We start from the raw sequence: 112,022 nt of genomic DNA, 5'->3' as shown, positions 1-112,022 counted from the left end.
CGCGTGTTCCTGGATCACCCCGATCGCCGAACAGATCTGGCCCGGCGTGCAGTAGCCGCACTGGAAGCCGTCCAGGTCGAGGAAGGCCTGCTGCACGGGGTGGAGCCGGTCGCCGTCGGCCAGGCCCTCGACGGTGGTGATCTCGCGGCCCTCGGCCGCCACGGCCAGCTGCAGACAGGCCACCGTGCGGCGCCCGTCCACCAGGACCGTGCAGGCGCCGCACTGGCCCTGGTCGCAGCCCTTCTTGGTGCCGGTGAGATCGAGGCGCTCGCGCAGGGCGTCGAGCAGGGTGGTGCGGTGGTCGACGGGCAGTGTGTACTTCTCGCCGTTGATCTTCAAGGTGATGACACTGGACGTCGATGAGGCCATGAGCAGCTTCTTTCGCATTTCCAGAAGATGGGGGGGCGCCCGGCGACCGGGATGCCGGCCGGTCGGAGCGTGGTGCGGAGCGTGCGTGGTGCGGGCCGTTGCCGCAGGGGGCGAAGCGTGGTGCGGGGCGCTTGGACCGAAAGGACGGACGCGGACTGCCGCTGGGTTCGCGGCCCCGGCTATCGTGGACGCAACAACCGGACAGCTGTCCGCTACCTGGAAAACCTAACGGACAGCTGTCCGGTTAGCAAGGGCGAGGTTCGGCCACGGACCTGCGAGGAGGACGAGTGCCATCCAGAGACGACTCACCCCGGCGCTCGGACGCGCAGCGCAACCGTGAGCGCATCATGGAGGTGGCCCTCGTGGAGCTGACGCGCTGCGCGGACGCCCCGCTGAGCGCGATCGCCAAGAAGGCCGGTGTCGGCCAGGGCACGTTCTACCGGAACTTCCCCAACCGCGAGGCGCTGGTCCTGGAGATCTACCGGCACGAGATACAGCAGGTCGCCGACAGCGCGGCCCAGCTGCTGCGGACCCGGCCGCCCGAGGAGGCCCTGCGTGCCTGGATGGACCGGCTCGCCGAGTTCGCCATGGCCAAGGCCGGCCTCGCCGGCGCGATCCGCCAGGTCACGAGCACACCGGGCAGCCCGGCGAAGCCGACGCACACCCCGGTGACCTCCGCCGCGGAGCTGCTGCTGCGCGCCAACGAGGAGGCCGGCACGATCCGCCCAGGCGTCACGGCGGACGACTTCGTGCTGGCCATCGCGGGCCTGTGGCAGCTCGACCCGCACGACGACTGGCGGTCACGCGCCGCCCGCCTCCTCGACCTCGTCATGGACGGCCTGCGCACGGGAGCGCCCGGGGCGCGGGGCCGGTAGACGCGGCGCGGCCACTGCCAGAGCACTGGGACGACCGACGCGGCGCGGCCACTGCCAGAGAACGGAGACGGCCGACGCGGCGCAACCACGGCCAGAGCGCGGAGACGGCCGGGGCGGCGCAACCACGGCCAGAGAACGGAGACAGCCGACGCGGCGCAACCACGGCCAGAACACAGAGACGGCCGACGCGGCGCAACCACGGCCAGAGCGCGGAGACGGCCGGGGCGGCGCGACCGGACCTCGAGGGCGCCGCGCATCCGGCCGCGGCGCGGAGATCACCCGCGGGTACCGTGACGCGGTAGCCCAGGTGGACGACCCGCTCGGCCGGCCGGCGGCTCCGGCGGACCCGGGGGCCAGGCGGGCGGGCCGTCCCGATCCGCGTCCGGGAGGTCAGCGCCCATGTCCGAGTCAGCCACTGCCACCACCACCGCCGTAGCCGGCCCCCGCACCGCTCCGGTCCTCGCCGAGGTCGTCCGTTCCGGATTCGTCGAGGGGCGGCACCGGGGCAGCCTGGTGCTGCTCGCCGCGGACGGCTCGGTGGAACTGGCGCTCGGCGACGTGACGTCCCCGGTCTTCCCTCGGTCCGCCAACAAGCCGATGCAGGCGGCGGCCATGCTGCGGGCGGGTCTGCGGCTCGACGGCGAACGGCTGGCCCTGGCGGCCGGCAGCCACTCGGGCGAGGCGTTCCACCGGGATTTGGTCCGCACGATGCTCGACGAGCACGGGCTGAGCCCCGAGGACCTGCGGTGCCCGCCCGCCCTCCCCCTGGACCAGGAGGAGCAGGAGAGGTACCTGGCCGCGGGCGCGCGTCGCGATCCGGTGGCCATGAACTGCTCCGGCAAGCACACGGCGATGCTCGCGGCGTCCGCGCTGCGCGGATGGCCGCTGGAGTCCTACCTCGACCCCGGACACCCGCTCCAGCGGCTGATCCGGACGGCGGTGGAGGAGGCGGCCGGGGAGCCGGTGGCTGCGGTGGGCACGGACGGCTGCGGGGCGCCGCTCATGGCGGTCAGCCTGACCGGACTGGCCCGCGCCTTCCGCTCCTGCGTCCTCGCCGAACCCGGTACGCCCGTACGCCGGGTCGCCGACGCCATGCGCGCCCACCCCGAGTACGTCGCCGGCACCCGCCGCCACGACACCTGGCTGATGCGGGAGTTGCCGGGCACCCTGGCGAAGGTGGGCGCGGAAGCCGTCCAGGGGCTCGCCCTGCCCGACGGACGCGCCCTGGCCCTGAAGATCGAGGACGGCGGCGGCCGGGCGCTGGGGCCGGTCCTCGCCCGCGCCCTGCGCCTGGCCGGTGTCACGGCGCCCGTGGTCGACCGAGTGGGCCGCTCGCCCCTACTGGGCGGCGGCCGGGAGGTGGGAGAGGTGCGGCCGGCGTTCTGAGGCCGGCGCACGTGGCCGCCGGCCCCCGGCGCCCGCGTCACCAGCGGGGGCCGCCGGCCAGGCGCCCGTCGTCACGGCCCTCGACTCCCCCAGCAACCCCCGGCGGTGCGGCCCCACCTCCGGTGCCGGGGCTACCGGCCGGTGGACGCCGGATCCGGGCCGGATCCCTTGGGGACCCCGGTCGGCTCCCTCGCGCGGCACGAAGGGCCCGGAGCTTCCCGCTCCGGGCCCTTCGCCGTTCAGTTCGCCGTGGAGGAGGCCCTGCGCGGCAGCTTCCAGTCGGGGCGCGGGAAGTGGCAGGTGTAGCCGTTCGGGTAGCGCTCCAGGTAGTCCTGGTGCTCCGGCTCGGCCTCCCAGAAGTCACCGACGGGCTCCACCTCGGTGACCACCTTGCCCGGCCACAGCCCGCTCGCCTCGACGTCGGCGATCGTGTCCACCGCGACGCGGTGCTGCTCCTCGTCCGCGTAGTAGATCGCGGACCGGTAGCTGCGCCCGATGTCGTTGCCCTGGCGGTCGCGCGTGGTCGGGTCGTGGATCTGGAAGAAGAACTCCAGGATGTCGCGGTAGCTCGTGGCCGCCGGATCGAAGACGATCTCGATGGCCTCGGCGTGGTCGCCGTGGTTCCGGTAGGTGGCGTTCGGGGTGTCGCCGCCGGAGTAGCCGACGCGCGTGGACACGACGCCGGGCTGCTTGCGGATCAGGTCCTGCATGCCCCAGAAACAACCGCCTGCCAGTACGGCTCGCTGGGTTCCCACAGTCATCGGTCGCTCCCTCGCCCTGCTGCTTGTACGTTCGTCCAGCCTAAGGTCACACCGGCCCGGGATATTCCCCGGCCCGGGACCCGCGGAGGGCGTACGGGGACGGGGCGGGCTCAGGCGGCCCGACCGGCGTACCGGCGCCGCCGTCCGGCGGTACGTCCGGCCTTCCCGCAGGTGTGTCGATTGACAGCCGGGACACCGTGGCGGACGCTCGGCGCATGCCGCTCGCCACCCTCCCCGCCGGAGCGCCGGCCCCTCCGCCCCGGGCCCACGGCGTCGCGCACGGGACCGGTGCGGCCGGCCTCTGGGAGGCCCGATGACGGCCGGTTCGCCCGCGCCCGGCGGCCCGGCCGGCGAGGGCCACTACGGAGAGGACCTCTTCGAGCCGAAGCATCCCGGGGAATCCGAGCGGATCGACGCGGCCGCTCTCGCGTACGACCCCTTCACAACCGGCAGGCTCCGGGCGCTCGGCGTGGAGCACGGCAGCCGCTGCCTGGACGTCGGGGCCGGCACCGGCACGGTGACCCGCTGGCTGCTGGAGGAACCCGGGGCGGCGGAGGTCGTCGCGCTGGACCGGGACACCAGCGGCCTGGACGCCCTGAAGGACCCGCGGGTCCGGGTACTGACCGCCGACCTCACGGACGACGCCCTGCGGCCCGGCACCTTCGACCTCATCCACGCCCGGTTCGTGCTCATGCACCTGCCCGGCCGGCGCGACATCATCTCGCGGCTCGCGGGCTGGCTGAATCCCGGCGGCCTGCTGGTGCTCGCCGACGCCGTCGAGGTGCCGGACCCGCTGGACACGTCGTCGGCCTACCGGCGGGTCATGGACGCCATGTGGCAGGCGCTCAGGACGACGATCGGCACCGACACCTCGTCCGTTCCCGCCTATCCGCGATTCCTGCGGGAGGAGGGGCTGTGCGACGTCGCCGCGGAACTCCTCTGCCCGCCGCTGGTGGCGGGCAGCCCCCTGGCCCGTTTCTGGTCGGACACGTGGAACCGGATGCGGCCCGAACTCGAGGCGACCGGACGGGTGGACGGCGCCGTCGTCGACGAGGCACTGGCCTACCTGGCCTCGCCCCGGTTCGCCGAACTGGGCCCGGGCATGCTGATGGCCTGGGGGCGGCGGCCCTGAGAACGCGGAGCGGCCGGTGACGGGACGTCACCGGCCGTTCCTGCACGCGGACTTCAGCGTCTGCGGGACCAGCCGGAGCCGATGCCCGCCACGTGCAGCGCCAGCAGGGTCAGACCCAGCAGCATGACGTTGACCGAGGAGAACGTGTCGTTGGTGCTGATGTCCGCCGCGTTGATCAGGAACGAGATGAAGAACAGTACTGCCGCGCCTATGCCGAGCATGGGGGATTCCTCTCCTGGGAAGTGCCTTCCCTGCCCCGTCTGCCCCCTGAACGCCTACACAGACTCACGGAATCGCCCGTTCGTCGCCGGACGGGTCCGGCCCGGGCCGTCCACCGTCGACACGGTGGACGGCCCGGGCCGGGGACGGTCACTCAAGGCGCCCCCGTACGGCGCCGCGGCGGCTCGCGAGGAGGCGACGGCCGCCGCGGCTCCGGGTCAGGCGCAGCCCGCCACGGCCGCCCGGGACGCGTCGTCGATCAACGCGTCCTGGGCCGCCTTGAGTCGCCGCACGTCGGGCTTGGTCACCTTGCGGTCGTACGTCATCAGGCCGTTGAGCTCGCCCTCGACGTCCGAGATCTGCGTGTAGACGGCGCCGTTGCCGCCCTTGCAGGCCAGCGCGTGCACCTCGTCGAGCTTCTTCAGGTAGTCGTCGGTGTACGTGCTGGGGTCGACGTCCACGTACGACTGCTGCACCGACCAGGCGTGGCCCGGCACCGCGAGGCCGAGGCCGCCGTACTCACCCGCGACCAGGGCGCGCTGCCCGTCCGGGTGCGGTGGCAGGGCCGGGCTCGGATAGCCGTGCTCGTCCATGATGTCGCCGGCCCCGCCGTCCGCGCCCAGGTTGAGGCCGGACATGTTGTTCACCAGGCGGGTGGGGTCCCAGGACTTGGCCTGGGAGGCGACGCGGCCGATGTCGTACTGGCCCCAGCCCTCGTTGAAGACCACCCACATGACCACCGACGGGCTGCTGATGTGCTCGTCGATCATCTGCTTCATCTCGCGCTCGTACTCGGCGCGGGCCGCGGTCGACGGGTTCACCCCGGCCGTCATGGCGGGCATGTCCTGCCACACCAGCAGGCCGAGCCGGTCGGCCCAGTAGAACCAGCGGTCGGGTTCGACCTTGATGTGCTTGCGGACGGAGTTGAAGCCCATCCGCTTGTGCATCTTCAGGTCGTAGGCCAGGGCCTCGTCGCTGGGCGCGGTGTGCAGGCCGTCGGGCCAGAAGCCCTGGTCGAGGGTGGCCATCATGAAGACCGGCTTGCCGTTGAGGACGGTGCGCGGCACGCCGTTCACCTTCTCCACCGCGATGGAGCGCATCCCGAAGTAGCTGCCCACCCGGTCGTCGCCGACCTTGACCTTGAGGTCGTAGAGGAACGGGTCGTCCGGCGACCACAGGTGGGCCTTCGGGATCTTCAGGGTGAGCGCCCGGCCGGTGCTGCCGGTGACCGTGGCCGCCCGGCGCTTGCCGTCGTAGGCGGTCGCGGTCACCTGTACGCCGTCGCGCACGCCCTGCGGCTCGACGGTGAGCGTGCCGGTGTCGACGTGCGGGGTCAGCTTGAGCTGGTCGACGTGGTCGGCGGCGACGGGTTCCAACCACACGGTCTGCCAGATGCCGGAGGACGGGGTGTACCAGATGCCGCTCGGGTCCAGGCGCTGCTTGCCCATCGGCGGGTTCTCGCCGCCGGCCGCGTCCGTCGGGTCGTAGACGCCGACGATCAGTTCCTGGGTGCGGCCGGGCTTGAGGGCGTCGGTGATGTCGGCGCTGAACTTGTCGTAACCGCCCTTGTGTTCGGCGACCTCGGTGCCGTTGACGTAGACCTCGGCCTGCCAGTCGACGGCGCCGAAGTTGAGCTGGAGCCGCTTGTGGCCGCCTACCTTCCAGCCCGCGGGGACGGTGAAGGTGCGCCGGTACCACATGCGGTCCTCGTGCCGTTCGATGCCCGAGAGCTGGGACTCGACGGGGTACGGGACCAGGATCCGCTCACCGAGGGTGCGGCCCACCGGCGGCTGCTCCCCCGCCTTGGCCGCGGCGAACTGCCAGCTGCCGTTGAGGTTCCGCCAGGCGTCGCGGGTCAACTGCGGCCTGGGGTACTCGCGGTGCGCGTTGGCCGGGGTGACGTCGTCGGCCCACTTGGTGCGCAGCTCGTAGGTGGAGTGGTTGGCGCCGCTGCTCCAGAAGGCGCTGACAACGTTGCCGTCCTGGCCTGCGAGTCCGCCCTCGCCGTCGTAGCGGACGTCCGCGAGTCCGGGCGCGGTGCCGGACTTGTCGCCGACGACGGGCTCCTTCAGGGAGACCAGCAGGGCCCTGGGGTCGGCGGGGTCCAGCCGGGCGCCGCCGAGCGGCCAGCTGGCGCCGCCGATGACGGCGTCGAGGTGGCTGGTCAGCGCGGCGGTGGGCTTGGCCAGCGCCTGGGCGAAGTCGAGCCGCAGGGAGCGGCCGTCCTTCAGGACGGTGGTGGCGATGGCGCCGTCGTAGGCGTAGCCCTCGGGCAGCAGGAACGCCGACTGCGGTACGGCGGTCTTGGTGCCGCCCGGCGGCGTCCAGCGCAGGTGGAGGTTGGAGCCTCCGTAGTGCTCGAAGTACTCGACCTTGATGTCGTACGCCTTGCCGGCGGTCAACTCGACCGGAGCACCCGTCTGTTCGCGGTCCCAGTCGTCGACCCAGTGGTCGATGACCATTCTGCCGTCGACCCAGAGGCGGAATCCGTTGTCGCCGATGATCGAGAAGGTGGTGGCGCCGGTCTTCTCGGGCACGATCCGGCCGGTCCAGCGGACGCTGACGTCGTCCGACCGGCCGGTGGCCGAGTTCAGGCGGGACTCCAGGGAGTCGAAGTCGAGCTTCGGGTCGAAGCCGGTGGCCTTGAGCTGGTCGAAGTCGAAGGCGCCGGGGGCGGACTGGGTGTAGTACTCGCCCTTGAGTCCGTGGACCTCGACGGGGTCGTCCGCCGCGGTGGCGCTGGGCGCCGCGGTCAGTCCGGCCACGCCGAGGGCGGCCGCGAGGAGGAGTGAGAGGCGATGTCGGAGTGATCTGATGCGCACGGAACTCCCTATGCCTGAGGAAGGGTGGCGGCTCACTGCTTCAGTCTGTACAACGTTGGAAGCACGGCAGTTGGCATGAGAGCACGGCTCCCGGCCGCTGTCCAGAGTCATGACATGGCTCCGCCCTTCGGAGCTCCCATCGATGCCGAGGAGATCCCTTTGCGGGTCAGCCTGAAGGACGTGGCCGAGCGGGCCGGCGTCTCGATCAAGACCGTGTCCAACGTCGTGAACAACTATCCGCACGTCACACCGGCGATGCGGTCCCGGGTGCAGCAGGCCATCGACGAGCTCGGCTACCGGCCGAACCTGACGGCCCGGCATCTCCGCAAGGGCCGCACGGGCATCATCGCTCTGGCCGTGCCGGAGCTGGGCAACCCGTACTTCGCCGAACTGGCGGGCGCCGTGGTCGACGCGGCGGCCGAGCACGACTTCACCGTGCTGCTGGACCACACCCGCGGCAAGCGCGAGCAGGAGGTGCTGGTCAGCCAGGGCTTCCGGGCGAGGGTGATCGACGGGCTCATCCTCAGCCCGCTGGAACTGGAGGCCGAGGACCTGCAGGGGCGGTCCGACGACGTCCCACTGGTGCTGCTCGGCGAGCGCGAGTACGACGCGCCGCACGACCACATCGCCATCGACAACGTGGCCGCCGCCCGGGCCGCGGTGCGCCATCTGCTGGGCCGGGGCCGCACCCGGATCGCCTACCTGGGCGCCCGCACGGACTCCGCGAACCGCCCGGCTCACCTGCGACTCGTCGGCTGGCGGCAGGAGTTGGCGGCGGCCGGGGTGCCGGCGCCGGACGACCTGGTGGTGCCGGTCGGCGGCTGGGACCGCGACGACGGCGCCCGGGCCATGGCCGAGCTGCTCGACTCGGGCGTGCGGCCCGACGCGGTGTTCGCGCTGAACGACCTCATCGCGATCGGTGCCATGCGGGTGCTGCACGAGCGGGGTCTGCGAGTGCCGTGGGACGTCGCCGTGGTCGGCTTCGACGACATCGCCGAGGGCCGTTTCGGCGCGGTGTCGCTCACCACGATCGCCCCGGACAAGCAGGCCATCGCACGGATGGCGGTGGCCTCGCTGCTGCGGAGTCTGTCGGGGCGCGAGGAGCCCGGAGGACGTGAACTCGTGGCCGAATTCCGGCTGGTGGAGCGCGAGAGCACGCTGGGGCGGCGGTGAGGCGGGGCCCCGCGCGCCCAGCCGGGATTTCGGACGGGAGGGTTTACAGCTCTCTTCCAACGATGTAAAAACCTCCCCTGAACGACGTGCACGCCGAGTTGACCGCAAGCCGTCCTACCCCCCGTGAGCGCCGACGGCGCGCCGGGGCCGCGCCGTTTGGGGACTCCCATGAAGCCCACAGCACCACTGCGTCGCACCTGCACGCGGACCCTCATCGCCGCCGGACTCGTCACGAGCCTGGCCCTCATGACCGGATGCGCCAAGTCCGAGGACGACTCCGGCGGTGACAAGGCCGCCTCGCAGGACAAGGACGCCGGCCAGGTCGTCGCCTCGCCGAGCGGCGGTTCCGGACCGACCTGCGCCATCGACGCCTACGGCGGCAGGAAGCTGGACCTGAAGTCCGCCACCGTCGGGTTCTCCCAGTCCGAGAAGGAGGCCAACCCCTTCCGGATCGCGGAGACCGCCTCCATCAAGGCCGAGGCCCGGAAGCGGGGCGTCGAACTGCTCACCGCCAACGCCCAGTCGCAGTTCTCCAAGCAGATCAGCGACGTCCAGGACCTCATCGCCAAGGGCGCCGACCTCCTGGTCATCGCGCCGCTCAACTCGGACGGCTGGGAGCCCGTGCTGCGCACGGCGGCCGCCAAGCACATCCCGATCGTCACGGTCGACCGCAAGATCAACGCCACCGCCTGCAAGGACTACGTCAGCTTCATCGGCTCCGACTTCGTCGAGCAGGGCAAGCGGGCGGCCGACCAGATGATCGCCGCGACCGGCGGCAAGGGCGAGATCGCGATCCTGCTCGGCGCGGCCGGCAACAACGTCACCACCGAGCGCACCAAGGGCTTCGAGGACCGCGTCAAGGAGAAGGCCCCGGGCCTGAGGATCGTGTTCCGGCAGACCGCCGAATTCGCCCGGGAGAAGGGCCAGTCGGTCACCGAGAACCTGATCCAGTCCAAGCCGGGGATCAAGGGCATCTACGCCGAGAACGACGAGATGGGTCTCGGCGCGGTCAACGCCCTCAAGAGCGCGGGCAAGAAGCCCGGTGACGTGAAGGTCGTGACCATCGACGGCACCCGCAACGCCGTGCAGGGCATCGTGGACGGCTGGATCTCCGGCGTGATCGAGTCCAACCCTCGCTTCGGGCCGCTGGCCTTCCAGACGCTGGACACTTTCACCCAGGGCCGGAAGGTCGCCCAGGACATCGTCATCCAGGACAGCTCGTACACCGAGGCCAACGCCAAGTCCGACCTGGGCAAGGCCTTCTGAGATGCTCCAGGTCACCGGACTGTGCAAGACCTTCCCCGGCGTACGGGCGTTGTCCGAGGTGGACTTCACCGCGCGCGCCGGGGAGGTGCACGCCCTGGTGGGCGAGAACGGCGCGGGCAAGTCGACCCTGATCAAGGTGCTCACCGGCGTGTACCAGCCCGACGCCGGCGAGATGTCCTACGACGGCTCCGCGGTCCGCTTCGCCACGCCGCTCCAGGCGCAGCAGGCGGGGATCTCCACCATCTACCAGGAGGTCAACCTCGTCCCGCTGCTGAGCGTGGCCCGCAACCTCTTCCTCGGCCGCGAGCCGCGCGGCCGGCTGGGCCTGATCGATTTCCGCCGGATGCACCGGGACGCGGAGGACACCCTGCGCGGCATGGGCATCCGGGTCGACGTCCGCCGTCCGCTGCGTGAACTGGGCGTCGGGGCGCAGCAGATGGTGGCGCTGGCCCGCGCGGTGGCGATCGACGCCCGGGTCGTGATCATGGACGAGCCCACCTCCTCGCTGGAACCCCGCGAGGTGCGCACGCTGTTCGGGGTGATCCGCACGCTGCGGGAGCGGGGCATCGCGGTGATCTACGTCAGTCACCGCATGGACGAGCTGTACGAGATCTGCGACGCGGTCACCGTGCTGCGGGACGGCCGGGTGGTGCACACCGGCCGGCTGGCCGAGCTGGACCGGCTGCGGCTGGTCGCCCTCATGCTCGGGCGGGAGATCGGCGAGGTGCGCGCTGAAGGGCTCACCAAGTTCACCGGCTCCCACGACACCGCGGCCCAGCCGGTGCTGGAAGCACACGACCTGACCATCCGTCATCAGCTGGACGGCGTCTCGATGTCCCTGCGGCCGGGCGAGGTGGTCGGGCTCGGCGGGCTGCTCGGCTCCGGACGCAGCGAGACCGCGAAGGCCATCGCGGGCGCCCTGCCCGTCGACGGCGGGAGGGTCGTGGTGGCCGGCGAGCCGGTGCGCGGCGGCTCCACCGCGGCGGCGATCCGGGCCGGCATCAGCCTGCTCCCCGAGGACCGCAAGACCGAGGGCATCGTGCCCGGTCTGTCGGTGCGCGAGAACATCGCGCTCGCCGCACTGCCGGGACTCTCCCGGTTCGGCCTGGTCGACGACGCGCGCGTCGACCGGATCGTCGACACCTTCATGAAGCGGCTGCGCATCAAGGCGGCGGGACCGCACCAGAAGGTGGGCGAACTGTCCGGCGGCAACCAGCAGAAGGTGCTGCTCGCCCGGTGGCTCGCCCTGCACCCCAAGGTGCTGCTGCTGGACGAGCCGACCCGGGGCATCGACGTGGCCGCCAAGGCGGAGGTGCAGGCACTCGTCGACGAACTGGCCGGCGACGGGCTGGCGGTGCTGCTGATCTCCTCCGACACCGAGGAACTGATCGAGGGCAGCGACCGCGTGATCGTCCTCAAGGACGGGGCGGTGGTGCGCGAGCTGACCGGCGACGCCGTCACCGAGGACGAGCTGATGCGCGCGATCGCCGCCGTACCGGCCGGAGGGCACGATGACTGAACTCAGCCTCGCCCGGGGCACGGTGGACCGGGACCGGACGCTGCGGCTGCTGCAGGACTACGGCGTCTACGGCGGCGTGGTGGTCCTGCTGCTGTTCAACTTCCTCTTCACCCCGCACTTCGCCTCCGCGGAGAACTTCCGCACCCAGGCCGTGCAGGTCGCGCCCGTGCTGATCGTGGCCCTCGGCATGGCGCTCGCCATCGGCACCGAGGGCGTCGACCTGTCGGTGGGCTCCGTGATGGCGCTGTCCACCTCGCTGCTGTCGCTGTACCTCGGGTACGGGCCCTGGATCGCCACGCTGATCGCGGTCGTCGGCGGTATGGCGGCCGGCCTCGCGAGCGGGGCGCTGGTCGCCTTCGTCGGGGTGCAGCCGATCGTCGCGACCCTCGCGCTGATGGTCGCCGCCCGGGGCCTCGCCCTGGTGCTGCTCCCCCAGCTCAAGGACGTCCACGACCCCGGCCTCGCGTCCCTCGGCTCCGGGGACGTGCTCGGCGTCCCCCATCTGGTGCTGATCGCGGCGGCGCTGGCACTGCTCGTGGCGTTCGTCGTCCGGCGCTCCACCTTCGGCCGGCAGTTGCTGGCCGTCGGCGACAGCCGGCCCGCCGCCCGTCTCGCGGGACTGCCAGTGCGCCGGGTGCTGGTCGTGGTGTACGTGTGCTCCGGCGCGCTGGCCGCGATCGCGGGCGTGCTGGCGACCGCCCGGCTCGCCGCGAGCGACCCGACCTCGCTGGGCACCCTGATGGAACTGTCCGCCATCACCGCGGTGGTCGTCGGCGGCACCCCGCTCAGCGGCGGCCGGGTCCGCATCGGCGGCACGGTCGCGGGCGCCGTACTGATCCAACTGCTCACCACCACGCTCGTCAAGCACGACCTGCCCCCGTCGTGGACGCAGATCGCGCAGGCCGTGGTGATCGTCGGTGCCGTCTACGCGGCACGCGAACGGGGGAAGCGATGACGACGGACGCCGGGGAAGCCACCATGCGGAAAGAGACCCCCACCGACCGGGCCGGCGACGACCCGCCGGGCGCGAGCCGTTCCGAACGGCTGAGCGCGCTCGCCCAGCAGCACGGCGCGCTGGTCACCCTGGTGCTCGCGATGGCCGTCGCATCGCTGAGCTTCGACACCTTCCTGACCGGTGACAACCTGGAGAACATGGCGCTGTCGTCGGCGTTCCTCGCCGTCGTCGCGCTCGGCATGACCTTCGTGATCGTCACCGGCGGCATCGACCTGTCGGTGGGCTCGCTGTTCGCCCTCGGCGGGGTGCTCGCGGCGTGGGGGTCGCAGTACGGCACCGCGGTGGCGCTGCTGCTGCCGCTCGCGGTGTGCGGGCTCGTCGGACTGCTCAACGGGCTGCTGATCGCACGCTCGGGGCTGGCCCCGTTCATCGTGACCCTGGCGTCCATGCTCGGGGCGCGCGGTGTCCTGCTGGCGCTGACCGACGAGGGTTCGCGGACGTACCTCGTGGACAAGGGCGCGTTCTTCACCCGGCTCGGGCAGGGTTCGCTGCTGGGCGTCGGCGTGCCGGTGTGGATCACGCTGGCGCTGTTCGTGCTGGGCGCGTTGGTGCTGCGGCGCACGCGCTTCGGCCAGTACGTATACGCGGTCGGCGGCAACGAGGACGCGGCGGCGCTGATGGGCGCGCCGGTGGCCCGCACCAAGGTCGCCGTCTACACGGTGTCCGGCCTGTGCGCGGGCCTCGCGGGCGCGCTGAACGCGGCGTGGCTGCTGTCGGGGGTGACGATCCTCGGTTCGGGCATGGAACTGGAGGCGATCTCGGCGGTGGTCATCGGCGGCACGCTGCTGACCGGCGGGTTCGGGTTCATCAGCGGCTCGCTCGTCGGCGTGGCGCTGCTGAAGGTCATCCAGAACGTCATCAACCAGATCGGCTCCCTGGACTCGGCCTACCAGCAGGTGGTGAGCGGCGCCTTCCTGGCGGTGGTCGTCATCGCCCAGACGTGGCTGGGACGCCGGCGCCGGGTGCTGTGAACGACGGACCCGACGCCGCCGGCGGCTCCCCCGGCCTCCCGGCACGTCGGGCCCGGACCGGTCCCCCGTAGGCCCGCGCGCCCGTGAACTCCGACCGGGCTCGTGGGCCTACGGGTCATGCCGGGGCCGCGGACCAGCCGGGCCCGGCACGGCACGCCAGGCCCGTCGAACACGCAGGCCCGCGCGACACGCCGATGGCACGTCATGCCAGGGACGCGGATCAGCCGGGCCTGCCGAGCCCGCGTGACAACCGGTCGCAGGGCCCGCAGCTCAGCCGGGCTCGCGGTTCGGGCCGGCCACCCCGCGGTTCGGGACGGGCCCGAGACCCGCAGGTAGAGCAAGGGCGTTCGGGGCACGGCGGGCCCGCCGGACACGACACGCCGGGCCCGGCGAACACCCGGCCTTGCGGGACACTCCAGTCCAAGGCCCCGCAGATGCCGGGGCCCCGGGACACGCCAGGACTGCGCGTCATGCCTGTCCGAGGATCCACTGGTCGCGCCGGGCCCGTCGGTCACGCCGAGCCCGCGGGACGCGCCGGTCCGAGGGCCCGCGGGTCCTGCCGGGGCCCACGCTCACGAGTTCACGTCCCCGTGAGCGACGCAGAGGCGCGCATGCCCTCCGGGCGTCCCCGCCCGTCCCAGCGGCGCGGCCTCAGCCCCCGGTGCTCTCGCGCACGATCACCCGGTGCCCGGCGACCCGGTCCTCCGGGGAGCCGGACTCCGGGTCGTCGATGCGGTCCAGCAGGAGGGAGACGGCGCTGCGGGCGATCTCCTCCTTGTCCGGGGCGACGGTCGTCAGGGAGGGGACGCTGAAGCGGGAGGCCTCGATGTCGTCGAAGCCCATGACGTCGAGGTCGCCGGGCACCGAACGGCCCGCCTCGTGCAGGGCGCGCAGCGCGCCCAGCGCCAGGTGGTCGTTGAGGCAGAGCAGGGCGTCCGGGGGCGCGGGCCGGTCCAGCAGCGCGGCGGCCGCGCGGGCGCCGTCCTGCCAGTGGAACGCCCGCACCGGCACCACGAGGTCCTCGGCGAAGGGCAGTCCGGCGGCGGCCAGCGCCTCGCGGTAGCCGTCGGTGCGCAGCCGGTCGGTGCCCTGCCGGCCCCGGACCGAGCCGCCGATCACCGCGATGCGCCGGCGTCCCCGGGAGAGCAGGTGCCCGGTGGCCTCGCGGGCGGCGGCGACGTTGTCGATGCCCACGTGGTCGCTGGTGCCGGCGGCGGAGCGCTCGCCGAGCAGGACGACGGGCAGTCTCCGGTCGCGGGTGGCGAGGTCGCGCGGCAGCAGGGACAGCGGGCTGAGCACGACGCCGTCGGAGAACTGCGCGTCGAAGCCGTGCAGCGCGGCCAGTTCCCGCTCCCGCACTCCCCCGGTCTGGTGGAGCAGCACGGTTCGCCCGCGGCGGTCCGCCTCGGCCGTCACGTGCTTGGCCAGCTCGGCGAAGTAGGCGACGTCCAGCTCCGGGACGGCCAGCGTGATCATTCCGGTACGGCCCTGGCGGAGCTGGCGTCCCGCGATGTTGACCCGGTAGCCCAGGGCGTCGATGGCCTCCTGGACGGCGGTCCTGGTCCGCTCCGAGACGTGCTCGAAGTTGTTGATCACGTTGGAGACGGTCTTGGGTGAGACCCCGGCGTACTCCGCCACGTCCTTGATCCTCGGTCTGGCTGCCACGCCGATCATCCTCCCGCCTGCCGTGGATCATACCGATCGGCACGGACCGGGCCCGATCCCGTCCGGTGGCCGGATCGGTTCAGAACCCACCTGCCCGGGACCTCTTGCGTCCCGGGTATTTACATCGATGTAAATCTCATGGTGCCATGTGCTCGCACCGAACAGCACCCCGGACGCAAGGAGCACCATGCCCGTCCCGCACCCCGCGGACCTGCCCCGCCCCGAGTACCCCAGGCCGCAGTTCGTCCGTGACGCATGGCTGAATCTCAACGGCGAGTGGGAGTTCGAGATCGACCGGTCGGACACCGGCCTGGAGCGCGGGCTGAGGGACCGTCCGCTCACCGGCCGGATCGTCGTTCCGTTCTGCCCCGAGTCGGAACTCTCCGGCGTCGGCGAGACCGACTTCCTCGAGGCGGTCTGGTACCGGCGCACGGTGACGGTCCCGGACGACTGGACCGACGCCCGGGTGCTGCTGCACTTCGGCGCCGTGGACCACGACACCACGGTGTGGGTGGACGGCACCGAGGTGGCCCGGCACCGCGGCGGCTTCACCCCGTTCACCGCGGATCTCGGCGACCTGGCGGCCCCGGGCCGGGAGCTGACCGTCGTGGTCCGCGCCCGGGACAGCCGCCACGGCGTCCAGGCACGCGGCAAGCAGGCCACCTGGTACGCCAACTCGCACTGCCACTACACCCGGACGACCGGCATCTGGCAGACGGTCTGGATGGAGCCGGTCCCCCGCTCGGCCGCCCTCAGGCGCCCGCGCGTCACCCCCGACCTGGCCTCGAACTCCTTCCACGTGGAGCTGCCGCTCACCGCCAACGCACCCGGGCACCGCGTCCGCGCCACCCTGAGCGACCGGGACGGCGCCGTCGTCACCGCCGAGTCCCGGGCCGACCTCGGCCTCGCGCCCCGCCTGGTGCTGACCGTCCCCGAGGACCGCCGCCGGGTCTGGTCGCCCGCCGACCCGCACCTGTACGACCTCCTGCTTGAAGTCCTGGACGCCGGCGGGAAGGCGGTCGACTCCGTCCGCTCCTACGCCGGCCTGCGCTCGGTCGCGATCCACGGCAAGCGCCTGCTGCTCAACGGCGAACCGCTCTTCCAGCGTCTGGTCCTCGACCAGGGCTACTACGCGGACGGCCTGATGACCGCGCCGAGCGACGCCGACCTGGTGCGCGACATCGAACTGGGGCTCGCGGCGGGCTTCAACGGCGCCCGGCTGCACCAGAAGGTGTTCGAGGAGCGCTACCTGTACCACGCCGACCGCCTCGGCTACCTGGTCTGGGGCGAGTTCGGCGACTGGGGCTGCGAGACCGGCGTACGCGACGACAACCAGCGCCCGGACGCCAGTTACGTCGCCCAGTGGCTGGAGGCGCTGGAGCGCGACCACTCGCACCCCTCGATCGTCGGCTGGTGCCCGCTCAACGAGACCTACCAGCACCTGCACGACCGCATCACCGGGCTCGACGACGTCACCCGCGCGATGTTCCTCGCCACCAAGCAGGCGGACCCCAGCCGGCCCGTGATCGACGCCTCCGGCTACGCCCACCGGGTGGCCGAGACGGACGTCTACGACTCCCACTGCTACGAGCAGGACCCGGCCGCCTTCGCCAAGACGATGGCCGGTCTGGCGGCGGACCGGCCGTACGTCAACACCGGCCCCGACGGCCGCCCCTGGTCGCTGCCCTACCGCGGCCAGCCGTACTTCTGCAGTGAGTTCGGCGGTGTCTGGTGGGATCCCGAGGCCGCGGCGAACGCCGCCGGCGACGACGCGGAGGCCTCCTGGGGCTACGGCGAACGCCCGCGCACCGCCGAGGAGTTCGTCGAGCGCTTCACCGGTCTGACCGCCGTGCTCCTCGACGACCCGGACATGTTCGGGTACTGCTACACCCAGCTCACCGACGTCTTCCAGGAGCGCAACGGCGTCTACCGCTTCGACCGCTCCGAGAAGGTCGACACCGCCCTGCTGCGCGCCGCCCAGACCCGTCCCGCGGCCTTCGAGAACACCCCGTGACCTCCCGTCCCTCCCCTGGGGCACCGGAGGGACGCACGACCCCGTGATTTACATCGATGTATGTCCATGGGCGGCACCCGTGGGGCGCGAAGGGCGTCCCGCGGACCGCCGCCCGTAGGAGAGGAGCTGTATGACCGGCATACCCGCACCCGTCGGTCCGCCCGCGCCCACGCGGCGCCGGGTGCTGACGGCCGCGCTCGCCTCCGGTGCCGCGGTCCTGGGCGCCGGCGCGCTCAGCGGCTGCGGTTCCGCCCAGGCGGCCGACGCCTCGACCGTCCGCCTGTGGGACCTGTTCAGCGGGGCCGACGGCGGACTGCTCAACGACATGGTGCGCGCCGCGCGTCCCGACATGCCGGGCACCCGTGTCGAGCGCACCGTCCTGGAGTGGGGGACCCCGTACTACACCAAGCTCGCCATGGCCTCGGCCGGCGGGCGCGGTCCCGACGTGGCGGTCTCCCACATGTCCCGGCTGGCCGGCTACGCGCCCACCGGACTGCTGGACCCGTGGGACCTGGACGTCCTGGCGGAGTACGGCGTCACCGAGGACGCCTTCACCAAGGCCGTGTGGTCCCGCACCCAGTTCGAGGGCCGCACCTACGCGATCCCGCTGGACACGCACCCGTTCATCGTCTTCTACCACCCGGAACCGGCCCGCGAGGCGGGTCTGCTCACCAAGGACGGGGCGCTGGACACCGAGGCGTTCTCCTCCCCCGACCGGTTCCTGGCGGCGGGGCGTGAACTGGCGAAGGCCTCGGGCAAGCAGGGCATCGCCTTCGGCTACGTCACCGACACCGCCCAGGGGTGGCGGCTGTTCTACGGCCTGTACCGGCAGACCGGCGGGGTGTTCCGGCTGCCCCAGGGCGGGCCCGCCGAGGTCGACGTCGACCGGATGGCCGAGGTCATCGCCTTCATGGCCCGGATCGTCGACGGCCGGGTGAACCCCAGGCGGCTGGACTACGCCTCGGCGATCGCCGCCTTCAGCAACCGGCAGACGGCGATGATCCTCTCCGGCGAGTGGGAACTGGGCACGTTCCGCACGGCCGACAAGAACGTGGGGGCGGCCCCGTTCCCGACGGTGTTCGGCACCCCGGCCGTCTACGCCGACTCGCACTCCTTCGTCCTCCCGCACCACCCGGACCCCGACCCCGGGCGCCGCCGTCGCACCCACCAGGCGGTGGCGGCGCTGCTGAAGGCCGGCCAGATCTGGGCGACGGCCGGGCACATCCCCGCCTACGGCCCGGTCACCCGGACGGCGGCCTACGCCGGACTCCAGCCGCAGTCGCACTACGCGAACGCCCAGGACCACGTGGTACTCGACCCCTCGGTGTGGTTCGCGGGCGCCGGCTCGGACTTCCAGAACGCCATGTCGCAGGTCCTGCAGCAGGCCCTGCTCGACGGTCTCGCCCCCGACCGCGCGGCGCGCGCGATGGTGCGGCGCCTGAACACCTTCCTGTCCAAGCCCAGCCCGGCCTGACCCGGCCGCGATCCACCGCGCAGGAGGCACAACGATGTCCTCTCCCCACGCCTCGCCCCGCACCGGGGCACCGTCGGCGCGCCGGCTGCTGCCCCCGGGCCTGCTGTTCGCGCTGCCCTTCCTCGTCCTGTTCGCCCTCTTCATGGTGTGGCCGCTGGCCCAGGGCCTCTGGATGAGCCTGACCGACACCTCGCTGTCGGCCCACGCCCCGTCCTTCGTGGGCCTCGACAACTTCACCGAGGCCCTCGGGGACGCCGAGATGTGGCGCTCCCTCGGCCACACCCTGTGGTTCACCGTCCTGTCGACGGTCCCGCTCGTCGCGGTGGCACTCGGGATGGCGCTGCTGGTGCACACCGGCCTGCCGGGCCAGTGGGTGTGGCGGCTGGCGTTCTTCGCGCCGTACCTTCTCCCGGTCGGCGTGGTGAGCCTGCTGTGGATCTGGCTGTACCAGCCGGACCTCGGGCTCCTGAACCATCTCCTGGAGGCGGTCGGATTCGGGCCGGTGTCCTGGCTGAGCGACGAGTCCGTGACGATGTGGGCGATCGTGCTGACCACCCTGTGGTGGACGGTCGGCTTCAACTTCCTGCTGTACCTGGCCGCGTTGCAGGCCATCCCCGACCACCTGTACGAGGCGGCGGCCATCGACGGGGCGGGCGCCTGGCGGCGGCTGCGGTCGATCACGCTGCCGCAGCTCGGCCGGATCACCGGCGTCATCACCGTGCTGCAGATCCTGGCCTCGCTGAAGGTCTTCGACCAGGTGTACCTGCTGACCAAGGGCGGCCCGAACAACTCGACCCGCCCGGTCATCGAGTACATGTACGACGTCGGCTTCACCGGCTACCGGCTGGGCTACGCCTCGGCGGTCGCCTACGTCTTCTTCGCCCTCGTCCTCATCGCCTCCGCGGCCCAGTACGCCGCCCTCCGCCGCCGGGAGAAGTGACATGACCTCCACCGAACTGCCCGTCCGCCCGGCCGCGCCGGCCCGCGCCGCCCGTCCGCCGAGACGCCCGGGCGGGTATCGCCGGGCCGCCCGGCCGGAGCGGAACCTCACCCTCGGCGACAGCCGGCTCGCCCGGGGCCTGGCCCTGGCGGTGCTCGCGGTGCTGGCCCTGGTGTGGCTGCTGCCGATGGCGTGGGCCCTGCTCACCGCGTTCAAGTCCGAGCAGGACGCGAGCGACCCCGGGCAGTGGTTCCTGCCCCGGCACGGCTTCACCCTGCACGGCTTCTCGACCGTGTGGGAGCGCGGCGACCTTCCGCTGTGGATGCTCAACAGCTTCCTGGTGTCCGCGGCGGTCACGGTGATCACGGTGCTGGTCTCCGCCATGGCCGGGTACGCCTTCTCCCGCACGGTGTTCGCCGGGCGCCGGTGGCTGTTCGCGCTCACCGTGGCGGCGGTACTGGTGCCGCCGCAGCTGCTGATCGTGCCGTGGTTCCGGCAGATGCTCACCCTGCACCTGGTCGACACCTACGCGGCGGTGATCCTGCCGCAGACGGTGGCGCCGGTCATGGTGTTCATCCTGAAGAAGCACTTCGACTCGCTGCCGCGGGAGCTGGAGGAGGCTGCCCGCATCGACGGCGCCGGCCACTGGCGCGTCTTCTGGTCCGTGCTGCTGCCGTTGTCGCGGCCGATGCTGGCCGCCGTCGCGATCTTCGTGTTCATCGGGGCCTGGAACAACTTCCTGTGGCCGTTCGTCTCGACGTCCGACCCGGGGCTGATGACGCTGCCGGTCGGCATCACCTCGGTGAAGGACGCCTACGGCATCCAGTACGCCCAGACCATGGCGTCCGCCGTGCTCGCGGCGCTGCCGCTGGTGGTGGTCTTCGTCTTCTTCCAGCGGCACATCGTCAAGTCCGTCGCCACGACGGGACTGGGCGGTCAGTGACCCGCCGCGCCGGGCCGCGGCGCCCCGCGCGGCACGTGCGTCCTCAGATGCCGAACGGCGCGGCGTAGCGCACGGCTCCGGCGGGCGGCGGGCCGCCGGCGTCCAGGGTGAGGGTCATCAGGGCCTCGTCGGGGACGTCGACGGTCAGGCCGACGCCGTGGGCGGAGGCCCGGGTGAAGCCGAAGCGCGGGTAGTACTCCGGATGTCCGAGGACGACGACATGGCGCTCGCCGAGGGCGCCGGCGGCCCGGAGCGCGGCGCGCACGGCCGCCGATCCGGCGCCGGTGCGCTGGTGTTCGGGGTGTACGCCGACGGGGCCGAGGCACAGGGCCGGAGCCTCGCCGATGTGGCACCGGGTGAGCAGCGCGTGGCCGGCGGGTGTGCCGTCCGTGCCGGTGCTGACCCAGGACAGCCCGTCGATCCAGGCCGGGTCGGCGCGCAGGGCGTCGACGAGGTCGGCCTCCAGCGGGGTGTCGAAGGCGGCGAGGTGGATCTCGCGTACGGCGGCGTGGTCGGCGGCGGTCTCGGGGCGGGTGGTCCAGGTGTCGTGCATGGGATGAGGTCCGTTCCGCGGTGGCGTCGCGCGGACGGTCTCGCCGCCCCGTGTTCCCGGGGTTCGCGGTGGGGGTCCCGCGCCGGACGCGGAACCCCCGGGCCGCCGCGTGCGGTCAGTAGGTGTGCAGGGTCAGACCGTACCGGCTGAGGATCTCGTTGACCGGCTGGAACCAGGTCTCGCCGCCGCTGGAGCAGTTGCCCCAGCCGCCGGAGGTGACGCCCTGGGCCTGGTCCCCGGTGATGAAGGAGCCGCCCGAGTCGCCGGGCTCGGCGCAGGCGCTGGTCTTGGTGAGCTGGTGCACCGCGCCCTGGCTGTAGTTGACGGTCTCGTTGAGCGCCAGCACCGTGCCGCAGTGCCAGTGCGAGGTGGAACCCGAGCGGCAGACCGAGGAGCCGACGGGCGCCACGTTCGAGCCGCGTACGAGCTGGTCGGGCACCGTGCCCCAGCCGAGCACCACGGGCACCGTCCACCAGCCGCTGCCCACGCTGACCCAGGCGTAGTCGTTGTCCGGGAAGGAGGAGCCCTGGAAGGTGCCGACGTAGGAGTGGTCCCAGCCGCTCACCCCGGCGCCGGGCTGCCCGCAGTGCCCGGCGGTGACGAAGCCTCCGTAGACCGAGAAGCCGATGGAGCAGCGGACGTTGCCGGTGTAGTACGGATCGCCGCCCACCGTGCCCGCGGCGAGGGTCCTGGGAGCCGCGGAGGTCTCGACGGTGACGGGGCCGGTCCGGCGGGCCAGGGAAAGGAAGCGCCGGACATCGTTGTCGGCACGCTCGCCGCGCACGACGTCGACGACGACGGTGTTGGCCTTCGGGTCGACGTGCCAGCCGCTGATCCCCGAGGGCGCGGACAGCCGGTCGATGCGCGCCTTGGCCGCGTCCAGCCGCCGGGCGCTGTGCTCGGCGGTGCGGACGGTGGCGCCGGCGCGCTCGATCGCCCGGCGGGTGGCGGCCGGGGCGTCGGGGGTGAGGGCGACGGTCAGGCGCCCGCTCGGGGCGTCGAACCAGGAGCCCGCGTAGGCGGCGCCGGCCGTGCGGCGCACCTCGGGGTCGAGCCCGGCGGCGGTCTTCTCGGCGGCGAGCCTGGCCACCGCCTGGGCGCGGGTCAGGCCGAGGTCCCGCCGCATGGCGGTGACGATGCCGTCGGAGGCGGGCTCGGCGGATCGTGCGGCAGCGGCGGGTCCGGCGGGCGAGCCGGTCGCGGAGGCGGGGAAGGCGCCGGCCGCGCTCAGTCCGCCGAGGACGAGGAGTGCGGCCAGGGCGGCATGCGCAAGTCTGGTGCGTCTCATGGGGGTTGCCCTTCGTCGTTCCAGGGGTGGGGGTGGAACAGCCGATGTCTGAGAGCGCTCTCATGCGTGGCGGGGCAGAGCCTAGCCCCGATGCGTAGGTCAGGTCCATGCCAATGCACGGTTTCGGTTCGACGATGTAAGCGGCGATCCGCGCGCCGCCGGGCGGGTGACGGCTCATCGGGTGAAATCAGCGGGGAGCGAAGCGCCTCGCCGGGCGCCCCGCGTCGGGCCCGTCGCCCTGCCGCCCCGGGGCCGCTCCTGCCGACGCCATGAGCGGCGCCATCCGTCAACCGGAGCGGGCCGCACGGGAGTCCGGCGCGGGCGGCCCCGGCCCGGCCGGGATAGAGGAGAGTCATGAGAAAGTCCCGAATAGCCCCCTGGGCGGCCGCCCTCCTCCTCGCGGCCGTCTGCACCCTCGCCGGTCCCGCGGCCACGGCGGCGGCACCCGGCATCGCGGCCACGGGCTACGTGGCCCTCGGGGACTCCTACTCGGCGGGCGTCGGAGCCGGCAGCTACCTCACCGCCGCCCCGCGCTGCCTGCGCAGCAGCCTGTCCTTCCCCGCCCTGTGGGCCGCGGCCCACTCCCCCTCGTCGTTCAGCTTCACCGCCTGCGACGGCGCCAAGACGGGCGACGTGCTGAACAAGCAGCTCGGTCCGCTCGGCCCGCGCACCGGCCTGGTCACCCTCACGGCGGGCGGCCGGGACGCCGGGTTCACCACCGTGATGGCGTCCTGCGTGCTGGGCGGCAGCGGCACCTGCCTGTCGGCCGTGGCCAAGGCCCGCGCCGCCACGGACGAGACGCTGCCGGCCAGCCTCGACCGTCTGTACTCGGCCATCCGCGGCAAGGCCCCCGCCGCCCGCGTCGTGGTGCTCGGCTATCCGCGCCTGTACCAGTTGCACGGCAGTTGCTCGGGCGGGCTGCCGGACGCCGAGCGGTCCGCGCTCAACGACGCCTCGGACCACCTCAACCAGGTGCTCGCCGCGCGCGCCGCCGCCCACGGCTTCACCTTCGTCGACGTGCGGACCGTCTTCGACGGGCACGGGATCTGCTCGGCCGAACCGTGGCTGCACGGCGTGGACTGGCTGGACCTCGGCGAGTCCTACCACCCGACGGCGACCGGCCACTCCCTCGGCTACCTCCCCCTGCTCACCCGAGCGCTCTGACCCGGGTACGGGAGCCGGTCACATCCCGGCCGTCGCCTTGCGCCGCGCCTGCTCGTACTCCTCGACCGGATCGCCCCCGGCCTGCCACGGCCAGGCGGTGACGGTGCCGTCGAGCGTCTCGAAGACGGCACGGGCCTCCACCCGCCGATCGGCGGCCAGCAACGCGTAGGCGAGCACGTTGAGATCGGCCGCGGCCGCCGCGTGGCTCAGGAACCCCGGCCGCGGCCAGGTGTGCGCGACACGGTCGAGGGCCTGGGCCGCCATGGCCTGGGACCAGTGGTTGCGCGCCACCAGCGCCTCGAACCCGCCCCGGTCCAGCACGGCTTGGTACTGCTGGACCTGGGCGGTCAGTTCGGTCGCCGCGCAGGGGGCGTTCGCGGGCATACGGGCCCGCAGGGTGTCCACGAACTCCAGGACCTGGATGCGTGATCCGGCCTCCTCCGGGCTCAGATAGCCCAGCATGCTCAAGTAGGCCTCGCGGTTCCAGCGGTCGCGCGCGAGCACCTCGTTCCACACCCCGAACACCCGGGGCTGCGCCCAGCGTTCCAGCCGTGCCACCGCCAGCAGGGCGACCCACGGAGCGGGGTCCTCCGGTGCGAGTTCGGCGGCCCGCAGACAGTGGTCCACGGTGCCGGACGCGTCGTCCAGACCTCCCCGCGCGCGGGCGTGGGCGACCTCGGTCCAGGCGTGCAGGACGAGTGCGTTCGCGTCGCGCGGCTCCCGCGCGGCCCAGGACCGCGCCAGGTGCGATCCGGCCAGGAAGCCGCCCAGCACGCCCAGCCGGTGGGTGCGGCGGTCCCAGTCGCCCGGCTCCTGGCTCAGGAGCCGGGACAGCTGGGCGGCGCACAGGTCCGTCGTCGCGATCGTTCCGGTCCTCGTGGTCGCCAGCAGGGACTTCAGCAGCCTGCCCAGGTCCTGGTCGCCGAGTTCCGGCGCCAGGCGTGCCCCTCGGCGGCGACGCGATAGAAAAGCCATGGCCGGAGGCTAGAGGGGCAGGGGAATTACGCAAGGTGTTCACCGAGATCGTTATCTGTCACCGACCGGTTGGCGGGCCCCTCGGAGTGGAACTCTGCGGACATGGGCAAGACCGCGCTGATCGTCATCGACATGATCAACACCTACGACCACAAGGACGCCGAGCTGCTGCTCCCCTCGGTGGAGTCCGTCGTCCCCGTGCTGACCGACCTCCTGGAACGGGCCCGGCGCAAGGACGTGCCGGTGATCTACGTGAACGACAACTTCGGCGAGTGGCGCTCCCACCACGGCGAGCTGCTGGAGCACGCGCTGGCCGGGCCGCGCGCCGAACTGGTCGAGCCGTTGCGGCCGGACCGCAGCTCCCTGTTCGTGGTCAAGGCCCGGCACTCGATCTTCTTCGACACCCCGCTGGCGTACCTGCTCCAGCAGCAGGGGATCGAGCGGCTCGTGCTGTCCGGCCAGGTCACCGAGCAGTGCGTGCTCTACTCGTCGCTGGACGCCCACATCCGGCACTTCGACGTCGTCATCCCCCGGGACGCGGTGGCGCACATCCACGCCGACCTGGCGGATGCGGCGCTGCGCATGATGGAGCGGAACATGGGCGCCCGTGTATGCGACAGCCGGGAGCTGTGGGCCTGACCGCGCGCGGGCCGCTCACCGCCCCTCCGGCCGGTCCAGGAGGCCCGACACCTGTTCCCGGACGGCTTTCCAGGCCACCGGCGGCAGGCCGCCCAGGGGCGTCTCGCGCAGCGCGGCGAGGGCGTCCCCGGCACCGTTGCCGCGGTCGACGGCCTCGCTGAGCACGTCGTAGCCGGTGCGCACGGCGACACGCAGGCGCGGGCCCCGCTCGCCGTCGTGCAGCGCCGAGGCGACGACCAGGGGCGGGGCGCCGCCGTCCACGCCGGGGAGCTTGCGGTACGCGGCGGCGACCGGCTCCCGCCAGTGGACGCCGAGCAGCACCGCGCGTCCGGCCGCCGCCTCGGCGAGGCCGGTCTCGCGGACGCCGGCCGGGTCCAGCACCCTGGCGCGGGCGTCCAGCACGAGCGCGGGCGGCAGCAGACACCGCAGGGCGCTGCCCGCGAGGTTGCCGCCGACCGTGGCCGTCCGGCGCACGGCTCCGGTGCCCACCGTGGCGGCCGCGCGGCGCAGCACGTCCGGCACCCGGTCGTCGAGGCCGGCGAGGACCACGGCGGCGCCCAGCTCCTCGCGGCCGATCACATTGGCCTCGGGGAGTTCCCGCAGGGACATGGCGCTCGCGGGGAAGCCGTCCCGCTGCCAGGCGGCCCACACCAGGGTGGCACCGCCGACCGGCACGGCCCCCTCGACCAGGCAGTCCTGCGCTTCGGACACGGACGTGGGCAGACGCAGCAGCACGACGGCCGACCTGCCTTCCTGGGACGACTGGGCAGCCGGCGTGGCGGCGCCCCGGTGTTCCGGTGTCCCGCCTGCCGGCACGGCGGAGTCTGCTCGCCCCGGCGGGGGCGCGTACAGGGCTCACACGAGCATGGGCGGGCCGGCCGGGCGGGGGCGTGAACCGGCTCGCGGGCGCACCGGGGACCGCCGGTCGGGTGATCCGCCGCGCGCCCCCTGAGCGCCGGAGGGCAGGGAAATCCCGGTATTCAGGTCATCCGTCGCAAGCCTCGCCAAGGCCGCGAAGTGGCAGCCTCACGGTGATCGACCGAAACTGAATCTGGCGGTTCGTGATCAGTAATGACACGCCATGAACCTCCGACGGCCCGGTCGGGCCGCGTCCCGGTCCACTCGGACCGCGGGCCGGCCGTGCCCCGCCGTCGGCCGTCCCTGAAGCCCTGCAGGAGATCGAATGGTGGAGCAGTCCTCCGAGGTCCGGATAGCGGGACCGGGCGAAGGCACGGTCACCAGTCGGGACGACGCGGGCCCGGCAGGAGCGGACACCGAGAGAGAACTCGCCGTCGCGCTGGCCGACGTCGTGGGCGTCGCGAACGTACCGGTGGACGGGCACTTCTTCACCGACCTCGGCGCCAACTCCCTGGTGATGGCCCAGTTCTGCGCCCGCGTCAGGAAGAGAACCGACCTGCCTTCCCCGTCCATGAAGGACATCTACCGGTACCCCACGATCCGGAGCCTGGCGGCCGCCCTGACGGAGACCGCCCCCGGGACCGTCCCGCAAGGCGCTGCCGCCGCCTCGGCACCTGCGCCGGCCACCACGCCGGACCGGGTACCGCGTGCGAGCAGCCGTAGTCATTTCCTCTGCGGTTTCTTCCAGTTGCTGATTTTCCTGGTGTACTCCCTGGTCGCCGGTTTCGTCGCGGACCGCGGGTACCGGTGGATCGCGGCCGGCTCGGGAGCGGTCGACGTCTACCTGCGCTCGGTGCTCTTCGGAGGCGCCGGGTTCATCGCGCTGTGCGCGTTCCCCATCGCCGCGAAGTGGGCGCTCGTGGGCCGCTGGAAACCGGGCGAGTTCCCGCTGTGGGGCCCCCGTTACCTCCGCTTCTGGCTCCTGAAGGCGCTGCTGCACGCCAACCCGATGATCCTCTTCGTCGGGAACCCGCTGTACGTGCTGTACCTGCGGGCCCTGGGCGCCCGGATCGGCAAGGGCGTCACGATCCTCTCCCACTCCGTGCCGGTCTGCACCGACCTGGTGACGATCGGCGCCGGGGCGGTGATCCGCAAGGACGCCTTCCTCCTCGGCTACCGGGCCCACGCCGGGCGCATCCAGACCGGCCGTATCACCCTGGGCCGGGGTGCGTTCGTGGGCGAGAAGACGGTCCTGGACATCGACACCTCGCTGGGTGACGACGCGCAGATCGGCCACTCCTCGGCCCTGCACCGCGGCCAGGCGGTCCCGGCGGGCGAGCGGTGGCACGGCTCCCCCGCGGAGCCCGGCGGGACCGACTACCTACGCGTGGAGCCGGCCGCGTGCGGGACCGTGCGCCGGGCCTGGTTCGCGTGCATGACGCTGGTCCAGCTCTTCCTGCTGTACATCCCCCTGACCGTCGGCGGGATCTACATCCTGTTCACCGAGGTCCCGGCGCTCGGCAAACGGCTGGACCCGCAGTCGGCCGCCGTGTCGCGGGCCGAGCTGATCCCGGACGCGCTGCTGCTGTCCCTCGTGCTGTTCGTGGGCTTCGTGGTGGGCGGACTGCTGGTGCTGTACACCGTGCCGCGGCTGCTGAGACTGGCCGTCAGGCCCGACCGGGTGTACCCGCTCTACGGGTTCCACTACGCGGTGCACCGGGCGACGGCGCGGATGACGAACGTCCGGTTCTTCGCCTGGCTGTTCGGCGACAGTTCCTACATCGTGCACTACCTGCGAGGACTCGGGTACGACCTGTCGCACGTGGAGCAGACGGGGTCGAACTTCGGCACCGAGGTGCAGCACGAGACCCCGTTCCTGGTGAGCGTCGGCAGCGGCACGATGGTGGCCGACGGCCTCTCCGTCCTGAACGCGGAGTACTCGAGCACGTCGTTCCGGATCTCCCGGGCGTCGATCGGGGCGCACAACTTCCTGGGCAACAACATCGCGTATCCCGCCGGAGGCCGCACGGGCGAGAACTGCCTGCTGGCGACGAAGGTGATGGTGCCCCTCGACGGCGAGGTCAGGGAAGGCGTCGGACTGCTCGGCTCGCCGTGCTTCGAGATCCCCCGGACGGTGGAACGGGACGCGCGGTTCGACGACCTCAGGACCGGCGAGACACTGCGCCGCAGGCTCGCCGCGAAGAACCGCTACAACCTGCGCTCGATGGCCGTGATGCTGTTCGCGCGATGGGTGCACACCTTCGGGCTCACCCTGTTCGCCCTCGCCTCGGTGGACCTGTACGGCGTCGCCGGGCAGGTGGTGATCGCCCTCTATCTGGCGGTGACGCTCCTGTTCACCACGCTCTACCACGTACTGGTGGAACGCCTGATCATGAGGTTCCGCCGGCTGCGGCCCCGGTTGTGCTCCATCTACGACCCCCTCTTCTGGCGGCACGAGCGCCTGTGGAAGGTCCCGGACCGCCACCTCAACATCTTCAACGGCACCCCGTACAAGAGCCTCGCCTGGCGCCTGATGGGCGTGCGCATCGGCCGCAGGGTGTTCGACGACGGCTGCTACCTGACGGAGCGGACCCTCACCGTCATCGGCGACGACTGCACCCTGAACGCCGGCAGCAAGATCCAGTGCCACTCGCAGGAGGACGGCACGTTCAAGTCCGAGGGCACCACCCTCGGCGACGGCTGCACGCTGGGCGTCGGCTCCCATGTGCACTACGGCGTGACCTTGGGCGACGGCGCGGTGCTGGCCGCCGACTCCTTCCTGATGAAGGGCGAGGAGGTCCCGCCGCACGCACGGTGGGGCGGCAACCCCGCCGTGGACATGCCCGAGGCCGCCGGCCGGCCCGGCGACGGCGACCCGGCGGCGCCCTCGTGCCCGGCCGGCGCCACTTCGGTGACGGTGAGTTGAGGAAGGCCATTCGATGGGAGCGCGCGTGGATGCGGACCGGGAGTTCTGGAGCCGTGTGCTGACCGCCGGCGGTTCCACCGCGGTGCCGCGGTGGGCCCGGGAGCCGGTGCCGGGAACGGCGGAGCACGAGGCCGCCGTGCCGGACGACGTGGCCGGGGCGGTGCGCGGCCTCGCCGAGCGGTGCGGGGCGCCGGCCGGCGCGCTGCTGCTGGCGGCGCACGCCAAGGTGCTGGCCGCCCTCTCCGGCGAGCGTGACGTGGTGACGGGGTACGCCGTCGGAATGCGCGGAGAGCCGCTGCCCTGCCGTCTCACCGTGTCCGAGGGCTCCTGGCGGGACCTGGTGTCCGCCGCCCGGCGGGCCGAGGCGGAGGTGCGGGAGCACCGGGAGTTCCCGGTGGCCGGGCTGCGACGGGAACTGGGCCTGACCGAGCCCCCGTACGAGGTCGTCCTCGGGCCGCCGGACGCCGGGGACGGCTTCGCCGACGAAGGCGTGCTCCAGGTGCGCTGGTGCGAGCGGGACGGGCGGCCGGTACTGCGGCTGCGGTACCGCACGGACGTGCTGGACGCCGCCTGCGCGGACCGGATCGGCGGCTACCACCTGACGGCGCTGCGGCTGATGGCGGCCGACGTGGACGCCGGGCACGCGGGACAGAGCCTGCTGGGCGACGACGAGGTGCGCGAGCAGCTCGAGGGGTTCGCCGGGCCGCGGCGGCCGCTGCCGGACGCCCGGGCGCACGAGCTGTTCGAGCGGCGGGCCAGGGAGCACCCGGGGGCCGTCGCGGCGGTGCACGGCGACCGCGAGTGGACGTACGGCGAGCTCAACGCGCGCGCCAACCGGCTGGCCCGGGCCCTGCTGGCCCGCGGGGTCGGCCGCGAGGACGTGGTCGCCGTGGTCACCGAACGCGACCTCGACTGGCTGGCCGCGACCCTGGCGGTGTTCAAGGCGGGCGGTGTGTACCTGCCGATCGAGCCGCACTTCCCCGCCGGCCGGATCGCGGCGACCCTTTCCCGGGCCGGCTGCCGGCTGGTGCTGACCGAGGCCGGCAGCACCGGCACCCTCGACGAGGCGCTGGCCACGCTCCCGGACACCACGCGGCTGCTGGTCGGGGAGGCGTACGCGGAGCCGCACGCCGACGACGACCCCGGGGTGCGGGTGGACGCCGGACAGCTGGCCTACATCTACTTCACCTCCGGCTCCACCGGCGAGCCGAAGGGGGCGATGTGCGAGCACGCGGGGATGCTCAACCACCTCTTCGCCAAGATCGACGACCTGGGGATCGGCGAGGGCTCGGTGGTGGCGCAGACCGCTCCGCAGTGCTTCGACATCTCGCTGTGGCAACTGGTGTCCGCGCTGCTGGTGGGCGGGCGGACGCTGCTGGTGCCGCAGGACGTGATCGTGGACGTGGAGCGGTTCGTCGACACGCTGGCCGGGGGCCGGGTCGACGTGGCGCAGGTCGTGCCCTCGTACCTGGAGGTCGTGGTCGCGTACCTGGAGCGGCACCCCCGCGCCCTTCCCGATCTGCGCTGTGTGTCGGTGACCGGTGAGGCGCTGAAACGGGAGCTGGTCCAGCGGTGGTTCGCGTGCCGGCCGGGGGTCGCCCTGGTCAACGCCTACGGCCTGACGGAGACCTCGGACGACACCAACCACGACGTCATGGACCGGGTGCCCGGGCGGGTGCTGCTGGGCCGCGCGGTGAACAACGTCCGCGTCCTCGTCGTGGACGAGCGGCTGGCGCTGGTCCCGATGGGCGCCCCGGGCCTGATCGCGTTCTCCGGCGTCTGTGTGGGCCGGGGGTACGTCAACGACCCGGAGCGGACCCGGGAGGCGTACCGCGAGGACCCGTACGCGCCGGGTGAACGGCTCTACCTGGGCGGCGACTGGGGGCGCTGGCACCCGGACGGCAAGCTGGAGTTCCTGGGCCGCCGGGACAACCAGGTCAAGATCCGCGGCTTCCGGATCGAGATCGGCGAGATCGAGAACACGCTGCTGCGCGTGGCCGGGGTGCGCGACGCGGCGGTGGTCGTCGCCGAACAGGGCGGCGGCGGCAAGCACCTGATCGCCTTCTACACGGGTGAGCGACAGCCGGTGGAGACGCTGCGGGAGTCGCTGGGCGGTGTGCTGCCCGGCTACATGGTGCCCTCGGCCTTCCACTGGCAGCCGGAACTGCCGCTGACCGCCAACGGCAAGACCGACCGCAAGGCGCTCACCGCGCTGGCCGAGCAGACCCCGGCACCCGTTCCCGGCGACGGCGCCGAGCAGCGGGACGGCGGCCCGCTCACCCCGACCGAGCGGAAACTGGCGGCCGCCTGGGCCGAATTGCTCGGTGTGCCCGAGCACCGGATCGGCCGGACGGACCACTTCTTCGACTCCGGCGGCACCTCCCTGACGGCGGTCCGCCTCACCATCGCCCTCGACCGCGCGGTGTCCCTGAAGGACATCACCCGGCACCCGGTCCTCGCCGACCTGGCGGCCCTGCTCGACGGCGCGGACCGGCGGCGCACCGAACTGCTCCAGCCGCTGTCGACACCGGCCGGCGCCGCGGAGTGCGCCCTGGTCTGCTTCCCCTACGCGGGCGGCAACGCCGTCAACTACCAGCCGATGGCGAGTGTGCTGGCGGGCAGTGGCCTGCCGGTTCTCGCGGTCGACCTGCCCGGCCACGACCTGTCCGACCGCCCCGAGCCGTTCGCGACGATCACGCGGGTGGCGGAGCGGGTCGCGGACGAGATCGCCGGGCGCGGCCTGACCCGGGTCATGATCTGGGGCCACTCGTCGGGGGCCGCGCCGGCACTGGAGGCGGCGAGGCGGCTGGAGGAGCGCGGGGTGGAGGTGACCCGGGTGTTCCTCGGCGCGCAGCTGCTCGGCACCGCGGACGAACGGCGGGCCGCCGCCGAGGAGCTGGCCGGCCGGAGCGACGCCGAGATCGCCGCCCGGCTGACCTCGGACAGCGGCTACACCGAACTCGCGGAGCTGAACGACCGGCACGCCGGGCACATCGGCGCCGCCTACCGGCACGACTGCGTGTCCGCGCACCGCTACTTCCGCGACGCGCTGCAGAGCCCGCCGGCAAAGCGGCTGGCCGCTCCGGTCACGGTGGTGGTCGCCGCCGACGACCCGCACACCGCCGGGCACACCGACCGCCACCGGGACTGGCTGCTGCTGGCCGACCGGGTGGAGCTGCACGAACTCCGCGACGGGGGCCACTACTTCCCGCGCACGCGGCCGGACGAGGCGGCGCGGGCGGTACTGACCGCCGTGGCGCCGCTGGCCTCTTCCTGAACCTCGCCGAGCCCGCAGCCGGGCAACGAAAGGAATCCGAGATGTCCTCCTCACCTCTGGCCGCCCCGCTCGACGTGGAGCCCCGGCCGGGCAGTCCCGCACTCCTGCGCGTCGACTCCCCCGGTGACGCGGCGAGCTGGGCGGCCGAGCACCGTGAGTCGCTGCGCGCGCAGGTCACCGAGCACGGAGCGCTCCTCGTCCGCGGCCTGGGGCTGCGGGACGCGGACCGGGCCGGAGCGGTCTTCGCGAAGCTGGCCGGCGTCCTCATGACGGAACGGGAGGCCTTCGCCCCCCGCGAGCCCCTCGGCCCGGGGCTGTACTCCTCGACGGACTGGCCGGCCAACCAGCCGATGTGCATGCACCACGAGCTGAGTTACACGCTGGAGGTGCCCGGCCTGATGCTGTTCGCGTGCCTGACCGCGCCCGGCGAGGGCGGCGCGACCGCGGTGGCGGACGCCGAGGAGGTGCTCGGGGCGCTCCCCGCCGGTCTGACCGACCGGTTCGAGCGCGAGGGCTGGCTGCTGACCCGCAGCTACAACGACGAGATCGGGGCCTCGCTGGCGGAGTCGTTCGGCACCGAGGACCGCGGCGAGATCGAGCGCTACTGCCGGTCGCACGCCATCGACTTCCACTGGCAGCCGGACGGTTCGCTGCGCACCGAGCAGCGGCGCAGCGCCGTGGTGCGGCACCCGCTGACCGGCAGGCGCTGCTGGTTCAACCAGATCGCGTTCCTCAACGAGTGGACGCTCGCCCCGGAGGTGCGCGAGTACCTGGTGGACGAGTACGGCGCCGACGGCCTGCCGTTCAACACCCGCTACGGCGACGGCGCCCCGATCGGCGAGGACGTCGTGCGGTTGCTCAACGAGACGTACGAGAAGCACACCAGGCGCGAGCCCTGGCAGGACGGTGACCTGCTGCTGGTGGACAACATCCGCACCGCGCACAGCAGGGAGCCCTTCACCGGCGAGCGGCGGGTGGTGGTCGGCATGGCCGAGCCGCAGCGCCTGGCCGACGGCAGCCCGACCCCGGAGGCGAGCGAGCGATGACGCATCTTCTGCCGGCCGGGACCCAGCCGGCCACGCCCGTCCCGGCCACCGTGCCGACGTTCGCGGTGATCTCCGGCGAACAGGTGCAGCAGGCGCTCGGCGGACGCGAGAAACAGATCGTGGAGCTGGTCGAGGCGACCTACCGGCTGCACGGCGCCGGGGACTCGGTGAACCCGCCGTCGTACTTCCTGCGCTTCCCGGACCGGCCCACCTCCCGGATCATCGCGCTGCCGGCCTCCATCGGCGGCTCGGTGCACGTGGACGGCGTGAAGTGGATCTCCAGCTTCCCCGATAACGTCGGTTCCGGGCTGCCCCGGGCCTCCGCGGTGCTCATCCTCAACGACCACGACACGGGCTACCCGTTCGCCTGCATGGAGAGCTCCATCATCAGCGCCACCCGGACCGCGGCGTCCGCCGCGCTGGCGGCCGACTGGCTCAGCCGCACCCGGGCCCGCCCCACCCGCGTGGGCTTCTTCGGCACCGGCCTGATCGCCCGGTACATCCACACCTTCCTGGCGGGCAGCGGCTGGGCGTTCGACTCGATCGGCGTGCACGACGTGTCCGCGGACAGCGCGGCCGGCTTCAGCGGCTATCTGCGCGGTACCGGCACCGCGGCGCGGGTCACGGTCCACGACAGCGCCGAGGCGCTGGTGCGCTCCAGCGACCTCGTGGTCTTCGCCACCGTCGCCGGCCGGCCGCACGTCACGTCGCCGGCCTGGTTCGAGCACAACCCGGTGGTGCTGCACGTGTCGCTGCGCGACCTCGCCCCCGAGATCCTGCTCGGGGCGGCCAACTTCGTCGACGACGTCGAGCACTGCCTGAAGGCCGACACCTCCCCCCACCTGGTCGAACAGCGCACCGGCAGCCGGGACTTCCTGAACGGCACCCTGTACGACGTGATGCTCGGCCGGGCCGCGCCGCCGCCCGACCAGCCGGTGATCTTCTCGCCGTTCGGTCTCGGCGTGCTCGATCTCGCCGTCGGAAAGTACGTCTACGACGAAGTGGCCCGGGCGGGGAACCTCCGCCTCGTCGACGACTTCTTCCACGACCTGCGCCGGTACGGCTGAGGCCCTCCTCAGCCGGGACCAGGAGGCCCGCCGTGCCCGTCATTTCCTCCCCCAGCGCCTTCAACGAAGGCGACCTCTTCGTCGACCTGGAGTCGATCTTCGGGTGCTCCCTCTACCTGAAATGCGAGGGCTTCAACTTCGCCGGCTCCATCAAGCTGAAAGCCGCGAACGAGATGGTGGAGAGCGCCGAACGGGACGGGGTCCTCAAGCCGGACTCCATCCTCGTGGAGTCCTCGTCGGGCAACCTGGGCGTGGCGCTCAGCATGATCGCCGCGAGCAAGGGTTACCGGTTCCTGTGTGTCACGGACGCCCGCTGCAACCTGTCGACCAGGCTGCTGATGGAGGCCCTGGGCAGCCAGGTCCACGTGGTGGCCGACCTGGACGCCAACGGCGGTTTCCTCGGCACACGGCTCGAGTACGTCCAGTCGCTGTGCGAGTCGGACGACCGGTACGTGTGGCTCAGCCAGTACACCAACGCGGGCAACTGGCGGGCCCACTACCGGACCACCGGGCCGGAGATCGCCGGTCACTTCCCGCGTCTGGACGTGCTGTTCGTCGGTGCGGGCACCACCGGGACCCTGATGGGCTGCGCGCGCTTCTTCCGGCAGTGGCACCGCCCGGTGCGGATCGTCGCGGTGGACAGCGTGGGCTCGGTGGCCTTCGGCGGGGAGCCGGGCCGCCGGATGATCCCCGGCCTGGGCATGAGCATGCGTCCGCCGCTGCTGGACGAGTCCTACGTGGACGAGGTGATCCGGGTGGAGGAGGCCGACACCATCCGCACCTGCCACCGCATGGCCAGGCGCGGCTTCCTGTTCGGCGGCTCCACCGGGACGGTGGTCAGCGGGGCGACCGACTGGCTGGCCGAGCACGGCTCCGACGGCCTCACCGCCGTGGCCATCGCGCCCGACCTCGGGGAGCGCTACCTCGACACCATCTACCAGACCAACTGGCTGCAGGACCTGTACGGCGAACACATACTCGACTCGGTCGGGGACCGGGTCCAGGTGGACGGCCCGTCCGAGGAGGTCGGCTCCGCCGGCCGCTCGCCGGGGCGGCGCCGGAGGCGGTAGGGCGTACGCGCCGCCTCTTCTCCCGTGCCCTCGCCGACCGCCGGGGAGTACAGTATTCATCAGACGATGAATTCCTGTTCTCCGGAGAGGCGGGGGCACGATGGAGCGGACAACGTGCTGCGTGGTGGGAGGCGGTCCCGCCGGAATGGTGCTCGCCCTGCTGCTGGCGCGGGCGGGCGTCGAGGTGACGGTGCTGGAGAAGCACGGCGACTTCCTCCGTGACTTCCGCGGCGACACCGTGCACCCCTCGACCCTGGCGCTGCTGGACGACCTGGGGCTCGCCGGGCGTTTCGCCCGGCTGCCGCAGCGCAGGGTGCGGACCGTCCAGCTGTCGCTGGGCGACGGGCGTTCACCGGTCACGATCGCCGACCTGTCGGTGCTGCGCGGCCCGTACAACTACGTGGCGATGGTCCCCCAGTGGGACCTGCTCGACCTGCTGGCGGCGGAGGCCCGGCGCGAGGCCTCGTTCCACCTGCGGATGAACACCGCGGCGACCGCCCTGCTGACCGAGGGCGGCCGGGTGACCGGGGTGCGCTACCGCACGTCCGACGGCCGCACCGGCGAACTGCGCGCCGTGCTCACCGTCGCCTGCGACGGCCGCGGCTCTCTGGCGCGCGACCTGCCGGAACTGGGCCTGCGCCGCTTCGACTGCCCGATGGACGCCTGGTGGTTCCGGCTGCCGCGCCGCGAGGGCGATCCCAGCGGACTGGTCGGCGGCGCGGGGAAGCGATTCCTCACCGCGATGATCGACCGTGGTGACTACTGGCAGTGCGCGACGCTCATCCGCAAGGGCACCGACGGCCCGCGCCGGGCGGCCGGCCTGGACCGGTTCCGGTCCGACTTCTCCGCCGCCGTCCCCTGGATCGCGGACCGCACCGGGGAACTCGGCTCATGGGACGAGGTCAGGCTGCTCGACGTGCGCCTGGACCGGCTGCGTCGCTGGCACCGGCCGGGACTGCTGTGCATCGGCGACGCCGCGCACGCGATGTCCCCGGTCTTCGGCATCGGCATCAACCTCGCCGTCGAGGACGCCGTGGCCGCCGCACGGTATCTGGCCGCGCCGTTGCGGCGCGGGACCGTGGGACTGCGCGACGTCCGCAGGGTGCAGCGCCGGCGCCGCCCCACCACGGTGGCCACGCAGGCGCTGCAGCGGGCGGCCCACGCCCGGTTCGTCGCCCCGGTGCTGGCGGGGCGGCCGCCGCTCGGCAGCGCGGCGCGCGCCCGGCGCCTCGCGGCGCTGGTCACCGGATCGCGGCTCGGCCGCCTCCCGGCGTACTTCATCGGGTACGGCGCGCTGCGGGAGCGCCCGCCCAGGTCGTGTCGGCGAAGTCGCGCCGGCCGCCCGTAGGGCGGGCGTCGCGGCGTCCGGTGCGTGCTCCGGTGTTCCCCCGGCCGAAAGCGGCTAGTGCCGGCCGGCCCTCGTACCGGGTGTACTCGGGCTTTCGGCCGGTGCGGCGAGAATGCGTGCCGGGCGTCGCGACGCAGGCGCGACTTCGCGGACACGGCCCAAGGCGGCGGTCAGGTGGCCGCCGGCGCCGGACGGTCCCGCCGCACCGCGGGCCGCCGGACCTCAGATCCGGCCGCCGGTGAGGCGGGTGATCGGCCCCTGGGTGCGGCGGCCGGAACGGCGGCCCACGGCGTAGGACGCGACGCCGACCGCGGTCACGCCGGCGCTCACGCCCGCGGCCACGATCTTGCGGTGGGCGAGGACCGTCCACGCGGTCGTGGCCACCGAGGCGACCCGGCCCGAGGCCGCGACGGCGGCCCGCCGCCCCGCCTCGACGCCCTTGGCCGCCGCGCTCACCGTGCCGGCCACGCCGTCGGCGGCTCGCCCGGTCGCCTCCTTCGCCGCTGACGCTCCGTCACCGGCGGCCTCCTCGGCCTTCTTCGCCGCGCCGGAGGCCGGCGCGGTCGCCTTGGCGGCGGTGCGCCGGGCCGCCGAGGCGGCCGTGCGCTTCTTGTCCTGCGTCTGCTGACTGGTGCCCTTGGTCGGTTCACTCATGGGATGCGGCTTGCCCCTCAGGGAGCCCGCAAACGTGGGCTCGTGCGGGGGTGCGGCCGCCCACCGGGCGGTAGCCTGCTCGTGAGGACAGTCATGGCCGATGAGGTGCGTATCCGGCTCCTCGGCGGTTTCGCCGTCGCGGTCGAGGACCGCCCGGTCGCCACCGGGGCGTGGCGGCTGCGCAAGGCCCGGACCCTGCTGAAGCTGCTCTGCCTGGCCCCGGGCCACCGGCTGCACCGGGAGCGGCTCTACGACCTCCTGTGGCCGGACCTCGGCGTGCCGGCGGCGTCGAACAACCTGCACCAGGTGCTGCACGCCGTGCGGCGGGCGCTGGCCTCCGCCGGGGCGCGGGACGAGTTCGTCGTGCTGCGCGACGACATGGTGCTGCTCGGGCCGGACGGCGGCGTGCGCGTCGACCTGGACCGGCTCGACGAGGCGATCCGGCGGGCCGCGTCCGGCGGGACGGCGGCGGACTGCCGCGCCGCGCTCGCCCTGGCCGACGCCGGACTGCTGCCCGAGGACCGCTACGAGACCTGGGCCGCCGAGGCGGCCGGGGCGCTGGAGACCCGGCTCACGGCCGTCCGGCTGCGGCTGGCCGAGGCGCTGGAGCGCGATCACCGCACCGCCGAGGCGGTGGACGTGCTGCGGGCCCTGGTCGCCCGGGACCCCCTCGACGAGCCGGGGCAGCGGGCCCTGATGCGGACCCTCGCCGAGTCCGGGCGGCGCGGGGAGGCCCTGGCGGCGTACGAGCGTCTGCGCGACACGCTCGGCCGGGACACCGGGGCCGATCCCGACCCGCAGACCCGCCGCCTGTACCGCGCTCTGCTGGCGGGCTCGGTGGAGCAGGACGAACGGACCGGGGACGGCCGGCGGGCGCGGCTGCCGACGCCGGCCACCGAACTCGTCGGCCGGGAACGGGAGATCGCCGAGGCGCGGCGGCTGCTCGGGCGCAGCGGGCTGCTCACCCTCACCGGGGCCGGCGGCTGCGGCAAGACCCGGCTGGCGCTCGCCGTGGCGGACCGCGGCGGCGACGGATTCCGCGACGGGGCCTGGTTCGTGGACCTCTCCGCGCTGACCGAGCCGGACCTGGTCCCCGAGGCCGTCGCCGCTGTGCTCGGGCTCCAGCTCCCGCCGTCCGGCGGAGCCCGGGAAGCACTGGTGGAACAGCTCGGCGGCCGGCGGACGCTGCTCGTGCTGGACAACTGCGAGCACCTGGTCGACGCGTGCGCCGCCCTGGTCTCGCAGATCACCGCCCGCTGCCCGGGGGTCGCCGTGCTCGCCACCAGCCGGGAGCCGCTGCGCACTTACGGCGAGCGCACCTTCCGGGTGCCCTCGCTCCAACTGCCGGATCCGCGGCGGCTGCCGCCCGTCGAGGAACTGGCGCGCTTCGCCTCCGTACGGCTGTTCGTGGACCGGGCCGCCGACGCGGCGCCGGGCTTCCGGCTGACCGCGCGGAACGCGGCCGCCGTCGCGCAGATCTGCTTCCGGCTCGACGGCATGCCCCTGGCCCTGGAACTGGCGGCCGCCCGGGTGCACTTGCTCGCCCCGGACCAGATCGCCGAGCGGCTCGACGACGCGCTCGCCCTGCTCAGCCGGGGCAGCCGGCACGGCGTGACCCGGCAGGAGACGCTGCTGGCCACCCTGGAGTGGAGCCACCGGCTGCTCGACGACGAGGAGCAGTGCCTGTTCCGCAGGCTCGCGGTCTTCGCGGGCGGGTTCTCGCTCGCGGCGGCCGAGGACGTCTGCGCGGACGGCGTGCCGGCCGGCTCGGTGCTGGACCTGCTCGGCCGGCTGGCCGACAAGTCCCTGGTGTCCGTGGAACCGGGGCCGCACGAGGCCCGGTACCGGCTGCTGGAGACGATCCGGCAGTACGCCGCCGGACTCCTGCGCGACAGCGGGGAATCGGCAGGCGTCGAGGACCGGCACCGGCGGTTCTACCTGCGGCTCGCCGAGGCGCGGGACCGCGAGCCGGCCACCGGGGTGGCCGGTGCGACCTCGCTGGAGCTGGAGGCGGACTACGGCAATCTCCGGGCCGCCCTGCGCTCGTTCCTGCGCCACCGGCCGGAGAGCGGGCTGCGCCTGGCGGTGGCGCTGCGTTCGTTCTGGCCCGAGCGCGGACGGCTCGCGGAGGGCCGGCGCTGGCTGGACGACGCGCTGGCCGCCGCCCCGGAGCCCACCCCTCAGCGGGCGAAGGCCCTGATGGGCCGGGCCGTGCTGGCGATCCGGCTGGGTGACGGCGCCCCGCTGGAGGACATCGCCGCCGAGATCGTCGGTATCCAGGAGCGGCGGCCGGACCGGGCGGCCCTGGCGTACGCCTGCCACCAGCAGGCCATCCTGCTGTGGATGCGCGGCGCCTGGGAGCGGGCCCGCGGCGCGCTCGACCGGGCGCGCTCGCTCGCGCTGGACGCGGACGAGCCGGCCGTCCTCGCCGCCGTCGCCCACCTCGACGCCGTGTGGGCGGTCTGCCGGGGCGAGGGCGAGGCGGCCGGCCGGTCCTGCGCGGAGAGTCTGCGGCTGCTGGACGGCGTCGAGGCCCGGACCGGCCCGTTCCTCCCGGTGCTGACGCCGGGTTACACGGTGGAGAGCGACGGTGCCGGCCCGGTGTCGGTGTTCTTCGAGGAGACGGTGCTGGGCGGCCGCACGGTGGGGCCGGCCCGGGCCCGGGGCCATGTGCTCACCACCCTCGCCTGGGCCGCCCGTCTCGCGGGCGACAGGGATGCCGCCGCGGAGGCGGCCGAGCGCGGCGCCGAGTGCTTCCGGACGCTCGCCGACCCGCACGGGGAGTCGCTGGCGCTGAACACACTGGGCAACATCCACCGTGGCGGCGACCACGACACGGCGCGCAAGCACCTGGAGACCGCCCTGGCGATCAGGCGCCGGCTCGGCGACCGCCGGGAGGAGGGCATCGGCCTCGGCTGTCTGGGCCTGCTGCACCTGGCCGCCGGTGACACCGAGAGCGCACGGGCCACCCTGGCCCGCGCGCTGGCCGGGTTCGAGGAGACCGACGACCTGCCCGGCACCGTCAACACCCTGCTCCACCTCGGGCTGGTGGCCCGGGCCGCGGGCGACCCGGCACGGGCCCGTACGCTGCTGACCCGCGCCCGGCGGCTGGAGCGGGTCCCCGGGTCGGTGCCCGCCGCCGGATGGGTCGAGCTGATGCTGGCGCGGCTGGCGGCGGAGGCGGGCGAGCTGGACGCCGCCGCCGCGTCGGCCGCCCGCGCCGCGGCCCACTTCGCCCGCCTCGGGGACCGGCGCGGTGGCGGGGCGGCAGGCGTGCCGGCGCCGCCCCCGCAGGGGCAAAGCGGCTGCTGAGTGGTTGCTAAGCGGCGCCGCCTACGGTCACGGATGTCAGCACAAGCACTCGTGACCGAGGAGCCGACCATGTCGATCGACACGGCACAGGGCGTCCTGGGGGACGCCACCATCGCCGAACTCCAGGCGGGCCTGCGCGGCACCGTCGTCCGCCCCGGCGACGCCGACTACGACGAGGCGCGGGCGGTCTGGAACGCCGCCCACGACAAGCGGCCGGCGCTCGTCGTGCGCTGCGCCGGCACCGCCGACGTGATCCGCGCCGTCGAGTTCGCCCGCAGCCAGGATCTGCTCGTCGCCGTGCGCGGCGGCGCGCACAGCATCGCCGGGTTCTCCACCTGCGACGGCGGCATCGTGATCGACCTGTCGCCGATGAAGGGGGCCGTCGTCGATCCGGTGCGCCGGCGGGTCGTCGCCCAGGCGGGCATGACCTGGGGCGACCTCGACCACGAGACGCAGGCCTTCGGACTCGCCGTGACCGGCGGGCTGGTCTCCTCCACCGGCGTCTCCGGGTTCACGCTGGGCGGCGGGGTGGGCTGGCTGGTGCGCCGCCACGGGCTGGCCTCCGACAACCTGACGGCGGCCGAGGTCGTCACCGCCGACGGCCGCGTGGTCCGCGCGGACGCCGGGCAGAACTCCGAGCTGTTCTGGGCGCTGCGCGGGGGCGGCGGCAACTTCGGCGTCGTCACCTCGCTCGAGTACCGGCTGCACCCGGTCGGGCCCCAGGTCCTGGGCGGGCTGATCTTCTACCCCCTCGACCAGGCGCGCCAGGTGGTCACCGGCTGGCGCGACCTGACCCGGGGCATGCCCGACGAGCTGACCACCATGGCCGTCCTGACGACGGCGCCCCCGGTGCCGTTCCTGCCCCCGGAGGTGCACGGCACCCGCGTCGTGGCGCTGGCCGGCTGCTACGCGGGCGACCCGGCGGCCGGCGAGGCGGCCGTCGGCCCGCTGCGCACCCTGGGGACGCCCATCGCCGACCTCATGGGCCCGCTGCCGTACACGGCGATGCAGTCGCTGCTCGACCCGATGTGGACGTCCGGCGCCCACAACTACTTCACCTCGGCGTTCATCGAGCCGTCCGACGACGCCCTCGACGCGGTGCTGCGGCACCATCTCACGACGCCCACGCCGTTCAGCGAGGTGCATCTGCACCAGCTCGGCGGCGCCTTCGCGCGGGTCCCGGCCGAGGCCACGGCGTTCAGCCGGCGCACGCCGGGCGTGCTGTGCAACGTGATCGCGCGGTCGCCCGGCGCGGCGGACTTCGACGCGCATGTCGCCTGGGCCCGCGCGACCCGTGAGGACATCGCCCGGCACGGCGACGGCTCGATGTACGTGAACTTCACCGGGGACGCCGCCGAGGACCGGGTGCGGGCCTCGTACCCGGGTGCGGTGCACGAGCGGCTGGTGCGGGTGAAGGACGCCTACGACCCGACCAATGTGTTCCGCCTCAACCAGAACATCCGCCCCTCGGCGGCGGCCTGACCGGGCCGGGACGCGTCGGGCGGGATCCGTCACCCGCCCGGCGCGTCCCGTCGCTCCGGCGCGCGGGCCGCCGCCTCGGCGCGCTCCACCCGGGCCATCAGGCGGTCCCTGCGCTTCGGCCACCAGACCAGGTCCAGCGCCACCAGGACGACCACCAGCCACGACACCAGGGCCTGCCGCGCCGTCCCGGCCACGGTGTCGTACCCGGCGAGGACCAGCGACACCACGGCCACCAGCACCATCACCCACTGGCGGATCCGGTCGCGCTCCGCGGTCAAGCGCAGCGCCTCGGCGTAACGGAGGACGTCGGGCGCGAGCCGGGGGTCCGGTACGGTCCCGCCGCTCCGGGTGGCCCGCACCACCGCCGCGCGGTCCGCCGGGTCCAGATCCGCCCCCGCGGGCCAGACCGCGCTCATCCGCCGGGCCACGCGTACGCCGTGCAGCGGGGTGAGCACCAGGAGCACGACCACGGCGGCCGCCCAGGCCCCGGACTCGACGAGGACGAAAAGCCCGAAGAAGACGCCCGCGGCCAGTCCGGCGCCCAGCGCCCTGCGCACCGGGCCCCATTGCCACACCCAGCCGGGAACGAGAACCACCCGACCATGCTGACGATCACCGGTGCCCCGGGCAACGACCGCACGCCCGCGAGTCGCGCGTCAGGCGCCCGTGTGCGCCTCGGCTATCGCAAGGGCCGCCGCCATGATGCTGAGCTGGGGGTTCACCTGCGGGCAGCTCGGCAGCACCGAGGCGTCGGCGACCAGGACCCCGTGCACTCCGCGGAGCCGGCCGTGCGGGTCCACCGGGAACAGCCGGGGATCCGAGCCCGCCGCCACCGTGCCGGTGGGGTGGTAGGCCGACAGGTGGAGCTGCCGGGCCGTCGTCCGGGCGAGCAGCTCGTCCAGTTCGGCGAGCCGGTGGACGCGGGGTGTGCCGGGGATACCGGTGAGCACCTCCTCGGCGCCCGCCGCGAACAGCAGCTCCCCCATGGCCCGCACGGCCCGCGTCAGCCGGCCCGCGTCGCGGGGGTCCAGGTCGTAGCGGATCAGGGTGCGGTCCCGGCCGAGGACCCGGCCGGAGGGCCGGTCGGCGATCATCGCGCCGAGCGTGGCGACCCGGTCGGCGCCCTCCAGTTCGCGGCGCAGTTCGCCGCCCAGTCCGGGCAGGACGAAGGAGCCCATGCCGGGCGGGGTGGCGGTGGCCTCGACGAGGATGCCGTCGGCGTGGTGCTCCTCCACGCCGACGCTCTGCAGCACGCCCTCCCACGCGGTGACCGGTTCGGCGAAGCGTCCCGCGACGCTCGTGGCCGGGTGGACGCTGAGGTTGCGGCCGAGGCGGGGGTGCCGGCCCAGTCCCGAGCGGCGCAGCAGGGGCGGGGACTGGAGTGCGCCGGCGGCGACCACGACCAGCGGCGCGAGGATCTCGAACGCGCCGTCCGCCCGGCGCACGCGCACTCCGGCCGCGCGCGGGCCGCCGGGGCGGTCGGGGTCGACGAGGACGCGTTCGGCCCGGGCGCCGGTGACGATCCGGGCCCCGGCGGCGCAGGCGTCGGGCAGCACGGAGAGCTGCACGCTCTGCTTGGCGCCGGTCGGACAGCCCACCACGCACTGGCAGGAGCCCCGGCAGCCGGGCGCGTTACGGCGCAACGGCGCGGCGCTCCAGCCCAGTCGGCGTGCGCCGGCGAGGGTGAGCCTGCCGTTGTTCCCGAGGACGCCGGTGGGCTGGACCGCCACCCTCAGGGTGCGCTCGGCCTCGTCCAGGTGCCGGTCGAAGCCGTCGGCGAGGGTGAACCCCAGGTCCCGGCTCCAGTGGGCGAGGACGTGGGCCGGAGTCCGGTAGCACGTACCGGAGTTGACGACCGTGGTGCCGCCGACGGCCCGGCCCGCCGGGAGCAGCAGCGGTGGGCGGCCCACGGCGACGGTCGCTCCCCCGTCCCGGTAGAGCCGGGTGAACCGGTCGAGGGGCGCGCTCCGGCCGAAGGACCCGGTGGAGTGGTGCTCGCCCTCTTCGAGGACGACGACGTCGAGGCCGGCCCGCGCCAGGGTCCGGGCGGCCATCGCCCCGCCCGCGCCGGAGCCGACGACCACGGCGTCGGCGCGGGAGCGGGCGGGCCAGTCGGCCGCGGGCGTCAGGTCGAGCGGCGGGTCCTCGCGGGCGGGGCCGCGCGGTGCGGGGCCGTCCTGGAGCATCCGCTCGGTTCCGGCCGCCAGCAGGACGGGCACCTTGAGGACGTCCAGGAGCGGCAGGAGGGCGGGCCGTGCGCCCAGTTCGTCCAGGACGGACTGCCTCTCGGGCGCGCCGAGGGTGTCCAGGGTGCGTCCGGTGCGCGCCAGGGCGTAGGCGTCGACGGCGCTCGCCGCCGCCCGCAGTCCGGCCCGGGCCGGCAGCGGCATCGCCGAGAGGACCGTGCGAAGTCTGCCGGGGACGCGCCGGGGCCAGTCGGCGGTGCCGTCGTCGGCGACGAGGGCGGACACCAGCCCGGTGAGGCTCATCGGGTGCCCACCTCCGCGTGGGCCGTGCCGTCGAGGGTCCACTCGGCCTCGGTGCGCCAGCCGCCGAACCACCACCGTTCCAGCAGCACGTGCGCGTCGGCGCGTTCGCTGTTGCGGCAGGTCGCGTGCCGGCCGTCGGGGTCCGTGTAGTCGAGGGCGAGGGTGCCTTCCGGGGGCTGGGTGACCTCCACCCGGATGCGGCGCAGGCCGCTGCGGCCGGTGACCGTCCAGGTGGGCAGGGCGAGGCCGGCCCGGAACCGGCCCGCGCCGGCCCAGCCGACGGCCGCCCGTTCGGGGCGGCGGGGCCAGGTGCGGCCGGAGCGGCGCAGTTGCAGGAAGACCAGCGGCGGGAGCCTGCGCAGGCCCGGGCGCGTGGAGACGGCGGCGACGATCTCCAGGACGTCGCCGCCGCCGAGGTCGGCGTGCAGCCAGGCCCAGCGGCGGGCGTTGCCGTGACCGTAGATCCGGGCGGAGGCGCCGGGGGCCGCGGTGAGCGTCAGTGTCGTGCCGTCGTGGGTGAAGGTGCCGTCGTAGGCGGCGCGGGCGGCGGGGAGCATCTGGGCGGCCGGCAGCCGGGAGCGGCGCCAGGACCAGCGCGGGAAGGTGAACAGCGGTTCGTCCGTGACGCGTTCGGTGAGGTCCCAGCTCAGGGCTCCGTCCTCGGCCGTGCCGGTCAGGCGCCCGGGAGCGGCCGTGACGCCGCAGGCGTGGAAGCCGGAGGTTCCGGGTGTCCACCCGGCGGGGCCGAAGCGGGCGTGCCGCACGGGGCCGTCCTTGGGGAACACCGCGGCCCAGCCGTGCGCGTACGGCTCGGATCCGTCGGCGGGCGCGGTCAGTTCGTGGTGCAGCCACAGGCCGCTGCCGCTCTCCGGATCCGTGAGGGTGGTGTACCAGACCTCGGTACGGCCGGGCTCGCCGCGCCAGCGGGGCGCGAGGAAGGCGGCCGGGTCCTCGGACCGGGGGAAGCGGAAACTCGCGAGGAACGGCAGCAGTTGGGTGCCGAGCGGGAAGCGGAGGGTGCCGGTGCCGATCCGCTCGCCGTCCTCGAGGAGGGTGTACGGCAGCACGGTCATCGAGGCCAGGGGCCGCAGCGCGGTGACCGACTTCCAGCCGTCGAGGGTGAACCGGCGGCCGCCGGCGCCGAACGCGAGGCGGTAGTGGATGCGGCGGCGGGCCACCGGCGAGATCTCCAACTCACCGTCGGCGCACGGGTCGTCGGCCCAGCCGGCCACCCGCACCCGTCCGATGGCGCGGGCCTCGGTCGTGCCGAGGAGCCGCAGCCGGCGGTCCGCGCGGACCGTCAGGTCGAGGCGGATCCGGCGGGCGCGGTCCTCGCCGTCGAGCCGCAGCGTGCCGAGCATCGTCTCGGCGAAGGCGGTGCCGCGCGCGGCAGCGCCGGGGCGGCCCTGTGTGCCGTCGCTCATGCGAGGCCCTCCAGCATGATCCGTTCGGTCGCCGTCAGATACCGCTCGGCCGCGCTCCGGGCGCCGGCCCGGTCACCGGCCACGACCGCCTCGACCACCGGCGCCAGGCGTTCGCGGGCCACTTCCGGGTCGGCGAACGGACCGCTGAGCGCGGACCGGACCGGCAGGTAGGCGTTGAAGAGCGTGTTGGTCAGCAGGACGTAGACGCGGTTGCCGGTGGCGCGGGCGAGGGCCCGGTGGACCTCGATGTCGGCGAGCTGTACGGCGTCGGTGTCCGCCGCCTCCCCCACCGCGGCGAGCAGTTCGCGCAGTTCGTCCCGCTGCCGGCGGTCGGCCCGGGCGGCGGCCCGCTCGGCGATCAACGCCCCGACGCCGCGCCGCACTTCGAAGACCTCGCGGATCCAGTCGGGGCTGTGCCGGACGAGCATCGGCAGCAGGTCGGCGCCGCCGAGGCGCAGGTAGTCCCGCACCCGGGTGCCGACGCCGTGCCGGGTCTCCAGCAGTCCGGCCTGGGTCAGGCGTCCGAAGGCGTGCTTGAGGGTGGTGCGGGTGACGCCGTAGCCGTCGGCGAGGGTGCGTTCCGGCGGCAGGTAACTGCCCGCCGGATGACGCCCGGTGAGGATGTCCTCCCGCAGCCGGCCCTCCAGCACGTCGACGATGGTCTCCCGGGGCAGTGCCTCCACGCGTCCTCCCAGTGGCTCAGTGGATGAGCCACTCAACCAACACGGACGCGCGGCGTCAATGGCCGCGGCACGACGTGCTGGAGTTCCGCGCAGCCCCTCAACTCATCGCAGGAACGACGAGACTGCTACAACGTCAGATTTCGGAGCCGCGTCCCGCCGACGGCCCGACGGCTCCGCGCACGAGGAGGAGCAGGGCGTCGGCGAGGTCGTCCGCGGGTCCGCCGGTGGCGAGGCGGCGCAGTTGCAGGCCCATCACCAGAGCGACCGTGGTGGCCGCCAGACGTCCGGCGTCCGGGACGCCCAGCGCGGTGAGGATCTGGGTGGCGAGCCGGTCGTAGGCGCGGAACGCCTCCGCGGCCGACTCCCTGAGCCGTTCGTCCCGCCCGGCGTGCAGGTACAGCTCGAAGGGCGCGAGATGGGCGCTGTCGAGCGCCGTGCCGCAGGCGACCTGGCCGGCGAGGGAGGCCGCGTCCGCGATGTCGAGGCCGTCCGTCTGGCACTGGTCGGCCAGTTCGGTGAAGTGCCGCGCCTCCTCCCGCACGAAGTGCAGCAGGCTCTCCCGCAGCAGGTCGTGCTGCGTCTCGAAGTGGTACGTGACCGAGCCGAGCGAGACGCCCGCCTCCTTGGCGATCCGCCGGTTGGTCACGGCCGCGACCCCGTCCTCTCCGATGATCCGCAGGACGGCGGTGATGATGCGCTGGCGCGTCGGGGCGGAGGCTGCGGGGGCGTCGTTCGGCATGCCCCGCATTGTTCCACCAGTGGACACGGCCTCCCCTGCTGCCTATTGTTCGTTCGAACGAACAACACACTGGAGGATGGCCGTGCGCATCGCTGGGGCAACAGTTCTGCTGACCGGGGTCACGGGCGGGATCGGCGGCTCGCTCGCCGCGGAGCTGTCCGCGCGCGGCGCGCGGCTCGTTCTCACCGGCCGGCGGCGCGAGGCGCTGGAACCGCTGGCGGAGCGGTACGGCGCGCGCATGATCCTGGCCGATCTCGGCGACGCCGAGGACGTGGCGCGACTCGCCGGGGAAGCCGCCGGCACGGACATCCTGCTCGCCAACGCGGCGCTGCCGTCCAGCGGCGACCTGCTCGACTACACGCCGGACCAGATCGACCGGGCGCTCGCGGTGAACCTGCGCGCGCCCGCGATGCTCGCCCGGCTGCTCGCCCCCGCCATGGTAGCCGGCGGCCGCGGCCACATCTGCTTCGTCGGCTCGCTGTCGGGCGTCGCCGCGACCAGGTCGTCGTCCCTGTACAACGCCACGAAGTTCGGGCTGCGCGGTTTCTCGCTGGCCCTGCGCCAGGACCTGCACGGCACCGGCGTCGGTGTCTCGATCGTGCAGCCCGGCTTCGTCCGGGAGTTGGGGATGTTCGCCGACACCGGCTCGCCCACGCCAGGCGGTGTCCGCACGGTGGCGCCGGGGCAGGTGGTCAGGGGCGTGGTGCGGGCGATCGAGCGCGATGTCGCGGAGGTCAACGTGGCACCGCTCGAACTGCGCCTCCTGACGAAGGTCGCCTCCCAGTTCCCGGGGTTCGCGGAGCGGGTGCAGCGGCTGGCGGGGGCGGAGCGGACGATGGACGCGATCGTGACGGCGCAGCGCGCGAGCCGCTGAGGCGGGCCGGGCCGCGGGCCGCCGGGGCCGCCGCGCGGCCCGCGCTCAGGACGGGCGGTGTGGTCTGACCCAGCCCAGGGAGCGTTCCACGGCCCGCTGCCAGTCCTCGTACTCCGTGTCGCGCAGCGCGGGATCCATGTCGGGCAGCCACTGGCCGGCCCGGTGCCAGTTGCGGCGCAGGACCTCCAGGTCGGGCCAGTACCCGGCGGCGAGTCCGGCGGCGTAGGCGGCGCCGAGGGAGACGGTCTCGGCGACCATGGGCCGCACCACCGGGACGTCGAGGACGTCGGCGACGAACTGCATCAGCAGGTTGTTGGCGGTCATGCCGCCGTCCACCTTCAGCTCCCGCAGCGGCACCGAGGAGTCGGCGTTCATGGCGTCGACGACCTCGCGGGTCTGCCAGCCGGTGGCCTCCAGGACGGCCCGGGCCAGGTGGCCGCTGGTGATGTAGGAGGTGAGGCCGACGATGACCCCGCGCGCGTCGCTGCGCCAGCGGGGTGCGAACAGCCCGGAGAAGGCGGGCACGATGTAGCAGCCCCCGTTGTCCTCCACCGTCCGCGCCAGCGTCTCGATCTCCGGCGCACTGTTGATCAGCCGCAGCCGGTCGCGGAACCACTGGACCAGTGAGCCGGTGACGGCGATCGAGCCCTCCAGGGCGTAGACCGGCGGCCGGTCGCCGATCTGGTAGGCGACGGTGGTGAGGAGCCCGTGCCGGGACCGCACGGGCTCGGTACCGGTGTTCAGGAGCAAAAAGCTGCCCGTGCCGTAGGTGCACTTGGCCTCGCCCGGGGAGAAGCAGGTCTGGCCGAACAGGGCGGCCTGCTGGTCCCCGAGGGCGGCCGTGATCCACACCCCGGGCAGCAGGGCGCGGGACTCGGCGTAGGGCACGGCGGACGACCTGATCTCCGGCAGCATCGCCCGGGGCACGCCGAAGAACGCCAGCAGTTCCTCGTCCCAGGTGAGGGTGCGGATGTTCATCAGCATGGTGCGGCCGGCGTTGGTGGCGTCGGTGATGTGCAGTCCGCCGTCGGCGCCCCCGGTGAGGTTCCAGATCAGCCAGGTCTCGATCGTGCCGAACAGCACCTCGCCGTCCCTGGCGCGCTGCTCGAGTCCCTTGACGTGGTCGAAGAGCCAGCGCAGGCGCAGCGCCGAGAAGTAGGTGGAGGGCGGCAGGCCGCAGCGGTCGAGGAAGAACTCCTTGCCGGGGTCGCGTCCCAGGGCCTCGACGAGCGGCTCGGTGCGGGTGTCCTGCCAGACGATCGCCCGGTCCAGCGGGGCGCCGGTGCGCCGGTCCCAGAGCACGGTCGTCTCCCGCTGGTTGGCCACGCCGATGGCGGCGATCTGGCCCGGGTCGACGCCGGCGCCGGACAGCGCCTCGGGCACGACGCGCCGGAGGTTCTGCCAGATCTCGACGGCGTCGTGCTCCACCCAGCCGGGTTTCGGGAAGTGCTGCTCGTGCTCGCGCTGCGCCACGGACACCAGCCGCCCCCGGTGGTCGAACAGGATGCAGCGGGTGGAATTGGTGCCCTGATCGATGGACATCACATACCGCTCAACCATGATCGGGTTCACCTTCCGGTGCGTCGCGTCGGGGGCGGGAGGACCTACCAGCGGGCCGCGCCCAGGTCTCTGGATATGGCCCGTGCCGCCTCCCGGATCAGGGTGATCAGGTTCGGCCGGGGCTGGCCCTGGTTGTCGCAGATCCTTTCGACCGGCCCGGACAGCCCGATGGCGCCGACCACGAGGCCGCCGTGTCCCCGGATCGGCACGGAGACGCCTGCCTCGCCCATGCTCATCTCCTGGACCTCGGCGGCCCATCCGTGCTCGCGCACCTCGGCCAGTGCCCGGCCCAGCTGGTCGGGGCTGACCAGGGTGTGCCGGGTGTACGTCTCCAGGCCGGACTCCAGTGCCTGCTCGAACGGCGCCGTGCCGAAGGCCAGCAGGACCTTGCCCATGGAGGAGGCGTGCAGCGGCAGCAGCGAGCCCACGTCCAGGGTCTGGAGGCTGTCGTCGGGGCGGAACACGTGGTGGACGACGAGGACCTTGCCCTCCAGCGGAGTGCCCAGGCGCACCGCCTCCCCGCTGCGGGCGGCGAGGGCGTCGGCCCAGTTGATGGAGCGCGACCGCAGTTCGTTGACGTCGAGATAGCTGGTGCCCAGGTGCAGCAGGGCGGCCCCGAGCTGGTACTTGCCGGTCGCCGCGTCCTGCTCGACGAAGTCCACGTGCTGCAGGGTGCGCAGGATGCCGTGGGCGGTTCCCTTCGCCAGCCCGAGCGAGGCGGCCACCTCGCCCAGCCCGAGCCGTCGGGGCCCACCGGCGAGCAGACGCAGAATCGCCGCCGCCCGTTCGATCGACTGGACCGGACCGGCCATGAGGCGAGCCTATTACCGTTGCGGGAGATTCGCTTCGCGTGCGCCGAGGCCGTACGGTGGCCCCGTTCGCGCAGTGCCGTTCGGCAATGCCGACCGAGGTTCATTGACCGGCCCGCCGCCCCTCCCTAGCGTGCGTATGAAGCCCGGCACATGCCGGGGCCCGGGCGCCTGGCCCGCACTGCTCCACCCCCAGGAGACCGACATGGCGGTACAGCTCAATACGCTGGCGCGTGAGACCCGTGAGCAGGTCTTCGTGCTGCCGCCCTCCGCCGCGGCCGTCTCGGCCGTACGCCGGCGGGTGGCCGCGATCCTCGCAGGCTGGAAGGTCGCCCCGGCGATCGCCGAGGACGCGCTGCTGGTGGTGTCGGAGCTGCTGACCAACGCGATCGTGCACGCGCTGCCCCCGGCGGTGCTGCGGCTCGCGTGGGGGCCCGGCGACGGGCCCGGGGTGCTGCGGGTGGAGGTCACCGACGCGGGGCCGGCCCGCCCGGCGGGGCGGTCGGCCGCGTGGGACGACCCGGACGAACACGGCCGGGGCGAGGGCATCGTGCACGCGCTGGCCGACCGGCACGGCCTCGACGTCCATCCCGGCGGCTGCACGCGCTGGGCCGACCTCGTGGCGGCCTGAGCGGCGCCCTGAGCAACCCTCTCAGCGGCCCCCGCCGCGGCAGGTGACCGCCACCGCGGCGGCCTCGGACCGCTCCGGCAGGATCTCGCGCCGCGCGTCCGGCGCCTGACCGCCCTCCTCCGGCTCGTCTCCGGCCGCGTCCTCCCGAAGGCCCTCCGCCGTCTCCGCCGTCTCCGCCGTCTCGTCGACGGACCTGCGGAGCAGCAGCAGGGCCGCGTCGTCGTGCAGCCGGCCGCCCACGTGCGCCAGCAGGTCGGCGTGGACCGCGCGGAGGGTGCGGGCCGGGTCGTCGGACACGTGCCGCGCCACGCCCTCGGCCAGCGGGTAGAACTCGCGCGCGTGGTCGCGGGCCTCGGTGACCCCGTCGGTGTAGAGCAGGAGCTGGTCGCCGTCCGCGAAGGGCAGCAGGTGCAGCTCCGGGTGCTCGCCGGACAGCGCGCGCAGCCCGAGCGGCGGGGCGGGACGCGCGGGTTCCACCGGCTTCACTCCCCCGCCCGCGGTGATCAGCAGCGGAGGCGCGTGCCCGCAGTTGACCACTTCCAGTTCGCCGGGCCGCGGGCAGCCCACGACCACGGCGGTGACGAAGTCGTCCGGCCCGAGGTTGCGGGCCAGGCTGCGCTCGATCCTGCCGACGACGGCCAGCAGGTCGGGCTCGTCGCAGGCGGCCTCGCGGAAGACGCCGAGGACCAGCGCGGCGGTGCTCACCGCGGGCAGCCCCTTGCCGCGCACGTCGCCGACGATGAGCCGGACCCCGTGCGGGGTGGGCACCAGCGCGTAGAGATCCCCGCCGATACGGGCCTCCGCCGCGGCGGCGCTGTAGCGGACCGCCACCTGGAACGGGCCGACGGTCTCCGGGACCGGCTTGAGCAGGGCGTGCTGGGCGGCCTCCGCGACCGAGCGGACCGCCGCGAGCACCCGCTCCCGCCGGCCGCGCAGCTCGCTGGCCAGGGTGCTCGCCGCCGTGACGGCGAGCACGGCGCACAGCACGGCCGCCGGCTCTCGCCCGGGCACGGTGTAGACCGTGCTGAGGGCCGCGCACAGCACGGAGGCGAGCAGACCGACGCACAGGACGCCGCGTGGCCCGTTGGTGGTGGCGGCCAGCGCGGGTCCCGCCGCCAGCATGGGCAGCCAGGGCAGGCCGGCTCCGGTCAGCAAGTCGACGACCACGACGACCACGACGATCACCACCGGCAGCGCGGCGACCGCCTGGGCGGGGACGCGCCACGGGGCCGGCGCGCCGGGCCCGGCCGGCATCAGCAGCCGTGTCGCCCAGTGCTCGCCACCGTGCTCCGAGCGCCGGCTCGAGTTCTGTGCGGAGTCGCTCACCTGTCGCGCTGTCCCTCACGTGTGTACGGGGTGCTCCCCTGCCCGGTTGCCCTGTTTCGCATTCAAGGAAAAGGGCTCGGCGGGGACGGCTTCAAGAAGCGGGTTTTCAGATAGTGAGCGAGAGGCTTCTGGTCACCCGGCTGGCGGCCGGCAGCAGCCGGGCGCCGATCTCCGGCAGCCGGGAGAGCCGCTCCACCGGCAGGGACACTCCGAGCGAGCCCAGGGTGTCGCCGCTGTACACCGGCACGGCCACGCACACGGTGCCGAGCGCGTACTCCTCCAGGTCCGTGACGGCCGGGGCGAGCGGGGCGGAGTCGAGCCGTCTGAACAGTTCGGTCAGGCTGGTGACGGTCCGTGGGGTGAGGTCGGCGAGGTGGTGCCGGGAGAGGTAGTCACGGCGGGAGTCGTCGTCGAGTTCGCGGAGCACCGACTTGCCGAGCGCGGTGGCGTGCCCCGCGTCCTCGAAGCCCACCCACAGGTCGGCCCGGGGTGCGCGGGGGCCGTCGACGATCTCGGCGATCCTGATCTCTCCGTCCTCGTAGAAGGTGAGGTAGGCGGCGCCGGCGAGCTCGTCGCGCAGCGCGGCGAGGGCCGGCCGGACCCGGTTGAGCAGGACCTGGGCGCGGCTGGCGGTGTGCAGCGTGTGGAGCCGGTCGCCCAGGACGAACCCGCCGTCGTCCAGCTTGCGGAGGTACCCGTCGTGCACCAGCGTCCGCAGCAGGTGGTAGGCGGTGGCGAGCGGCAGCTCGGTCTCCCGGGCCAGCTGCTTGGCGGGCGCGCCGTTCTCGTGTGCGCTGACCGCCTCCATCAGGCGGAAGGCGCGCTGTACCGATGTGATCAGCGTGGGGCTGTCGTGCGCGCGCATAGCAACAGCGTGCGCCGGGCTCCCGGCGGGGGCAAGGCACGGGCCGGGTCGCCGCGGTGCGGATCCCGGCCCGTGCCCCCGGCGCAGGCCGGGAAGTCAGCCCCTGGCCACCCGGATGGAGAGGTCGTTGTCGAGGGTGTAGTAGGGCCTCAGGACGGCGCCGGCGGCGCGCGCGGCCGGGTGGACGAACGACGCCTTGCGGTCCGCCACGTCGTCCAGGAGCCGGGCGACGCGGACCGGGGAGGCGTCCGCGGCGGGGTGGACGAAGACGTCCCAGACGCCGCCCTCGGCGGGGGTGCCCGCAACCAGCTCCTCGTGGTCGACGGTGAAGCGGAAGCCCCGCCGGTCGCCGTCGGTCACCGGCCGCACGTCGCCCCCGGGGGTGTCGCTCCCCCGCATCCGCAGGCGGACGACGGCGCCCTCCTCGAACGTGGCGCCGTGCAGCCGGGCGGTGACCGTGGTCGACCGGTCGCCGACCTCGATCCGGGCCGTCTCCGCGTGGGCGGTGCGCAGCCAGGCCCGTACGGCGAGGTAGCCCTCCTTCGTCGCGTACGGGATCCGCACCGCCACCGGGGACGGCCGGTCCCGCAGCTGCCCGTCGACCAGGGCCCGCAGGTCGCGCAGGCCTTGCCGGAGCCGCACCGGTGCGGTGTCGTCCGGCCCGGCCTGCAGGAACACGTCCCAGCGGCCCTCCTCCAGGGCGGGCAGGGGTTCGAGGACGGCCCGCGCCGGGCCGTCCCCCGCGGCTTCGAGAGGAACGGTCCGCAGGACGGTGACGGGTTCGCCCTTCTTGGGCCGCAACCGCAGCAGCAGGTGCGGCCGGGCGGCCGTCTCGGCTGCCCCGGCCGTCGCAGCCGTCTCGGCTGCCCCGACCGTCTCGGCTGCCCCGGCCGTAGCGCCCAGAGCGGCCGTCGGCAGTTCGAGGGCGATGCGGCCCTCGGCGTCCACGACGCAGTTCGCGCGCGCTCCGGCGCCGGTCTCCGTGGTCACCGCTGCCCCCTGCGCAGAGTCCTCAGCACCCGCCCGGTGGCGGTGTGCGCGATGTCGCGGGCCGCGAACCCGTGGCTCACCAGGTTCTGCCGCAGGTCGCGCGGCGCCTCCGCGGTGCTCCGCCCCGCCGACCGGGCCGCGAGGGCGTCCTCCAGCAGGCGCTCCGCCTGCGCCACCACGCTCCGGGGAGCGAAGCGGCGGGCGTTCTCGGCGGCCGCCCGCCCCATGGCCCGGCGGCGCTCGTCGTCGCGGACCAGTTCCAGCAGCGCCGAGCCCAGCCGGTCCCGGTCCCCGACCGGCACCAGCCGGCCGTCCACGCCGTCCTCGATGATCTCGGCGGGACCGTAGGGGCAGTCGGTGCTCACGACCGGCAGGCCGCAGCGCATGGCCTCGACGATGGTCATGCCGAACGGTTCGAAGGACGAGGTGGACACGCCGATGGACGCCTTCACCCACTCCGCCTCCATGGGCGCGGCCGGCCCCATGAGGAAGGCGTTGTTGCTCAGCCCGAGCCGTTCGATGCGCGCCCGCAGCGCGTCCCGCTGCTCGCCCGCTCCGTAGATGCGCAGGTGCCAGTCGGGGTACTCGCTCGCGACCCGGGCGAACGCCTGGATGAGCAGGTCGTACCGTTTCACCGGGACGAGCCGGCCGGCCGCCACGATCATCTTCGCGTGGCCGTCGGCCGGCGGCAGCACGGGGTCGGGCACGCTGTTCGGCAGGGCCGCGACGCGTACGCCGGGCAGGTGCATCCTGCGCCGGTAGTCGGAGGCGTCCGCCTCCGTGACCGTGGTGAGCACGTCCAGACGCCGGTAGGCCCGGCGGAGCGCGGTGCGCAGCGGCGCCGGGTGGTTGTCCAGCGTGAGGTGCTCCTGGCCGACGCGCAGCACCCGGTCCGGGGCCTGGAGCGCGAGGTGCACGTTGAGTCCCGGCCGGGTGCCGATGACGACGTCGGCGTCGGTGTCCGCCAGGCACTCGGCGATCCGCTCGTCCGTCAGCCGGCTGTACTGCCGGTAGCGGTACTCGGCGGAGGGGAACACCTTCGCCGGCGTCCGGTGCGACGTGTGGTCCTTCTCCTGCCGCAGATCGACCAGCGGTCGCAGGCTCACCCGCGGGTCGGGGGTGATCTGAGGGCGCTTGCGGTGCCGTAACACGGAGACGATCTCCACGTCGTGCCGCTCGGCCAGTGCCTGGGCCAGGTTGAACGTCGTGGTGATGGTCCCCCCGATGCCGTAGGCGTTGTGGAGCAGGAAAGAGATCTTCATGCCGGTGCAGACCCCGTCGGCTCCGGTCCAGTTGTGCGCCGTTACCAGTTCGTGTCTCCGGACGCGGGAGGGGCGCAGCCACCGGCGGGTGGCGGAACATGCCGCTGGGTGGAGCAATAACGGGCGCGCCGCCGCCCGGCGCACCAGGCTGGGTCCCGTCGGGATCGTGTGACGGGAGTGGCGGGTGCGAGGGGCGAAGCACGGACGTACCGGTCACGGACCGGTGGACGGCACGGTCTCGCGGATCGGGTTACCGGCCGCCCCGGCGTGGATGCGCTGGCTGCCGGTCCTGTTCGTCGCGGCCGTGCTGCTGCTCGAACCCGTCACCCCCGTGCAGTGGCCGGTGAGTTTCGTGCTGATCGCGCTGCCGCTGGTCGCCGCGTTCGCCCACCGGCCCGTCGTCGTGCTCGCCGCCGCCGCGTTCGCCGTGCTCCTCGAAGGCGCGCTGGCCGGCACCCCGTGCTGCGCGGGCCGGCAGGTGGGCTACCTGTGGGAGCGCCACTACGTCGCCGCGTACGTGTGCACCGCCCTGGTCGGCGTGCTCGGCACGATCCTGGCCGCGCACCGGATCCGCCGCGAACGCACCCTCGCGGACGTCCGCTTCGTGGCCGACATCGCGCAGCGGGTGCTGCTCCGGCCGGTGCCGCACCGGATCGGCGACCTCCGTCTGGAGAGCCTGTACGTCTCCGCGGCGGCGGAGGCGCGCATCGGCGGGGACCTGTACGAGGCCGTGCCCACCCGGTTCGGCGTCCGGCTGCTCATCGGCGACGTCCGCGGCAAGGGGCTGCTGGCGGTGGAGACCGCGGCCGCCCTGCTCGGCGCGTTCCGCGAGGCGGCGCACGACGAGCCCGATCTTGCCGCTCTGGCCGACCGGGTGGAGACGAGCATCGGCCGCAGGGCGGCGCAGCTCGGCGGGAGCGAGGCGGGCGAGCGGTTCGTCACCGCCGTGTTCGCCGAGATCCCGAGCGAGGGCCGGGTCGTCCGCGTCGTCAACTGCGGCCATCCGCCGCCGCTGCTCATCCTCCCCGGGGAGGTGCGCGAGCTGGACCGGGGGCGGTCGGCGCCGCCGCTGAACCTCGGCGTGCTCGTCGGGGACGCGTATCACGTGGACGTCTATCCCTTCCACCCCGGCGACCAGCTCCTGCTGTACACGGACGGCGTCACCGAGACGCGGGACGCGGACGGCGCCTTCTACCCGCTGACCGAGCGCCTGCGCCGGTGGGGACCGCTGCCGCCCCGGGAACTGCTGGACCGGCTCCACGACGACCTGCTGGAGTACGGCGACAACCGGCTGCAGGACGACACCGCGGCGCTGGCCGCCTGCCTGCTCACCGGCGAGCGGAAGGCGGCCGAGCCCTAGGTAGCCGGCGGCCGGGTCAGAAGGCCGTGTGGGCGAACCAGTGGTCGAGGACCGCGGCCTCGCCCGACACGTCGAAGAGGGGTTCCTTGTGCGACCTGCGGCCGTAGAGCAGGAGCAGCAGGTCCGCCGCCGTGCCGCTCACCGCCGCGGTGCACGGTCCGGTGCCGGCGGCGCCGTCCGCCGCCGGCGGCAGCGGACGGAAGCCGTCCGCGTCCAGCCGGACCCGCCATTCCTCGCCGGTGTCCGCGCACCGGAAGGCGATGGTCTCGCCGTCGCCCCGCAACTCGCGCACGCCGGCGGCGAAGAGGCCCGCGTAGGGCAGGTTGACGAGGAACTCGTCCACGCCGTCCGCTGCCAGGGCGGGGTCGACGTCCGGCTCCAGGCCGACGGCGCGCTCCGCGTCCACCCGGTGCACGAGGGTCTCGAAGAGCATGCGGCGCGCCCAGAACCGGGCGTGCTGGTCCTCGCCCCAGGCCCACATCGGCGCCCCGGGGTCGGTGTCCCGCAGCACGGCCGCCACGGCCGGCACCCCGGCCGCCACCCAGCCGGGGTACCCGGCCGGGCTGCCGGGCAGCCCCAGCTCCACGTCGCGGGAGCGGGGCGGCTCCTGCACCAGCCGGGTCAGCAGCGCGCAGAACCAGCGCTGCAGCGCGCCCACGTGGTGGGTGAGGTCGGCCAGGGTCCAGTCGGGGCACGAGGGCACCGCGCTCGTGGGGTCGGCGCCGTCGACGGCCTCGGTGAAGCGCAGCGTCTCGCGTGCGATCGCCTCACGGTAGGTGTCGTACGGCAGCGGGTGCCCCGCCCTGCTCGTCGTGTCCATCGGCTGCGCCCGTCCTCGTTCCCCGTTGCGGATTCCGTCGTGCCCAGTGTGGCCGTTGGAGTCCGCTCGAAGGCAAGCCGGGCCGGCCGGCGGCTCGGTCAGCCGAGTCCGAGGACGGTCATGGTGCGCTCGGCCATGCGCCGTTCTCCCAGGGCGTTGGGGTGCACGGGGACGATGTTCTGCCCGAACAGCAGCGGCTCGATCCAGCGGGTGCCGACGGCCTGGCAGGCGTCGTGGCCCGTGGACGCCTGCGCGAAGTCCACGTACGTGGCCCCGCTCTCCTCGGCCGCGCGCCGGACGACGGCGTTGAGATGGGCCTGCATGGCGTGCAGATAGGGGACGTCGCCGGAGGCGATCGGCAGCCTGACGAAGCAGGACGGGTCGGCGGTGGCGGGCGTGATCCACGGGTAGCCGAGCACCGCCACGCGGGCGCCCGGCGCCTTGGCGCGGACGCTGCCGAGAGCCGTCCTGAGGGCCGGGTAGGTGTTCGCGTCGATGGCGTCGTCGAAGGAGGAGCCGTACTTGTCCTTGCAGGGGCTGCCCTGGCCGCCGCTGAGGACGCCGGCGGTGCCGCAGGCCAGGATGGCGTTGATGAAGGTGCCGTTGTCGTTGCCGCCGATGGTCACGGTCACCAGGTCGGTGTCCGCGTCGACGGCGTTCACCTGCGGGGCGACGCCGGGGTACTGGGACGCGGTGAAGTCCTTGGTCTGGGCGGCGCCGCAGGTGACGTCGGTCAGGCGGGCGCCGGTGCGGGACGCGAGGACGTGTGGGTAGTTCGCCGTGGAGCGCAGACAGAGCGGGCTGGAGAGGTCGACGGGGAGGACGCCCGAGGCGGCGCTGTAACTGTCGCCGAGGGCCGCGTAGTTCAGCGGCGTGGCGGCCTGGGCGGTGGTTCCGGTGAGGCCGAGTGCCAGCGCACCGGCGGCGGCCGCTGTCGTGGTCATGACACGGCGCAAAGCGGGCATGTGCATCTGCTCTCTCTTCTCGTGGAGCGCGTGGGGCGCGTGGGGAGTACGCGGGCACAGCGGTGCGCGCGGACCGGTTCGCGAGAACGGGGCGGCTCGAGCAAGTGGGGAGTGCCGGCCGGCGGAGTACGGGCGAAAAAGCGCACGTCGCGGCCGCGCAGAACCGGCCACGGGATTACCGTGCGGTTCTACTGATAGGTAATGTGCGGGCGCCGCAGCGGCGAGTCAACAATGTTGACCGAACTTCTTGAAACGCTCACGTAACCCGATCTTCCAGCCGCTCGGCGGCCGGTTCACGCCCTGTTCGCGCGGCGGTCGCGAAGAGCCCGGTAAACCGGGCGGAGTCCCGCATAGGCTGTGCCGCATGCTGCAGACCGGTTCCGGCTCCACCACCCGTGACGCCATCCACGAGGCAGCCGCCCGCCTGTTCCGGGACCAGGGGTTCGCCAGGACCACCGTGCGCCGGATCGCCGCGGCCGCCGGGACCGACCCGGCCCTGGTGATCCGTCACTTCAAGAGCAAGGAGATGCTGTTCCTGGAGACGATGCACCTGGCGATCGACGACGCGCCCCTGTTCGACGTACCGCTGGAACGGCTCGGGGAGCGGCTGGCCGAACTCCTCCTCGACCTCGACGGCACCGCCCGCGGGATCTTCCTGGCGCTGGTGCACGGCAGCGGCGAACCGCAGATCCTCGACCGGCTGCGCGAGACGCACGAGAAGGTGCTCATCGCGCCCCTGCGCGACCGGCTGCGCGGCCCCGACGCCGACCTGCGCGCCCGGCTCGCCGCGTCGATGTCCGGGGGTCTGCTCTACGGCCTGTGGGTGGCCCGCGACGAGGGCCTGCTCCGCACCGACCGCGAGGAACTCGTCACGCGCTACGGCGCTCTCCTCCAGGAAGTCCTGACCCCGCGCGGGTGACCGGCTCCCCCCCCGTACGCGCACACCCGGCGAGCGGCGCTCACCCGACGCTTGCTCCTCGCCCGCCGGGCGTGTAGTCGCTTATCTCGTACCGGACTTCGTCGTCGACGGCGTCGGCCAACCAGTCCACGGTGATCAGGCGGGGGTAGCCGGCTGAGGCGTACCGCGCGTCGGCCCGGTCCGCTCCCTCGCGCCGCGCCCGCTCCGCTTCCCGCACCAGTGTGCCGATGGTGGGCACGATCGCGGGCGAGCGCCTGACCACGGCGCGGCTCTCCGCGTCCAGTCCGGTCGCCCGCACCACCTTCCCCGCCCGCACGCTCACCCGGAACGAGCCGATCAGCTCCCGCTCCCCGCCGGTCGAGCGCAGGGTGTACGTGTAGGCGGACGGCTCCCGCCAGGCGATGCTCTGCGCCGGACGGGTGGAGACGGTGGGCGCCTGGCAGGCGACGGCCGCGCAGACCAGACCCGCGACCGACGCGAGGCGCGGCAGCGGGGAGCGGGATGTGGAGCGTACGGAGTTCATGGGTCGCCTCTCGGCCTCGCCGGGTGTCCCTCCTTCGACGCTGGTGGACGTCAAGACGTTCGGCCCAGGTCCGGGGCGTCCACGTCACCGCTCGGAGTCCCGCGCCAGGGTGCGGCTCACCCGCACGCCCACGGCCGCGACGAGCAGCACCGCGCACCCCGCGAACACCAGCCCGGCGCCGCGCAGCCCCAGCGCCGACGTCAGGGCGCCCACCCCGACGACCGGCAGCGAGATCCCCACGTAGGCGACGACGAAGAACGCCGAGATGGTGGCGCCCTGATGGGCCTCCGGCGCCGCCGAGCTGACCTCGCTCAGGCCGGCGCGGAACGCCATTCCCTGTCCGGCGCCGCCGGTCAGCGCGCCGGCGAGCAGCACGGGGAAGGACGTCAGCAGCAGCGAGAGCGCGATGAGGAGGAGTCCGGCGACGAGCACCGCGCAGCCCCAGGGCAGGGCCCGGCGCGCACCGATCCGGCCCATGAGGAGCTGCCCGCCGGTGGAGGCGCAGAACACGCAGAACACCACGGCGCCGGCGACCGCCAGGTTGTGCTCCCCCAGGGTCTGGTCGAGGAAGGCCGGGGCGACCGCGGTGAACAGCCCGAGCACGGAGAACCCGGCGAAGGCGGCGAGGGCGCAGGGCGCGAACACCCCCCGCACCTCCGGCGGCACCCTCATCCCCTGCGGCCGCAGCGACTCCCTCGGATGCGAGCGGCGCACGGTCTCGGGCAGCAGGCAGACCACCACCGCGGCCACCGCGAGCAGGGCGAGGTGGACGGCGAACGGCAGTTTCAGCGGCTGCGGCGCGTACTCGGCGAGGACGCCGGACATCAGCGGGCCGAGCCCCAGCCCGCCCATGTTGGCCGCGGTCGCCGCGAACCCGGCCCTGGCGTGCCTGGCCGGCGGGGCCAGTTCGAGGACGGCCGCCGTGCCGGTGCCGCTCAGCACTCCGGCCGAGAAACCCGACAGCACCCGGCCCGTGTACAGCAGGGGCAGTCCGCCCTCGGTCAGGAAGCACACCGCGCTGAGCGCGGACAGGCCCAGCGCCGCCAGCAGCATCGGCCGCCGCCCGAGCACGTCGGAAAAGCCTCCGGCGACCAGCAGGGCGGTGATGACGCCGACCGCGTAGGCGGCGAACACCACCGTCACGACGAGTTCGGAGAAGCCGAGCTGCTGCCGGTACAGCCCGTACAGCGGCGTGGGCAGGGTGGTGCCCATCATCCCGACGGCGAAGACGGCCGCGGCGGCCAGGTAACCCGGCCGCCGCCGGTCCGCCCGCCGGTCCTGACCGCGGTGCTCTGTGGCGCTACTGATCACACTCCACCTTAGGCACCGGCCGCCCGGCGACCGCGCAAGGCGGCTGCTAGGCCGAGTCCCGGACCACCAGCTCCGGGTCGAAGACGACCGAGGTGGGAGCGGTGCGGACGCCGTGGATGTGCTCGTCGAGCAGCCGGGCCATGTCGGCCGCCATGTCCTCCACCGGCTGGCGGACGGTGGTGAGCGGGGGCCGGCAGGTGGTGGCGACGGTGGAGTCGTCGAAGCCGACCACCGCGACGTCCTCGGGCACCCGGCGGCCGTGTTCGCGCAGGACCTGGCAGGCGCCCTGGGCCATCAGGTCGTTCGCCGCGAACACCCCGTCCAGGTCGGGGTGTTCGGCCAGCAGGTCGGTCATGGCCGCGATGCCGGTGTCCAGGGTGAAGCCGCCCTCGGCGACGGGCACGTACGGGTGGCCGTGCCGGGCGAGGGTGTCGCGGAAGCCGGCCAGCCGCTCCTGGCTCGCGGCGACGGCCAACGGGCCGCAGATCGTGGCCAGTCTGCGGCGGCCGCGGGCGAGCAGGTGTTCCGCGGCGAGCCGGCCGCCGTCCCGGTGGGCCAGGTCGACATAGCTGAGCGGGACCGGGCGGGAGGGGCGGGCGAAGAGCACCGCGGGCAGCCGGGCCTCGGCCAGCAGGGCGGGCAGCGGGTCGTCGGCGTGGCTGGAGACGACCAGCGCGCCGTCGGCCCGGCCCTGCCGCAGATAGGTCAGCACCTCCTGGCGGGCCTCGGCGGACTCGGCGAACATCAGCACGGGGTGCACCGAGCGCGGCCGCAGACGGCCCACGATCCCGGCGACCACCCGCCCGAAGAAGGGGTCGGCGAACACCCGGGCCGCGAAGGCCGCCTGGGCCTCGCCTGAGGTCTCCCCGGCGCCGGACACGACCAGGGCCACGGTCTCGGTCCGCCGGGTGACGAGGGAGCGGGCGGCCCGGTTGGGCGCGTACCCGGTCCGTTCGATGGCCCGGCGGACCACCTCCTGGATCGCCGGGTCCACGTTGCGCACGCCGTTGACGACCCGGGAAACGGTCGCGCGGGAGACGCCGGCCTCCCGGGCGACGTCCTCCAGCGTGGGGGCCTGTCTGCTCATGCCCGCACCCTAACGGCCCGGCGGCCCACGGGGATAGAGCGCTCTCCGCGCCGGCCCGCACGGTGCTCAGGGCCGGTCGAGCACGTCCACCTCCAGGCCCAGGGGCAGGTCTCCCGCCGAGCGGCCCGCGAGGATCCGGCAGGGTCCGGGCTCCGTCCGCCAGGCGCCCGCGCGGACGTCCCAGTGGCACAGCGCGCGTGCCGGGATCCGCACCTGCGCGACGGCGCTCTCGCCGGGCCGGGCCCGGACCGCCGCCCAGCCGGCGAGCCATCTCTCCGGATGGCCGACGGCGCTCGGGCCGGGGCGGGCGAGATAGATCTGCACTACCTCACGGCCGGCGCGCGTGCCGGTGTTCCGCAGCCGCACCCGTACGGTGAGGTCCTCTCCGGCCGGGGTCCGCTCGGGGCCCGAGAGCCGCTCGTACTCCCAGGTGGTGTAGCCGAGTCCGTGCCCGAACCAGTACGCGGGGGTGCGCCGGGCGCGGAGCCAGCCGCGGTGGCCGACGTGCACGCCTTCGTCGTAGGAGATCCGGCCGGCTTCCGGCCGGGTGCGGGTGACGGGGGCGTCGGTGAGCGTCGCGGGCCAGGTGGTGGGCAGCCGACCGCCGGGTTCGGTCCGGCCGAGCAGTACGTCGGCCAGGCCGCCGCCGGCCTCCTGGCCGGGGAACCAGGCGAGCAGCAGGGCGCCGACCTCGTCCCGCCAGGGCAGTTCCACCGGGCCGCCGCTGTTGACGACGGCCACCGTGCGCGGGTTGGCCCGGGCGACCGCGCGGACCAGGGCGTCCTGCTCCGGGCCGAGCCCCAGGTCCGTGCGGTCGCGTCCCTCGGACTCCTGCTGCTCGCCGGTGCCGACCACCACCACCGCCACGTCCGCCTCGCGGGCCGCCCGGGCCGCGGCCGCGAGGGCCTCGGCGGCGCGTGGTGCGGGGGGTTCGGCGCCGACGACGGTGGCCCGGCCGGTGCCGGGGGCGAGTTCGCGGCGGGCGACCAGCAGCGGGGTCGTGCCGCGGGTCAGTCGCGCGGTGACGACCCTGGTGGGCGGACTGACGTGGAGGACGGCCGGGTCGTCGGTCGTGGCGGCGAACTCGCCGTCCAGCAGCGGGTCTCCGTCGAGGTGCAGGCTGAGGCGGCCGAATCCGGCGACGCCGATCCGCCAGGCGCCGGAGGTGCGGGGGTGCAGTCGCGCGCTGATCTCCACGGTGTGCGCGCCCGGTGGCAGCGGCGGCTCGAGCTGCCGACCGCCGCGCCGGTGTCCCGCGTACAGCTCGGTACCGGAGGAGTCCAGGACGCGCAGCAGCACACCGGGGGCGGCGGTGCGCGGGTCGGCGGCGAGGGTCATGTCCAGCGGCGGGGGCGGGCCGTCCGGGGCCGGTCCGGGTACGTGGACGACCCGGGCCCGGCCGCGCAGACCGGCCCGGATGCCGTCCAGCAGCGACACCTCGTCCTGGGGGAAGACACCGGCGCTGCCGCCGCCCTGGGTGCGGGTGCGGGCCGCGGGGGCGCCGACGACGGCGACCGTGCCGAGGTGTCCGGGGTCGAGCGGCAGGACGCCCCGGTTGGCCAGCAGTACGGAACCGGCCGCGACCGCCCGCCGGGCCAGGGCCCGCGCCTGCCGGGACCGCAGCGGCGGCCGGGCCGGGCGGTCCGGGCCGCCGATGACGCCGCACCAGGCGGCCAGCCCCAGCAGCCGGCGCACCTTGTCCGTCACGGCCCGCTCCGCGACCTCGCCCGCTTCCACGGCCCGCGCCAGCGACTCGCCCCACTCCCCCGCCGGTCCGGGCATCTGGAGGTCGAGACCGGCGCGGGCGGTGTCCAGGGTGCCGCGTACCGCGCCCCAGTCGGAGACGACCACGCCGTCGAACCCCCACTCGGCCTTCAGGGGCCTGGTCAGGAGTGCGTGCGCGGTCATGGTGGTGCCGTTCACGCGGTTGTACCCGGCCATCACCAGCCGGACGCCCGCCGCCACCGCCGCCTCGAACGGCGCGAGGTGGACCTCGCGCAGGGTCCGCTCGTCGATCGAGGCGTCGGCGGTCAGCCGGTCGGTCTCGGCGTCGTTCGCCACGAAGTGCTTGGCCGTGGCGGCGACTCCGTGCGCCTGGATGCCCCGGATCAGGGCGGCCCCGGTCCGGGCGGTGAGCAGCGGGTCCTCCGAGAAGCACTCGAAGTGCCGCCCGGCCAGGGGGCTGCGGTGCAGATTGAGGTTCGGGGCGAGGACGACGTGCACGCCCTTGCGCCGGGCCTCGGAGGCGAGGAGGCCGCCGAGTTCCTCGACCAGCGGTTCGTCCCAGGTGGCGGCGAGCGCGGTGGCCGAGGGCAGCAGGACGGAGGTGTCGCGCTCGTCCCAGCCCTCTCCGCGCACCCCCGCCGGCCCGTCCGAGAGCACCAACTGGCCCAGGTCCACGGAGGCTTCCGCCGCCGTGCGCCAGGTGGTGGCGCCGGTCAGCAGGCGGACCGCGGTCCGCAGGGTCAACTTGCCGAGCAGCCGGTCGAGTTCGTCCCCGTCGGCCATCCTCACCCCTCCCTTCCGCCGGCCGCCCGGGTCAGCCGTAGACGCCGAACTCGTACAGCGAGTAGCCGTAGCCGGTGCCCCGCGCGGTGCCGTTGACGCGCACGTAGCGGCCGGTGCCGGTGACGTCGAAGTCGTCCACGCCGCCGTTGCCGTCCGTCACGGTGCGCACGGTGCGCCAGGTCTGCCCGTCGTCCGAGGTCTGCACGGTGTACGCCTTCGCGTACGAGGCCTCCCACAGCAACTGGACGTGCCGGAACGCCGTGCGGGCGCCGAGGTCGACCTGGATCCACTGCGGGTCGCTCCAGTCACTCGCCCAGCGGGTGTTCTGGTTCCCGTCGACGGCGTCGGCGGCGGGGCACGGGCAGTCGCCGTAACCCGGCTGGTACGAGGAGGCGGTGGCAGGTTTGCCCAGCGCGAGGTTCGTGCCGCTCGGGGCGGGCGGGACGACCCGGACGGACCTGGTCTCGACGCCGACGTTGCCGTGGCCGTCGGTCACCTTGACGTACACCTTCCAGACGCCGGGCCGGTCGGGCGCGGTGACCCTGAGGCGGCCGCCGCCGAGATCGGTGAAGGGCAGCGGGGTGAGGTCCTTGCTCTGGTCGATGTACATGCTGTTGTCCAGGACCTCGTAGGAGAGCGCGTCCCCGTCCGGGTCGGCGGCCCGGACGGCGAGGGTCAGGTCCCGGCCCGCCTGCACCCGGCCGGCGTCGCCCTCGACGGTCAGGTCGGAGATCACCGGCGGGGTGTCGTCACGGGAGGTGTCGCCGCCGTAGGCCCTCTTGACCGCGTAGTACGACAGCCGTCTCTGGCCGGCGGGCAGGAGGTTGAACCAGATGCCGCCGAAGTCGTACTCGGTGCCGTAGTGGAACATCGTGGCGCCGAGGGCGACTCCCCGGTGCCCGGTGACGCAGCTCCAGGCCCGCGTGTATCCGTCGGCCTTGGCGCGGTCACCCGGCTCCTGGGGCACGCCGTTGGCGTCGTCGGGCACCTCCCACTCACCGGCCGGACCGGTCTCGGTGATGATGTAGGGCTTGGTGTAACCGCCCTGCTCCCAGGCGGACCTGACGTCGCAGACCGCGTTGTAGGAGTTGACGGCGTACAGGTCGAGGTCGGGTGCGTTCCTCTTGAAGTACGGCCAGGCGCCGACCCAGGCGTCGGTGGAGGTCACCGGGTGGCCGGGGTCGACGGCGTGGATCCGCTTCGCCACGTCGTTCACGAAGGAGGTGTAGGCGTCGCGCTGGCGTTCCAGCTCGGTTCCGCTGTAGCAGTTCTGCAGGCCGAGCACCGACTCGTTGCCGACGTCCCACATGAGGACGCCGGGGTTGTCCTTGTAGGTCTGGACCCACTTGGGGAACTCGTCCAGCATCCGGGTCCTGTAGGCGGTGTCGGTCACGTAGTTCACGCAGCCGCCGCTGCCCGGTCCGCCGCCGGGCTGGAGCCAGAACCCGGCGATGACCTTGAGGCCGTGCGCGGCGGCGGAGTCGAACAGCGGCTTGCTGGAGGCGTCGGTGCCCCAGGTGCGGATGGTGTTGACGCCCATGGACTTCAGGTCGGGCATGTACCTGTCGGCGTCGGCGATGGACGGGCCCCAGGTCAGGCCCTTGACCTGGTACGGCTTGCCGTCGACGGTCAACTGCCAGTCGCCCTGGGCTCCGGTCACCTCGACGACGCCGCCGGCCGCGCGGGCCTGCGCGGCGGGGAGTGCGGTGAGGGCGCCGAGGGTCAGCACGCCGGCGGTGAGGGGCGCGGCGAGGCGGCGCGCGCGGGTGCGGGGTGGTGGGGTCATGGTGTGGGGTCTTCCGGTCGGTGAGGGGGTCAGGGGAGGCGGTAGTCGGCGTCGAGGGCCGCGCCCGCTTCCGGGTGCGTCTCGTCGTAGCCGCGGGCGTCGCACTGGAGTCCGCCGACGATGCAGTGGTCGACCAGCGCCTTGAGCGTGCGGTCGTCCCAGGCGTTGAAGAAGTCGTAGTGGAAGCTGTGGCCGGGTCCGCTGGCCAGCCGCACCTTCGACATGTCGCCGTTGACCGGGAACGCCATCTTGAACTCGATCATCGGCAGCGCCACCGGGTGGTCGGCGGGGCAGACGTTGTCGTTGGTGCCGGGCTTCACCACCGGGTAGGCCATGTGGCTCTTGTGGTCGGGGGTGTCCAGGTACCGGCCGTCCCAGCAACTCGGGGCCTGGAAGCGGATGTTCAGCTGGACGTCGGGCCGGGAGGGGCAGCTCGCCGGGAATTCGGTGTTGAAGAAGCTGTCTCCGCACTCCCAGCCCTCGACGAAGCCGGGGTGGTGGCGGAACTCGTCGGCGCTCTGCATGGGGCTGCCGACGACGAACCGCAGCCCCTTGGGGAAGGGCCGGACGCTGGTGTAGTCGGTGACGCCGGCCTTGTAGTAGATGACCTGCGGTCCGGTCGGCAGGACCGGCCTGTCCCCGTTGTAGAGGGTGGGCATCCAGTAGCCGGAGAGGTCGCCCGGGGCCTTGCAGGTGGTGCCGCCCGCGCTCAGCGTCGCGGTCGTACTGCTCGCGTTCGTGGTGGTGTTGCCCAGGAACGTGTGGTCGTGGGACTTGCCGGGCTGCTGCGGATAGACGATCGGGTCGTCCGGCCTGGTGTGGCTGACCGAGCAGTTGGCCTGGAACTCGTGGAAGTAGCGGTGCGGGGGGTTCTGCGCCGACGGGGTGACGCCGGTGACCGGGGGGTTCGCGGGGATGTAGCCGTCGCCGTCGAGGTCCTCGGGTGAGGAGGCGGTGGACAGCGCCATGGTGTGGCCGGTGTGCGTGACGGCCGCGGACGGCGTGGAGGACGCGGCGACCCCGCCGAGTCCGAGCGGGGTCAGCAGCAGGGCGGAGGTGACGAGCGCGCCCGACAGGATCTTCGATCTCCGTGACATACGGGCTCCTCGGAGGGAGGTGGGGGCTGTCGTACGGACTGGGAGAGCGCTCTCCCACCGCTGGAGTGTTGGGGCGGCGACGAGAGGTGTCAAGGGAATCGACCAAAGGATCAGCGATGCTCTTTCGCTCACTTCTCGAAGGCATGGGTGGGAATGTGACGGTCACTCAGGGGCCCTGCGCAGAAATCCCGTCGTAACACTTGACGCATCGTTCACGCCAATGAAGCATCCAACGTCGAGAGAGCGCTCCCACGCCCCGCATCGTTCATTTCCTGAACCAGGAGAGCCGCGCATGCCCCCCTCCTCCCCCACTTCCCCCTCCTCGCCCTCGGTCGGCCGCCGGACCGTGCTCGGCGCCGCGGCCGCGGCCGTGCCGGTGCTGGCCGGCGCGGCCGCCCCGGCCGACGCCGCGACCGGGCGCCGCCGGTCCCCGCGCCCCCTCCGCGGTGGCGGCGGCCTCGGTCCGAACGTGCTCGTCTTCGACCCGGCGACGCCCGGCATCCAGGCCGAACTGGACGAGGTCTTCGCGAAGCAGGAGTCGGCCCAGTTCGGCACCGGCCGCTACGCGCTGCTGTTCAAGCCCGGCACGTACCACGGCCTGAACGCTCAGATCGGCTTCTACACCTCCATCGCGGGCCTGGGCCTGTCCCCCGACGACACGACCATCAACGGTGACGTGACGGTCGACGCGGGCTGGTTCGACGGCAACGCCACGCAGAACTTCTGGCGTTCGGCCGAGAACCTCGCCCTGGTCCCCGTCAACGGGACCAACCGGTGGGCGGTCGCCCAGGCGGCGCCGTTCCGCCGGATGCACGTGCGGGGCGGACTGGACCTGGCGCCGTCCGGCTACGGCTGGGCGAGCGGCGGCTACATCGCCGACTGCCGGATCGACGGCCAGGTCGGGCCCTACTCGCAGCAGCAGTGGTACACCCGCGACAGAGTCGTCGGCAGCTGGCTCAACGGCGTCTGGAACATGGTGTTCTCCGGCGTCCAGGGCGCCCCGGCACAGGGCTTCCCGAACCCGGTGTACACCACGCTGGACACCACCCCGGTCTCCCGGGAGAAGCCGTTCCTGTACGTCAGCGGGGCCGAGTTCCGGGTCTTCCTGCCGGAGAAGCGGACCAACGCCCGCGGGGTGACCTGGGGCAACGGCACGCCGAGGGGCACGTCCCTGCCGCTGTCGCGGTTCTACGTCGCCAAGCCGGGCGTCAGCGCGGCCACCCTCAACCAGGCGCTCGCCCAGGGTCTGCACCTGCTGCTCACACCCGGCGTCTACCACCTGGACCGGCCGATCCAGGTCGACCGCCCCAACACCGTGGTCCTCGGCCTCGGTTACGCCACTCTCGTGCCCGACAACGGGACCACGGCCCTGAAGGTCGCCGACGTCGACGGCGTCCGGCTCGCCGGGTTTCTGATCGACGCCGGGCCGGTCAACTCCCGGACCCTGCTGGAGATCGGCCCGGCGGGCGCCGCCAAGGACCACTCGGCCAACCCGACCACGGTGCAGGACGTCTTCGTGCGCATCGGCGGCGCGGGCGCCGGCAAGGCCACCACCAGCATCGTGGTCAACAACCGGCACACCATCGTCGACCACACCTGGGTGTGGCGCGCCGACCACGGAACCGGCGTCGGCTGGGAGACCAACCGCGCCGACTACGGCGTGGTGGTCAACGGCGACGACGTGCTCTGCACCGGGCTCTTCGTGGAGCACTTCAACAAGTACGACGTGCAGTGGAACGGCCAGCGGGGCCGCACGATCTTCTTCCAGAACGAGAAGGCGTACGACGCCCCGAACCAGGCGGCGATCCAGAACGGCTCCGTCAAGGGCTACGCGGCCTACAAGGTCGGCGACCACGTCACCGCGCACGAGGGCTGGGGCCTGGGCAGCTACTGCTACTACAACGTCGATCCGGGCATCGTCCAGCACCACGGCTTCTCCGCGCCGAACCGGCCGGGCGTGAAGTTCCACGACCTGCTGGTGGTCTCGCTCGGCGGCAACGGGCAGTACGAGCACGTGATCAACGAGACGGGGGCCCCGACCTCGGGCACGTCCACGACGCCGTCCACGGTGGTGTCGTACCCCTGAGGCTCCGGCGCACGGGGGCGAGGGGCGAGGGCTACAGGTCGAACTCCACGTGCTCCAGGTCGGTGAACTCCACCTCCAGGCCGTGGGCGCGGCGGCCGCTGCCGCGGAAGTAGTCCTCGCCCAGGGCCTCCGCGGTGATCTGCCGCAGCCGGTCCTCGCCTGCCCCCGCCTCCGCGCCTCGAAGAGGCGGGCGGCCTACTGCGGAGGCAGGCGCCAGGGCGAGGTGGCGCAGCCGGGCGTCGTCGGTGGACCCGGGCGCGGCCGGGTAGCCGAACCGCGCGCGGGTGTCGACGACGATGCCGGTGCTGGTGGCCGCGGTCCGTCGCGCCCGCGCGCGGACCTGCGGCTGCCGGCGGTCGGCGACCTCGCGTTCCCTGCGCTGCGCGAGGTCCGGCAGCGGGTGCCGAATCTGGTCCTTCACGCGCCTCGCTCATGCGGCTGGCGGCAGCCTGGCCTCACAATCCAGACCCCACTGTTGGGCGCAAAAGGCGCGGAAGGTCAATTATTTCGTGACGTCGGTCACAATGCTTCGCGAATTGCCCTGTGTACTTAGTAGATGCGCCATGGCGTACATCCGAGTGTTTGTCCGTCTTGACCTGGATGTGAATCGTGCGGTGTGTGTCGGAATTCCGTCCGACCGACCGGCGTGCCTGTTGCCCCCCACCGTAAGGCTTCTGACGCTGCGACAGATCTTTCTCCTGTCGCTGCGTGGGGACCGGAGGCCCGCGCACGACCCTGGCGAGGTCCTGAGATCTACGAAGCGACGTAGTAGCAGGACCCATTGCGTGCCTGTCGAGCCGTTCTAAGAATGTCGCCCCACAGGACGTCGCTGCAGTTCGGAACCGGTGTTCACGCCGAGTCGACCGCGCGCTGTGGCGCTCGGCGTCACCGAGTAAGTAGGAGCCCCCCACATGAAGTCGTCCCGACTGTCCCCGATGTTCCTCGCCTTCGCTCTCGGCCTGGGTCTGTCCTCCAGCGCGCTGGCTGTGGCAGCGCCGGCGAGCGCCCAGCCGACCGCCACCCCCTCCGATTCCGCCGATACCTCCGTGGCGGGTTACACCGGGTCGGCTGAGGAGGCTGCGAACAACAAGGCGTTCTTCGAGGCGGTACTCAAGTCGGTCGCCGAGAAGGGCGCCGCCCAGCCGAGCGGGCAGGCGGTGACGCTCCACTACGACGTCTCCAAGGCGCCGAGCTTCCGTTCGCAGATATCGAGCGCGGCCGAGATCTGGAACAGCTCCGAGTCCAACGTCAAGCTCGAGGAGGCCTCGAGCGGTTCGAGCAGCGCCGACTTCTCCTACTCCGAGGGCAACGACTCCCGCGGGTCCCACGCCTCCACCGACGGCCACGGAAGCGGCCAGATCTTCCTCGACTACACCCAGGTCCGGCAGTACGACGCGATTCGCGTCGTCACCCACGAGACCGGGCACGTCTTGGGCCTGCCGGACGACTACAGCGGGCCGTGCAGTGAGCTGATGTCGGGCGGCGGACCCGGCCCGTCCTGCACCAACCGCAACCCGAACGCCACCGAGCGTGCGCGTGTCGACGAGCTGTGGGCCGGCGGTGGCGCGCAGGCTTCGGGTACGGGGAACCAGTCCGGAGGCGGCCCGAGCACTGCGCCGTCGGCACCGTCCGTGGCCCCGGGCACGGGGAATCCGTCCGCCGGTGGCCCGAGCACTGCACCGTCGGCACCGTCCGTGGTCCCGGGCACGCAGGATCCGTCCGCCGGCGGCCCGAGCACTGCATGGCCGGCATGGCCCGTGGGGCCGGGTCAGGGTCCGTGGCCTCCGCACCACCGGACGATCTGGAATTGATCGCGTTCCCACCCATCGCGCGCCAAGGCGTGAGATCCGGTGGGAACTGGCTGGTCGATCTTGTGACGCCTCGATCGCGGGCTTCGGCCTCGAACTGGGCGGGTCACCGCCTCGAGAAGAGTTGAGGGTTCCCCGCGGGGCCCCCACACGCCTGTGCCGCACTGCATCCGTGCCAGTGCGGCACAAGGCCCACGCCCGCAGCAGTCCGTCCGGGCACTCCCCTGGGCCGCTTCCCAGCCGGTCCTGGGAGGCATCGAGGCGTCCGTGGGGCGAGCAGCACTTCCCCGCGCGTTCGGTGACCGGCGTCACATCCAGCTTCTGTCAGCAATCGGGGCCCCGTCTCGTTCAAGGGGCACGCGAACGAGACGGGAGCAACACCATGAAGCACCGCATCGTGGTACTCGGCGCCGGCTACGCCGGGGCCTTCGCCGCCGGGAACCTGGCCCGCCGGCTTTCGCCGGCCGACACCGAGATCACCGTCGTCAACGCCGTGCCCGACTTCGTCGAGCGGATGCGGCTCCACCAGCTCGCAGTCGGCCAGGATCTCACGTTCCGGAAGCTCACCGCCGTATTCGCGGGCACCAGTGTGTGCCTGCGCCTGGCGCGCGTCACCGGTGTCGACGCCGAGCGCCGGACCGTCGCCGTGAGCTGCGAGGACGGCGACGGCGAGCTCATGTACGACACGCTTCTCTACGCGCTCGGCAGCTCCGTGGCCCACCATGGCGTCCCGGGCGTGGCCGAGTACGCCTTCGACGTGACCGGTCTGTCCTCGGCGCTGCGTCTACGCGAGCGCCTGGCCGGACTGGGCGAGGACGGCACCGTGCTGGTCGTCGGCGAGGGGCTGACCGGCATCGAGACCGCCACGGAGTTCGCCGAGTCCCGGCCCGACCTCTCGGTCGCGCTCGCCGCCCGCGGCGAGCTGGGCGCCTGGCTCTCCCCGAAGGCCCGCCGTCACCTGCGCCAGGCTTTCGACCGGCTCGGCGTCACCGTCCACGAGCACACCGCCATCGAAGCCGTCGAGCGGACACAGGCGATCGCCTCCGACGGCACGGCCCTCCCGGCCGACGTGACCGTGTGGGCCGCCGGGTTCGCCGTGGACCCCATCGCGGCCGGCAGCGGTCTGCAGGTCGCCGAGACCGGCCAGATCGTCGTCGACGGCAGCATGCGCTCGGTCTCACATCCGGACGTCTACGCCGCCGGTGACTGCGCCTACGCGATCGGCGAGAACGGCCGGCCGCTGCCGATGTCCTGCGCCTCGGCCGGCGTCACCAACATGCAGGCGACCGCCGCGATCATCGCGCGCCTGACGGGCAGCAAGGTCCCGACCACCGGGCTGAAGTACTACGGCAATCACATCAGCCTCGGGCGGCGGGACGCGATTTTCCAGATGGTGGACGGGAAGGTCCAGGCGAAGTCCTGGTACCTGGGCGGCCGGACCGCCGCGCGGCTCAAGTCGGGCGTACTGAAAGGGGCAGAGTGGGGCATCGCCCACCCGACCTTCGGCATGCCCAAGCGCAGGCACCGCCTCGCCACCGCGCCTCGCCAGGCCGGTGTGGCCGCCGCATAGGCTCCTACGCGTGGACAGCGCAGCCATCGATCGGTTCGAGGCCAGCCGGGGGCGGCTGGCCTCACTCGCATACCGTCTGCTCGGCTCGGCCGCCGACGCCGAGGACGCCGTGCAGGACATGTTCCTACGCTGGCAGGCCGCAGACCGGGAACGTATCGAGGTGCCGGAGGCGTGGCTGACCAAGGTCACCACCAATCTCTGCGTCGACCGGCTCCGCTCGGCGCAGGCGCGCCACGAGCGAGCGGCAGGTGTATGGCTGCCCGAGCCGCTCCTCGAGGGCGGCCCGATGCTCGGTCCGGCCGAAACCTTCGAGCGGCGCGAATCGGTGTCCTTGGCCGTACTGATCCTCATGGAACGCCTCTCGCCGGTCGAGCGGGCCGCTTACGTCCTGCGCGAGGCCTTCTCGTACTCCCACGCCGAGATCGCCGGGATCCTCGACATCAGCGAGTCCGCGAGCCAACAGCATGTCCACCGGGCCCGGATCCGGGTCGCCGCCGAGCGCCACGGCGGCGACGAGGTGGACCCTGCGTCCGCGCGCCGGATCCTCGAGGAGTTCCTCGACGCCGCCATGTCGGGGCGGACCGAACGGCTGGTTGCGATGCTCACCGCCGACGCGACCGCGGTTTCGGACGGCTACGGACTGGCCAGGCGGCTGCTGCGGTACAACACCCGCGAGCACATCGCCGCCTACGTGCGGGCCGGCTTCAAGCCCACGCCGGCGAAGCGGCGGCTGGCCGGCGGCTCCCCCGCGTTCTACATCGCGCTGGTCAACGGCTCCCCAGCCGTCCTCGCCGTCGTCGACGACCGGGTCGTGGGTACCGTGGCGTTCGAAGTCGCCGACGGCAAGGTCGCGTCCCTGCACGGCATCGCCGCCGCGGACCGGCTCGCGCGCCTCAACGAGACCTGGCGGCACCACGAACCCGACGCGCCGGTCATCACCGCGTGGTGATCAGAGCAACCGAAATCCCGTCGCCACGCGACTGAGCCGCGAGCGAGTGCCTTCCTGTGAGAACCGTCGCGCTGATCTGCGTGACCTTCGTGGTGCTGGCATTGGTCCATCTCGACTGCCTGCTCCAGATCTGCTCGCGCCTTCTCATAATGGCCTGCTTGCCGATGTGCTCTGCTACGAATACCGAGGGCCCCAGGCGTATGTGGGGTCTAGTTTCGAGTGGGTGCCCCTCGGATCAGCCTTCCTTCCGGTTGAATTCGTTCGCGCACCCCTCGGAAGTCATGGCCCGAGTGAAGCAGGCGACGAAGGAATCCGGGGAGCCGTGGAAGGCCAATCTCATGTCCTTGCAGTCCACGCCGTCGAAGGTGACCGTGCCATACGTGGGAGACCAGGATCCGTGTAGCCGTTCGGTGAACCCGGAGCACCCAGAGTCGACGACGTCCGAGACCTTGTCCAAGCCTTTGGCCGTGAAGGTGCCGTCGTCCTTGAACTCGACTGTCGCCCCGGTCCAGTCCGACCACACGCCCGTCAGCTGATCAGCGGTGGTGACCTCGACTGGGTAGTCGGAGCAGGAGGCCAACAGGAGTGTCACCGCACATCCCAACGCAGCGCGCATGAATGCACGTCGTATCGCTTGATGCTGGTTGCCAGCCATACGGCCTTGCCTCTCGCGTCTCGCACATGCCCGGTAGCGGCGCCTCGAGGAAGCGGCCAACATCATCTTGAACGTGTTCAAATCCTGGTGTCAATGGGGCCGGGGGCGAGGCCGCGCGCCGGTCCGCCGGCGGGGAGGCGGCCGGGCACGCGGCGGAGCAGTGGCGGGAGTGGGTAACCGAGCACGTCGGCCAGCCGTGGCACGAGGCCCGGCGGGTACGGCAGCCGGCCGCGCTCGCAGGGGGCCGCCGTGACCGCGAAAGGCGGCTCGTCCCCGGTCCGGCCCTCGGCCGCGACGGGCGCCTCTCGCCCGGTACCCCATGCGCGCCGCCTGGGGCCGATCATGTCACCGCGAGACTTCCGGTAGGGTTTGGCAGGGTGCCGGCAGTCCGGGTCGCCTCGGCCGCCGGCTACGACACCGGGCGTCCAGGCAGACCCTTCCGCGCGCCGGGACGCCGCTCGACGGTAGGTTGATCGCCATGAGTGACAACGTGTACTTCGACATCACGATCAACGACGAGCCGGCCGGCCGGATCGTCTTCAAGCTGTTCGACGACGTGGTCCCCAAGACCGCCAGGAACTTCCGCGAGCTGGCCACCGGCCAGAACGGCTTCGGTTACGCCGGTTCCTCTTTCCACCGCATCATCCCGCAGTTCATGCTCCAGGGCGGCGACTTCACCCGGGGCAACGGCACCGGCGGCAAGAGCATCTACGGCGAGAAGTTCGAGGACGAGAACTTCAACCTCAAGCACGACCGTCCGTACCTGCTGAGCATGGCGAACGCGGGCCGGAACACCAACGGTTCGCAGTTCTTCGTCACCACGATCGTCACCGACTGGCTCGACGGCAAGCACGTCGTCTTCGGCGAGGTCGTCGAGGGCCAGGACCTGGTGAAGCGCATCGAGGGGCTGGGCAGCCGCAGCGGCACGCCGAGCGCCAAGGTCACGATCGCCGAGAGCGGGACGGTCTAGCAGCCGCCAGGGCGGTCCGTCCCATGACGCCGCCCCCCGAACGGCCCGCGCCGGCGAGCGGCCGCGCCCGGAACCGGGCCCGGCCCGCTCCGCTGCGCTTCGACGGCTGGATCGCGGGGGTCGGAACGTCCTCCGGCACCCGCCTGGTGGTGGGGCACTGGGTCCGCACGCCCTTCGGCCCGTTCAGCGACGTGATGCTCGAACGGGCCGACGGCCACCGGCTGCTCATGGCCCCCACCCCGCGCACGGCGCGGTTCATCGCCGGCACGTACGCCTTCGACGAGGTACGGGTCGTGCCGGTGAGCGTGCACACGGGCGACCGCTCCTGGACCGTGGAGGCGGAGTCGCTGCTGCGGCTGTGCTTCACCGTGGGGCGGCGCGGAGCGACGGGGCTGCTGCTGAGGGCCGTCCCGGGTGCGCTGGCCGCGTCGCCGGCCTGGACCGCCGTGACGGATCCGCTCGCCCGGCTGCTGATGGGCGTACGCACGCGCGGGAGCGCGGGCGGGGGCCGGCGCGAGTGGTACGGAGCGCGTGATCTGCACGCCCTCACCTCGGCGACGGCCTCGTTCGAGGGCCGGAACCTGGGCGCCCTCGCACCCGTCGCTCCGCCCGTGCGCTTCGGTTTCGGCTCCACCCCGCCCCGGCCCTCCCTCGTCCGCGTGACCACCACGGTGCGGGAGACGCCCGGGTGACGATGCCCGCGGAACGGCTCGGGGGCCATGGCTCCCGGCGCCGTTCGCCCGGTGTACTCCCTCCGGTGACGGGGACCCGGCAGCCGGAGCTGAGCGTGCCGCCCTCCGGAGGGGACCGAGCGGAGCGGCTCCTTTCGTCGGATCATGGCACCAGGGGCTCGACCGGTGCCCGCCCGCTCCGGGGGGGCGACGTACGGCCGTCGGTGACGAGCCCGGGTGCGGCGAGCACGGGAGGGACCCGTGAGGCAGTGGCGGCGCGGCCTCCACCGCGCGTGGGAGTGGCTCGGTGTGCGCGTGCTGTTCCGGCGCGGGCGGGATCTGGAACTGATGCATCGGGCGATGGGGTTCGCCACACTGGCCCTGGTGACGCTCGCTCCGCTGCTGATCGTGGTCGCGGCCGGAGATCCGCTGGTGCGGGGCGGTTTCGCGTCCTGGCTCACCGACGGCATGGGCCTGTCCGGCCAGTCCGCCGACGCGCTCACCGGGATCGTCAGTCCACCGCGCAAGGTCATCGGCACCACCAGCCTGCTCAGCCTGGTGCTGCTGGCCGTGTTCGGAGTGTCGTTCGCCGGCAGTGTGCAGAACGGCTACGAACGCGTCTGGGGGCTCGCGGCCGGCCCCTGGCACCGGGTCTGGCGGCAGGCGACCTGGCTCGTGGTGCTGACCGGCTACCTCTATCAGGAGGTCCAGACCCGGCCGGCGCTGCACGGGACGGCGCGGATCGTGGTGTCGGTGCTGAGCGGGGTGCTGTTCTTCTGGTGGGGCCAGCGCTTCCTGCTGGGCGGCCAGGTCAACTGGCGCCGTCTGCTGCCGGGCGCGATCGCCACCGTCGCCGGCCTGGCCGGGTTGCGCGCCTTCTCGTACCTCGTCTTCACCCCGCTCATCGTCACCAACGCGCTGAACTACGGTGCGGTCGGGACGGTGCTGGTGGTCGAGTCCTGGCTGATCGGGGTGGGCTTCGTCGTGTACGGGGGCGCGCTGTTCGGCCGCTGGTTCTGCGAGCACCACTGGATGCCGGTCCACGAGGAGTGAGAGTCGCGCCGCGCGGTGCGGCAGCGCTCATGAGGCGTGGGCGTGGGCGGGTGCGGCGAGCAGGCCGGGCCAGTCCTGGGCGGCGGCCCAGCCGGCGAAGGTGTGCCAGCCGACCTCGGGGTGGGCGCGGCGCAGGGCGCTGACGTCGACGTCGAGGCCGGTGGTGCCGAAGTACCCGAACATCGCCGCGAGGTCGTGCGAGTGGGTGCGGACCTGGGCGAGGGGCACCTCGTGGTGTCCGACCGGCAGGCCGGTGACGCCGGCCAGCACTTCGGCGATCCCGACGGCGGTGAGTTCGTCCGAGGCGATGTCGATCCGGCGGCCGGTGAACTCGGCGCGGCGGACCAGGGCCAGGGCCGCGAAGGCGCCGATGTCCTCGGCGGGGATGAGGGTGAGGGGGCGGTCCCCGGGCATGGGCCAGGCGAAGGTGTTCTCGCGCAGGCCCTCCAGCGTCCAGCCGGTGGTGAAGTTGTCCATGAAGGCCGCCGGGGCGACGACCGTCCAGGGAATGCCTGTGGTCACCAGGTGCCGCTCGATCTCGGCCTTGCTGTCGTAGTGCGGTATGCCCGTGCGGCGGTCGGCGTGCGCCGCGGAGGTGAGCACGACGTGCCCGAGACGGGCGTCCGCCGCCGCGTCGAGCAGGTTCCTGCCCTGGCGCACCTCGGTCGCGGTGTCCGTGCCGAACGGGGTGGTCACCGCGAAGAGGGAGTCGGCGCCCGCGAGGGCCGCGTCCAGGGAGGGGCGGTCGTCGAAGTCGGCGCGGCGGACGTCGGCGCCGAGCCGGCCCAGGGCCGCGGCCGCCGGTGCGGCCGGGTCGCGGGTGAGGGCGCGGACGCGGTGGCCGGCTCCGAGCAGTGCGCGGGCGGTGGCTCCGCCCTGGGCGCCGGTCGCACCGGTGACGGCGATGGTGAGCATGGGGGCTCCTCGGAGGAGAGTCGGGGTTCGGGGTGGCGCGGGACGGCGCGCAGCGAACACTGCGCGGCACATCGGTTGCGCCACGCAGAAACATATCCCGATTCCCCTGCGTCGCGCAGGTAATTAACCGCCGCAGGCCGACCCCCACGCCGCACTGTGCGGACGCTCAGGGTTCGCGGTGTTCGTGCGCCGCCTGCTCCAGGGCCTCCGCCTCGGCCTCGGCGATGCGCGTCTCGGCCTCCACGTCCACGGAGCGCGTCAGCCACCAGTACAGGAGCGCGGAGACCGGCAGCCCGACGAACAGCGAGATGTCGGCTCCGCCGAGCGCCTCGGCGGCGGGGCCGACGAAGAGCTTCCCGACGGAGAAGAACGGGACCATGACGGCGAAGCCGACCAGGTAGGCGATGATGCCGTGCCACCCCCAGCGGCCGTAGATGCCGCGCGGGTTGAAGATCTCGGCGATGGCGTAGTGACCGCGGCGCACGACGTAGTAGTCCATGAGGTTCACAGCGGTCCACGGGATGAACAGGTAGAGCACCAGCAGCAGGAAGTCGTTGAAGTTCTCCAGGAAGTGGGCGGTCGCGGCGAGCGCGCCGACCAGCGAGAGCGCCGCGGTCAGCCCGATGGTCAGCAGCCGTACGCGCAGGGTCGGCCGCACCCGCCGGAAGGAGTCCATGCCGCTGATGAGGGTCAGCGAGCCGCCGTACATGTTCAGTGCGGTGACGGAGATCAGGCCCAGGGAGGCGAAGAGCAGCACGATCGCGCCGAACCCGTCGAACACCTTGTCGCCGGCGGCGTTGATGGACCGGATCGTCTCGAAGTCCTTGCCGGCCCAGGCGGCCAGCAGGGTGCCGAGCACCATCAGCCAGATGCCGCCGAGCGCGGAGCCGAAGTAGGTCCAGTAGAAGGTCTTGCGGACCGTCACGTCCGGCGGCAGGTAGCGCGAGTAGTCCGAGACGTAGATGGCCCAGCTGATCTGGTAGCCGGCGACCACGCCGAACTGGGCGAGGAACGGGGTCCACCGGAAGCCGCCGACGTCGAAGGAGCCCGCCGGGTAGTGCAGGTTGACCAGGACCCCGACGGTGAAGACGCCGAAGACGACCAGGAAGGTGTAGGTCAGGAAGCGTTCGGCCTTGTGGATGATGTCGTAGCCCACCAGGGCGATGACGAGCGCGATCGCGGTGACCACGACCACCCAGAACCTGACGCCTCCGTGCAGCGTGGTGTGCAGCGCGTCGGCGGCGAGGATGCTGTTGAAGACGTTGAACCCGGCGTACTGGACGTAGGCGAAGAGCCACACCAGCAGGGCGCCGACGTAGCCGAACTGGGGCCGGGACTGGATCATCTGCGGCAGGCCGAGCTGGGGGCCCTGGGCCGAGTGGAAGGCCATGAAGAAGGTGCCGATGACGGTGCCGGCGACGATGGCCAGCAGCGACCAGAGCAGGTTGCCGCCCTCCGTGATGCTGATCAGCCCCACCGCCAGGGTGGCGATCTGCGCGTTGGACATGAACCACAGCGGGCCCAGGTGCCAGAGCCTGCCGTGCCGCTCGCTCAGGGGCACGTAGTCGATGGACCGGACCTCGAGCCCGGACACCCTGGACTCGCCTGATGTGCTCATGACGCCTCCCGGACCTGTGACGCCTCCCTGGTCTCATTCTGCGCCCATCGGGATCTGTTGCTCTGCTCACAAATCGCCCTGAAGGGGCCTTTTCGTGGCAGCGGTCACTACGCGGGCCGGGGGTTCTGGCTACGTTCGCAAGTCCGTGTCCCTGTCCCCCGCACCGCCGAGGCCTGCCACCATGCCGTTCCGAACCCCCCTGCTCCCCCGCCCGGGCAAGCGCGCGGCCGTCTGCGGCGCGCTCGCGGCCGCCGCGGCGACGCTGCTGCCCTCCGCCGCCTCGGCGGCCCCGGCCGCCGCCGGCCCGGCGGACTTCCCCGCGTCGGTCGGGGCGCACGGCAAGGCGCGGGTGACCGCCGCGGTCCTGGACCTGGACCGCCCGGGCCACACGCCCGCCGTGTTCGGCGAGGACACCGCCTATGACACGGCCAGCATCGTCAAGGTCGACATCCTCGCCGCGCTGCTGCTCAAGGCGCAGGACTCGGGGCGCGCCCTGACCGCCCAGGAGCGCGCGCAGACGAAGAAGATGATCGAGCACAGCGACAACGCGGCGGCGAACACCCTGTGGCGGCGCATCGGTCTCGCGCCGGGCCTCAAGGCGGCGAACAAGCGGCTGGGGCTGACCGAGACCCAGGGCGGCCCCGGCGGCAAGTGGGGTCTGACCCGGACCACGTCCGCCGACCAGATACGGCTGCTGCGCGCGGTGTTCGACACCGGGCAGGCCGCCACGACCGGCTCCGCGCCGGCGCTCGGCACCGCGTCCCGTGCCTACGTCCGCACGCTGATGGGCCAGGTCGCCGACGACCAGTCCTGGGGCGTGTCGGCGGCCGGCGGCTCCGGGCCGGCCCTGAAGAACGGCTGGCTGCAGCGCGACACGACCGACCTGTGGGACGTCAACAGCGTCGGCCGGATCACCACGGGCGGACACCACTACCTCGTCGCGGTCCTGTCGGACGGCAACAAGACCATGAAGGACGGCGTCTCGCTGGTGGAACGCGCGTCCCGGACCGCGGTGGCCACCACGGCGGCCCGCGCCTCCTGAGGTCCCGCCGGGCGGCCGAGGGCTCCGATGCCCTGGCGGAGCCGCCGACGGCTCAGGGCCGCGTCATGTCCCCGGTCCCGCCGTCGACGGGGACGCCCAGCCGGGCGGCCACCGTGGTGAGGGCCGCTCCCAGGGGGAGCGCGACGCGGGTACGAGCGTGGCGGTCGCCTCGGGTGGGGTCCTGGTTGACGATCAGCACCGGTTTCCCGGACTGGGCGGCCTGGCGGACGAACCGCAGGCCGGACATCACCGTCAGGGAGGAGCCGAGGACCAGCAGCGAGGAGGCCTCGCGGACCAGCCTGCGGCAGTGCTCGACGCGCGCCGGTGGCACGGCTTCGCCGAAGAACACGACGTCGGGCTTCAGGATGCCGCCGCAGACCGTGCAGGGCAGCACGCGGAAGTCGCCGACCTGGTCGTCGGTCAGGTCGGCGTCACCGTCCGGGTTGATGCCCGCGGCCACCGGATCGAAGCCCGGGTTGGCCTCCTCCAGGCGCCGGGCGAGGTCGCGACGCGGGCTGAGGGCGCCGCAGGAGAGGCAGACGACCCGGTCCAGGCTGCCGTGGAGCTCCACGACGTTCGCGGTGCCCGCCGCCTGGTGCAGGCGGTCGACGTTCTGGGTGATCAGGCCCGAGAGCAGGCCGTGCCGTTCGAAGGCGGCCACGGCCCGGTGCCCGGTGTTGGGCCGCGCGCGGCCGAAGGTGCGCCAGCCGAGGTGGCTGCGCGCCCAGTACCGGCGCCTGGCCAGGGCGTCCGCGGTGAACTCCTGGTAGGTCATCGGGGTGTGCCGGCTCAGGCTGCCGCCCTCGCCCCGGTAGTCGGGGATGCCCGACTCGGTGGAGATGCCGGCCCCGCTGAGCACCAGCACACCGCCACCGCTCAGCGCGTCGGCGACCGGCTCCAGGTCAGTGGTGCCCGGCGGCAGGTCCTCCGCGGGGGTCCAGGTCAGGGTGGGGCGCATGCGCATGCCGCCAGGGTACGGAACCGGCCGCCGCGTCCCCGCCCCCACGTCGGCCGCCCCCGCCCTCGCCCGTGCGCGGCGGGGCCGGCCGACGCGGTTCAGGCCGGCTCGACGGACGTCACCGCGGTCGCCGTGACCGTGTCGTCGCACTCGGCGAACACTCCGTCGTCCAGCGCCACCTGGTGCGCTCCCGCCCCGGGCAGGCCGACCACCAGCGTCGGGTAGGCGGCGGGCTCGGCGCCGGACGCGCAGTAGCCGTCGCCCTCACCCTGCACCTGGACGAAGGTCAGCTTCACCCACGCCCTGCCGCCCGGTGCGAGCCGCACGCTCGACGCGGCGCCCTGCGCGGTGACCGACAGCGGCTTGTTGTGGCCGGGCGAGCCGTTGCCCGCCCCGGCCACCGTGGGGTGGCCCCGCAGCACGCAGGCCCCGCCGGAGACGTTGGTGAACTCCACGACCGCCGCGCCGGTGCCGGTGCCGTCCGGGCGGTCGGCGGCCTGGCGGGCGCTGGTCTTCAGCGCCGTCGCCGGGCACGGCGGCGCGGGCTTCGCCGAGGTGTGGGACGCCGGTGAGGCGGGGGCCGCCGTGGCGGCCGGGGTGCCGGCGCCCGCGGGCCGGGAGGCCGTGGGCGCCGGGCTCGTGGGGGCGGTGGCGTGTCCGGCGGAGGCGGTGGGGGAAGCGGCGGTGGCCGCCGGTGCCGGGGACGCCCCGGCGGCCGGCTCGTCGCCGCCGGACCGGCATGCCGCCAGCGACAGGGCGGCCGCGATCACGGCGGCGGCGGATGTGGCGACCCGGACGGTGCTGCGGTACGGCATGGGATCCCCCGATGGTTCGAAGTGCTCAGGTCGGCCGGCTCGGCGCCGGCGCTCACCCACCCAGACAGAGCAGCCTGACCAGGGGTTCCGCGGCGGCCCACCTGTGACACGGCGGTGACGCGGACGGGTTCGGACCGGCACGGAACCCGCCCGCGGGAGGTGCCCGCCGGGATTCCCGGCGAGGATGGGTTTCTGGGCGAACCGGCTGGGAGGCGGCTATGACGGTGAACCGTGTCGGCCTCGTCGTGCACGGCGGACGGGCGGAGGCCGTGGCCGCCGCGCGTGCGGCGCGCGAGTGGTGCGCTGAGCACGAGGTGGCCTGTGCCGACATCGACGTGTGGCAGGAGGGCGAGCGGCACAGCGCCCGGGAGGAGATGGACGCGGCCGGCGATCCGGACCTGGTCATCACCCTGGGCGGCGACGGGACCTTCCTGCGCGGCGCCCGGCTGGCGGCCGAGAACGACGCCCTGGTGCTGGGTGTCGACCTCGGGCGGGTGGGCTTCCTGACGGAGGTGCCCGCCCCGGCCGTGCGCGCCGCGCTGGACGCCGTACGGGAGGAGCGGATCACGGTCGAGAACCGGATGCTGCTCACCCTGCGGGCGTCGTGCCGGCTGGAGGTGCCGGAGCCCATGGAGGCGCTGGTGCGCTACGGCCGCGGTCCGATGCTGCCGCCGCCCCGGGTGCGCGCGGAGTGCGAGATCGGCGACGACTGGGGCGTCGCCCTGAACGTCGTCGCGCTGAACGACGTGGTGCTGGAGAAGCTGACCCGGGACCGGCAGGTGTCGGTGGGCGTCTATCTCGCCGGCCGGCTGCTCGCCGCCTACTCGGCCGACGCGCTGCTGGTGGCCACGCCCACGGGCTCGACGGCGTACAGCTTCGCCGCGGGCGGGCCGGTGGTCTCGCCCCGCGCCGAGGGGCTGATCTTCACCCCGGTCGCCCCGCACATGGCGTTCAACCGCTCGGTCGTGGCCGCGCCGGACGAGCCCATCGCGCTGCGGGTGCTGGAACGGTCCGGGCCGGCCGCCGTCAGCATCGACGGCCAGGTGCGCGGGGTGCTGAACCCCGGGGACTGGATCGGGGTGTACGCCGCCCCCCGCCGGCTCAAGGCGGTCCGGCTGGGCCCGATGGACTTCTACGGCCGGCTGCGCGAGCGGATGAACCTCACCGACGCTCCCGCCGCGCTCGCCGACGGCGAAGCCGCTCCCCTGTGGCCGGTGCGGACCCCGCCGCCGGGCGACCTTGCGCACCTCGCGATGCCCGCCGCCCCGCACCGGGCGCCGCCCGTGTCCTGAGCCCCCGGCGAACACGCGGCAGATTCCCCCGCTCCGCGTGCAACCATTCGCCATATCCGCATGTCTCATCCCATAACAGCATGGCGTGACCAAGGGGGACATCATGCGGAGAACAGGTGTAATAGCGACAGCTCTCGTCCTGGCGGGCGCCGGACTGGGCGGCGTGGCGACGGCCGCGGACACGGCTCCGGCGGCCGCCGCGCGGGCCACGGCCTGTCCGACCGGCTGGGGCAGCGGAGCGAAGGGCGGTACGGCCACCGGGGCGGTGCCGCTGAAGAACATCAGGACCGGCCGGCACGACTGCTACGACCGCATGGTGTTCGACGTGCCGGGCGGCGGCCGCGCCGTCGGCTACTACGTCCGGTACGTGAACCGGCTGCGGCAGAGCGCCACCGGGCACACGATCCCGGTCGGCGGCGGGGCCGTGCTGGACGTCCACGTCGGCGCGCCGAGTTACGACCCGGCGACCGGCGCGGTCACCTACCCGGGGCGGGTCGGCCGCACCCTGCCGGGCGTGAACGTCCACGGGTACCGGACCTTCCGGGACACCCGGTTCGCCGGCAGCTTCGAGGGCGAGACGCAGGTGGGTCTCGGCGTCCGGGCCCGGCTGCCGTTCCGGGTCCAGCAGGTGTCGGGCCATCTGGTCGTCGACGTGGCCCACAACTGGACGGGGGCCCGCTGAGCGGCGCCGCGTGTCCCGGCCCGCGTCACATCCGGGAGCGGGTGGCGCCGAAGTGCGTCTCGTGGTTCCAGACGTGGCGGCAGGAGGGGCACTGCAGGTGCAGCAGGCTGCCGGTGTTGGAGAGCAGGTAGCGCCAGTGCCCCCGGCACGGGCGCCCCTGCTCGCAGGTGGCGCAGCCGCGGCGGTCGTCGCAGTTGGGGCAGGCCACCCAGGCCCGGCGGCCGATGTCGGCCTGCGGGTCAAGCGGCAGCATCGCCGCCGCCGCGCCGCGGCAGCACACCGGCCGCGATCAGCTCCTCGTACAGCCGCTGCTGTTCGTCGTCGAGGCCGGAGTACAGCAGGTCGTACGCGGCCTGCTCGCCGTGCAGCGCCGCGACGGGGTCCCAGCCGGCGCCGAGGGCGGCCACGGTGTGCGTGCGCCGGAGCATCTCGTGGGAGCTGAGGTCGACGGTGAACTCGACCGGCTCGGCGGTGCCGGGCCGGTCCGCCGGGAGCTCGCCCGCCGCGACGGGTTCGTCCGGTTCGCCAGGAATGATGGGGCCATGGGTGGACATGCGTCCGAACGTAAGGAGGCCCCGGCCGCCGCGGCAAGAGCAGGTGGGAGAAGTCACAGGGTCAGCGGGCGAGGAGTGCGGCGAACCTCTCGGTGTCGATGTTGCCGCCGGAGGCGATGACGCCGATCCGCCGGGGCGGGTTGTCGACGCGCCCGGCCATGAGGGCGGCGAGGGCGCTCGCTCCGCTCGGTTCGAGCACGATCTTCAGGCGTTCGAAGACGAACCGCATGGTGTGGACGATCTCCTCGTCGCTGACGACGCTGACGGCGTCGACGAGGCGCTGGTTGATCGGGAAGGTGATCTCGCCGGGCGTGGCGAGCGCCTGGCCGTCGGCGATGGTGCGGGGCACCGGGATGGTGACGCGCGCGCCGCTGGCCAGGGACAGCCTGGTGTCGTCGCCCGCCTCGGGTTCCACGCCGATCACGCGGATGCCGGGGTGCAGCGCCTTGGCCGCGGTGGCGCTGCCCGCGATGAGGCCGCCGCCGCCGACCGGCACCAGGAGCGCGTCGAGTTCCCCGGTCTCCTCCAGCAGTTCGAGGGCCGCCGTGCCCTGGCCGGCGATGACGTCGGGGTGGTCGTAGGGCGGGATCAGGGCCAGGCCGCGGTCCTCGGCCAGGGTTTCGCCGAGCGCGGTGCGGTCCTGGGCGTAGCGGTCGTACGTGACGACCTCGGCGCCGTATCCGGCGGTGGCGGCCAGCTTGGAGCGGGGGGCGTCCTCGGGCATCAGGATGACGGCGCTGGTGCCCAGTTCCCGGGCGGCCAGCGCGGTCGCCTGGGCGTGGTTGCCGGACGAGTAGGCGGCGATGCCCTTGGCGAGCTGTCCGGGCGAGAGCCGGGCGGCGGCGTTGTAGGCGCCGCGGAACTTGAAGGCGCCGACCCGCTGGAAGTTCTCGCACTTGACGAACACCTCGGCGCCGACGGCCGAGTTCAGCGTGCGGGAGGTGAGGACGGGAGTGCGGTGGGCGATGCCGCGGAGGCGTGCGGCGGCCTCCCGGACGTCGTCGAACGATACGGGTGATGCGGCGGCCATGCTGGTTCCTTACGGCAGGAGCGGGCGGGGGCGACGGGCGGGACGGTGGCCGGCGCGGCCGGCCGGCGGGGTGCGGGTCACCAGCCGGTGACGCGTTTCCAGACCGCCTGGACCGCGGGGGCGGGTTCGGCGGGCAGGGTGCCGTCGACGACGTGGTAGCCCTGGTGCTGGGCGGCGGTGGCGCAGGCGTGGTTGGGCAGGACGCGCAGCCGGGTGCCGATGGGCAGGTCGGGCAGGCGGGCGCCGTCGCGGGCGGTGAGGGTGCCGTGCTCCTGGCTGGCGGCGGTCATGACGAGCCCGGGGACGAGCCGGCCGCCGAGGTCGGCGACCAGTCCGTACCCCTGGTCCTGGGGCTGGGCGGAGGTGCCGCGGTCCCGGGACATGGCCATCCAGCCGCCGTCGGTGATGATCCAGCCGTACTCGGGGCGGTGGCCGATGACGGTGACGACGACCGACAGGGCGAGGTCGTCGAGGTCGCAGACGCCGAGGCCGGCCATCACGAGGTCGAAGAAGACGTAGTTCCCGGCGCGCAGTTCGGTGACCCCGGTGAGATCCTCCGCGGCGTGCGCGGTGGGGGTGGAGCCGACACTGACCACGGGCACGGGCAGACCGGCGGCGCGCAGCCGTCCGGCGGCCGCGACGGCGGCGTCGCGCTCCCCCTCCGCCGCCCGGCGGCGCTCCTCGGCGGTGTGGGCGAAGTAGGACTCGCCCGCGTGGGTCAGGACCCCGTCGAGGCAGCCCGCGGCGTGCAGGACGCGGCCGATGCCGACGAGCTCCGGCGCGTCGGGCCGCAGGCCGCCGCGGTGGCCGTCGCAGTCGATCTCGATCTGGGCGGGCACGGCGATGCCCGCCTCCCTGGCCGCTTCGGCCACGGACGCCGCCTGCTCGGCGCTGTCGAGCAGGACGCGCAGGGTGACGCCTCGGCGCAGCAGGGCGATCACCCGGGGCAGCTTGTGCGGGTCGATGCCGACGGCGTAGGTGATGTCGGTGTGACCGCCGTCGGCGAACGCCTCGGCCTCGGCGAGGGTGGAGACGGTCACGGGGCCGGGTGCGCCGTCGTGCGGGAGCGCGGCGACGTCGAGGCTCTTGGCCGTCTTGACGTGCGGGCGCAGGGTGACGCCGAGGCGGTCGGCGCGCCGGGCGAGCCGGGCGATGTTGCGCCGCACCCGGTGCGCGTCGACGACCGCGAACGGCGTGTCGGGGTCGGCCAGGGTCCGGGCGGAAGCGGGGGCGGCGGTCCGCTCCTCGGCGATGAGCGGCAGACGGTGGTCCGCGGCGGTCATGGGCGGCCTCTCACCTGGTGTAGTTATAGACGGTGGCGCGGGACACGCCGAGCAGGTCGGCGATGGTCTGGGCGGCGTCGCGCGAGTCGAAGTACCCCTCGGCGTGCAGATGCCGTACGAGTGCCTTCTTGGCGTCGCGGCTCAGCGAACGCGGTGTCCCGCCGCGCTCGGCGGCGAGCGTCTCGACGGCCCGGCGCAGTTCCCGGGCGTTGCGGTCGCGCAGGGTCTCCAGCGGCTGGTCGCGGTGGTCGTCGTCGGTGGCGACGAGGTTGGACAGGGCGAGCGTGACGGGTGAGAGCACGGAGACGTCGAGGTTCAGGCAGAGGGCGGCGACGTAGTCGCCGGCCGCGTTCTTGATGCCGATCGAGGTGCTCTTGGCCGGGCGGCCGTCGGGGAACCGGTTGGGGTAGTTCTGGATGACGCCCGGGTACTCCGGGTCGGCGATCCGGGCGAGGCCCAGCTCGGTCGCGGAGTCCCCGACCCGGCGGCCCGAGAGGTTGTTCTCGATCGCCCGGACGGCGTGCCGGGGGTCGCGCAGGTCGTGCAGGACGACTTCGCACAGGCCCGGGAACATGCGTCCGAGGGCGACGGCGATCTTCTCCGTCTCCCGGATGAGGTGCTCGTCCGCCTCGGCGGCCGCCGAGGTCGCCGCACCGGCGCGGCGGTCCGGCTCGGCGCCGTCCATGACGTGGTCCATCGGTGGCCACCCGGAAAACTAGACTGGAAATCCAACTCTGGACACGGAGGCTAACCCAGCGCCTCCGCCGCCGTCCAGAGCCGGATCGCCCGGCTCAGCGGGCGGGCAGTCGGACCCCCAGTTCCGCGGCGGCCGACCGCAGCACGGGAACCAGTGCCACCAGGTCGTCCAGTTCGCGCCGGAAGGCGGGGGCGGCGGTGGACAGGGCGCCGAAGAGGCTCCCGTCCGCGCGCAGGATCGGGACGGCCACGGCGCGCAGCCCGGCATGGTGCTCCTCGTCGACCGTCGCGTACCCGAGGTCGGCGGCGCGGGCCACCTCCGCGCGCAGGACGTCGCGGTCGGTGATGCTGTTCGGCCCGTGCGGCGTCAGCTCCACGCGGTCCAGCAGATCGGCGCGCACGTCGTCGGGGGCGAAGGCCATCAGCACCTTGCCCATCGAGGTGCAGTGCAGCGGCCCGTGCCGGCCCGGCTCGCTGCGCACGCCGACCGGCAGCGGCCCGTCGACGTAGTGCACGTACAGGTGCCGGGCGCCGTCGAGCACGGACATCAGGGTGGCTTCCTCGGTCTGCCGGGTCACGCGCTGCATCACGGGCAGGGCGGTGCCGGCGAATCCGTAGGCCTGTCCGGCCTGCTGGCCGAGCTGGAACAGCTTGAGGCCGGGCCTGTAGCGCTTGCCGTCGGGCTCGAACTCCACCAGGCCCTCACGGCGCAGCGTGCCGAGCAGCCGGTGCGCGGTGCTCACGGGGACACCGCTCTCCCGGGCCAGCGCGGACAGGGTGCTGCCGTGCGCGTGCTCGCCGACCAGGACGAGCAGCCGGATCGCCCGGCCCACGACGTCCGCCGGGGCGGCGGCGGGATCTCTGGAGTCACTGGAGGTCACGGGTGGCAGCGTACGCAGTTCTCCCGCGGTTTTCCATTGACCGGAAAGGCCTTTCATTCAGCGGTTGACAGCGAGTCACGGACATGACCACGATGCTTTCCGTTGAGCAGGCAGCCTTTCCACTGAATGGGAAGAACTGCAGTGCATCGCGGTCGAGGCCACCCTGGAGGACGACACAGATGAGCCACCCCCTTTTCGACGTGACCGGCAAGGTGGCCCTGGTCACCGGATCGAGTCGCGGCATCGGCAAGGCGCTCGCCCGGGGGCTGCTGGAGGCGGGCTGCACGGTGGTCCTCAACGGTCGCGACGCCGTGGCGCTGGAGTCGGCCCGCGCGGAGCTGGCGGCGGAGTTCGGGGAGGCGGTCGTCGCGGAGGCGTTCGACGTCACCGACTCCGCCGCGGTCACCGCCGCCGTCGCCCGGATCGAGGACCGGGTGGGGCCGATCGGCGTCCTGGTGAACAACACCGGGGCCCAGCGCCGCGCGCCCCTGCTCGACTTCACCGACGAGGACTGGCACGGCCTGCTGGACACCAACCTCACCAGCGCCTTCCTGGTCGGCCGCGAGGTCGCCCGGCGCATGGTGCCGCGCGGGCAGGGCAAGATCGTCAACATCTGCTCGCTGCAGAGCGAGGTGGTGCGCCCCGGCATCGCGCCCTACTCCGCCACCAAGGGCGGCCTGAAGATGCTGACCAAGGGCATGTGCGCCGACCTCGGGCCGCACGGCATCCAGGTCAACGGCATCGGCCCCGGCTACTTCGACACCGAGCTGACCTCCGCGCTGGTCGCCGACCAGGAGTTCAGCGCCTGGGTGCGCGGGCGTACCCCGGCCGGGCGCTGGGGCGACGTCGCGGACCTCGTCGGCGCCCTGCTCTTCCTGTCCTCCCCCGCCTCCGACTTCGTCAACGGGCAGCTGCTGTACGTCGACGGCGGCATGCTCTCCGTCCTGTGACCGTGAAGGAGCCCCTGACCATGCGAGCCTGTGTCGTCCACGGAGCCGGCGACCTGCGGATCGAGGAGCGGCCGTTCACCGGCCCCGGACCGGGTGAGATCGCGGTCGCCGTCGCCCTCGGCGGGATCTGCGGATCCGATCTGCACTACCACCACAGCGGCAGGGTGGGTGACTTCGCGCTGCGCGAGCCGATGGTGCTCGGGCACGAGGTGGTCGGCCATGTCGCCGACCTCGGGCCCGGCGCCGGCGTAGCGGACGGGCCGGCACCGGGCACTCCCGTCGCGATCCATCCCGCCACCCCCTGCGGCGCCTGCGAGGAGTGCGCGCGCGGCCGGCGCAACATCTGCGGCCATACCCGCTACCTGGGCAGCGCCGCCCACACCCCGCACGTGCAGGGCGGCTTCGCCCAGCTCGTCAGCGTGCCCGCCGACCAGGTCCGGCCGCTGCCGCCCGGCCTGAGCCTGCGCCGCGCGGTGCTCGCCGAGCCGCTGTCGGTGGCGCTGCACGCCGTGCGCCGGGCGGGCGAGGTCCGGGGCAGGCGGGTCCTGGTCACCGGCGCCGGTCCCATCGGCTGCCTGGTCGTGGCGGCGCTGCGGCACGCAGGGGCGGCCGAGATCGTCGTCAGCGATCTGCACGAGGAGCCGCTGCGGATCGCCGAGGCGATGGGCGCCACCGCCACGGTGCGCGCGGACCGGCCCGCCGATGCGGCCTGGTCCGGCGACTTCGACGTCGCCGTCGAGGCGTCCGGCGCGCCCGCGGGGCTGCGCACCTGCGTGAAGCGGGCGCGCCGCGGCGGCACGGTCGTACTGCTGGGCCTGCTGCCGCCGGGCGAGATCGGGCTGCTCGGCAACGTCACGGTGACGCGGGAGCTGGAGCTGCGCGGGGCGTTCCGCTTCGACACCGAGTTCGACGAGGCGCTGACGCTGCTGGCCGAGGGACTGCACGTGGAGCCCGCCGTCACCCATGTGTTCCCGCTGGAGCGGTCGGCCGCCGCCTTCGCCGCGGCCCGGGACCGCACCGTCGCCTCCAAGGTGCTGCTCGACCTGTCCGGGGAGTGACGAGGGGCTGGAGCGGCTGGGGGGCCGGAGGGAACGGCGGCGGGGCACTACTGGTGGACCGGCGCTTCCCGTGGTCTGCTGGAGGTAGCGGGAAGGACTCCTTGGAGACGCGGAGAAGCGGCTCACGGCCGTGCACCGCGCAATCAGGATCCACGAGAAGCGGATGGCGTCCTTCCCGCCGTCACGCCGTCCCCGTCGTACGTCCGTCCCGCCGTGCGTCCGTCCCGCCGCTCGCCCTTCCCGGCGTGCACGTCCGGGCCGAAGGGCCCCGGAGTCGGGCCCGAGCGGCCCGTGGTGCCAGGGGCCCGGGAGGCCCACGCTGGCAGCAGACGCCATGAAGGGAGCCGGTGCCATGACCTCCGCCACCACCACCTTGAACGCGGCTCTGCCCGCCGAGCACCGTGAAAGCCTGATGCGGGCCGCCCGCGAGGCCTCGTTCGAGAGCGGTACCCGCCTGTTCGAGGAAGGCAGGCGTGCCGACCGCTTCTGGATCGTGCGGACCGGCACCGTGGCCCTGGACCTGCGGGTGCCCGGCCGCCGTCCGGCCGTCATCGAGTCGCTCGGCCACGGCGACCTGGTCGGCTGGTCCTGGCACTACCCGCCGCACATCTGGCAGTTGGGCGCCGAGGCGCTGAGCCCGGTGCGGGCCTGGGAGTTCGACGCCGGGACCGTCCTGGAGATGTGCGCCGCGGACCCGGAGTTCGGCCGGGCGATCGCGGTCTGGGTCGGGCGGGTGGTCGCGCAGCGGCTGCACGCGTCCCGGATCCGGCTGCTCGACCTCTACGCCCCCTACGGCAGCGGCGGCCTGGTGTGAGCACCCGGCCCGGTGAGGAGGACACCATGGCAGGCAGCCCGTACCGGGTGAACGACGTGATGACGCGTGCCGTCGTCGCGGTCGGCCGCAAGGCCCCGTTCAAGGACATCGTCGAGCGCATGGAGCAGTGGAAGGTCAGTGCGCTGCCCGTGCTGGAGGGCGACGGCCGGGTGATCGGTGTGGTCTCCGAGGCCGATCTGCTGCCCAAGGAGGAGTTCCGCGACAGCGATCCGGACCGGCGCACCCAGCTCCGCCGGCTGCCCGACCTGGCCAAGGCCGGGGCGGTGACGGCGGACGAGGTGATGAGCACCCCGGCCGTCACCGTGCACGCCGACGCCACGCTCGCCGAGGCGGCACGGATCATGGCCATGCGGCGCGTCAAGCGGCTGCCGGTGGTGAACACCGAGGGGGTGCTCGAAGGCGTCGTCAGCCGCTCGGACCTGCTCAAGGTGTTCCTGCGCCCGGACGGCGACCTCGCCGACGAGATCCGGCGCGACGTCGTCGACGTCCTCTTCCCGGCCCCTGCCGAGCCCGTGCACATCACGGTCTCGGACGGCGTCGCCACCCTGACCGGCCGCGTCACGGACGCGGCCCGCATCCCGCTGGCGGTCGGCATGGTCCGCGCCGTCGAGGGCGTGGTCGGCGTGGACTGCCACCTCACATCCACCGACGACTGAGACGCCGACGACTGAGAGGCCGTGGGGTGGGCCGTGCGCCGCGGCGCACGGCCCGGATTCCGTGGGGTGGGCATCCTTGAAACCGCCCCCTCACCCCCGTCCGCCGCTGAGTTTGCGCCACTCGGGGCCGACCCGTTTCCACTCCTCGTCCCATTCGGTCAGGCGACGGCGTACGAGCCCGGCTCGGAGCAGGCGGCCGCCCGCCCAGATCGTCCCGGCGGCGAGGGGGCCGAAGAGGACGCCGGTCAGAGCCGCCTGGACGGCCGCCTCCGTCCTGCCCAGAGGCTTCGCCACCACTCGGTCGGCCCCGTCCGTCCAGACCGTGAGCCGGGTGCCCGTCAGGGCGTCCGGCAGCATCCTGGTCCGGGCCTGGTGCACCGAGCCGGCCGCGTCGGTCCACCGCACGGCGACCCACACCCGGCCGTCGTCGCGGGCGCTCGTCGCGGCCGGCGTCACCGGCGTGACGTCGGTGACCACGGCGGAGACCGGGTGCGCCCGGGCCCGGCGCGCGGCGAGGTCCGAGTCCACCGTCCGTGCCGTCACCAGGCCCGCCACCGCTCCGCCGACCAGGACGAGGAGCCAGACGCCGAGCACGATCCACGCCTCGACGACGTCGCTGTGCCTGCGCAGCGCGTTGCGCCGCCAACGCCACAGCCGGACGGCGGGCCTGTTCCTGCGGGACGTCTTCGCCGGCATCGGTGCTGGCCTCCTCTCGGCTCCGTCTGCCGTCGGCCGCCGTCAGGCGGGGGCCGTGCGGCGCGGCTCCGGGAGTTCCGGACCGGCGTGCGGGTGGCGGCGCGGGCCGGTCAGGGCGCAGTGCACGTCGACGACGCCCGGCACCGACCGTGTCAGCAGGACGGCGAGCGGCACGAGCACCGCGTCGTGGACGCGTCCGGTGAGGGTGACCACCCCCTCGCGCACCTCGACCCGCACCGGGGCGTCCGCGGTGCCGAACAGCCTCACCACGACCTCCCGGCCGACGTCCTCGGCGATGTCCTCGTCGGCGCGCAGGAACACCTTCAGGAGGTCGGAGCGGCTGACGACGCCCTGGAGGGTTCCGTCCTGGCCGACGACCGGCAGGCGCTTGACCCTGCGGCGGGCCATGACCCGCGCCGCGTGGGCGAGGGTGGCCTCGGGCGGCACGGTGACGGCCGGGTAGGTCATCAGCTCCGCCGCGGTCACCGCGTCCGCCTTGCGGAGGTCGGCGAGGTGCTGGACCTGCGCGTACCGGTCCGGGTCGCCCTCGCGGTACTCCTCCTTGGGCAGCAGGTCGGCCTCGGAGACCACGCCCACGACCCGGCCGTCGGCGTCCAGCACGGGGAGGGCGCTCACTCCCCAGTCCTGCATCGCCTGCACGATCTCCTTGAAGGCCGCGCCGGTGCGCAGGGCGACCACCGTGCGGGTCATCACGTCGTTCACGACGGTCGGAGTGCCGTTCATGGCGTCCTCCCGGAGACGGGGGTCCCTTCCTGGGACACCTTCAGCGTGCGGCCACGGGCCCGTCCGCGGGATGGGCCGAGTGGCCCGTTCCCGGGGCCGAAGCGGCCCGGGCCGCGGCGGGCCGCACGGGTCGAGGGACCTGTGGCCCCCCATGGGGGCCCATCGGCACTATGGACGGGGCGGGGCACGCACGAAAGTGGTGGCAGGAGCGGCACCGATCCCCCGCGGTGTCGCTCCGTCGTTCCCGCGCCGGGCGGACAGCCCGTGGCCCAGGCCGGGCGCCGGACCGCCTCACACGGTGATCCGGCGCCCGGTGATGGTGAAGGGGTCGATGCGCACCCACACGCTCCGGGGGCCGCCGGCCCAGGGCATGCTGTACGCCCGCTCCGCCAGCCTGAGCTGCTCGTGCCGGTCGGTGACCGCGCGGGCGGGCCCGCGCACCAGGACGCTCCAGCCCTCGCTGAACGCGTCGTCGATGCGGTCCACCTCGAACGCCACCTGGAGTCCCGCGGCCAGGGAGGGGGTGGCGCCGCGCGCGGTCCGGAAGACGATCGCGCCGTCCACGACGGTGTAGTTGACCGGCACGATCACCGGCCCCGAGGCCGTGGGCACGGCGAGCCGCCCCACTCCGTGCATGGCCAGCAGGGTGCGGCACTCGCTGGGCCGCAACTTGCTGAACTCCGGTGCGCGCCCGGCCCGTCCGGTGCCGGGCGGCAGGTCGGCATCGCCGCCGGTGAGTTCGGTGACGGTGGTCTCCAGCGCCTGGGCCAGGTTCATCAGGGCGCCCGTGCCCGGCGCGGCGCCGGGGTGCTCCTCCAGGTACCTGAGGTAGCTGGCCGCCATTCCGGCGCGGGCCGCCGCCTGCCGCCTGGTCAGGCCGAGTTGCAGTCGCCGGGCGGCCAGCCGCCGGCCGAGGTCGCCCAGCGCGGTACGGGTCTCCACCTCGGCGGGCGCGTCGGTCGCCGCCGCGGAGGGGTCGGCCACCGTCCTGGCCCTAGTCCTGCCGGTCATGGTCCCTCGCCTCCTTCTCGGTCAGGCCGCGGGCACGGCCAGTTCCGCGTGCTGCTCCCCGCCGAGCACCACCTTGAGCGCGCCGGTCTCGCCGGCCTGCGAGAAGATGTCGTAGGCCTCCTCCATCTGCTGCAACGGGAAGGTGTGGGTGACCAGTTGACCGGTCGGCAGCCGGCCCGCCGCGGCCATCCGCAGCAGTGTCGGGGTGGAGTAGGTGTCCACCAGACCGGTGGTGATGGTCACGTTCTTGATCCACAGGTCCTCGAGGTGCAGGGTCGCCGGCCGCCCGTGCACGCCGATGTTGGCGACACGCCCGCCGGGGCGGACCATGCGGGTGCACAGTTCGAAGCTCTCGGGGACGCCGACCGCCTCGACGACCACGTCCGCGCCCAGCCCGTCGGTCAGGTCGGCCACCAGTTGCAGGGGCGCCTCGTGCGCGTCGGCCACCGCGTCGGCGCCGAGCCGCCTGGCCGCCTCCAGCCGGGCCGGCGCCAGGTCGACGGCGATGATCCGCTCGGGCGAGAACAGGTGAGCCGTGATGATCGCCGCGAGCCCGATGGGGCCGGCGCCGACGACGGCCACGGTGTCACCCGGGCGCACCCGCCCGTTGAGGACGCCGACCTCGTAGGAGGTGGGGAAGATGTCCGCCAGCAGTACGGCGTCCTCGCTGCGGACGGCGCCGGGCAGCGGGTGCACGGACAGGTCGGCGTAGGGCACGCGGACGTACTCGGCCTGGGTGCCGTCGATCAGGTGGCCGAGGATCCAGCCCCCGCCGCCGCGGCACTGGCCGTAGGAGCCGTCCCGGCAGAAGCGGCACCGGCCGCAGGAGGTGATGCAGGAGATCAGCACGCGGTCGCCGGGGCGCACGGTGTTCACGTCGCTGCCGACCTCGACGACCTCGCCGACGGCCTCGTGGCCGAGCACCGTGCCGGGGCGCACCTCGGGCACGTCGCCCTTGAGGATGTGCAGGTCCGTCCCGCAGATGGTCACGGCGCCGACCCGCACGATCGCGTCGGTCGGCTCCTTGATCGCCGGGTCCGGGACGTCCTGCCAGGAGGCCTGCCCGGGACCGTGGAAGACGTAGCCCTTCATGACGCTCCTCACCTCTTCGGTCTGCCGCGGGACCAGGGCGTCCGGCGGACGCGCGGGCGCCGGCCGGACTCCGGCGGGGTGCCGGAAGTGCCCCACATGTTCAGCTTGTGCGGTGCCGGGGGTCCGCGCATGGGGCCGACCGGCCCTCGCCGCCGGCCGGAGGGCGCCCGTCCGGGCCCTTCGCTCCCGCCGCTGCCTGTTCTCCCCCGCACGCGGCGCGCCGCGTGCGGGGCCCGTGGGCCCCGGTCGGCCCCGGGATGGGGCCGACCGGCCCTTCCGCGCACACCCCCGCAGGCGCTTGTCTCGTTGCATGTCCGAGAACACGCTGCCCGGCCCGGCCCCCGCGGTCCGCGAGGCCGACGGCGCGACCGTCGTGGCCCTGAACGGGGAGATAGACCTGCTGGCGGTGGACGCGCTGGCGCGGCGGCTCGACACGCTCACCGCGGGCCCGCACCCGGACCTGGTGCTCGACCTGCGGCCGGCCACCTTCATCGACTGCGCCGGCCTGGGCGTCCTGTGCCGGACCCGGAACCGGACGCTGGCCCGCCGGGGCAGGCTGCGGCTGGTCGCCGACGACAGCACGGGCTTCCTGCGCATGCTGCGCCTCGCGGGCCTGGGCGGAGTCTTCGAGGTGCACACGCGACTGCCTGGGAACCCGGACCCCGGGCCCCGGCCCGCCGCCTGAAACTGCCGCCGAAGCCAAGTCCCCCTGGAGTCGCCATGTACGGCACCCCGCACATCGTCAGCGACGTCATGACGCACACGGTGGCCGCCGTCGGCCGCCGGGCGCCGTTCAAGGAGATCGTGGAGATGATGCAGGACTGGCGGGTCAGCGCCCTGCCGGTGATCGAGGGCGAGGGCCGGGTCGTCGGTGTGGTCTCCGAGGCCGACCTGCTGCCCACGGAGGAGCTGCGGGACGACCCCGCGGAGGAGTACACGCGGCTGCGCCGCCCCGCCGACCTGGCCAAGGCCGGCGCGCTCAGCGCGGGGGACCTGATGTCCTCGCCCGCCGTGACCGTACGGGCGGACGCGACCCTGGCCGAGGCCGCCCGGGTGATGGCCCGGTCCGCGGTGAAGCGGCTGCCGGTGGTCGACGAACTCGGGCTGCTGCAGGGCGTGGTGAGCCGCGCGGATCTGCTGAAGGTCTTCCTGCGCGGGGACGAGGACATCGCCGAGCAGGTCCGGCGCGAGATCGTGTCGTACCTCTTCCCGCCGCCGACCTCGTCGCTGCACGTGGTGGTCGAGGACGGAGTGGTGACGCTCGTCGGCAGGGTGCGCGACACCGCCCTGGTTCCCGTGGCCGCCCGCCTGGTCAGGGCTGTCGAGGGCGTGGTCGACGTACGGTTCGATCTGCCGCCGGAGGGCCATGGCGCGGTGGCCGGTCAGGGCGCCGCCACCGAGTGACCATGGGCGCCGCCACCGGGTGACCGTCCCGGGCCGGACCTACTTCGGCTCGGGCCTGGGCGGTTCGGGGCGCACCAGCACGACCGGGCAGGTCGCGTGCTGCGTCAGATGCAGGCCGACGGAGCCCAGCAGGGCCCGGGTGAAGCCGCCCCTGCCCCGGCTGCCGACGACCAGCGCCTCGGCGCCCTCGGCGGCCCGCAGCAGCACGTCGGCGGGGTTGCCGTGCACCACGTGGGTCCGCACCGAGCCGGCCGCGTCCGCGCCGAGCACGTCGGTGAGTTCCTGCCGCATCCGGTCCCGGGCCTCGTCCCGGTCGACGTCCATGTCCACCGCGGGCCCCGACCAGCCGTACAGGCCCGGCAGCTCCCACGCGGTGACGGCGTCCACCGTGGCGCCGACGAGTTCCGCGTAGCGCACGGCCCAGCGCAGCGCGGCGTACGAGGACGGCGAGCCGTCGACCCCGACCACGACCTTCGGCCCGGAGACATTGCTGTCCACGTGTCCCACCTCTCTCGCGGCACGAGCGCCCGCCTGGACGGTCCATCCCAGCCCCTCCCCTCCACGGTGCGCGCGGCAGCGCCGCACCGCCAGAAGAGCGCGCCCTACCGGATGGCGGTCGGCGGCAGTTGCGCCGGGCTGACCAGTTCGCCCAGGACCTCGGCCATGAAGTGGACCAGCCAGCGCTGCGAGGGGCTGCGGGACGCCTCGTGCCGGGCGTAGAGCGCGATCTCGATCGGCTCGGTGTCGAACGGCAGACGGACCAGCCGCAGGCGGTGCGAGGCGGTGAAGACCTCGCCGACGTACTCGGGGACGATGGCGATCAGGTCGGTCCGCTCCAGCAGGTACGGCAGCACCGAGAAGCGGGTGGCGTCCACGGCCACGCGGTCCAGCAGCCCGTGCGTGGCCAGCAGGGACCGCGGGACGACGTGCCCGCTGGGCCCGTACACCGACGCGTGGTGCTCGGCGGCGAGTTCGGCCAGGGTCACGCGGGCGCCGCGGACGCGGGGGTGGTCGGCGGCGACCATGCCGACGTAGCGCTCGTGGAAGAGCGGGATGCGCACGGTGCGGTGGGACGTCAGCACCGGTGTGGCGACGAAGGCGTCGAGCTCTCCGCTGCGGAGCTGGCTCTCGGCGTCGTCCACGTCCAGGGAGCGGACGGCGAAGGACACCCGGGGCGCGCGCTCGCGCGCCGCCGCCACCAGGCGCGGGAGCAGGGTGACCTCGCCCAGGTCGGAGAAGGAGACGGTGAAGCGGCCGCCCATGGTCGCGGGGTCGAAGTCGTCGGACTGGCGGATGGCCCCGTCGATGTCGGCGAGCGCGCGCTGCAGCGGCTCGTACAGGCGGCGGGCGCCGGCGGTCGGGGTGAGTCCGCGGCCGGTCCGGCGGAACAGGTCGTCGCCGAAGTGGCGGCGGAGTTTGCCCAGGCTGTAGCTGACGGTGGGCTGGGTGACGTGCAGGGTCTCGGCGGTCGCGGTGACGCTGCCGGTCTCGTAGAGCAGCACGAAGACCCGGGCGAGGTTGAGGTCGAAGCTGCTCATATCGACGGAGTCTATATCGGGGCCGGACAACATCTATTGGTGACCATGTCGTGGGCTCCCTAGCGTGTGCTGCGTCACTTCCGAAGGGAAAAGCACCCGTGCCATCCGTGCGTCATGTCTCCCATGAGTTCCTGCGCCGCCAGGGGCTCACCACCGTGTTCGGCAACCCCGGCTCCAACGAGCTGCCCTTCCTCGCCGACCTGCCGGACGGGTTCCGCTACGTCCTCGGTCTGCACGAGGGGGCCGTGGTGGGCATGGCCGACGGCTACGCCCAGGCGACCGGCCGTCCGGTACTGGTCAACCTGCACGCGGCGTCCGGCTCCGGCAACGCCATGGGCGCGCTGACGAACGCGGTGGCCTCGCGCACTCCCCTGGTGGTCGTGGCCGGCCAGCAGGTGCGGCCGGCCATCGGGCCGGAGGCCAACCTCGCCAACGTCGACGCCCCCGCGCTGATGCGGCCGCTGGTGGGCTGGGCCGCCGAACCGGCGTGCGCGCAGGACGTGCCGCGCGCGCTCGCCCAGGCGGTCTTCGAGGCCGGACTGCAGCGCCGGCCCACCTACCTCTCCGTGCCGTACGACGACTGGGCGGCCGACGCGGGCGAGAACTCCCCGGCCGTGCTGGACCGGCGGGTGGAGCGCGCGGGCGTGCCGGGCGCGGAGCAGGGACGCCGGCTGGCCGAGCGGGTCGCCGCCGCGCGGCGGCCCGCGCTGGTGCTGGGCGGGGACGTCGACTCGGCCGGGCTGTTCCACGACGCGGTGCGCCTCGCCGAGCGGCTGGGCGGTCCGGTGTGGGCGGCGCCGTCGCAGTTCCGGCTGCCCTTCCCCAACCGCCATCCGCTGTTCCGCGGTGTGCTGCCGGCCGGCATCGAGCCGGTGTCCCGCGCGTTCGAGGGCCACGACCTGGTGCTGGTGCTCGGCGCCCCGGTGTTCCGGTACCACGAGTACCTTCCCGGCCGGTACCTGCCCGAGGGCACCCGGCTGATCCAGGTGACCGAGGACGCCGCGGCGGCCGCGCGGGCGCCGATGGGCGAGGCGCTGGTGGCCGACCCGGCGGCGGTGATCGAGCTGCTGCTGAAGGAGCTGGACGCGCCCGCGGCGCCCACCGGCGAGTTCCGGCCCGCGCCCGCGCCGGCGTCCGCCGAGGCGCCGCTGCTGCACCCGGAGCAGGTCTTCGCCGCCCTGCGGGACGAGCAGCCCGGCGACACCGCCTACGTCGTGGAGTCGACCTCGACCAACGCCGCCTGGTGGCGCCAGATTGACCTGCGCGAGCCGGGCTCCTACTACTTCCCGGCGGCCGGCGGCCTCGGTTTCGGGCTGCCCGGCGCGGTCGGGGTCGCCATGGCCCAGCCCGGCCGGCCGGTCGTCGGTGTGATCGGGGACGGCTCGGCCAACTACGGCGTCACCGCCCTGTGGACCGCCGCGCGGCACCGGGTCCCCCTCACCGTGGTGCTGCTGCGCAACGGGACGTACGGGGCGCTGCGCTGGTTCAGCGGACTCCTCGGCGTGCCGGACGCGCCGGGCCTGGACATCCCGGGTCTGGACTTCACCCGTATCGCGGAGGGGTACGGGGTGCCCGCCCGGCACGTCGGCGGCGTGGACGAGCTGCGGGCCGTGCTGGCCGAGCGCCCGGACGGCCCCCGGCTGGTCCAGGTCGACACGGCGCTCACGACCCCTTCCTGACGCCCCCCCCGATCCCCCCTCTCCCCTGTGCCCTGTCAGACAACTCGCCCCCTCCCCGGGTGGCGGAAAGGGAAACCGATGACACTCCTGGACAGCGCCGTCTGGGGCGAGAAGCTCTTCGGCGACGGCTGGCGGGACGCGTCCCTCGACCAGCCGGTGACCGAGCCGGCGACCGGCGACCGGCTCGGCACCGTGGGCCTCGCCACGGCCGAGGACGCCGGTCGGGCCGCCGCCCGCGCCGCCGAGGCCCAGCGGGACTGGGCGGCCACCCCCGCGGCGGAGCGGGCGGCCGTGCTGCGCCGCGCGGGCGAGCTGTTCACCGAGCACGCGGCCGAGATCGAGGACTGGCTGGTGCGGGAGGCCGGCTCGGTGCGGTCCAAGGCGGCCTTCGAGGTGCGGCTCGCGCTGGGCGAGTGCTTCGAGTGCGCCGCGCTGCCGACGCATCCGCAGGGCGAGGTGCTGGCCTCGGAGGAGTCCCGCTGGTCGTTCGCCCGCCGTCGCCCGGCCGGTGTGGTCAGCGTGATCGCGCCGTTCAACTTCCCGCTCATCCTCGGCCTGCGCTCGGTCGCGCCCGCGCTGGCGCTGGGCAACGCGGTCCTGCTGAAGCCGGACCCGCGCACCGCGGTCAGCGGCGGCGTCGTCATCGCCCGCGTCTTCGAGGAGGCCGGGCTGCCCTCCGGTCTGCTGCACCTGCTCCCGGGCGACGGCTCGGTCGGCCAGGCGGTCGTCGAGGCGCCCGAGGTGCGGGTCGTGTCCTTCACCGGCTCCACCCCGGTCGGCCGGGCGATCGGCGAGCGGGCGGGGCGCCTGCTCAAGCGGGCCCACCTCGAACTCGGCGGGAACAACGCCCTGGTGGTGCTGCCGGGCGCCGACGTGCGCAAGGCGGCCTCCGCCGGCGCGTTCGGCTCGTACCTGCACCAGGGGCAGATCTGCATGACGACCGGCCGCCACCTCGTGCACGAGTCGCTGCTCGAGGAGTACGCGGAGGTGCTCGCCGCGAAGGCGGAGGCGCTGCCCGTGGGCGACCCGGCCCGGGAGGACGTGGCGCTGGGTCCGATCATCGACCGGCGGCAGCTCGAGCGGGTGCACGGCATCGTCACCGACAGCGTCGCGGCGGGCGCGAAGCTGGCCGCGGGCGGCGAGATCGTGGGCGCCGGATACCGCGCCACCGTGCTGACCGGCCTCACCCCCGACATGCCGGCCTGGCGCGAGGAGATCTTCGGTCCGGTGGCGCCGGTCATCGGCTTCTCCACGCCGGAGGAGGCCGCCCGGATCGTCAACGACTGCGAGTACGGCCTGTCCGTCGGCATCCTCGGCGACGTCGGCACGGCCATGAAGCTCGCCGACCGGATCGACTCCGGCAAGATCCACATCAACGAGCAGACCGTCGCCGACGAGCCCAACGCCCCGTTCGGCGGGGTCAAGGCATCCGGCACCGGGTCCCGGTTGGGCGGAGCCGCCGCCAACATCGAGGCCTTCACCGAGACCCAGTGGGTCACCGTCCGGCCGGACATCGCCGACTACCCGTTCTGATCCCCGCGTCCCCGTTCCGCCGGACCCACGCGCGAACCCTCCGGCTCGCCGCGCGGCCGCTCCGGCTCCCGCTCACCCGTCTCCGTCTCCCGTAGCCGCTCTGGGGGGAATGTCACCATGGCATCCGTCGTCTCTTCCGACGCGTCCGACGCGTCCAACACCTCCGCGGGCACCGGCGCCGCCGGCCGCAACGTCTGGACGGTGGTCCTGTGCTGGATCACCGTCATGCTCGAGGGGTACGACCTCGTCGTCCTCGGCGCGATCATCCCGACCCTGATCAAGACCAAGCACCTCGGCATCACCGCCGGGGACGCCACCACCATCGCCACGCTCTCGCTGGTCGGCGTGGCCATCGGCGCGGTCCTGGTCGGCCCGCTCGCCGACCGGCTCGGGCGGCGCCTGCTGCTCATCGGGTCGGTGGTGCTGTTCTCCGTCTTCACCCTGCTGGTTCCGCTCGCCTCCTCCGTGGCGATGTTCGCCGTGCTGCGCCTCATCGCCGGCGTCGGCCTCGGCGCCTGCATGCCGGTGTCCCTGACGATGATGGCCGAGCACATGCCCGCCCGGCGCCGGGCGCGGGCCAGCACGCTGACGATGACCGGCTACCACACCGGCGCCGTGATCACCTCGCTACTGGCCCTCCAGGTGACCGACAACTGGGAGGTGCTCTTCTACGTCCTCGGCGCGGCCGGGCTCGTCGTCGCGGCCGTCCAGTGGTTCCGGCTGCCGGAGTCGGAGGCGTTCGTGCGCGCCCGGCAGGCGACCGGGGCGCAGCGCGTGCCGTTCGCCGAGCTGCTCAAGCCGGCGTACCTGCGCGCGGGCATCGGCATCTGGGTCGCCTCCTTCATGGGCCTGCTGCTGGTCTACGGCCTCAACACCTGGCTGCCCAAGCTGATGAACGAGGCCGGCTACCCCGTGCCCACCGCCGTCACCCAGCTCCTGATCCTCAACGCCGGCGGTGTGGCCGGGCTGGTGCTGGGCGGGTTCGTCGCCGACCGGCGGGGCATCAAGCCGGTCACGCTCGGCTGGTTCGCGGTCTCGGTGGTGATGCTGGCCTGCCTGAGCGTCAGGATGGACAGCGACCTGCTGCTCGACACCGTGGTCTTCCTGACCGGCGTGTTCGTCTTCTCGGCGCAGGTGCTCGTCTACGCCTACGTGACCAACTTCTACCCGGCCGCCGTGCGCGGCACCGCCCTCGGCTCGGCCTCCGGCATCGGCCGCATCGGGTCGATCGTCGGCCCGTCGATCACCGGCGCCCTGGTCGCCTCCGGGGTCGGCCACCCGTGGGGCTTCTACTTCTTCGCCGCCGTGGCCGTGCTGGGCTTCGTGGCCGTGCTCACCCTGCCGGGCCGCGCCCACGCCGCCGGGCCCGAGGCGGTGGAGGCCGTCCGGCCCGCCGTCTGACCGCGCCCCGGGGCGCGGACACCCGAACGGTACGACCGCGGCGCGGGCCCGACACGGCCCGCGCCGCCGTCGTACCCCGGCATGCCGCCGTCGTACCCCGGTCGCGTCCGGGCGCCGCCGGGAGAGCGGGACTCGTCCGGCTGGTGCAGCCTGGGTGTGCGGACACCAGCGGAGCAGGGAGCGGAGGATGCCGGCGGAGGTCGATCACGCGGCGCTGTTCGCCGCCACCCCCAGCCCGTACCTCGTCCTGGGGCCGGACCTGGTGATCGTGGACGTCAACCGGGCGTATCTGGACGCGACCGGGCGGACCCGCGACGACCTGATCGGGCAGCACGTCTTCCAGGCCTTCCCGGACAACCCCAACGACCCGGAGGCCGACGGCACGCGCAATCTCAACGCGTCCCTCCACCGGGTCCTGTCCTCCCGCAAGCCGGACACGATGGCGCTGCAGAAGTACGACATCCCCGTCGTGCGCCGGCCCGGGGAGTTCGAGGAACGCTGGTGGTCCCCGGTGAACACCCCGGTCATGGGGCCGGACGGGCAGGTGGCGTGGATCATCCACCGGGTCGAGGACGTGACCGCGTTCGTCAAGGCCTACCAGGCCGGCGACCCCACCCGGATACGGGTCGGCCAGCGTCTGGAGGCCGCCCAGACGCTGGAGGCGGAGCTGTACTCCCGGGCGCGCGAGCTGCAGCGGCTGAACGAGGAGCTGCGGCAGGCCAACACCCGGGAGCGGGAGGTCGCGGTCACCCTCCAGGAGGCCATGCTGCACGCCCCCGACCTGGCCCACCATCCGCACGACGTGGCGGTGCGCTACCTGCCCGCGATCGGCTCGCTGAACGTGTGCGGCGACTGGTACGACGTGGTCGACATCCCGCCGGACCAGCTCGCCCTGGCGGTCGGCGACGTCATCGGGCACGGCCTGGAGGCCGCCGCCGTGATGGGCATGCTGCGCAGCGCGCTGTCGGCGGCCATCCGGGCCCTGGAGCGGCCCGCGCAGGCCCTGGAGGTCCTGGGGCTGTACGCCCGCTCGATCGAGGGAGCCCTGGGCACGACGGCGGTCAAGGCGATCGTCGACCGCCGCAGCCACCTGATCACCTACAGCTGCGCCGGCCACCCGCCGCCGGTGCTGGCTCACCCGGACGGCCGTATGGAGCTGCTGGACCGGGCCACCGACCCGCCCCTGGGCGCACGGCCGATGCATGTGCCGCGACCCCAGGCCAGCATCCCGTACACGCCCGGCGACACCCTGGTGCTCTACACGGACGGACTCATCGAACGCCGCAAGGAGGACATCGACGCCGGCCTCGACCGGCTGATGCACGCGCTGAGGCAGTGCGGCAGGCTGGGCGCCGAGCGGCTCGCCGACACCCTGCTGACCAAACTCGGGGTGGCCAGCGGCGGCCGCGACGACATCGCCCTGATCGTGGTCCGGCTGTGAGCGGGCGACGGCTTGTGCGGCTCCCCAACCTGTGGCACGATCCCGCGAGTTGATCCACGCAGACCTCTGCACGATGAAGGACTGAAGCCATTGATCGCGGCGTCCCGCAGCGGCCGCCGTCGGCACTGACATCCCCGCCGCCACGGCGGCGGCCGGTGCCCTCGCGTCTTCCCACGGCGGCCCCACGCATGTCCCGTGTCCCCGGCCACGGCCGGTCCCGCAGCCTTCGCGGCTGCCCTTCACCGTGAGGTCCACATCACCGTGCACGACAACGTGCAGAACTTCGCCGTCGCCCATCTCCTCCGCCGTCCGGCGCCGCTCGAAACCGGAGGCTTCGTCGCGGGGTTCGATCCGGCGACGGACAGCCCGTACGTCAACTACGCCACCCCGTTCCCCGGCGCCGAGCCGGCCGACCGGGACGTCACCGCCCTGATCGGGGCGTTCCGCGCACGCGGCCTGCGGCCCCGTCTGGAGTTCGCCCCGGACGCCGCGCCCGCCGTCGAACCCGCGCTGCGCCGGGCGGGTTTCCGCACCGAGGCGGTCCACGAGTACCTGGTCTGCACCCCCGCGACTCTGGTGGCGCCACCGGCCGGGAGCCTCGACGTGCGCGCGCCGCACACCGACGAGGACTACCGGGCGATCGATACCGCGCTGGCCGAGGCGTTCGCGGGCGAGTTCGGCCCCTCCGAGGCGGGCGCCGCCCGGCTGCGGCGCACCGAGGAGCAGGGCGGCGCCGTGCGCTTCGTGCGCGCGCCCGACGGCACGTGCGCCGGCGGCGCACTCTGCTCCGCGCCCGCCGAGGACACCGCGGAACTGGCCGGCGTCGGCACCCGGCCCGCGTACCGGGGCCGCGGCATCGCGGCCGCCGTCACCGCCGCCCTGGCCGGGGCGACGTTCAGCCGTGGCACGTCGTCGGTGTGGCTCGAGTACTCGGGCGAGGGCTCCCGCCGGGTGTACGAACGCGTCGGCTTCCGGCCCCGGGGCACGCGGCTGTACCTGACGCTGTGAGCCCGCTGCCCGGCGCGGGCCGGGCGCCGCCCGGTCCACGCCGGGCAGCGGGCGTTCCTCCGGCCCGGGAGTCGCGCGGCGTCACGGCCGCGACGCGCCCTTCCGCCGGGCCGCGCGGTGGCTGACCGCGCCGAGGACGGCGCCCACGCCGAGCACCGCGAGTCCGCGCCACCAGACCTCGGTCTCGACCTGGGTGGCCAGCACGACGCAGGAGGCCGCTCCCAGCACGGGCAGGACGGTCGGCGTACGGAAGTGGTCCGCCGTACCGGAGTCGCGGCGCAGGACGAGGACGGCGACGTTGACCATGAAGAACACGACGAGCAGCAGCAGGACCAGCGTCGAGGCCAGAGTGGCCACGTCCCCGGTAAGCGCCAGGGCGGTCGAGAGGACCGTGGTGGCCGCGATGGCGACCCAGGGCGTACGGCGGCCGGGCAGCACGGTGGTCAGCACCGAGGGCAGCAGTCCGTCGCGTGCCATGCCGAAGGCGAGGCGCGAGGACATGATCCCGGTGAGCAGCGCGCCGTTCGCCACGGCTACCAGCGCGATCGCGCTGAACAGCCGCTGAGGTACTCCGCCCGCCGCCTCGACCACCTCGAGCAGGGGCCCGCTCGACGCGGCGAGGCGGCTGGTGGGCACGGCCGCCGACGCGGTGACGCCCACCAGCACGTACACCGCCCCGGCGGTGGCCAGCGCGCCGAACAGGGCGCGCGGGTAGGAACGCCTGGGGTTGCGGGTCTCCTCGGCGACGTTCACGGAGGTCTCGAAACCGACGAAGGAGTAGTAGGCGAGGACGGAGCCGCTGAGCACCGCGCCGGCGGCGCCGTGGCCGGGGGTCCCGAGCCGGGTGAGCCGGCCGGGGTCGCCGTCGCCCCGCAGCAGCAGCCATCCGCCGAGGGCGACGACGATCAGCAGCCCGCTGACCTCGATCACGGTGGCGACGACGTTCGCGCGCGTCGATTCCTGGATGCCGCGCGCGTTCAGGGCGGCGAGCAGGGCGAGGAAGACGACGGCGACGGCGGCCACGGGCAGGTCGACGAACGCCGACAGGTAGTCGCCGCCGAATCCCCTGGCGAGCGCGGCGACGGAGACGATGCCGGCCGCGAGCATGCAGAAGCCGGCGACGAAGCCGGCGAACGGGCCGAACGCCCTGGTCGCGTAGTGGGAGGCACCGCCCGCCTTCGGGTACTTCGTCGCCAGCTCGGCGTAGGAGGCGGCGGTGAGCAGGGCGAGCAGGAGGGCGACGAGCAGGGGGACCCACACGGCCCCGCCCGCGTCCGCGGCGACCTGCCCCACCAGGACGTAGACCCCTGCGCCCAGGACGTCGCCGAGGATGAAGAAGTACAGCAGCGGGGTGGTGAGAGCTCGCTTGAGACCGGAGCCGGAGGCGGTGTCCGGCTGCGCATTCTGGACGGAGGACATGCACCGCGTGTCCCCCACGGCCGCTGAATCACGCACAGACCGCTCCGGTCACTCGGACGGGTCGGGGTGTGCCCGCATCTGCTGCCAGGTGCGGTGAACGTGCCGTTCGGCCTCTCGTACGGCGAAGGGCACGACATCGTCCGACGGCACGGCGGCCGGTCGGCGTGTCACGGCCTCCGATGTCATGACGCGGCGCGACGCACGCAGTACGGGCAGGTCCCGGCTCCGGCCGGTGCGGTGCAGGAGAGCGGCTCGGGCGACGAGGATCGCGGCGATGACCGCTGCGGCCGTCAGTGTGGTCGCCGCGTGCTGATGTGGCATCGGTGCAGGCTCCGTGAGGTGTGGGGGGTTGTCACAGCCGGCGGCGGTCGGCGGTCCGGCGGGCGAGGGCTTCGTCGCGGACCCGGGCGCAGCTGCGGCTGATCAGCCGGGAGACGTGCATCTGGGAGATGCCGAGGCGGTCGCCGATGCTGCTCTGCGTCATGTCCTCGAAGAAGCGCATGTAGAGGACGGCCCGTTCCCGTTCGGACAGCCGGCGCAGACCCTCCTTCGCGGCCTCGCGGTCGACCACGACGTCGTAGGAGGCGTCGGTCGCGGCCAGGGTGTCGGCGAGGCTGTAGCCGTCGTCCCCCGAGGTCAGTTCGGCGTCCAGCGACAGGGTGCTGAAGCTCTCCAGGGCCTCCAGGCCCGCGGACACCTCGTCCTCGGTGAGGCGGGTGTGGGCGGCGAGGTCCGCGACGGTGGGTTCGGGGCTGCCCGGGTTCTGCGTGAGTTCCCGGCGGGCCACCCGTACGCGGTTGCGCAGCTCCTGCACCCGGCGCGGCACCCTGACGGCCCACATCCGGTCCCGGAAGTGCCGTTTGACCTCACCGGTGATGGTCGGCACGGCGTAGCTCTCGAAGGCCCCGCGGGACGGGTCGAAGCGGTCGACGGCCTTCACCAGCCCGAGCGCGGCCACTTGGCGCAGGTCCTCGACGGACTCGCCGCGGTCGCGGAAGCGGCCGGCGATCCGGTAGGCCATGGGCAGCCAGGCGGTGACGAGTTCGTCGCGCACGGCGTCACGCTCCGGCCCCTCCTCCAGCGCCGCCAGCCGGGCGAACAGCCGGGAGGTGTCGGGGGCGTCGTCATGGCTCCGCCGTGCGGGCGTTGTGCCGGGGGCCGCGGTGAGCGGGGCGGGACGGGACGTCGATGTGTCGGTCGGCATGCGCTGTCGCTCCCGAAACGATCTGAGGGGCGGCACCCGAAGACGGCGTGTTCCCGGGCCCACCCCGACGGTGCTGTCAGGGTTCGCCACGCGAGGAGCACCGTGACCGTTGGACGGAGCCGGCGGCCAGGGTCCTCCCGCTGGGCGCGCGCCTCCGGTCCGAAGCACGAAACCCCGCCTGCCCCTCGGTTCCGTCAGCAAACCCTCGGCGCCCTCGCCCATGAGAGGGACCTCCCGAGTGGTCACGGCCCTGGGGCCGGGTGTACGCGTGGACGGCATGCGGCGGGATATCAGCGGTCCATGACGGTGTGCACTTTCTTCGAACAACTGGATCGCGTCCTCATTGAGCGGACGGCGTCCCGCGTCCCGAATCGCGCCGGCCGGGTGCTGTCGGCGGTGGAGGCTGCGGCGGAGAACAGCAGACTGTGGTGGGGCACGGCCGTGGCGCTGGCCGCGGCAGGCGGACGACGGGGCCGGGTGGCCGCCGGGGCCGGACTGTCCGCTCTGGCGCTGGCGCAGTTCGTCTCGAACGGGCTGTGCAAGCACCTGGCCGACCGGCCGCGGCCGCCCAAGGAGCTGATTCCGCACGAGGGGGTGCACGATCGGCCCGACTCCCCGTCGTTTCCGTCAGGACACACCGCTGCCGCGGTCGGGTTCACGGCGGCGGTCACGGCCACCTGGCCCGCGGTCGGCGCCCTGTGCGCGATACCGGCCGCGACGGTCGCCCTCGAACGCGTCCAGTCCGGCGCCCACTACCCCAGCGACGTCGCCGGCGGCGCCGTGATCGGCCTGGCTTGTGCCTGGCTGACGCGGCGCACGCCGTCCCTGCTCCTGCGGCACCGCTTCCCGCGCGTTTCCGCTGGTGGTGCGGCGTGGGAGTGATTGCCGGTGTGATACCTGGGCACACAGGCCGGTGTCCTACGCGAACGGCGACGACGAGGAGCGTTCCCATGCTCATGGCACACCCTGCTGTACTCGACAATCTGGTCGAGCAGTACGACACGCTGCGCATCCTGCACGCCGAACAGGGCGACGAGGGGGTCCGCCAGCGCATGAACGACGTGGCGTACACGCTGTGCGTGGCGACCGGCACCCGTGACATCGACACGGCTCTCGTCACCGCCCGTCACCACCTCCCCGGCGCCCGCCCGGAAGACGACTCCGTGCTGACCGCCTGACCTACCGGACCGCCATGAGCACCACCGCCCGTCTGCCGACCTTCACCAGCCTGGACGAGCTGACCCGGCTCGTCACCCGCCGCCGCTGCCTCTACGTACGCTGGTCCCGCGGCCCGGAGCGCGACCTGACGGCCGTCAGCAGCACCGACGACCTGACCGGCGTCAAGCTGCCCGGCCTGTCGGCCAGCTCCCTGGACGTCGAGGACTGGTGGGGCGAGCGGCCCGTGGACATCTGGGTGGCTCGCAAGCTGTACGACTACTGCCACCTCCCCCGCGTCAAGGACGAACGCACGCGGCCGTGGCTCCTGCACGGCCACGAGGCGGCCCGTGGACCGGACAACGAGCCCCTGGTACGAGACGTCGAGCCCCTCGGCTGGATCGCCGACTCCGTCATCGCCCAGGCATCCCGCATCGTGACCGCGCAGCCCGGCCGCTGGGGTCCGCTCGACCGCGACCCGGCCGGCTGAGGGGCACCGCCGCCCGCGCCGCTCCCCGCGACTCCATGGGCGCGCCCCGCGAAGGCACGGCCCGCACGGTCAGGTGGCGATCGTGGCCAGTCCGGCTATGCCGATCAGGTAGATGACCACCACGGCGACGCTGTCGATACCCATGCGGGCGTACTGACGGCGGGGGCGGAAGATCAGCCCCGCCATGTAGACCACGGTCAGGATGATCCCGAGCGCCGTCAGGTAGACGTCGGTGTCGTGCGCGGCCGGCAGCACCGGTTCACCGGAGATGACGGTGGCGAGCAGGAACAGCACCGGCAGGAATGCGTTCCCGCCGAAGATGTCGCTGACGGCGAGCTGGTAGTCGCCCAGCCTGGTGGAGGTCAGGCCGGTACTGACCTCGGGCAGGGAGGTGGCCGCCGCCAGCACGGTCGCGCCGAACAGGACACCGCTCAGGCCCTGGCGGGCGAAGAACTCCTCGCCGCTGCGTTCGATCACGACGCCGGCGACGAGGGTGGCCAGTGCGGAGACGCCGAACACCAGCCCGGCGCGTACGGTGCTCGTGCCCTTGTCGCTGGCGGCCTTCTCCTTCTTGCCCTTGGAGTGGCCGCGCGGTTCCGGCTGGCCGTCCGGGGCGTCGCCGCCCTCGCGCCACGGCAGGCCCCGGCCGGCCCGGTCGAGCAGGACCAGACCGATCACCCAGAGGACGGCGATCGCCACGGAGGACGGGGCCAGGCGGGCGGCGTGCAGATCCGGGGAGAGCTGAGTGCCCATCACGACCACCGCCAGGACGACCACCACCATCGCCCCTTCGAGGACCAGCTGCAGACTGGCGGCAAGACGGGTCAACGGGGCCCGGGGGCGGACCCCGGCCGCGTCCAGGACCGCCAGCACGACGGTCTGGATGGCGATCCCGCCCAGGATGTTGCCGACCGCGACGTCGAGCCGGCCGGCCATCGCCGCGCTCGCG

Annotated in this window: 100 protein-coding genes and 1 pseudogene (2 of these 101 cut by a window edge); 50 read left to right on the top strand and 51 right to left on the bottom strand. The window is 73.6% G+C overall.

From position 1 onward, the window contains the following. Nucleotides 1-369 carry the 5' portion of a (2Fe-2S)-binding protein gene (locus ACZ7JA_RS31615; protein WP_351666511.1) on the bottom strand. The gene continues 216 nt to the left of window position 1, outside the view, so 369 of the gene's 585 nt are visible here — the first part of the coding sequence; the start codon lies at nt 367-369; its stop codon lies beyond the left edge, outside the window. A 347-nt stretch (nt 370-716) separates the two neighbouring features. On the opposite strand from ACZ7JA_RS31615, the gene ACZ7JA_RS31610 reads away from it, so the two are divergent. Both ACZ7JA_RS31610 and ACZ7JA_RS31605 read left to right on the top strand, forming a co-directional pair. Further along, entirely contained in the window at nt 717-1,244 is a 528-nt protein-coding gene (locus ACZ7JA_RS31610) for a TetR/AcrR family transcriptional regulator (protein ID WP_389450695.1), read from the top strand. 399 nt (nt 1,245-1,643) lie between these two features. Next, nucleotides 1,644-2,630, top strand: coding sequence for an asparaginase (locus ACZ7JA_RS31605; RefSeq protein ID WP_389298235.1), 987 nt, complete (start codon nt 1,644-1,646; stop codon nt 2,628-2,630). A gap of 239 nt (nt 2,631-2,869) precedes the next feature. Here ACZ7JA_RS31605 and msrA read toward each other — a convergent pair whose 3' ends face one another. Then, entirely contained in the window at nt 2,870-3,391 is a 522-nt protein-coding gene (gene msrA, locus ACZ7JA_RS31600; protein ID WP_351666433.1) for a peptide-methionine (S)-S-oxide reductase MsrA, read from the bottom strand. A 313-nt stretch (nt 3,392-3,704) separates the two neighbouring features. Here msrA and ACZ7JA_RS31595 point away from each other — a divergent pair, with 313 nt between their 5' ends. Further along, nucleotides 3,705-4,523: a class I SAM-dependent methyltransferase gene (locus ACZ7JA_RS31595; protein WP_351666432.1), complete on the top strand. Its 819-nt coding sequence runs from the start codon at nt 3,705-3,707 to the stop codon at nt 4,521-4,523. Nucleotides 4,524-4,576: 53 nt separating this feature from the next. Here ACZ7JA_RS31595 and ACZ7JA_RS31590 read toward each other — a convergent pair whose 3' ends face one another. Both ACZ7JA_RS31590 and ACZ7JA_RS31585 read right to left on the bottom strand, forming a co-directional pair. Then, nucleotides 4,577-4,744, bottom strand: coding sequence for a hypothetical protein (locus ACZ7JA_RS31590; protein WP_351666431.1), 168 nt, complete (start codon nt 4,742-4,744; stop codon nt 4,577-4,579). A gap of 216 nt (nt 4,745-4,960) precedes the next feature. Further along, nucleotides 4,961-7,564, bottom strand: a complete 2,604-nt coding sequence (locus tag ACZ7JA_RS31585; protein WP_470811777.1) for a PA14 domain-containing protein — start codon at nt 7,562-7,564, stop codon at nt 4,961-4,963. Nucleotides 7,565-7,723: 159 nt separating this feature from the next. Here ACZ7JA_RS31585 and ACZ7JA_RS31580 point away from each other — a divergent pair, with 159 nt between their 5' ends. The 5 genes from ACZ7JA_RS31580 (at nt 7,724) to ACZ7JA_RS31560 (ending at nt 13,508) form a co-directional block, all read left to right on the top strand. Next, nucleotides 7,724-8,737, top strand: a complete 1,014-nt coding sequence (locus ACZ7JA_RS31580; RefSeq protein ID WP_351666509.1) for a LacI family DNA-binding transcriptional regulator — start codon at nt 7,724-7,726, stop codon at nt 8,735-8,737. Between the two features lie 168 nt (nt 8,738-8,905). Beyond that, complete coding sequence (locus ACZ7JA_RS31575; RefSeq protein ID WP_470811775.1) at nt 8,906-10,003, top strand: ABC transporter substrate-binding protein; 1,098 nt, start codon at nt 8,906-8,908, stop codon at nt 10,001-10,003. A 1-nt stretch (nt 10,004) separates the two neighbouring features. Continuing rightward, nucleotides 10,005-11,522: a sugar ABC transporter ATP-binding protein gene (locus ACZ7JA_RS31570; RefSeq protein ID WP_470811773.1), complete on the top strand. Its 1,518-nt coding sequence runs from the start codon at nt 10,005-10,007 to the stop codon at nt 11,520-11,522. Beyond that, complete coding sequence (locus ACZ7JA_RS31565) at nt 11,515-12,477, top strand: ABC transporter permease (RefSeq protein WP_351666427.1); 963 nt, start codon at nt 11,515-11,517, stop codon at nt 12,475-12,477. The genes ACZ7JA_RS31570 and ACZ7JA_RS31565 overlap by 8 nt, the downstream gene beginning before the upstream one ends. Before the next feature lie 23 nt (nt 12,478-12,500). Continuing rightward, nucleotides 12,501-13,508 carry an ABC transporter permease gene (locus tag ACZ7JA_RS31560; protein WP_470811770.1) on the top strand — a complete coding sequence of 336 codons (1,008 nt, stop codon included), beginning with the start codon at nt 12,501-12,503 and terminating at the stop codon, nt 13,506-13,508. A 651-nt stretch (nt 13,509-14,159) separates the two neighbouring features. On the opposite strand, the gene ACZ7JA_RS31555 is transcribed toward ACZ7JA_RS31560, so the two are convergent. After that, the gene (locus ACZ7JA_RS31555) at nt 14,160-15,182 is read right to left on the bottom strand and encodes a LacI family DNA-binding transcriptional regulator (RefSeq protein ID WP_470811768.1); all 1,023 of its coding nucleotides are present in this window, start codon (nt 15,180-15,182) and stop codon (nt 14,160-14,162) included. A gap of 178 nt (nt 15,183-15,360) precedes the next feature. Here ACZ7JA_RS31555 and ACZ7JA_RS31550 point away from each other — a divergent pair, with 178 nt between their 5' ends. The 4 genes from ACZ7JA_RS31550 to ACZ7JA_RS31535 all read left to right on the top strand — a co-directional run bounded on the left by ACZ7JA_RS31550 (nt 15,361) and on the right by ACZ7JA_RS31535 (nt 20,544). Further along, nucleotides 15,361-17,187 carry a glycoside hydrolase family 2 protein gene (locus ACZ7JA_RS31550; RefSeq protein ID WP_351666424.1) on the top strand — a complete coding sequence of 609 codons (1,827 nt, stop codon included), beginning with the start codon at nt 15,361-15,363 and terminating at the stop codon, nt 17,185-17,187. Nucleotides 17,188-17,317: 130 nt separating this feature from the next. Beyond that, entirely contained in the window at nt 17,318-18,661 is a 1,344-nt protein-coding gene (locus tag ACZ7JA_RS31545) for an ABC transporter substrate-binding protein (RefSeq protein WP_389298226.1), read from the top strand. Nucleotides 18,662-18,695: 34 nt separating this feature from the next. Further along, on the top strand, nt 18,696-19,601 hold the full coding sequence (locus ACZ7JA_RS31540) for a carbohydrate ABC transporter permease (protein ID WP_351666422.1): 906 nt from the start codon (nt 18,696-18,698) through the stop codon (nt 19,599-19,601). Between the two features lies 1 nt (nt 19,602). Further along, nucleotides 19,603-20,544: a carbohydrate ABC transporter permease gene (locus ACZ7JA_RS31535; RefSeq protein ID WP_389298223.1), complete on the top strand. Its 942-nt coding sequence runs from the start codon at nt 19,603-19,605 to the stop codon at nt 20,542-20,544. Between the two features lie 43 nt (nt 20,545-20,587). Here the strand turns inward: ACZ7JA_RS31535 and ACZ7JA_RS31530 are convergent, their stop codons facing one another. Both ACZ7JA_RS31530 and ACZ7JA_RS31525 read right to left on the bottom strand, forming a co-directional pair. Continuing rightward, on the bottom strand, nt 20,588-21,097 hold the full coding sequence (locus tag ACZ7JA_RS31530; RefSeq protein ID WP_470811765.1) for a GNAT family N-acetyltransferase: 510 nt from the start codon (nt 21,095-21,097) through the stop codon (nt 20,588-20,590). A gap of 115 nt (nt 21,098-21,212) precedes the next feature. Then, nucleotides 21,213-22,385 carry a S1 family peptidase gene (locus ACZ7JA_RS31525; protein WP_403677198.1) on the bottom strand — a complete coding sequence of 391 codons (1,173 nt, stop codon included), beginning with the start codon at nt 22,383-22,385 and terminating at the stop codon, nt 21,213-21,215. Between the two features lie 354 nt (nt 22,386-22,739). Between ACZ7JA_RS31525 and ACZ7JA_RS31520 the strand changes: the two genes are divergently transcribed. Continuing rightward, nucleotides 22,740-23,549 carry an SGNH/GDSL hydrolase family protein gene (locus ACZ7JA_RS31520; RefSeq protein WP_351666418.1) on the top strand — a complete coding sequence of 270 codons (810 nt, stop codon included), beginning with the start codon at nt 22,740-22,742 and terminating at the stop codon, nt 23,547-23,549. A gap of 18 nt (nt 23,550-23,567) precedes the next feature. Here ACZ7JA_RS31520 and ACZ7JA_RS31515 read toward each other — a convergent pair whose 3' ends face one another. Continuing rightward, entirely contained in the window at nt 23,568-24,524 is a 957-nt protein-coding gene (locus ACZ7JA_RS31515) for a hypothetical protein (RefSeq protein ID WP_351666417.1), read from the bottom strand. Between the two features lie 102 nt (nt 24,525-24,626). Between ACZ7JA_RS31515 and ACZ7JA_RS31510 the strand changes: the two genes are divergently transcribed. Continuing rightward, complete coding sequence (locus ACZ7JA_RS31510; RefSeq protein WP_393440799.1) at nt 24,627-25,163, top strand: cysteine hydrolase family protein; 537 nt, start codon at nt 24,627-24,629, stop codon at nt 25,161-25,163. Nucleotides 25,164-25,178: 15 nt separating this feature from the next. Here ACZ7JA_RS31510 and ACZ7JA_RS31505 read toward each other — a convergent pair whose 3' ends face one another. Then, complete coding sequence (locus ACZ7JA_RS31505; protein WP_351666415.1) at nt 25,179-25,898, bottom strand: FAD binding domain-containing protein; 720 nt, start codon at nt 25,896-25,898, stop codon at nt 25,179-25,181. 448 nt (nt 25,899-26,346) lie between these two features. Between ACZ7JA_RS31505 and ACZ7JA_RS31500 the strand changes: the two genes are divergently transcribed. The 6 genes from ACZ7JA_RS31500 to ACZ7JA_RS31475 all read left to right on the top strand — a co-directional run bounded on the left by ACZ7JA_RS31500 (nt 26,347) and on the right by ACZ7JA_RS31475 (nt 36,755). Beyond that, nucleotides 26,347-28,947, top strand: coding sequence for a Pls/PosA family non-ribosomal peptide synthetase (locus tag ACZ7JA_RS31500; RefSeq protein ID WP_470811761.1), 2,601 nt, complete (start codon nt 26,347-26,349; stop codon nt 28,945-28,947). Between the two features lie 13 nt (nt 28,948-28,960). Next, nucleotides 28,961-32,224 carry a non-ribosomal peptide synthetase gene (locus tag ACZ7JA_RS31495; RefSeq protein WP_470811759.1) on the top strand — a complete coding sequence of 1,088 codons (3,264 nt, stop codon included), beginning with the start codon at nt 28,961-28,963 and terminating at the stop codon, nt 32,222-32,224. Between the two features lie 41 nt (nt 32,225-32,265). Next, complete coding sequence (locus tag ACZ7JA_RS31490; RefSeq protein ID WP_389450439.1) at nt 32,266-33,270, top strand: TauD/TfdA family dioxygenase; 1,005 nt, start codon at nt 32,266-32,268, stop codon at nt 33,268-33,270. Then, nucleotides 33,267-34,337, top strand: a complete 1,071-nt coding sequence (gene sbnB / locus ACZ7JA_RS31485) for a 2,3-diaminopropionate biosynthesis protein SbnB (protein ID WP_389298206.1) — start codon at nt 33,267-33,269, stop codon at nt 34,335-34,337. The genes ACZ7JA_RS31490 and sbnB overlap by 4 nt, the downstream gene beginning before the upstream one ends. A 32-nt stretch (nt 34,338-34,369) precedes the next feature. Continuing rightward, nucleotides 34,370-35,407, top strand: coding sequence for a 2,3-diaminopropionate biosynthesis protein SbnA (gene sbnA, locus ACZ7JA_RS31480; protein WP_351666410.1), 1,038 nt, complete (start codon nt 34,370-34,372; stop codon nt 35,405-35,407). A gap of 100 nt (nt 35,408-35,507) precedes the next feature. Beyond that, on the top strand, nt 35,508-36,755 hold the full coding sequence (locus ACZ7JA_RS31475; protein WP_470811756.1) for an FAD-dependent oxidoreductase: 1,248 nt from the start codon (nt 35,508-35,510) through the stop codon (nt 36,753-36,755). Between the two features lie 222 nt (nt 36,756-36,977). Here ACZ7JA_RS31475 and ACZ7JA_RS31470 read toward each other — a convergent pair whose 3' ends face one another. Continuing rightward, nucleotides 36,978-37,409, bottom strand: a complete 432-nt coding sequence (locus ACZ7JA_RS31470; RefSeq protein WP_389298201.1) for a hypothetical protein — start codon at nt 37,407-37,409, stop codon at nt 36,978-36,980. Nucleotides 37,410-37,502: 93 nt separating this feature from the next. Between ACZ7JA_RS31470 and ACZ7JA_RS31465 the strand changes: the two genes are divergently transcribed. Continuing rightward, a complete protein-coding gene (locus ACZ7JA_RS31465) occupies nt 37,503-40,721 on the top strand; it encodes a tetratricopeptide repeat protein (RefSeq protein ID WP_470811754.1) in 3,219 nt (1,072 codons plus the stop codon). Between the two features lie 69 nt (nt 40,722-40,790). Beyond that, nucleotides 40,791-42,203 (top strand): FAD-binding oxidoreductase, encoded by a 1,413-nt coding sequence (locus ACZ7JA_RS31460; protein ID WP_450749495.1) that lies wholly within the window; start codon nt 40,791-40,793, stop codon nt 42,201-42,203. A 29-nt stretch (nt 42,204-42,232) separates the two neighbouring features. Here the strand turns inward: ACZ7JA_RS31460 and ACZ7JA_RS31455 are convergent, their stop codons facing one another. From ACZ7JA_RS31455 to ACZ7JA_RS31435, 5 genes are all read right to left on the bottom strand, one after another. Beyond that, a complete protein-coding gene (locus tag ACZ7JA_RS31455; protein WP_470811752.1) occupies nt 42,233-42,799 on the bottom strand; it encodes a hypothetical protein in 567 nt (188 codons plus the stop codon). 60 nt (nt 42,800-42,859) lie between these two features. Then, nucleotides 42,860-44,692, bottom strand: a complete 1,833-nt coding sequence (locus ACZ7JA_RS31450; protein WP_470811750.1) for a GMC family oxidoreductase — start codon at nt 44,690-44,692, stop codon at nt 42,860-42,862. Next, entirely contained in the window at nt 44,689-46,116 is a 1,428-nt protein-coding gene (locus ACZ7JA_RS31445; RefSeq protein ID WP_470811748.1) for a hypothetical protein, read from the bottom strand. The genes ACZ7JA_RS31450 and ACZ7JA_RS31445 overlap by 4 nt, the downstream gene beginning before the upstream one ends. Further along, nucleotides 46,113-46,799, bottom strand: a complete 687-nt coding sequence (locus ACZ7JA_RS31440) for a FadR/GntR family transcriptional regulator (RefSeq protein ID WP_450749489.1) — start codon at nt 46,797-46,799, stop codon at nt 46,113-46,115. Before ACZ7JA_RS31440 ends, ACZ7JA_RS31445 begins: the two co-directional genes overlap by 4 nt. A gap of 133 nt (nt 46,800-46,932) precedes the next feature. Further along, nucleotides 46,933-47,538, bottom strand: coding sequence for a TetR/AcrR family transcriptional regulator (locus ACZ7JA_RS31435; RefSeq protein ID WP_470811746.1), 606 nt, complete (start codon nt 47,536-47,538; stop codon nt 46,933-46,935). Between the two features lie 82 nt (nt 47,539-47,620). Here ACZ7JA_RS31435 and ACZ7JA_RS31430 point away from each other — a divergent pair, with 82 nt between their 5' ends. Then, nucleotides 47,621-48,412, top strand: coding sequence for an SDR family NAD(P)-dependent oxidoreductase (locus ACZ7JA_RS31430; RefSeq protein ID WP_351666400.1), 792 nt, complete (start codon nt 47,621-47,623; stop codon nt 48,410-48,412). 45 nt (nt 48,413-48,457) lie between these two features. On the opposite strand, the gene glpK is transcribed toward ACZ7JA_RS31430, so the two are convergent. Beyond that, nucleotides 48,458-49,972, bottom strand: coding sequence for a glycerol kinase GlpK (glpK, locus tag ACZ7JA_RS31425; RefSeq protein ID WP_470811744.1), 1,515 nt, complete (start codon nt 49,970-49,972; stop codon nt 48,458-48,460). 44 nt (nt 49,973-50,016) lie between these two features. Further along, complete coding sequence (locus ACZ7JA_RS31420) at nt 50,017-50,784, bottom strand: IclR family transcriptional regulator (RefSeq protein WP_351666398.1); 768 nt, start codon at nt 50,782-50,784, stop codon at nt 50,017-50,019. Nucleotides 50,785-50,986: 202 nt separating this feature from the next. Here ACZ7JA_RS31420 and ACZ7JA_RS31415 point away from each other — a divergent pair, with 202 nt between their 5' ends. Beyond that, nucleotides 50,987-51,412, top strand: coding sequence for an ATP-binding protein (locus ACZ7JA_RS31415; RefSeq protein ID WP_351666397.1), 426 nt, complete (start codon nt 50,987-50,989; stop codon nt 51,410-51,412). 21 nt (nt 51,413-51,433) lie between these two features. On the opposite strand, the gene ACZ7JA_RS31410 is transcribed toward ACZ7JA_RS31415, so the two are convergent. From ACZ7JA_RS31410 to ACZ7JA_RS31395, 4 genes are all read right to left on the bottom strand, one after another. Then, nucleotides 51,434-52,666 carry a PP2C family protein-serine/threonine phosphatase gene (locus tag ACZ7JA_RS31410; protein ID WP_470811880.1) on the bottom strand — a complete coding sequence of 411 codons (1,233 nt, stop codon included), beginning with the start codon at nt 52,664-52,666 and terminating at the stop codon, nt 51,434-51,436. Between the two features lie 178 nt (nt 52,667-52,844). Next, complete coding sequence (locus ACZ7JA_RS31405; protein WP_351666396.1) at nt 52,845-53,603, bottom strand: IclR family transcriptional regulator; 759 nt, start codon at nt 53,601-53,603, stop codon at nt 52,845-52,847. 96 nt (nt 53,604-53,699) lie between these two features. Further along, a complete protein-coding gene (locus ACZ7JA_RS31400; protein WP_470811741.1) occupies nt 53,700-54,593 on the bottom strand; it encodes a transferase in 894 nt (297 codons plus the stop codon). Continuing rightward, nucleotides 54,590-55,855, bottom strand: coding sequence for a glycosyltransferase family 4 protein (locus ACZ7JA_RS31395; protein WP_351666394.1), 1,266 nt, complete (start codon nt 55,853-55,855; stop codon nt 54,590-54,592). Before ACZ7JA_RS31395 ends, ACZ7JA_RS31400 begins: the two co-directional genes overlap by 4 nt. 271 nt (nt 55,856-56,126) lie before the next feature. Between ACZ7JA_RS31395 and ACZ7JA_RS31390 the strand changes: the two genes are divergently transcribed. Continuing rightward, nucleotides 56,127-57,215: a PP2C family protein-serine/threonine phosphatase gene (locus ACZ7JA_RS31390; RefSeq protein ID WP_389298896.1), complete on the top strand. Its 1,089-nt coding sequence runs from the start codon at nt 56,127-56,129 to the stop codon at nt 57,213-57,215. 16 nt (nt 57,216-57,231) lie between these two features. Here the strand turns inward: ACZ7JA_RS31390 and ACZ7JA_RS31385 are convergent, their stop codons facing one another. Further along, nucleotides 57,232-58,035: a maleylpyruvate isomerase family mycothiol-dependent enzyme gene (locus ACZ7JA_RS31385; protein WP_351666392.1), complete on the bottom strand. Its 804-nt coding sequence runs from the start codon at nt 58,033-58,035 to the stop codon at nt 57,232-57,234. 98 nt (nt 58,036-58,133) lie between these two features. Beyond that, nucleotides 58,134-59,006, bottom strand: a complete 873-nt coding sequence (locus ACZ7JA_RS31380; RefSeq protein ID WP_351666391.1) for an SGNH/GDSL hydrolase family protein — start codon at nt 59,004-59,006, stop codon at nt 58,134-58,136. 358 nt (nt 59,007-59,364) lie between these two features. Between ACZ7JA_RS31380 and ACZ7JA_RS31375 the strand changes: the two genes are divergently transcribed. Then, a complete protein-coding gene (locus tag ACZ7JA_RS31375) occupies nt 59,365-59,919 on the top strand; it encodes a TetR/AcrR family transcriptional regulator (protein WP_351666390.1) in 555 nt (184 codons plus the stop codon). Nucleotides 59,920-59,959: 40 nt separating this feature from the next. Here ACZ7JA_RS31375 and ACZ7JA_RS31370 read toward each other — a convergent pair whose 3' ends face one another. The 6 genes from ACZ7JA_RS31370 to ACZ7JA_RS31345 form a co-directional block, all read right to left on the bottom strand. Beyond that, nucleotides 59,960-60,442 (bottom strand): DUF6174 domain-containing protein, encoded by a 483-nt coding sequence (locus ACZ7JA_RS31370; protein ID WP_470811738.1) that lies wholly within the window; start codon nt 60,440-60,442, stop codon nt 59,960-59,962. An 84-nt stretch (nt 60,443-60,526) separates the two neighbouring features. Beyond that, nucleotides 60,527-61,753 carry an MFS transporter gene (locus ACZ7JA_RS31365; protein ID WP_389450409.1) on the bottom strand — a complete coding sequence of 409 codons (1,227 nt, stop codon included), beginning with the start codon at nt 61,751-61,753 and terminating at the stop codon, nt 60,527-60,529. A gap of 46 nt (nt 61,754-61,799) precedes the next feature. Then, complete coding sequence (locus ACZ7JA_RS31360; protein ID WP_351666388.1) at nt 61,800-62,840, bottom strand: LacI family DNA-binding transcriptional regulator; 1,041 nt, start codon at nt 62,838-62,840, stop codon at nt 61,800-61,802. 66 nt (nt 62,841-62,906) lie between these two features. Continuing rightward, nucleotides 62,907-65,348, bottom strand: coding sequence for a glycoside hydrolase family 3 C-terminal domain-containing protein (locus tag ACZ7JA_RS31355; RefSeq protein ID WP_470811735.1), 2,442 nt, complete (start codon nt 65,346-65,348; stop codon nt 62,907-62,909). 31 nt (nt 65,349-65,379) lie between these two features. Then, on the bottom strand, nt 65,380-67,134 hold the full coding sequence (locus ACZ7JA_RS31350; protein ID WP_470811733.1) for a discoidin domain-containing protein: 1,755 nt from the start codon (nt 67,132-67,134) through the stop codon (nt 65,380-65,382). 29 nt (nt 67,135-67,163) lie between these two features. Then, nucleotides 67,164-68,231 (bottom strand): DUF1996 domain-containing protein, encoded by a 1,068-nt coding sequence (locus ACZ7JA_RS31345; protein WP_470811731.1) that lies wholly within the window; start codon nt 68,229-68,231, stop codon nt 67,164-67,166. Between the two features lie 292 nt (nt 68,232-68,523). Between ACZ7JA_RS31345 and ACZ7JA_RS31340 the strand changes: the two genes are divergently transcribed. Continuing rightward, nucleotides 68,524-70,317, top strand: coding sequence for a coagulation factor 5/8 type domain-containing protein (locus ACZ7JA_RS31340; RefSeq protein ID WP_470811729.1), 1,794 nt, complete (start codon nt 68,524-68,526; stop codon nt 70,315-70,317). Nucleotides 70,318-70,348: 31 nt separating this feature from the next. Here ACZ7JA_RS31340 and tpg read toward each other — a convergent pair whose 3' ends face one another. After that, complete coding sequence (gene tpg, locus ACZ7JA_RS31335) at nt 70,349-70,738, bottom strand: telomere-protecting terminal protein Tpg (RefSeq protein ID WP_470811727.1); 390 nt, start codon at nt 70,736-70,738, stop codon at nt 70,349-70,351. Nucleotides 70,739-71,228: 490 nt separating this feature from the next. Here tpg and snpA point away from each other — a divergent pair. From snpA to ACZ7JA_RS31320, 3 genes and pseudogenes are all read left to right on the top strand, one after another. Then, a pseudogene (gene snpA, locus ACZ7JA_RS31330) lies at nt 71,229-71,879 on the top strand (snapalysin); the annotation flags it as partial. 628 nt (nt 71,880-72,507) lie between these two features. Beyond that, nucleotides 72,508-73,695, top strand: a complete 1,188-nt coding sequence (locus tag ACZ7JA_RS31325) for an NAD(P)/FAD-dependent oxidoreductase (protein ID WP_470811725.1) — start codon at nt 72,508-72,510, stop codon at nt 73,693-73,695. Between the two features lie 10 nt (nt 73,696-73,705). Beyond that, entirely contained in the window at nt 73,706-74,644 is a 939-nt protein-coding gene (locus tag ACZ7JA_RS31320; protein WP_470811723.1) for a sigma-70 family RNA polymerase sigma factor, read from the top strand. A gap of 235 nt (nt 74,645-74,879) precedes the next feature. On the opposite strand, the gene ACZ7JA_RS31315 is transcribed toward ACZ7JA_RS31320, so the two are convergent. After that, entirely contained in the window at nt 74,880-75,299 is a 420-nt protein-coding gene (locus ACZ7JA_RS31315; RefSeq protein WP_470811721.1) for a hypothetical protein, read from the bottom strand. A 478-nt stretch (nt 75,300-75,777) separates the two neighbouring features. On the opposite strand from ACZ7JA_RS31315, the gene ACZ7JA_RS31310 reads away from it, so the two are divergent. From ACZ7JA_RS31310 to ACZ7JA_RS31300, 3 genes are all read left to right on the top strand, one after another. Then, nucleotides 75,778-76,269: a peptidylprolyl isomerase gene (locus ACZ7JA_RS31310; RefSeq protein WP_389298168.1), complete on the top strand. Its 492-nt coding sequence runs from the start codon at nt 75,778-75,780 to the stop codon at nt 76,267-76,269. Between the two features lie 23 nt (nt 76,270-76,292). After that, a complete protein-coding gene (locus ACZ7JA_RS31305; RefSeq protein WP_404028842.1) occupies nt 76,293-76,961 on the top strand; it encodes a hypothetical protein in 669 nt (222 codons plus the stop codon). A 240-nt stretch (nt 76,962-77,201) separates the two neighbouring features. Further along, nucleotides 77,202-77,993, top strand: a complete 792-nt coding sequence (locus tag ACZ7JA_RS31300) for a ribonuclease BN (protein WP_351666381.1) — start codon at nt 77,202-77,204, stop codon at nt 77,991-77,993. 27 nt (nt 77,994-78,020) lie between these two features. On the opposite strand, the gene ACZ7JA_RS31295 is transcribed toward ACZ7JA_RS31300, so the two are convergent. After that, nucleotides 78,021-78,908, bottom strand: a complete 888-nt coding sequence (locus ACZ7JA_RS31295; protein WP_470811718.1) for an NmrA/HSCARG family protein — start codon at nt 78,906-78,908, stop codon at nt 78,021-78,023. A 166-nt stretch (nt 78,909-79,074) separates the two neighbouring features. Then, a complete protein-coding gene (locus tag ACZ7JA_RS31290; RefSeq protein WP_389298160.1) occupies nt 79,075-80,526 on the bottom strand; it encodes a purine-cytosine permease family protein in 1,452 nt (483 codons plus the stop codon). A gap of 181 nt (nt 80,527-80,707) precedes the next feature. Here ACZ7JA_RS31290 and ACZ7JA_RS31285 point away from each other — a divergent pair, with 181 nt between their 5' ends. Beyond that, on the top strand, nt 80,708-81,568 hold the full coding sequence (locus tag ACZ7JA_RS31285; protein WP_470811716.1) for a serine hydrolase: 861 nt from the start codon (nt 80,708-80,710) through the stop codon (nt 81,566-81,568). 52 nt (nt 81,569-81,620) lie between these two features. Here the strand turns inward: ACZ7JA_RS31285 and ACZ7JA_RS31280 are convergent, their stop codons facing one another. Together ACZ7JA_RS31280 and ACZ7JA_RS31275 are read right to left on the bottom strand one after the other, a co-directional pair. Further along, nucleotides 81,621-82,532 carry an NAD-dependent protein deacetylase gene (locus tag ACZ7JA_RS31280; RefSeq protein ID WP_470811714.1) on the bottom strand — a complete coding sequence of 304 codons (912 nt, stop codon included), beginning with the start codon at nt 82,530-82,532 and terminating at the stop codon, nt 81,621-81,623. Between the two features lie 92 nt (nt 82,533-82,624). Beyond that, the gene (locus ACZ7JA_RS31275; protein ID WP_389298155.1) at nt 82,625-83,341 is read right to left on the bottom strand and encodes a DUF4232 domain-containing protein; all 717 of its coding nucleotides are present in this window, start codon (nt 83,339-83,341) and stop codon (nt 82,625-82,627) included. Nucleotides 83,342-83,559: 218 nt separating this feature from the next. Between ACZ7JA_RS31275 and ACZ7JA_RS31270 the strand changes: the two genes are divergently transcribed. Beyond that, on the top strand, nt 83,560-84,633 hold the full coding sequence (locus tag ACZ7JA_RS31270; protein ID WP_389450376.1) for an NAD(+)/NADH kinase: 1,074 nt from the start codon (nt 83,560-83,562) through the stop codon (nt 84,631-84,633). A gap of 103 nt (nt 84,634-84,736) precedes the next feature. After that, nucleotides 84,737-85,315 carry an AMIN-like domain-containing (lipo)protein gene (locus ACZ7JA_RS31265; RefSeq protein WP_389298894.1) on the top strand — a complete coding sequence of 193 codons (579 nt, stop codon included), beginning with the start codon at nt 84,737-84,739 and terminating at the stop codon, nt 85,313-85,315. Nucleotides 85,316-85,340: 25 nt separating this feature from the next. Here the strand turns inward: ACZ7JA_RS31265 and ACZ7JA_RS31260 are convergent, their stop codons facing one another. The 6 genes from ACZ7JA_RS31260 to ACZ7JA_RS31235 form a co-directional block, all read right to left on the bottom strand. Next, entirely contained in the window at nt 85,341-85,568 is a 228-nt protein-coding gene (locus ACZ7JA_RS31260) for a hypothetical protein (RefSeq protein ID WP_351666374.1), read from the bottom strand. Beyond that, a complete protein-coding gene (locus ACZ7JA_RS31255; protein ID WP_389298150.1) occupies nt 85,555-85,869 on the bottom strand; it encodes a DUF6400 family protein in 315 nt (104 codons plus the stop codon). The genes ACZ7JA_RS31260 and ACZ7JA_RS31255 overlap by 14 nt, the downstream gene beginning before the upstream one ends. A gap of 61 nt (nt 85,870-85,930) precedes the next feature. Then, a complete protein-coding gene (locus ACZ7JA_RS31250) occupies nt 85,931-86,899 on the bottom strand; it encodes a threo-3-hydroxy-L-aspartate ammonia-lyase (protein ID WP_470811711.1) in 969 nt (322 codons plus the stop codon). A gap of 77 nt (nt 86,900-86,976) precedes the next feature. Then, on the bottom strand, nt 86,977-88,182 hold the full coding sequence (locus tag ACZ7JA_RS31245; protein WP_470811709.1) for an alanine racemase: 1,206 nt from the start codon (nt 88,180-88,182) through the stop codon (nt 86,977-86,979). A 10-nt stretch (nt 88,183-88,192) separates the two neighbouring features. Next, nucleotides 88,193-88,867, bottom strand: coding sequence for a helix-turn-helix transcriptional regulator (locus tag ACZ7JA_RS31240; RefSeq protein WP_351666501.1), 675 nt, complete (start codon nt 88,865-88,867; stop codon nt 88,193-88,195). A 106-nt stretch (nt 88,868-88,973) separates the two neighbouring features. Continuing rightward, complete coding sequence (locus ACZ7JA_RS31235; protein ID WP_351666370.1) at nt 88,974-89,759, bottom strand: IclR family transcriptional regulator; 786 nt, start codon at nt 89,757-89,759, stop codon at nt 88,974-88,976. A gap of 179 nt (nt 89,760-89,938) precedes the next feature. On the opposite strand from ACZ7JA_RS31235, the gene ACZ7JA_RS31230 reads away from it, so the two are divergent. The 4 genes from ACZ7JA_RS31230 to ACZ7JA_RS31215 all read left to right on the top strand — a co-directional run bounded on the left by ACZ7JA_RS31230 (nt 89,939) and on the right by ACZ7JA_RS31215 (nt 93,258). Next, the gene (locus ACZ7JA_RS31230) at nt 89,939-90,709 is read left to right on the top strand and encodes an SDR family oxidoreductase (RefSeq protein WP_470811707.1); all 771 of its coding nucleotides are present in this window, start codon (nt 89,939-89,941) and stop codon (nt 90,707-90,709) included. A 20-nt stretch (nt 90,710-90,729) separates the two neighbouring features. Then, complete coding sequence (locus tag ACZ7JA_RS31225; protein ID WP_470811705.1) at nt 90,730-91,767, top strand: L-idonate 5-dehydrogenase; 1,038 nt, start codon at nt 90,730-90,732, stop codon at nt 91,765-91,767. 352 nt (nt 91,768-92,119) lie between these two features. Then, nucleotides 92,120-92,581 carry a cyclic nucleotide-binding domain-containing protein gene (locus tag ACZ7JA_RS31220; RefSeq protein ID WP_393440893.1) on the top strand — a complete coding sequence of 154 codons (462 nt, stop codon included), beginning with the start codon at nt 92,120-92,122 and terminating at the stop codon, nt 92,579-92,581. Between the two features lie 26 nt (nt 92,582-92,607). Continuing rightward, a complete protein-coding gene (locus tag ACZ7JA_RS31215; RefSeq protein ID WP_351666366.1) occupies nt 92,608-93,258 on the top strand; it encodes a CBS domain-containing protein in 651 nt (216 codons plus the stop codon). 90 nt (nt 93,259-93,348) lie between these two features. Here the strand turns inward: ACZ7JA_RS31215 and ACZ7JA_RS31210 are convergent, their stop codons facing one another. The 4 genes from ACZ7JA_RS31210 to ACZ7JA_RS31195 form a co-directional block, all read right to left on the bottom strand. Then, nucleotides 93,349-93,954: an Rv1733c family protein gene (locus ACZ7JA_RS31210; RefSeq protein ID WP_470811703.1), complete on the bottom strand. Its 606-nt coding sequence runs from the start codon at nt 93,952-93,954 to the stop codon at nt 93,349-93,351. A gap of 42 nt (nt 93,955-93,996) precedes the next feature. After that, a complete protein-coding gene (locus ACZ7JA_RS31205) occupies nt 93,997-94,698 on the bottom strand; it encodes a CBS domain-containing protein (protein ID WP_470811701.1) in 702 nt (233 codons plus the stop codon). Between the two features lie 291 nt (nt 94,699-94,989). Beyond that, nucleotides 94,990-95,709: a pyridoxamine 5'-phosphate oxidase family protein gene (locus ACZ7JA_RS31200; protein WP_351666363.1), complete on the bottom strand. Its 720-nt coding sequence runs from the start codon at nt 95,707-95,709 to the stop codon at nt 94,990-94,992. A gap of 21 nt (nt 95,710-95,730) precedes the next feature. Further along, nucleotides 95,731-96,801 (bottom strand): zinc-dependent alcohol dehydrogenase family protein, encoded by a 1,071-nt coding sequence (locus ACZ7JA_RS31195; RefSeq protein ID WP_470811698.1) that lies wholly within the window; start codon nt 96,799-96,801, stop codon nt 95,731-95,733. Between the two features lie 310 nt (nt 96,802-97,111). On the opposite strand from ACZ7JA_RS31195, the gene ACZ7JA_RS31190 reads away from it, so the two are divergent. Next, nucleotides 97,112-97,486, top strand: coding sequence for an STAS domain-containing protein (locus ACZ7JA_RS31190; protein WP_351666361.1), 375 nt, complete (start codon nt 97,112-97,114; stop codon nt 97,484-97,486). Nucleotides 97,487-97,521: 35 nt separating this feature from the next. Beyond that, nucleotides 97,522-98,205 (top strand): CBS domain-containing protein, encoded by a 684-nt coding sequence (locus ACZ7JA_RS31185; protein ID WP_351666360.1) that lies wholly within the window; start codon nt 97,522-97,524, stop codon nt 98,203-98,205. A gap of 39 nt (nt 98,206-98,244) precedes the next feature. Here ACZ7JA_RS31185 and ACZ7JA_RS31180 read toward each other — a convergent pair whose 3' ends face one another. Further along, nucleotides 98,245-98,703 carry a universal stress protein gene (locus ACZ7JA_RS31180; RefSeq protein ID WP_404028880.1) on the bottom strand — a complete coding sequence of 153 codons (459 nt, stop codon included), beginning with the start codon at nt 98,701-98,703 and terminating at the stop codon, nt 98,245-98,247. 104 nt (nt 98,704-98,807) lie between these two features. Then, nucleotides 98,808-99,743: a LysR family transcriptional regulator gene (locus ACZ7JA_RS31175; RefSeq protein WP_351666358.1), complete on the bottom strand. Its 936-nt coding sequence runs from the start codon at nt 99,741-99,743 to the stop codon at nt 98,808-98,810. Nucleotides 99,744-99,841: 98 nt separating this feature from the next. Here ACZ7JA_RS31175 and mdlC point away from each other — a divergent pair, with 98 nt between their 5' ends. The 5 genes from mdlC (at nt 99,842) to ACZ7JA_RS31150 (ending at nt 106,805) form a co-directional block, all read left to right on the top strand. Beyond that, nucleotides 99,842-101,422, top strand: coding sequence for a benzoylformate decarboxylase (gene mdlC, locus ACZ7JA_RS31170; RefSeq protein WP_470811695.1), 1,581 nt, complete (start codon nt 99,842-99,844; stop codon nt 101,420-101,422). Nucleotides 101,423-101,500: 78 nt separating this feature from the next. After that, complete coding sequence (locus tag ACZ7JA_RS31165; protein WP_470811693.1) at nt 101,501-102,955, top strand: benzaldehyde dehydrogenase; 1,455 nt, start codon at nt 101,501-101,503, stop codon at nt 102,953-102,955. Between the two features lie 117 nt (nt 102,956-103,072). Then, nucleotides 103,073-104,356 carry an MFS transporter gene (locus tag ACZ7JA_RS31160; protein WP_351666354.1) on the top strand — a complete coding sequence of 428 codons (1,284 nt, stop codon included), beginning with the start codon at nt 103,073-103,075 and terminating at the stop codon, nt 104,354-104,356. A gap of 187 nt (nt 104,357-104,543) precedes the next feature. After that, nucleotides 104,544-105,797, top strand: a complete 1,254-nt coding sequence (locus ACZ7JA_RS31155; RefSeq protein WP_450746218.1) for a PP2C family protein-serine/threonine phosphatase — start codon at nt 104,544-104,546, stop codon at nt 105,795-105,797. A gap of 261 nt (nt 105,798-106,058) precedes the next feature. Then, a complete protein-coding gene (locus tag ACZ7JA_RS31150) occupies nt 106,059-106,805 on the top strand; it encodes a GNAT family N-acetyltransferase (RefSeq protein WP_351666350.1) in 747 nt (248 codons plus the stop codon). An 81-nt stretch (nt 106,806-106,886) separates the two neighbouring features. Here ACZ7JA_RS31150 and ACZ7JA_RS31145 read toward each other — a convergent pair whose 3' ends face one another. Genes ACZ7JA_RS31145 through ACZ7JA_RS31135 form a run of 3 tightly spaced genes read right to left on the bottom strand, consistent with a single transcriptional unit; the run spans nt 106,887 to nt 109,428 of the window. After that, nucleotides 106,887-108,224: an APC family permease gene (locus tag ACZ7JA_RS31145; protein ID WP_351666348.1), complete on the bottom strand. Its 1,338-nt coding sequence runs from the start codon at nt 108,222-108,224 to the stop codon at nt 106,887-106,889. 48 nt (nt 108,225-108,272) lie between these two features. Then, entirely contained in the window at nt 108,273-108,545 is a 273-nt protein-coding gene (locus ACZ7JA_RS31140) for a hypothetical protein (RefSeq protein WP_389298119.1), read from the bottom strand. Between the two features lie 31 nt (nt 108,546-108,576). Then, nucleotides 108,577-109,428 carry a SigB/SigF/SigG family RNA polymerase sigma factor gene (locus ACZ7JA_RS31135; RefSeq protein WP_470811689.1) on the bottom strand — a complete coding sequence of 284 codons (852 nt, stop codon included), beginning with the start codon at nt 109,426-109,428 and terminating at the stop codon, nt 108,577-108,579. Nucleotides 109,429-109,728: 300 nt separating this feature from the next. Between ACZ7JA_RS31135 and ACZ7JA_RS31130 the strand changes: the two genes are divergently transcribed. The 3 genes from ACZ7JA_RS31130 to ACZ7JA_RS31120 all read left to right on the top strand — a co-directional run bounded on the left by ACZ7JA_RS31130 (nt 109,729) and on the right by ACZ7JA_RS31120 (nt 111,073). Continuing rightward, nucleotides 109,729-110,310, top strand: a complete 582-nt coding sequence (locus ACZ7JA_RS31130) for a phosphatase PAP2 family protein (protein ID WP_470811687.1) — start codon at nt 109,729-109,731, stop codon at nt 110,308-110,310. Nucleotides 110,311-110,378: 68 nt separating this feature from the next. Continuing rightward, nucleotides 110,379-110,606: a DUF5133 domain-containing protein gene (locus tag ACZ7JA_RS31125; RefSeq protein WP_470811685.1), complete on the top strand. Its 228-nt coding sequence runs from the start codon at nt 110,379-110,381 to the stop codon at nt 110,604-110,606. 14 nt (nt 110,607-110,620) lie between these two features. Then, complete coding sequence (locus ACZ7JA_RS31120; RefSeq protein ID WP_389298892.1) at nt 110,621-111,073, top strand: DUF6098 family protein; 453 nt, start codon at nt 110,621-110,623, stop codon at nt 111,071-111,073. 69 nt (nt 111,074-111,142) lie between these two features. On the opposite strand, the gene ACZ7JA_RS31115 is transcribed toward ACZ7JA_RS31120, so the two are convergent. Next, nucleotides 111,143-112,022, bottom strand: partial view of a hypothetical protein gene (locus ACZ7JA_RS31115; protein ID WP_470811682.1) — the 3' portion only. 185 nt of this gene lie beyond the right edge of the window; 880 of the gene's 1,065 nt are visible here — the last part of the coding sequence; its start codon lies beyond the right edge, outside the window — the gene reads right to left on this strand; the stop codon is at nt 111,143-111,145.

Source organism: Streptomyces sp. NPDC038135 (assembly GCF_055601245.1).
The sequence above is the reverse complement of the archived record's forward strand: the minus strand, read 5'-3'. Positions and strand labels throughout refer to the sequence as shown.

Bases quoted from the DNA above. Each gene is read 5' to 3' on its own strand.
- ACZ7JA_RS31495 (WP_470811759.1), top strand. From the start codon at position 28,961: ATGGGAGCGCGCGTGGATGCGGACCGGGAGTTCTGGAGCCGTGTGCTG.
- glpK (WP_470811744.1), bottom strand. From the start codon at position 49,972: ATGGTTGAGCGGTATGTGATGTCCATCGATCAGGGCACCAATTCCACC.
- ACZ7JA_RS31470 (WP_389298201.1), bottom strand. From the start codon at position 37,409: ATGAGTGAACCGACCAAGGGCACCAGTCAGCAGACGCAGGACAAGAAG.
- ACZ7JA_RS31610 (WP_389450695.1), top strand. From the start codon at position 717: ATGGAGGTGGCCCTCGTGGAGCTGACGCGCTGCGCGGACGCCCCGCTG.
- ACZ7JA_RS31255 (WP_389298150.1), bottom strand. From the start codon at position 85,869: ATGTCCACCCATGGCCCCATCATTCCTGGCGAACCGGACGAACCCGTC.
- ACZ7JA_RS31450 (WP_470811750.1), bottom strand. From the start codon at position 44,692: ATGAGCCTCACCGGGCTGGTGTCCGCCCTCGTCGCCGACGACGGCACC.
- ACZ7JA_RS31345 (WP_470811731.1), bottom strand. From the start codon at position 68,231: ATGTCACGGAGATCGAAGATCCTGTCGGGCGCGCTCGTCACCTCCGCC.
- ACZ7JA_RS31350 (WP_470811733.1), bottom strand. From the start codon at position 67,134: ATGACCCCACCACCCCGCACCCGCGCGCGCCGCCTCGCCGCGCCCCTC.
- ACZ7JA_RS31285 (WP_470811716.1), top strand. From the start codon at position 80,708: ATGCCGTTCCGAACCCCCCTGCTCCCCCGCCCGGGCAAGCGCGCGGCC.
- ACZ7JA_RS31515 (WP_351666417.1), bottom strand. From the start codon at position 24,524: ATGGCTTTTCTATCGCGTCGCCGCCGAGGGGCACGCCTGGCGCCGGAA.
- ACZ7JA_RS31240 (WP_351666501.1), bottom strand. From the start codon at position 88,867: ATGGACGGCGCCGAGCCGGACCGCCGCGCCGGTGCGGCGACCTCGGCG.
- ACZ7JA_RS31230 (WP_470811707.1), top strand. From the start codon at position 89,939: ATGAGCCACCCCCTTTTCGACGTGACCGGCAAGGTGGCCCTGGTCACC.
- ACZ7JA_RS31535 (WP_389298223.1), top strand. From the start codon at position 19,603: ATGACCTCCACCGAACTGCCCGTCCGCCCGGCCGCGCCGGCCCGCGCC.
- ACZ7JA_RS31390 (WP_389298896.1), top strand. From the start codon at position 56,127: ATGCGCTGGCTGCCGGTCCTGTTCGTCGCGGCCGTGCTGCTGCTCGAA.
- ACZ7JA_RS31355 (WP_470811735.1), bottom strand. From the start codon at position 65,348: ATGGCCGACGGGGACGAACTCGACCGGCTGCTCGGCAAGTTGACCCTG.
- ACZ7JA_RS31145 (WP_351666348.1), bottom strand. From the start codon at position 108,224: ATGTCCTCCGTCCAGAATGCGCAGCCGGACACCGCCTCCGGCTCCGGT.
- ACZ7JA_RS31475 (WP_470811756.1), top strand. From the start codon at position 35,508: ATGGAGCGGACAACGTGCTGCGTGGTGGGAGGCGGTCCCGCCGGAATG.
- ACZ7JA_RS31315 (WP_470811721.1), bottom strand. From the start codon at position 75,299: ATGGCTGGCAACCAGCATCAAGCGATACGACGTGCATTCATGCGCGCT.
- ACZ7JA_RS31260 (WP_351666374.1), bottom strand. From the start codon at position 85,568: ATGCTGCCGCTTGACCCGCAGGCCGACATCGGCCGCCGGGCCTGGGTG.
- ACZ7JA_RS31525 (WP_403677198.1), bottom strand. From the start codon at position 22,385: ATGAGACGCACCAGACTTGCGCATGCCGCCCTGGCCGCACTCCTCGTC.
- ACZ7JA_RS31540 (WP_351666422.1), top strand. From the start codon at position 18,696: ATGTCCTCTCCCCACGCCTCGCCCCGCACCGGGGCACCGTCGGCGCGC.
- ACZ7JA_RS31135 (WP_470811689.1), bottom strand. From the start codon at position 109,428: ATGCCGACCGACACATCGACGTCCCGTCCCGCCCCGCTCACCGCGGCC.
- ACZ7JA_RS31130 (WP_470811687.1), top strand. From the start codon at position 109,729: ATGACGGTGTGCACTTTCTTCGAACAACTGGATCGCGTCCTCATTGAG.
- ACZ7JA_RS31385 (WP_351666392.1), bottom strand. From the start codon at position 58,035: ATGGACACGACGAGCAGGGCGGGGCACCCGCTGCCGTACGACACCTAC.
- ACZ7JA_RS31195 (WP_470811698.1), bottom strand. From the start codon at position 96,801: ATGAAGGGCTACGTCTTCCACGGTCCCGGGCAGGCCTCCTGGCAGGAC.
- ACZ7JA_RS31295 (WP_470811718.1), bottom strand. From the start codon at position 78,908: ATGCTCACCATCGCCGTCACCGGTGCGACCGGCGCCCAGGGCGGAGCC.
- ACZ7JA_RS31605 (WP_389298235.1), top strand. From the start codon at position 1,644: ATGTCCGAGTCAGCCACTGCCACCACCACCGCCGTAGCCGGCCCCCGC.
- sbnB (WP_389298206.1), top strand. From the start codon at position 33,267: ATGACGCATCTTCTGCCGGCCGGGACCCAGCCGGCCACGCCCGTCCCG.
- ACZ7JA_RS31500 (WP_470811761.1), top strand. From the start codon at position 26,347: ATGGTGGAGCAGTCCTCCGAGGTCCGGATAGCGGGACCGGGCGAAGGC.
- ACZ7JA_RS31570 (WP_470811773.1), top strand. From the start codon at position 10,005: ATGCTCCAGGTCACCGGACTGTGCAAGACCTTCCCCGGCGTACGGGCG.
- ACZ7JA_RS31290 (WP_389298160.1), bottom strand. From the start codon at position 80,526: ATGAGCACATCAGGCGAGTCCAGGGTGTCCGGGCTCGAGGTCCGGTCC.
- ACZ7JA_RS31200 (WP_351666363.1), bottom strand. From the start codon at position 95,709: ATGACCGGCAGGACTAGGGCCAGGACGGTGGCCGACCCCTCCGCGGCG.
- ACZ7JA_RS31190 (WP_351666361.1), top strand. From the start codon at position 97,112: ATGTCCGAGAACACGCTGCCCGGCCCGGCCCCCGCGGTCCGCGAGGCC.
- ACZ7JA_RS31185 (WP_351666360.1), top strand. From the start codon at position 97,522: ATGTACGGCACCCCGCACATCGTCAGCGACGTCATGACGCACACGGTG.
- ACZ7JA_RS31210 (WP_470811703.1), bottom strand. From the start codon at position 93,954: ATGCCGGCGAAGACGTCCCGCAGGAACAGGCCCGCCGTCCGGCTGTGG.
- ACZ7JA_RS31250 (WP_470811711.1), bottom strand. From the start codon at position 86,899: ATGGCCGCCGCATCACCCGTATCGTTCGACGACGTCCGGGAGGCCGCC.
- ACZ7JA_RS31555 (WP_470811768.1), bottom strand. From the start codon at position 15,182: ATGATCGGCGTGGCAGCCAGACCGAGGATCAAGGACGTGGCGGAGTAC.
- ACZ7JA_RS31140 (WP_389298119.1), bottom strand. From the start codon at position 108,545: ATGCCACATCAGCACGCGGCGACCACACTGACGGCCGCAGCGGTCATC.
- ACZ7JA_RS31360 (WP_351666388.1), bottom strand. From the start codon at position 62,840: ATGAGCAGACAGGCCCCCACGCTGGAGGACGTCGCCCGGGAGGCCGGC.
- ACZ7JA_RS31160 (WP_351666354.1), top strand. From the start codon at position 103,073: ATGGCATCCGTCGTCTCTTCCGACGCGTCCGACGCGTCCAACACCTCC.
- ACZ7JA_RS31175 (WP_351666358.1), bottom strand. From the start codon at position 99,743: ATGAGCAGCTTCGACCTCAACCTCGCCCGGGTCTTCGTGCTGCTCTAC.
- ACZ7JA_RS31155 (WP_450746218.1), top strand. From the start codon at position 104,544: ATGCCGGCGGAGGTCGATCACGCGGCGCTGTTCGCCGCCACCCCCAGC.
- ACZ7JA_RS31530 (WP_470811765.1), bottom strand. From the start codon at position 21,097: ATGCACGACACCTGGACCACCCGCCCCGAGACCGCCGCCGACCACGCC.
- ACZ7JA_RS31380 (WP_351666391.1), bottom strand. From the start codon at position 59,006: ATGCACATGCCCGCTTTGCGCCGTGTCATGACCACGACAGCGGCCGCC.
- ACZ7JA_RS31125 (WP_470811685.1), top strand. From the start codon at position 110,379: ATGCTCATGGCACACCCTGCTGTACTCGACAATCTGGTCGAGCAGTAC.
- ACZ7JA_RS31340 (WP_470811729.1), top strand. From the start codon at position 68,524: ATGCCCCCCTCCTCCCCCACTTCCCCCTCCTCGCCCTCGGTCGGCCGC.
- ACZ7JA_RS31575 (WP_470811775.1), top strand. From the start codon at position 8,906: ATGAAGCCCACAGCACCACTGCGTCGCACCTGCACGCGGACCCTCATC.
- ACZ7JA_RS31510 (WP_393440799.1), top strand. From the start codon at position 24,627: ATGGGCAAGACCGCGCTGATCGTCATCGACATGATCAACACCTACGAC.
- ACZ7JA_RS31275 (WP_389298155.1), bottom strand. From the start codon at position 83,341: ATGCCGTACCGCAGCACCGTCCGGGTCGCCACATCCGCCGCCGCCGTG.
- ACZ7JA_RS31270 (WP_389450376.1), top strand. From the start codon at position 83,560: ATGACGGTGAACCGTGTCGGCCTCGTCGTGCACGGCGGACGGGCGGAG.
- ACZ7JA_RS31220 (WP_393440893.1), top strand. From the start codon at position 92,120: ATGACCTCCGCCACCACCACCTTGAACGCGGCTCTGCCCGCCGAGCAC.
- ACZ7JA_RS31415 (WP_351666397.1), top strand. From the start codon at position 50,987: ATGGCGGTACAGCTCAATACGCTGGCGCGTGAGACCCGTGAGCAGGTC.
- ACZ7JA_RS31280 (WP_470811714.1), bottom strand. From the start codon at position 82,532: ATGCGCATGCGCCCCACCCTGACCTGGACCCCCGCGGAGGACCTGCCG.
- ACZ7JA_RS31550 (WP_351666424.1), top strand. From the start codon at position 15,361: ATGCCCGTCCCGCACCCCGCGGACCTGCCCCGCCCCGAGTACCCCAGG.
- ACZ7JA_RS31205 (WP_470811701.1), bottom strand. From the start codon at position 94,698: ATGAACGGCACTCCGACCGTCGTGAACGACGTGATGACCCGCACGGTG.
- ACZ7JA_RS31460 (WP_450749495.1), top strand. From the start codon at position 40,791: ATGTCGATCGACACGGCACAGGGCGTCCTGGGGGACGCCACCATCGCC.
- ACZ7JA_RS31395 (WP_351666394.1), bottom strand. From the start codon at position 55,855: ATGAAGATCTCTTTCCTGCTCCACAACGCCTACGGCATCGGGGGGACC.
- ACZ7JA_RS31245 (WP_470811709.1), bottom strand. From the start codon at position 88,182: ATGACCGCCGCGGACCACCGTCTGCCGCTCATCGCCGAGGAGCGGACC.
- ACZ7JA_RS31420 (WP_351666398.1), bottom strand. From the start codon at position 50,784: ATGGCCGGTCCGGTCCAGTCGATCGAACGGGCGGCGGCGATTCTGCGT.
- ACZ7JA_RS31560 (WP_470811770.1), top strand. From the start codon at position 12,501: ATGCGGAAAGAGACCCCCACCGACCGGGCCGGCGACGACCCGCCGGGC.
- ACZ7JA_RS31310 (WP_389298168.1), top strand. From the start codon at position 75,778: ATGAGTGACAACGTGTACTTCGACATCACGATCAACGACGAGCCGGCC.
- ACZ7JA_RS31405 (WP_351666396.1), bottom strand. From the start codon at position 53,603: ATGCGCGCGCACGACAGCCCCACGCTGATCACATCGGTACAGCGCGCC.
- ACZ7JA_RS31120 (WP_389298892.1), top strand. From the start codon at position 110,621: ATGAGCACCACCGCCCGTCTGCCGACCTTCACCAGCCTGGACGAGCTG.
- ACZ7JA_RS31545 (WP_389298226.1), top strand. From the start codon at position 17,318: ATGACCGGCATACCCGCACCCGTCGGTCCGCCCGCGCCCACGCGGCGC.
- ACZ7JA_RS31565 (WP_351666427.1), top strand. From the start codon at position 11,515: ATGACTGAACTCAGCCTCGCCCGGGGCACGGTGGACCGGGACCGGACG.
- ACZ7JA_RS31595 (WP_351666432.1), top strand. From the start codon at position 3,705: ATGACGGCCGGTTCGCCCGCGCCCGGCGGCCCGGCCGGCGAGGGCCAC.
- ACZ7JA_RS31465 (WP_470811754.1), top strand. From the start codon at position 37,503: ATGGCCGATGAGGTGCGTATCCGGCTCCTCGGCGGTTTCGCCGTCGCG.
- ACZ7JA_RS31165 (WP_470811693.1), top strand. From the start codon at position 101,501: ATGACACTCCTGGACAGCGCCGTCTGGGGCGAGAAGCTCTTCGGCGAC.
- ACZ7JA_RS31375 (WP_351666390.1), top strand. From the start codon at position 59,365: ATGCTGCAGACCGGTTCCGGCTCCACCACCCGTGACGCCATCCACGAG.
- ACZ7JA_RS31410 (WP_470811880.1), bottom strand. From the start codon at position 52,666: ATGCCGGCCGGGCCCGGCGCGCCGGCCCCGTGGCGCGTCCCCGCCCAG.
- msrA (WP_351666433.1), bottom strand. From the start codon at position 3,391: ATGACTGTGGGAACCCAGCGAGCCGTACTGGCAGGCGGTTGTTTCTGG.
- ACZ7JA_RS31325 (WP_470811725.1), top strand. From the start codon at position 72,508: ATGAAGCACCGCATCGTGGTACTCGGCGCCGGCTACGCCGGGGCCTTC.
- ACZ7JA_RS31225 (WP_470811705.1), top strand. From the start codon at position 90,730: ATGCGAGCCTGTGTCGTCCACGGAGCCGGCGACCTGCGGATCGAGGAG.
- ACZ7JA_RS31370 (WP_470811738.1), bottom strand. From the start codon at position 60,442: ATGAACTCCGTACGCTCCACATCCCGCTCCCCGCTGCCGCGCCTCGCG.
- ACZ7JA_RS31305 (WP_404028842.1), top strand. From the start codon at position 76,293: ATGACGCCGCCCCCCGAACGGCCCGCGCCGGCGAGCGGCCGCGCCCGG.
- ACZ7JA_RS31435 (WP_470811746.1), bottom strand. From the start codon at position 47,538: ATGCCGAACGACGCCCCCGCAGCCTCCGCCCCGACGCGCCAGCGCATC.
- ACZ7JA_RS31215 (WP_351666366.1), top strand. From the start codon at position 92,608: ATGGCAGGCAGCCCGTACCGGGTGAACGACGTGATGACGCGTGCCGTC.
- ACZ7JA_RS31265 (WP_389298894.1), top strand. From the start codon at position 84,737: ATGCGGAGAACAGGTGTAATAGCGACAGCTCTCGTCCTGGCGGGCGCC.
- ACZ7JA_RS31590 (WP_351666431.1), bottom strand. From the start codon at position 4,744: ATGCTCGGCATAGGCGCGGCAGTACTGTTCTTCATCTCGTTCCTGATC.
- ACZ7JA_RS31490 (WP_389450439.1), top strand. From the start codon at position 32,266: ATGTCCTCCTCACCTCTGGCCGCCCCGCTCGACGTGGAGCCCCGGCCG.
- ACZ7JA_RS31520 (WP_351666418.1), top strand. From the start codon at position 22,740: ATGAGAAAGTCCCGAATAGCCCCCTGGGCGGCCGCCCTCCTCCTCGCG.
- ACZ7JA_RS31445 (WP_470811748.1), bottom strand. From the start codon at position 46,116: ATGAGCGACGGCACACAGGGCCGCCCCGGCGCTGCCGCGCGCGGCACC.